Source organism: Vibrio sp. Vb1755 (assembly GCF_033338635.1).
GTDB lineage: Bacteria > Pseudomonadota > Gammaproteobacteria > Enterobacterales > Vibrionaceae > Vibrio > Vibrio alginolyticus.
In genome coordinates, this window is record NZ_JAWOTA010000001.1 from 432,996 (window position 1) to 548,338 (window position 115,343).

General features: G+C 44.5%; 94 protein-coding genes and 2 pseudogenes (1 of these 96 only partly in view). 69 read left to right on the forward strand and 27 right to left on the reverse strand.

Translation table 11 applies throughout. The features are described from left to right. From R7E00_RS01930 to R7E00_RS01945, 4 genes and pseudogenes are all read left to right on the forward strand, one after another. A pseudogene (locus R7E00_RS01930) lies at positions 1-468 on the forward strand (hypothetical protein); the annotation flags it as partial. A gap of 750 nt (positions 469-1,218) precedes the next feature. Next, positions 1,219-2,970 carry a hypothetical protein gene (locus R7E00_RS01935; RefSeq protein WP_258509908.1) on the forward strand — a complete coding sequence of 584 codons (1,752 nt, stop codon included), beginning with the start codon at positions 1,219-1,221 and terminating at the stop codon, positions 2,968-2,970. 72 nt (positions 2,971-3,042) lie between these two features. After that, on the forward strand, positions 3,043-4,167 hold the full coding sequence (locus R7E00_RS01940; protein ID WP_258481946.1) for a Tricorn protease domain-containing protein: 1,125 nt from the start codon (positions 3,043-3,045) through the stop codon (positions 4,165-4,167). Further along, positions 4,164-8,906, forward strand: a complete 4,743-nt coding sequence (locus R7E00_RS01945) for an OmpA family protein (protein ID WP_258509910.1) — start codon at positions 4,164-4,166, stop codon at positions 8,904-8,906. Before R7E00_RS01940 ends, R7E00_RS01945 begins: the two co-directional genes overlap by 4 nt. Before the next feature lie 80 nt (positions 8,907-8,986). Here R7E00_RS01945 and R7E00_RS01950 read toward each other — a convergent pair whose 3' ends face one another. Together R7E00_RS01950 and tssH are read right to left on the reverse strand one after the other, a co-directional pair. Further along, positions 8,987-10,618: a sigma-54 dependent transcriptional regulator gene (locus R7E00_RS01950; RefSeq protein ID WP_262606352.1), complete on the reverse strand. Its 1,632-nt coding sequence runs from the start codon at positions 10,616-10,618 to the stop codon at positions 8,987-8,989. Further along, positions 10,605-13,283: a type VI secretion system ATPase TssH gene (gene tssH, locus R7E00_RS01955; RefSeq protein ID WP_262606351.1), complete on the reverse strand. Its 2,679-nt coding sequence runs from the start codon at positions 13,281-13,283 to the stop codon at positions 10,605-10,607. The genes R7E00_RS01950 and tssH overlap by 14 nt, the downstream gene beginning before the upstream one ends. 456 nt (positions 13,284-13,739) lie before the next feature. On the opposite strand from tssH, the gene R7E00_RS01960 reads away from it, so the two are divergent. The 13 genes from R7E00_RS01960 to tssG all read left to right on the forward strand — a co-directional run bounded on the left by R7E00_RS01960 (position 13,740) and on the right by tssG (position 29,266). Beyond that, a complete protein-coding gene (locus R7E00_RS01960; protein ID WP_005373415.1) occupies positions 13,740-14,258 on the forward strand; it encodes an Hcp family type VI secretion system effector in 519 nt (172 codons plus the stop codon). A 72-nt stretch (positions 14,259-14,330) separates the two neighbouring features. After that, positions 14,331-16,409 (forward strand): type VI secretion system tip protein VgrG, encoded by a 2,079-nt coding sequence (gene tssI, locus R7E00_RS01965; protein ID WP_042523523.1) that lies wholly within the window; start codon positions 14,331-14,333, stop codon positions 16,407-16,409. 2 nt (positions 16,410-16,411) lie between these two features. Beyond that, complete coding sequence (locus tag R7E00_RS01970; RefSeq protein ID WP_025767908.1) at positions 16,412-16,894, forward strand: hypothetical protein; 483 nt, start codon at positions 16,412-16,414, stop codon at positions 16,892-16,894. A gap of 94 nt (positions 16,895-16,988) precedes the next feature. Further along, entirely contained in the window at positions 16,989-18,314 is a 1,326-nt protein-coding gene (locus R7E00_RS01975) for a hypothetical protein (protein WP_042523526.1), read from the forward strand. Beyond that, a complete protein-coding gene (locus tag R7E00_RS01980) occupies positions 18,295-19,287 on the forward strand; it encodes a DUF2169 domain-containing protein (RefSeq protein WP_262606350.1) in 993 nt (330 codons plus the stop codon). The genes R7E00_RS01975 and R7E00_RS01980 overlap by 20 nt, the downstream gene beginning before the upstream one ends. Beyond that, positions 19,280-20,224, forward strand: coding sequence for a hypothetical protein (locus tag R7E00_RS01985; protein ID WP_262606349.1), 945 nt, complete (start codon positions 19,280-19,282; stop codon positions 20,222-20,224). The genes R7E00_RS01980 and R7E00_RS01985 overlap by 8 nt, the downstream gene beginning before the upstream one ends. A gap of 237 nt (positions 20,225-20,461) precedes the next feature. Further along, complete coding sequence (locus tag R7E00_RS01990; protein ID WP_017633758.1) at positions 20,462-22,462, forward strand: serine/threonine protein kinase; 2,001 nt, start codon at positions 20,462-20,464, stop codon at positions 22,460-22,462. After that, a complete protein-coding gene (gene tssA, locus R7E00_RS01995; protein ID WP_182015866.1) occupies positions 22,449-24,023 on the forward strand; it encodes a type VI secretion system protein TssA in 1,575 nt (524 codons plus the stop codon). Before R7E00_RS01990 ends, tssA begins: the two co-directional genes overlap by 14 nt. 26 nt (positions 24,024-24,049) lie before the next feature. Beyond that, positions 24,050-24,556 (forward strand): type VI secretion system contractile sheath small subunit, encoded by a 507-nt coding sequence (gene tssB / locus R7E00_RS02000; RefSeq protein WP_005373381.1) that lies wholly within the window; start codon positions 24,050-24,052, stop codon positions 24,554-24,556. A gap of 8 nt (positions 24,557-24,564) precedes the next feature. Continuing rightward, positions 24,565-26,040 (forward strand): type VI secretion system contractile sheath large subunit, encoded by a 1,476-nt coding sequence (gene tssC / locus R7E00_RS02005; protein WP_005373378.1) that lies wholly within the window; start codon positions 24,565-24,567, stop codon positions 26,038-26,040. A gap of 61 nt (positions 26,041-26,101) precedes the next feature. Beyond that, complete coding sequence (tssE, locus tag R7E00_RS02010) at positions 26,102-26,512, forward strand: type VI secretion system baseplate subunit TssE (protein ID WP_262606348.1); 411 nt, start codon at positions 26,102-26,104, stop codon at positions 26,510-26,512. A gap of 10 nt (positions 26,513-26,522) precedes the next feature. After that, entirely contained in the window at positions 26,523-28,271 is a 1,749-nt protein-coding gene (gene tssF, locus R7E00_RS02015) for a type VI secretion system baseplate subunit TssF (RefSeq protein WP_262606347.1), read from the forward strand. Next, entirely contained in the window at positions 28,268-29,266 is a 999-nt protein-coding gene (gene tssG / locus R7E00_RS02020; protein ID WP_005373373.1) for a type VI secretion system baseplate subunit TssG, read from the forward strand. Before tssF ends, tssG begins: the two co-directional genes overlap by 4 nt. Positions 29,267-29,320: 54 nt before the next feature. Here tssG and R7E00_RS02025 read toward each other — a convergent pair whose 3' ends face one another. Genes R7E00_RS02025 through R7E00_RS02035 form a run of 3 tightly spaced genes read right to left on the reverse strand, consistent with a single transcriptional unit; the run spans position 29,321 to position 34,535 of the window. Continuing rightward, on the reverse strand, positions 29,321-29,773 hold the full coding sequence (locus tag R7E00_RS02025; RefSeq protein ID WP_005373369.1) for an Lrp/AsnC family transcriptional regulator: 453 nt from the start codon (positions 29,771-29,773) through the stop codon (positions 29,321-29,323). Between the two features lie 31 nt (positions 29,774-29,804). Beyond that, complete coding sequence (gene tssM, locus R7E00_RS02030; protein ID WP_262606346.1) at positions 29,805-33,194, reverse strand: type VI secretion system membrane subunit TssM; 3,390 nt, start codon at positions 33,192-33,194, stop codon at positions 29,805-29,807. A gap of 27 nt (positions 33,195-33,221) precedes the next feature. Beyond that, positions 33,222-34,535, reverse strand: coding sequence for a type VI secretion system ImpA family N-terminal domain-containing protein (locus tag R7E00_RS02035; RefSeq protein ID WP_005386112.1), 1,314 nt, complete (start codon positions 34,533-34,535; stop codon positions 33,222-33,224). A 503-nt stretch (positions 34,536-35,038) separates the two neighbouring features. Here R7E00_RS02035 and R7E00_RS02040 point away from each other — a divergent pair. The 10 genes and pseudogenes from R7E00_RS02040 to R7E00_RS02085 all read left to right on the forward strand — a co-directional run bounded on the left by R7E00_RS02040 (position 35,039) and on the right by R7E00_RS02085 (position 45,433). Continuing rightward, entirely contained in the window at positions 35,039-35,638 is a 600-nt protein-coding gene (locus tag R7E00_RS02040; protein WP_053307569.1) for a hypothetical protein, read from the forward strand. 9 nt (positions 35,639-35,647) lie between these two features. Continuing rightward, complete coding sequence (locus R7E00_RS02045) at positions 35,648-37,141, forward strand: type VI secretion system-associated FHA domain protein (RefSeq protein ID WP_262606345.1); 1,494 nt, start codon at positions 35,648-35,650, stop codon at positions 37,139-37,141. Beyond that, positions 37,134-37,634: a type VI secretion system lipoprotein TssJ gene (gene tssJ, locus R7E00_RS02050; RefSeq protein ID WP_005386118.1), complete on the forward strand. Its 501-nt coding sequence runs from the start codon at positions 37,134-37,136 to the stop codon at positions 37,632-37,634. The genes R7E00_RS02045 and tssJ overlap by 8 nt, the downstream gene beginning before the upstream one ends. 11 nt (positions 37,635-37,645) lie before the next feature. Further along, positions 37,646-38,971 carry a type VI secretion system baseplate subunit TssK gene (tssK, locus tag R7E00_RS02055; RefSeq protein WP_005373357.1) on the forward strand — a complete coding sequence of 442 codons (1,326 nt, stop codon included), beginning with the start codon at positions 37,646-37,648 and terminating at the stop codon, positions 38,969-38,971. Continuing rightward, positions 38,968-39,759, forward strand: coding sequence for a type IVB secretion system protein IcmH/DotU (icmH, locus tag R7E00_RS02060; RefSeq protein ID WP_005373354.1), 792 nt, complete (start codon positions 38,968-38,970; stop codon positions 39,757-39,759). Before tssK ends, icmH begins: the two co-directional genes overlap by 4 nt. A 147-nt stretch (positions 39,760-39,906) precedes the next feature. Next, positions 39,907-40,474, forward strand: a pseudogene (locus tag R7E00_RS25415) (DUF4150 domain-containing protein); the annotation flags it as partial. 902 nt (positions 40,475-41,376) lie between these two features. After that, a complete protein-coding gene (locus R7E00_RS02070; RefSeq protein ID WP_005373349.1) occupies positions 41,377-43,533 on the forward strand; it encodes a hypothetical protein in 2,157 nt (718 codons plus the stop codon). Further along, entirely contained in the window at positions 43,526-44,284 is a 759-nt protein-coding gene (locus R7E00_RS02075; protein WP_005373345.1) for a hypothetical protein, read from the forward strand. The genes R7E00_RS02070 and R7E00_RS02075 overlap by 8 nt, the downstream gene beginning before the upstream one ends. 31 nt (positions 44,285-44,315) lie before the next feature. Next, positions 44,316-44,819, forward strand: a complete 504-nt coding sequence (locus R7E00_RS02080; RefSeq protein ID WP_005373343.1) for a hypothetical protein — start codon at positions 44,316-44,318, stop codon at positions 44,817-44,819. 203 nt (positions 44,820-45,022) lie between these two features. Next, complete coding sequence (locus R7E00_RS02085; RefSeq protein WP_054577796.1) at positions 45,023-45,433, forward strand: hypothetical protein; 411 nt, start codon at positions 45,023-45,025, stop codon at positions 45,431-45,433. A 114-nt stretch (positions 45,434-45,547) separates the two neighbouring features. Here R7E00_RS02085 and R7E00_RS02090 read toward each other — a convergent pair whose 3' ends face one another. After that, complete coding sequence (locus R7E00_RS02090) at positions 45,548-46,684, reverse strand: multidrug effflux MFS transporter (RefSeq protein ID WP_262606344.1); 1,137 nt, start codon at positions 46,682-46,684, stop codon at positions 45,548-45,550. A gap of 99 nt (positions 46,685-46,783) precedes the next feature. Here R7E00_RS02090 and R7E00_RS02095 point away from each other — a divergent pair, with 99 nt between their 5' ends. Beyond that, positions 46,784-47,557 (forward strand): AraC family transcriptional regulator, encoded by a 774-nt coding sequence (locus tag R7E00_RS02095; protein ID WP_017820362.1) that lies wholly within the window; start codon positions 46,784-46,786, stop codon positions 47,555-47,557. Positions 47,558-47,647: 90 nt separating this feature from the next. Here R7E00_RS02095 and R7E00_RS02100 read toward each other — a convergent pair whose 3' ends face one another. After that, positions 47,648-48,556 (reverse strand): LysR family transcriptional regulator, encoded by a 909-nt coding sequence (locus R7E00_RS02100; protein ID WP_005373334.1) that lies wholly within the window; start codon positions 48,554-48,556, stop codon positions 47,648-47,650. Positions 48,557-48,691: 135 nt separating this feature from the next. On the opposite strand from R7E00_RS02100, the gene R7E00_RS02105 reads away from it, so the two are divergent. From R7E00_RS02105 to mnhG, 9 genes are all read left to right on the forward strand, one after another. Continuing rightward, positions 48,692-49,411, forward strand: a complete 720-nt coding sequence (locus R7E00_RS02105) for an SDR family oxidoreductase (RefSeq protein ID WP_005373333.1) — start codon at positions 48,692-48,694, stop codon at positions 49,409-49,411. Positions 49,412-49,804: 393 nt separating this feature from the next. Continuing rightward, positions 49,805-50,740, forward strand: coding sequence for a universal stress protein (locus R7E00_RS02110; protein WP_005373330.1), 936 nt, complete (start codon positions 49,805-49,807; stop codon positions 50,738-50,740). A gap of 109 nt (positions 50,741-50,849) precedes the next feature. Further along, positions 50,850-51,041, forward strand: coding sequence for a hypothetical protein (locus R7E00_RS02115; RefSeq protein WP_005373328.1), 192 nt, complete (start codon positions 50,850-50,852; stop codon positions 51,039-51,041). Positions 51,042-51,205: 164 nt separating this feature from the next. Continuing rightward, positions 51,206-53,875 carry a hydrogen gas-evolving membrane-bound hydrogenase subunit E gene (gene mbhE, locus R7E00_RS02120; RefSeq protein ID WP_017820361.1) on the forward strand — a complete coding sequence of 890 codons (2,670 nt, stop codon included), beginning with the start codon at positions 51,206-51,208 and terminating at the stop codon, positions 53,873-53,875. After that, on the forward strand, positions 53,875-54,228 hold the full coding sequence (locus R7E00_RS02125) for a Na+/H+ antiporter subunit C (RefSeq protein WP_017633704.1): 354 nt from the start codon (positions 53,875-53,877) through the stop codon (positions 54,226-54,228). The genes mbhE and R7E00_RS02125 overlap by 1 nt, the downstream gene beginning before the upstream one ends. Next, on the forward strand, positions 54,225-55,721 hold the full coding sequence (locus R7E00_RS02130) for a Na+/H+ antiporter subunit D (RefSeq protein WP_213967565.1): 1,497 nt from the start codon (positions 54,225-54,227) through the stop codon (positions 55,719-55,721). Before R7E00_RS02125 ends, R7E00_RS02130 begins: the two co-directional genes overlap by 4 nt. Next, on the forward strand, positions 55,718-56,194 hold the full coding sequence (locus R7E00_RS02135; RefSeq protein ID WP_054865529.1) for a Na+/H+ antiporter subunit E: 477 nt from the start codon (positions 55,718-55,720) through the stop codon (positions 56,192-56,194). Before R7E00_RS02130 ends, R7E00_RS02135 begins: the two co-directional genes overlap by 4 nt. Next, complete coding sequence (locus tag R7E00_RS02140) at positions 56,187-56,465, forward strand: cation:proton antiporter (protein ID WP_005373317.1); 279 nt, start codon at positions 56,187-56,189, stop codon at positions 56,463-56,465. Before R7E00_RS02135 ends, R7E00_RS02140 begins: the two co-directional genes overlap by 8 nt. After that, positions 56,465-56,758: a monovalent cation/H(+) antiporter subunit G gene (gene mnhG / locus R7E00_RS02145; RefSeq protein ID WP_054865530.1), complete on the forward strand. Its 294-nt coding sequence runs from the start codon at positions 56,465-56,467 to the stop codon at positions 56,756-56,758. Before R7E00_RS02140 ends, mnhG begins: the two co-directional genes overlap by 1 nt. Positions 56,759-56,777: 19 nt before the next feature. Here the strand turns inward: mnhG and R7E00_RS02150 are convergent, their stop codons facing one another. Continuing rightward, complete coding sequence (locus R7E00_RS02150; protein WP_053307578.1) at positions 56,778-57,485, reverse strand: GntR family transcriptional regulator; 708 nt, start codon at positions 57,483-57,485, stop codon at positions 56,778-56,780. A 180-nt stretch (positions 57,486-57,665) separates the two neighbouring features. Here R7E00_RS02150 and R7E00_RS02155 point away from each other — a divergent pair, with 180 nt between their 5' ends. Next, positions 57,666-58,994, forward strand: coding sequence for a 6-phospho-alpha-glucosidase (locus R7E00_RS02155; protein WP_151515680.1), 1,329 nt, complete (start codon positions 57,666-57,668; stop codon positions 58,992-58,994). 55 nt (positions 58,995-59,049) lie between these two features. Beyond that, entirely contained in the window at positions 59,050-60,600 is a 1,551-nt protein-coding gene (locus R7E00_RS02160) for an alpha-glucoside-specific PTS transporter subunit IIBC (RefSeq protein ID WP_262606343.1), read from the forward strand. Positions 60,601-60,777: 177 nt separating this feature from the next. Here R7E00_RS02160 and R7E00_RS02165 read toward each other — a convergent pair whose 3' ends face one another. The 3 genes from R7E00_RS02165 to R7E00_RS02175 form a co-directional block, all read right to left on the reverse strand. Next, positions 60,778-62,808 (reverse strand): acetoacetate--CoA ligase, encoded by a 2,031-nt coding sequence (locus tag R7E00_RS02165; protein ID WP_262606342.1) that lies wholly within the window; start codon positions 62,806-62,808, stop codon positions 60,778-60,780. 87 nt (positions 62,809-62,895) lie between these two features. Continuing rightward, positions 62,896-63,822 (reverse strand): electron transfer flavoprotein subunit alpha/FixB family protein, encoded by a 927-nt coding sequence (locus R7E00_RS02170; RefSeq protein ID WP_017820355.1) that lies wholly within the window; start codon positions 63,820-63,822, stop codon positions 62,896-62,898. After that, complete coding sequence (locus tag R7E00_RS02175) at positions 63,819-64,571, reverse strand: electron transfer flavoprotein subunit beta/FixA family protein (protein WP_042523555.1); 753 nt, start codon at positions 64,569-64,571, stop codon at positions 63,819-63,821. The genes R7E00_RS02170 and R7E00_RS02175 overlap by 4 nt, the downstream gene beginning before the upstream one ends. 155 nt (positions 64,572-64,726) lie before the next feature. Here R7E00_RS02175 and R7E00_RS02180 point away from each other — a divergent pair, with 155 nt between their 5' ends. The 9 genes from R7E00_RS02180 (at position 64,727) to R7E00_RS02220 (ending at position 75,468) form a co-directional block, all read left to right on the forward strand. Beyond that, on the forward strand, positions 64,727-66,364 hold the full coding sequence (locus tag R7E00_RS02180; protein WP_262606341.1) for an electron transfer flavoprotein-ubiquinone oxidoreductase: 1,638 nt from the start codon (positions 64,727-64,729) through the stop codon (positions 66,362-66,364). 242 nt (positions 66,365-66,606) lie between these two features. Next, positions 66,607-67,407: an ABC transporter ATP-binding protein gene (locus R7E00_RS02185; RefSeq protein WP_005373297.1), complete on the forward strand. Its 801-nt coding sequence runs from the start codon at positions 66,607-66,609 to the stop codon at positions 67,405-67,407. Continuing rightward, complete coding sequence (locus R7E00_RS02190; protein ID WP_005382741.1) at positions 67,407-69,359, forward strand: long-chain fatty acid--CoA ligase; 1,953 nt, start codon at positions 67,407-67,409, stop codon at positions 69,357-69,359. Before R7E00_RS02185 ends, R7E00_RS02190 begins: the two co-directional genes overlap by 1 nt. Continuing rightward, positions 69,359-70,252 carry a branched-chain amino acid ABC transporter permease gene (locus tag R7E00_RS02195; RefSeq protein ID WP_005373295.1) on the forward strand — a complete coding sequence of 298 codons (894 nt, stop codon included), beginning with the start codon at positions 69,359-69,361 and terminating at the stop codon, positions 70,250-70,252. The genes R7E00_RS02190 and R7E00_RS02195 overlap by 1 nt, the downstream gene beginning before the upstream one ends. 11 nt (positions 70,253-70,263) lie before the next feature. Next, positions 70,264-71,331, forward strand: a complete 1,068-nt coding sequence (locus tag R7E00_RS02200) for a branched-chain amino acid ABC transporter permease (RefSeq protein ID WP_005382737.1) — start codon at positions 70,264-70,266, stop codon at positions 71,329-71,331. 45 nt (positions 71,332-71,376) lie between these two features. After that, on the forward strand, positions 71,377-72,621 hold the full coding sequence (locus R7E00_RS02205) for an ABC transporter substrate-binding protein (RefSeq protein ID WP_005373285.1): 1,245 nt from the start codon (positions 71,377-71,379) through the stop codon (positions 72,619-72,621). Positions 72,622-72,701: 80 nt separating this feature from the next. Beyond that, positions 72,702-73,523 (forward strand): ABC transporter ATP-binding protein, encoded by an 822-nt coding sequence (locus tag R7E00_RS02210; RefSeq protein WP_213965450.1) that lies wholly within the window; start codon positions 72,702-72,704, stop codon positions 73,521-73,523. Between the two features lie 9 nt (positions 73,524-73,532). Further along, on the forward strand, positions 73,533-74,735 hold the full coding sequence (locus tag R7E00_RS02215; RefSeq protein WP_033906431.1) for a phenylacetate--CoA ligase family protein: 1,203 nt from the start codon (positions 73,533-73,535) through the stop codon (positions 74,733-74,735). 136 nt (positions 74,736-74,871) lie between these two features. Further along, positions 74,872-75,468, forward strand: coding sequence for a methyltransferase domain-containing protein (locus R7E00_RS02220; RefSeq protein WP_005382731.1), 597 nt, complete (start codon positions 74,872-74,874; stop codon positions 75,466-75,468). Between the two features lie 288 nt (positions 75,469-75,756). Here R7E00_RS02220 and R7E00_RS02225 read toward each other — a convergent pair whose 3' ends face one another. The 3 genes from R7E00_RS02225 to budA are packed head-to-tail and all read right to left on the reverse strand — an operon-like array spanning position 75,757 to position 79,030. Next, positions 75,757-76,515 (reverse strand): SDR family NAD(P)-dependent oxidoreductase, encoded by a 759-nt coding sequence (locus tag R7E00_RS02225; protein WP_017820351.1) that lies wholly within the window; start codon positions 76,513-76,515, stop codon positions 75,757-75,759. Beyond that, a complete protein-coding gene (gene alsS / locus R7E00_RS02230) occupies positions 76,512-78,215 on the reverse strand; it encodes an acetolactate synthase AlsS (RefSeq protein ID WP_262606340.1) in 1,704 nt (567 codons plus the stop codon). Before alsS ends, R7E00_RS02225 begins: the two co-directional genes overlap by 4 nt. Positions 78,216-78,244: 29 nt before the next feature. After that, positions 78,245-79,030, reverse strand: a complete 786-nt coding sequence (budA, locus tag R7E00_RS02235; RefSeq protein ID WP_262606339.1) for an acetolactate decarboxylase — start codon at positions 79,028-79,030, stop codon at positions 78,245-78,247. A 97-nt stretch (positions 79,031-79,127) separates the two neighbouring features. Here budA and R7E00_RS02240 point away from each other — a divergent pair, with 97 nt between their 5' ends. The 4 genes from R7E00_RS02240 (at position 79,128) to R7E00_RS02255 (ending at position 81,975) form a co-directional block, all read left to right on the forward strand. Then, entirely contained in the window at positions 79,128-80,009 is an 882-nt protein-coding gene (locus R7E00_RS02240; RefSeq protein ID WP_213869871.1) for a LysR family transcriptional regulator, read from the forward strand. Between the two features lie 129 nt (positions 80,010-80,138). Next, entirely contained in the window at positions 80,139-80,795 is a 657-nt protein-coding gene (hxpB, locus tag R7E00_RS02245) for a hexitol phosphatase HxpB (RefSeq protein WP_042523570.1), read from the forward strand. Positions 80,796-80,980: 185 nt separating this feature from the next. Beyond that, on the forward strand, positions 80,981-81,085 hold the full coding sequence (locus R7E00_RS02250) for a DUF6119 family protein (RefSeq protein WP_309474410.1): 105 nt from the start codon (positions 80,981-80,983) through the stop codon (positions 81,083-81,085). 134 nt (positions 81,086-81,219) lie between these two features. Continuing rightward, a complete protein-coding gene (locus tag R7E00_RS02255; RefSeq protein ID WP_005382695.1) occupies positions 81,220-81,975 on the forward strand; it encodes a PhzF family phenazine biosynthesis protein in 756 nt (251 codons plus the stop codon). A gap of 70 nt (positions 81,976-82,045) precedes the next feature. On the opposite strand, the gene R7E00_RS02260 is transcribed toward R7E00_RS02255, so the two are convergent. Genes R7E00_RS02260 through R7E00_RS02270 form a run of 3 tightly spaced genes read right to left on the reverse strand, consistent with a single transcriptional unit; the run spans position 82,046 to position 84,595 of the window. Next, positions 82,046-82,174, reverse strand: a complete 129-nt coding sequence (locus R7E00_RS02260; protein ID WP_074190543.1) for a DUF2474 domain-containing protein — start codon at positions 82,172-82,174, stop codon at positions 82,046-82,048. A 20-nt stretch (positions 82,175-82,194) separates the two neighbouring features. Further along, positions 82,195-83,202 (reverse strand): cytochrome d ubiquinol oxidase subunit II, encoded by a 1,008-nt coding sequence (gene cydB / locus R7E00_RS02265; RefSeq protein ID WP_213970140.1) that lies wholly within the window; start codon positions 83,200-83,202, stop codon positions 82,195-82,197. A 28-nt stretch (positions 83,203-83,230) separates the two neighbouring features. Next, positions 83,231-84,595 (reverse strand): cytochrome ubiquinol oxidase subunit I, encoded by a 1,365-nt coding sequence (locus R7E00_RS02270; protein ID WP_182015882.1) that lies wholly within the window; start codon positions 84,593-84,595, stop codon positions 83,231-83,233. A 136-nt stretch (positions 84,596-84,731) separates the two neighbouring features. Here R7E00_RS02270 and R7E00_RS02275 point away from each other — a divergent pair, with 136 nt between their 5' ends. Beyond that, the gene (locus R7E00_RS02275; protein WP_081008266.1) at positions 84,732-86,165 is read left to right on the forward strand and encodes a PLP-dependent aminotransferase family protein; all 1,434 of its coding nucleotides are present in this window, start codon (positions 84,732-84,734) and stop codon (positions 86,163-86,165) included. A gap of 9 nt (positions 86,166-86,174) precedes the next feature. Here the strand turns inward: R7E00_RS02275 and R7E00_RS02280 are convergent, their stop codons facing one another. Beyond that, on the reverse strand, positions 86,175-86,723 hold the full coding sequence (locus R7E00_RS02280) for a sugar O-acetyltransferase (RefSeq protein ID WP_025767897.1): 549 nt from the start codon (positions 86,721-86,723) through the stop codon (positions 86,175-86,177). A 334-nt stretch (positions 86,724-87,057) separates the two neighbouring features. Between R7E00_RS02280 and R7E00_RS02285 the strand changes: the two genes are divergently transcribed. Continuing rightward, the gene (locus R7E00_RS02285; protein WP_005373258.1) at positions 87,058-87,924 is read left to right on the forward strand and encodes a mechanosensitive ion channel family protein; all 867 of its coding nucleotides are present in this window, start codon (positions 87,058-87,060) and stop codon (positions 87,922-87,924) included. Between the two features lie 98 nt (positions 87,925-88,022). Here the strand turns inward: R7E00_RS02285 and R7E00_RS02290 are convergent, their stop codons facing one another. The 7 genes from R7E00_RS02290 to R7E00_RS02320 form a co-directional block, all read right to left on the reverse strand. Beyond that, positions 88,023-88,343: a DUF1840 domain-containing protein gene (locus tag R7E00_RS02290; protein ID WP_025767896.1), complete on the reverse strand. Its 321-nt coding sequence runs from the start codon at positions 88,341-88,343 to the stop codon at positions 88,023-88,025. 173 nt (positions 88,344-88,516) lie between these two features. Continuing rightward, the gene (locus tag R7E00_RS02295) at positions 88,517-89,419 is read right to left on the reverse strand and encodes a hydroxymethylglutaryl-CoA lyase (RefSeq protein ID WP_213895754.1); all 903 of its coding nucleotides are present in this window, start codon (positions 89,417-89,419) and stop codon (positions 88,517-88,519) included. After that, complete coding sequence (locus R7E00_RS02300; RefSeq protein ID WP_262606338.1) at positions 89,400-91,448, reverse strand: acetyl/propionyl/methylcrotonyl-CoA carboxylase subunit alpha; 2,049 nt, start codon at positions 91,446-91,448, stop codon at positions 89,400-89,402. Before R7E00_RS02300 ends, R7E00_RS02295 begins: the two co-directional genes overlap by 20 nt. Beyond that, positions 91,441-92,223, reverse strand: coding sequence for an enoyl-CoA hydratase-related protein (locus tag R7E00_RS02305; protein WP_182015886.1), 783 nt, complete (start codon positions 92,221-92,223; stop codon positions 91,441-91,443). Before R7E00_RS02305 ends, R7E00_RS02300 begins: the two co-directional genes overlap by 8 nt. A 105-nt stretch (positions 92,224-92,328) precedes the next feature. Next, complete coding sequence (locus R7E00_RS02310; protein WP_182015887.1) at positions 92,329-93,936, reverse strand: carboxyl transferase domain-containing protein; 1,608 nt, start codon at positions 93,934-93,936, stop codon at positions 92,329-92,331. Positions 93,937-94,050: 114 nt separating this feature from the next. After that, entirely contained in the window at positions 94,051-95,220 is a 1,170-nt protein-coding gene (locus R7E00_RS02315; RefSeq protein WP_161441001.1) for an isovaleryl-CoA dehydrogenase, read from the reverse strand. A gap of 45 nt (positions 95,221-95,265) precedes the next feature. After that, positions 95,266-95,652, reverse strand: a complete 387-nt coding sequence (locus R7E00_RS02320) for a MerR family transcriptional regulator (RefSeq protein ID WP_005373242.1) — start codon at positions 95,650-95,652, stop codon at positions 95,266-95,268. A gap of 209 nt (positions 95,653-95,861) precedes the next feature. Between R7E00_RS02320 and R7E00_RS02325 the strand changes: the two genes are divergently transcribed. From R7E00_RS02325 to choV, 14 genes are all read left to right on the forward strand, one after another. Continuing rightward, complete coding sequence (locus R7E00_RS02325) at positions 95,862-97,040, forward strand: thiolase family protein (RefSeq protein ID WP_161441002.1); 1,179 nt, start codon at positions 95,862-95,864, stop codon at positions 97,038-97,040. 70 nt (positions 97,041-97,110) lie between these two features. Then, entirely contained in the window at positions 97,111-98,604 is a 1,494-nt protein-coding gene (locus tag R7E00_RS02330; RefSeq protein ID WP_005382664.1) for a CoA-acylating methylmalonate-semialdehyde dehydrogenase, read from the forward strand. 95 nt (positions 98,605-98,699) lie between these two features. Further along, on the forward strand, positions 98,700-99,854 hold the full coding sequence (locus tag R7E00_RS02335) for an acyl-CoA dehydrogenase family protein (RefSeq protein ID WP_006741037.1): 1,155 nt from the start codon (positions 98,700-98,702) through the stop codon (positions 99,852-99,854). 49 nt (positions 99,855-99,903) lie between these two features. Beyond that, positions 99,904-100,680 (forward strand): enoyl-CoA hydratase, encoded by a 777-nt coding sequence (locus R7E00_RS02340; protein WP_017633670.1) that lies wholly within the window; start codon positions 99,904-99,906, stop codon positions 100,678-100,680. A 10-nt stretch (positions 100,681-100,690) separates the two neighbouring features. Further along, the gene (locus R7E00_RS02345; protein ID WP_258500614.1) at positions 100,691-101,821 is read left to right on the forward strand and encodes an enoyl-CoA hydratase/isomerase family protein; all 1,131 of its coding nucleotides are present in this window, start codon (positions 100,691-100,693) and stop codon (positions 101,819-101,821) included. 19 nt (positions 101,822-101,840) lie between these two features. Next, positions 101,841-102,737, forward strand: coding sequence for a 3-hydroxyisobutyrate dehydrogenase (mmsB, locus tag R7E00_RS02350; protein WP_017633668.1), 897 nt, complete (start codon positions 101,841-101,843; stop codon positions 102,735-102,737). Positions 102,738-102,746: 9 nt separating this feature from the next. Then, the gene (locus R7E00_RS02355) at positions 102,747-103,505 is read left to right on the forward strand and encodes an SDR family oxidoreductase (protein WP_005373217.1); all 759 of its coding nucleotides are present in this window, start codon (positions 102,747-102,749) and stop codon (positions 103,503-103,505) included. Positions 103,506-103,968: 463 nt separating this feature from the next. Then, positions 103,969-105,990 (forward strand): diguanylate cyclase, encoded by a 2,022-nt coding sequence (locus R7E00_RS02360; RefSeq protein WP_392404142.1) that lies wholly within the window; start codon positions 103,969-103,971, stop codon positions 105,988-105,990. A gap of 605 nt (positions 105,991-106,595) precedes the next feature. After that, entirely contained in the window at positions 106,596-107,195 is a 600-nt protein-coding gene (betI, locus tag R7E00_RS02365; RefSeq protein WP_031778820.1) for a transcriptional regulator BetI, read from the forward strand. 18 nt (positions 107,196-107,213) lie between these two features. Next, positions 107,214-108,674, forward strand: a complete 1,461-nt coding sequence (gene betB, locus R7E00_RS02370) for a betaine-aldehyde dehydrogenase (RefSeq protein ID WP_025767886.1) — start codon at positions 107,214-107,216, stop codon at positions 108,672-108,674. A gap of 180 nt (positions 108,675-108,854) precedes the next feature. After that, positions 108,855-110,570: a choline dehydrogenase gene (betA, locus tag R7E00_RS02375; protein WP_262606336.1), complete on the forward strand. Its 1,716-nt coding sequence runs from the start codon at positions 108,855-108,857 to the stop codon at positions 110,568-110,570. Positions 110,571-110,606: 36 nt separating this feature from the next. Beyond that, on the forward strand, positions 110,607-111,545 hold the full coding sequence (locus R7E00_RS02380) for a choline ABC transporter substrate-binding protein (protein ID WP_005382646.1): 939 nt from the start codon (positions 110,607-110,609) through the stop codon (positions 111,543-111,545). Positions 111,546-111,622: 77 nt separating this feature from the next. Next, positions 111,623-112,465, forward strand: a complete 843-nt coding sequence (gene choW / locus R7E00_RS02385) for a choline ABC transporter permease subunit (RefSeq protein WP_005392552.1) — start codon at positions 111,623-111,625, stop codon at positions 112,463-112,465. A 2-nt stretch (positions 112,466-112,467) separates the two neighbouring features. After that, a complete protein-coding gene (gene choV, locus R7E00_RS02390) occupies positions 112,468-113,646 on the forward strand; it encodes a choline ABC transporter ATP-binding protein (protein ID WP_033906454.1) in 1,179 nt (392 codons plus the stop codon). A gap of 95 nt (positions 113,647-113,741) precedes the next feature. On the opposite strand, the gene R7E00_RS02395 is transcribed toward choV, so the two are convergent. Then, complete coding sequence (locus R7E00_RS02395) at positions 113,742-114,398, reverse strand: NAD(P)H-dependent oxidoreductase (RefSeq protein ID WP_033906455.1); 657 nt, start codon at positions 114,396-114,398, stop codon at positions 113,742-113,744. A gap of 243 nt (positions 114,399-114,641) precedes the next feature. Here R7E00_RS02395 and R7E00_RS02400 point away from each other — a divergent pair, with 243 nt between their 5' ends. Next, entirely contained in the window at positions 114,642-115,076 is a 435-nt protein-coding gene (locus R7E00_RS02400; protein WP_031780773.1) for a globin, read from the forward strand. A 41-nt stretch (positions 115,077-115,117) separates the two neighbouring features. On the opposite strand, the gene R7E00_RS02405 is transcribed toward R7E00_RS02400, so the two are convergent. Beyond that, positions 115,118-115,343: the final stretch of a slipin family protein gene (locus R7E00_RS02405; RefSeq protein ID WP_005382637.1), read on the reverse strand. The gene runs 557 nt beyond the window's last position; only the last 226 of its 783 coding nucleotides appear in the window; the start codon falls outside the window, past its right edge — the gene reads right to left on this strand; it ends in the stop codon at positions 115,118-115,120.

Here is a 115,343-nt window from a genome sequence, read left to right on the forward strand (position 1 = left end):
ACGATCACTTCATTAGTGGCAACCGCGGACCCAAGTGTTTGGACTGGTGATGTGGTGGTACCAAGCACGTCAGAGCTCAATGTGGCGTTGCTTGTTCGTGACTACCAAGACTTATCAGGAAATACCGGTGGCCAGAACACGGCTTACTCCATGCCAATTACACCGACAATACACCTAGACGTTATCAACGATGTTACTGGAGTGGAAAGCGTGACAGTAAGTGGTAGCAGTGAACGGTTTGAAGATGGTGAGTTCATAGATATTAAAGCAGTCGACGCTGATGGTACAGAAGCCACAGGCATGGCTACCGTGCTTTCAGACTCATGGACAACTGATTTAGATCTTTCAGGACTGAAGGAGGGGGTAGTGACGATTTATGTAAATGGTACCAACAAGCTTTCCGCCTCTGCCGAAGAGGCTCAAGCAACATTTAACTATGATCGTTTCGCAAGTACAGCGAGCGTTTAGCTCGCTTTATTTCTTTGGGATTTTTTGTGATATTTATCAAAATAATTGCCTTTATTGATAAGTTACTCGAATTAATGAATCGTCTTAATACAAGGCTGAATAACTATAATAACTAGGCCAATGTTGCTTTTAGGTGTGTATGAAGTGATTGTGATGGTCGCTCGGCAGGTGCTGTGGTGAATGTGTCGCGTTGAAAATCTTTTTAAATATTATATATTTACGCTCGTTTCTATACTCTGAGTATAGTGTTCTGCATGAGGTCGATGGGTAATACCTCGCCTCTTTAACTCGCGATGAAGCAAATTTAATCCTAGCAAGCTTCAGAGCAGTTACTTTTGTGAGTGCGTAATGCGCTCACCTTTTTATTTAAACTTCCTCAGTAACAGTCAATTTGTTGTTTGTTGCTGAGGAGGGCACCTCATAAACTTCTGAATTTCCTCGTGCTTACCTGAAGCGCACGTGACTACAATTTTTGTTAACTTCAGTCCATAAATTAAATTTTTTTAGATAGTAAGATTTTACCATTTTGACAGAGTGGGTGATGTTACTGGCTTTTATTGTGGTTAAATCGCATGTTTTAATAGTAAAAGTCGCCATTTTTTTGGTGTTTTTGATTTCGGGCGATTTTTCTATCTCGTTGAAAATAAATGGCTAAGTAAGTAGGATACGCAGACCAAATCGTACTTGTAAGCCTTATCAGCTTAATTGTCACCGCAGCCATATTTACGATGTTGGTTGTGGAGAATTCAAATGCATTTAGTTTGCAAATTTATACCTAGCTCGAAGCTATCCTCCAACGAGCTATCTTATGTTCTTACACCGGACGAGTGTATAGGACAGCTTTCGCGTTTGCGAAATTCAGATGACATCCTTAGAAACCTCCCTAAAGAATTGGCGCAAAAGATTTCCATCTCTGCCAAAAACACGACCAGCGCATTGCTAGCTGCGATAAGAATCGAATTGGGGAAAGGCAATTGGGTGTCATTATCTACCGTTGCTCGTCGTTCGCCATTGACGGACTCTCAGCTGCAAAGCTTCCCTAGACTTAAATCACTCGTTGACTCTGTATCTGCTTCGAATGAAAGCAAAGCTTTTAAAGCAGGATACAAGCAGGTTACCGACGATGTTGCTTTAGTTCGTAGTTACACGCATGTCCCCTCTGAGCCAAGCCCAGATCAAAAAATCGTTGTCGAGTTTGCAGGGCAGTGGTCTAGCAACGCGGCATGTTTGATGTTGGGAAAAACCGAAGCTCAAAAAGAAAAAGTGACTGTAGGCAAGGCTGATACAGAAAACAAACACCGCAGCCTCGCGATATTTAAAGATCTCGAAGCTGAGGGTAAAACGCTCTATATCAAAATCCCTTGCACTGACCAGCCTCAGCCAATTTTGCTTAAACTCGCCGAAGACCTGCAACCCGTTGATAAAGAAACTCAAATGGATGAGTGGGATAACGTGTTGGTGCCTGTGGTTCCGCTGCACTTCCCTGGTAGCGATAAATCAGATGAAGCTGCAGAAGTGTTTAAATCAGGCTACGTGTATGTTGTTTGGAACAATAAAATTTGGCGCGAAGTGGCAATTACGGAAAATGGTTACTTTTCAGATACGGACATTAATAGTGTTCGTGAAGGCTCTAGACCCAAAAGGCACGCCGATATCTATATGACCAATCCTGAAACAGGCGGTGTTTTCGCTTATGAGCCTTTCCAAATCGTGCAGAACGGCAAGGTGGTAAGTGAAGGCTCTTTGAATGGCTCTGGAGAGGCTCGAGTGTTCAACTTAGTTGAGGAAGAAGTTGAGATAGTCATGACAGGCTATGAACCACAAATCAAAGAAAAGATTGAAACAAATTTGAGCCCTATTAATGCTTCTAGCCCAGTGGAGCGGAGCGCGCAAGGTTACCCTCTCCCGCATATATGGCTTCCCTACAAGATTAAAGGTGAGCCTCAAGAAGTATATTTGGCTTATAACAGTAAACGATTGAGCGAGAGTGAACTATCTGAACTAGAAAGTGATCCCGGAACCAAGGCCATAAAAGTCACTGATCTTAACCATTATAGCAGTGAGAAAAGCTTTAAAATTGGAGACGGTTCTGTTCGTCTGCTCTCAGTATTACCAAGTGCTGCGACCTCAAAACCTGAAAAATACGCAATGTTACGAAGCCAGCTAAATAAAAATGTAGCGGTCGTGTATTTACTTAAATCTGTCGAGATAGTTTTCGAATATCCGGGCTATACGACGCTGGACGAGTCAGATGATTACTTTGAGTTAAGGCAAAGCGATGGTGATTGGTCGCAGCGAGTGTGCTTGCGCCAATGTATAAAAAAAGAGAATGGTTCTAGGTTGATTCGTTTTACTGGTTGGCCTGCAGAGGTTAAAGAAGTGGATCTTCTCCGTGGTTATCAGGGCAATAGTCATCACGGAAGAGATAATAAAACGGTCATTTTTGCTCAAACACCCATTGCGGATTTACTGGCTTATAAGAAAAAAGATCAGACAAGTTAACAAAACAACTTATTCGGGTTGCGTTGTCACACTATTAAACGCGATCGAGAAAGATAACGAAGAGAATATAAGATGAATCTACGTCATACATTATGCTTGATTACTTTAGCGGTCTTATCTGGCTGTAATCAAGAATCGGCCAAGGAACCAGAACAACACGCGCCAAAACCTCAGACGGTTCAAGACCGAATCGCAGAAAAAAATGCTCAACAGTGGGAAGATGGTCGTGTTTATATTACAGAAAACAATTACGTTATTTATGACAAAGAGACGGGTAAACCTAAACACTTTATTTTTAAAGCTAAAGAATGGCCACGTGAAGATCTCACCAATGAAAGCTCTTATGATTTACCACGTGTAGTGTTCCGTTGGGATAATGCCCGAAATGAAGCAAAAGGCCACTATGATCAAAGGGATAAAGTGTGGAGTATCAAAACGGATGGGACGGACTTGCGTCTGGTCGCAGATGAGTTTGTTGGCAAAGTTCGTCTAATGCGTGTCTCTCCAAATAATCGCTACTTGGCTTTGGCCTATTCGGCCTCAGAAGGGATGTTTAAAGTAATTAAAGATCTTAAGACGGGTGAGTATATTGAACTAGGTCGTTCACGTGGCTACCCAGAGTTTCTATGGGCAGAAGACAGCAGCTATCTTTACTACGTAGACAAGTTTAAAGACTGGAAGTACACCTTAGCGACAGGCGACAAACAGCAAGTAGACACAGAGTTTAATGAGTACTCCGTGATTTATGATGGCAAGCGTTATATGGTCGATGAATATGGGGTTGGTGTCTTTGATGAGCGCACGGGAAAGGAGCTTTACTCGATAGTGCCGGATAGTTCACGTTCTGCAGATGAAGCCCGTTTTCGTAAGAAATCAATTAGCCCAACGGGGCGCTATTCTTGGGCCGAAACTAGAACGCACCGTTATCTTATTGATACCCAAAGTAGAACCTTCCAATCAGAAGAAATCGTACCGCGAGCGGTAGGTAAACTGCGCTATTTTGAGATTTTGAGTAAAGATGCGAATTATGCTCGGGATGGAGCGGCACGGGCCATCCTCAGTAAACTAAAAGAAAATAAAGAATTTGGTTCTTATTTAAAATGGGAGCAAATAGGGACGGGCCATAGTGCCAGTAACTCTTCTCTTTACAACGCCTTTGCCAACAATGGTGATTTTGTTAAAGGGGATGAACTGTGAGCACTCATGATACCTGTAACGCGATACCTTTGCGTGCCAATTACTATTTGTTTGGTGCTTATTTTCCTGCTACTCAGGAGGGTAGAAAAAACGTCTATCCAACTTGGCACGAAGAGCCTAGCTTGCTTAAAAATAAAGACGTGACTAATCTTCGCCCTTTAGCAAAAGTGCCGATGCTTAACGTAACCGATAGCGATAGCCCTAAGCTTTGGGCTACCGACCATAAATTTAAGTTATGTTCACTGGGTAACGGAAAGCCCGATCAATATGGGGCTTTTGAGGTCCTGACACCAGAGCACACAATTCATGCTTTAGGTAGGGACCTACCCAAAGAGGGTGAGCAAACCTTCACTTTCCGCTTTCCGCCCTTGCCTTTAATAGCTTCACTTTCTGAGTTAAACCCCAAAGAGTTAGCTACAAAAGTTGCAGAGTTGAGTAGCCAGTTGGAAAACAGCGAAGCAAAACTGACCTTGACAGAGATCAGCATTGAACAATTGGCTAAGCCTTACGAACCAGCTGCGAACGGGGGGCTCAGCGAAGAACAGGCAGAATATAACAAGTGGTATGAAGATGTAAGTGAATCGGGAGAGACACTAAAAGGCTTCGTTTTACCTGTTGTGGCGAGTTGCGCGGTGGTTTTTTCTGATCAAGGCTATGAAAGTGCGACGGTTACTTTGCAAAAATTTGACTCAACCAAAGAAGGTGGGGAATACAAAACGATAGGCTCTTCAGTACAAGCGGCATTACCTGAAGATGAGCATTCAGAAGAAAATGCTAAGCAATATCCATGCGCGATGTTTCACGTTGATCCTGCTGATTTTAAAGAAGGCTTATACAGTATCCGTGTCGAATTTATTCCAAGCCAGATGAAAAATGGTGTTCCACAGTTCATTAAAGACGCTCATATTCAGCAATTTTCTGAAGGCTTAGATACAGTCTACACTTACGAGCTACGTGAACAGATTACCTTTTTTTCAAGCACTCCGTTAGGGAAATTTGCCATTGTCAGTGGCGATATGATCTCCCTTGAGGAATCCTTGATTTATCAATACCCTCAGTACTTTGGAAATATGAAACATTACCTTCACGGTAATGTACAAGGTGTAACAGCCAATACGCCAGCTTCAAGGAGTATTGCGTTACTCAAGAATATCCGAGATGTGTCTGCTCAGCTAGGAGCAGGGCTGCTGAGCGGTAGCTTGCAAGACACTTTAGACCGTGATGGCCGCCAAGCGGTGTTTAATAACGTCTCGAAACTGTATTGGGATGCAGTTAAGTCCGAGATGCCGCCTGCGATGAAAGCGGCAGGCGAATTGTATTACGGTATTTACAGTACGAAAGAAGCGCTTGATAAGTTGCAGGAACTCCACACTCCAGCTATCGCGGGTGTTGGTTGGAAGGCGCTATTTCACGATAAGGTTTTTAACACCAATGAAGCTCGGTCAAGCGCACTAGCACTTTCTTTAGAATCACGTCTGGGTAACCGACGTGTGGTTGCCGGGCGAGTTGCGGAAGCTTGGCTTTCTGGTGGTAAAACCGTTGGTTTTAATGGCTTCGGAACGGGATTGACAGCACTTAGTTTGTATAAAAAAGCTAAACAGCTGGTTAATCAAAATAAAAAGGTTGATAAAGCAGAGCAAGGAACAGAAGAAGTTACAAAAGACTACCTTGCTCAAATTCCAGTTTGGAAGACAGCTAACCATATCCAGGAAGAAAAACTAGAACAGGCTTTAAAAGATGCGCGTGATCAATCTGGCAATCAGATTGACGCCATTCTCGTAAATAGCTCTAGAGGCGCAGGAATAAAAATAGAATTTGCCTTTAACTCGCGTGAAAAAGAGTTAAAGGATCATGCACCTATATTTAAACAGCTTGCTGCTTCTCTTGCCAACGTTTTAGAGAATGAGCCAAACCTTAGAGTAGAGATAGAAGGGCATGCTTGCCAAGTCGGTACCGAGAAAGCAAATATGCAGGTCTCGGCAGAGCGCGCAGAATATGCGAAAAAACTGCTCATGAAGGAGTTCCCTGTTTTTGAAGGTCGTGTTTCGGTAGCCGCTTTTGGTGAAAGTAAACCTGTCTATGTTCCCAAACAAGGTGAAAAAGTCGACCGCAACAACCCTAATCTAAGACAAAACCGTCGGGTTGTAATCCGTATTTACCTGCAATCCCTGAACATATTCTTTCATCCCAGTCGCTATGGCTCGCATGCAATGGAACGCTCTAGGCTTGCTCTAGAAGCTGAGATGGTTGCGCAAGATAAAGCAGAAGTCGCACTGCGAATGGCGATTTTTGACAGTGTCGTTGACGTCGCTTCCTATATTCCTGCTATAGCTCCTGCGGCAAGAGGGTTTATGCTTGCCATAGAGGGGTCAAAGACAGCAATATCTGCGGTGAAAGTGATTGATAGTTTAATGTTGGACTCCTTCCTAGAAGAGTTAAAGCAAAGCCATGAGGTTGTCAGTGAGCTTGAAAGGCTGGCAAAAATACATATCGAGTTACTTAACGATTTGCGACGCAGTAAGGTAGATGTAGGTATTGAATGTAGGTCTTACCAGGAACTCATTACTCACCTTGAGAGCGAAGAAGTTCGTAAGGAGGTATTAAAACGCTACCAACTACGAGCGCTTGCTATTAATGGCTTAGTGTTATTACTCGCTGACCTAGGATCTCAAACCAAACGGAATGCTAATATCTCGTTTAGGTTTTTGGTTGAGCGTTACAAGGTGAAGGAATACATTGAGAACTACATTTTGAGCGATGATTGGTCTGTACATACGATCAAAGGAAACACCTTAGCGGCTAACTGGAAGAACCGTTGTGATAACGAGTACTACACCGAATTATCGACAAAGATGCCACAAGGTGCGCAGCATTGGCCTGCTCCAATAACAACTAATAGTAAAGTTTCTCATCTCTCTATAACCGAAAACAGGGATAGCTTTAAAGCGTCAGGTGCATTTAATCAAATCTTCCCGATACAAACCATGTTGTTTGAACACCCAAATGAAACGATGTTTGATAACTTTACCGAGTCATTTAACCCGCAAGGAAGTGAGTTAAAGAAAGATGAAATCGGCTATTGTCGAATACTAGTTCAGTCAGCTCGCTATGCTGAAAGTGATGAACCGGAATGGATGTCATATGATAGTTGGATTCAGCAATCTAGCAGCAGTCGCCTAGGTCCATACGATAAAGTGAAAGTGCAGTTGATACTTAAAAAAGAACACAAGTATGCGAAGCCAGTTACTATTGGCTATGATCGCGTCGACGGGCTCGAAAATATTAAAGGTCCAGCTTTCAGTGACTGGATGCTGCCAATGAAGGTTAGTGACTTCAAAGCAGATCCTGATGGGCGAATAAGTGCTTTTTACAAGCAACAGGGGATTGATGACGGCGCTACGTTGATTGCTATTGAGCATATTCCCTCATTCCGCTTCGGTGATGTGATGATCGACGGTATGAAACCAATGACCTCTAAAGCAAAGCTAATGTTCTCTGATGCAATGTTCAGTATGGCAGTTTCCGGAGCAGCGATATCGGGTCAGCCAAGCGACTATTTTGCAGAAGCGGATTCCTTTAAGCGCTATGTAAAAGGCGGAGGCTTCCAAAATATGCGTTACTGCTTGGGAATTAGAACAAATCAAGGGCAACATAGTTTTTATTTACCACAAGAGTACAGTCTGGGGCAGAAGTTTGATGATGCTGAAGATGAGTTGCAAATTGGCGCTTTAAGTACAGAAACTAGACTGGTTTTGCTTGATACCTACTTGGGAGAGCAGCAACTGCGTCTACGTGAACAGGACCTTATGGTAGAGAGCTTTACCTTAATGGCAGGTGAGGGAGACAAAAATACCATCCCTATACTTCATGGCATTAAACAGCAATTGGTGGCTATAGACACCAAAGCGTCTGGTTTGAACTTTTTCAGTGAAAGAAAGTGGTACCAATCGGCTGATAATATCTGGCGTGATGGTTTCTCATGGGGAAACAAAAAGAAAGACGATCCTGCCAGTATTTATGTACTGATTTTGGGTGAAAGTCATGAAAAAGCACTTTATGAACGTTTGGGTATGCCGTGGGAAGCAGTGAATATGTGTATTCAACTGGCGCTCGACGGAAATGATGGCAAGCCAGTTAAAGGTCCTCTTTACTTCACCGATATGTATCATATTGGTGAGTTTGCCTATAAAAACGAAGAATGGATGTTTACTGAATCTATTTCAGAAAACCATCGAGAACAAGTTGATGCCATGAGTGAGTTTATAGGTGAAGCTGTAGGTAGTCTCACTAAAGAGAATGAACTATCTAAGATCAAAAACTATACGATGTACTGCATGAGGTTTAACTTGGAATATGTTGCACCAACGGGAGTTAGGTTAAAAGGCCTAAGACCGTTTGGTGGTGTAATTGGTGGTAAAGCGAACTTGGAGCTTTCGGTTGCTCATCTAAAACAAGTCGGATTAAATGGAGTTGATGACTATGATATTGGTCGTGATGCTGTAATTTCTATTCCTTCTTTAAATGCGGATAGTGCTTTGGCTGGTAATTTCTTTAGTGATATGCCTTGGTTAATTGAGAAAGAGTCGACAGAGGAAGGCGTAGACAAGTCTGCGGCTGAAACTTGGAAGCAGTATAACGAATCTCAACGCAAGAAATGGCTGAAAGATTGGATTGAGAAACAACCTGCGGTAACTCAAGCACCCAAGCCCTTGGAAAAGTCACTTGATAACCCTTCCTAGATGCAAAAAAAACCGCCTTCGGGCGGTTTTTCTTTTCTTATGACTTCATACTGAATTTAGAATTTTCTTTTTAAGCCCCATCAACCCACTGCAGAAATGTCGTATTTCTTCATCTTATGGTTGAGAGTGCTCATTGGCAGCGCCAATCGCTCAGCGGCCTTCTTGGTGTGCCAATTACACGCATTTAAGCAATCGATGATCACTGTGCGCTCGTATTGGCTGACAACATCCTTAAGGCTCTTTGAAGCATCTTCTAAATCCGCTTGTGCTGGCTGCTCATAAGCAGGTTGTTCTGGAGTAGGTGAGGCTGCTTTCACTTCGACAGTTGGTACATCTTCTGGGGTTTGTTCACCAAACTCGATATGAGTGATGGTTTCAAAATCGGACAGTAGTACCGAGCGCTCGATGATGTTTTTAAGCTCACGCACGTTCCCTGGGTATTGGTAGGCAAGCAGCTGTTTACGTACATTGGCACTTAACCCTGGCGCTTGCGGCAAACCTAGCGTGTTGGTTGTGTGTTGCACGAAATGTTCAGCAAGGGGAATAATGTCCGACTTACGGGCTCTCAGGGGCGGCAATGTTATAGGGAAGACATTTAAGCGATAGAACAAGTCGGCACGGAATCCGCCATCTTTGATTTGCTGCATAAGATTACAGTGGGTTGCAGCGATAACGCGCACGTCCACTTCAATCTCTTTGCTAGTGCCGATTGGGCGAACTTTACGTTCCTGTAGCACACGCAGCAATTTTGCTTGCAGTAGCATTGGCATATCGCCAATTTCATCTAGGAAAAGCGTGCCGCCGTTGGCTGCTTCAAACAAACCGACTTTGTCTTTGTCTGCGCCCGTAAATGAACCTTTCTTATGCCCAAAGAGTTCTGACTCTAATAACTGCTCTGGGATTGCGGCACAGTTTTGTACGATCAAAGGTTGTTCTGAACGGTTAGAGTTTTCGTGAATGTATTTCGCGATCACTTCTTTACCAGCGCCCGTTTCACCACGCAACAGAACGTCGACAGGAAGAGATAGCACCTTATCAAGACGATTCAATACATTGAGCATTTCTTCGCTCTCTGCAATAGGACCTTGATAGGCTTTCTGGGTACGTTTTTTGAGCTGAGTGTTCTCGCGCACTAGGGCTTGATTGTCGGCATTGAGATTTTTTATTACTTGCCCGTATTGCTCTAACCAAACGGCTTGGCGAATATTACTCGCAGCCATACGACAAAACTCAGTCAAGGCTGCCTCGTTATCGATGACGTTCAAATCGAGTAAGACTAACAGTCCAATGGTTTTGCTTTCGCTATCAATCAAAGGCCAAGCCAATAAGTTCTCGCTTTTTAATCCCAGTGTCTGCTCAGTTTGATAGATGCTTTCGCAGTCATAGCCGTTGTACTTATACAACTCGTTAATCAACACCACTTCACCATTACGAATGGCAAAGTTGAATGGATCGTTCTCACTGGCTGAGTCTAACTGTAATGCTTCCCAAGGGTGGGAAACGATAGTTTTATCGTTATGGTGAGCGGTACTTGGAATCAACGCCTGCCCAGTCTGGTCCAAAACGTAAATGATGCCGTGCTTTGCGAGGGTCATTTGTCTCGCAGCGGTCAACACGGCATCCAAGGTTTGGGTAAGCTGGCTGCGATCAGCCAAAGACTGACTGATCGCAAGTAGGGCGTTACTAAGTTCGCTATGGTTAGCTGAACGCATAGGTTAGTGTTCCTTGCTCATCGACAGACACTTCGATTTGCGTATGTGAATCATCCTTGTCATGCACTAATAGCTGAGTCGATAGTTGCGGCAGCAACTGACGGTTGATGACCGCGTCGATGTTACGCGCGCCCGTTTCAGCAAGGCGACAGTTACCTAGTACGAACTCAACCAAGCTTTCTTCGTAGCTCAGAGACAACTTGTGATGGCTCTGTAGACGCTGAGAAACTTTGTTCAGCTTGTGGTGAATAATTTCTGTCATTGCTTCATCAGACAGCGGAACAAATGGTAGTACTGACATACGTGCCAACAGCGCCGGCTTGAAGTGTTGGTTCAAAGTAGGGCGAATAGCTTCTGCGATGATGTTTGCATCGATGTCTTTGGATTGATGAACCAAAGATTCGATCTCATGCGTCGCAAGGTTACTGGTCATGATGATCAGCGTGTTCTTGAAGTCGATTGTGCGGCCTTCGCCGTCGTTCAGCGTGCCTTTGTCGAACACTTGGTAGAACAGGTTCAACACTTCAGGGTCGGCTTTTTCCACTTCATCAAGAAGAACAACAGAATATGGACGTTGACGAACCGCTTCTGTCAGCATGCCGCCTTCACCGTAACCTACGTAACCCGGAGGTGAACCGATTAGGCGAGATACCGTGTGCTTCTCTTGGAACTCAGACATGTTAATGGTCGTCATAAAGCGCTCACCACCAAACATTTGATCAGCAATTGCACGAGCAGTTTCGGTTTTACCCACGCCACTTGGGCCAACCAGCAGGAATACGCCTGTTGGTGCGTCTGGGTTGCCTAAGCCTGCTTTTGCGGTTTGAATGCCTTCAGACAGTGCATCGATAGCGTATTCTTGGCCTTTGATGCTTTGTGTTAGGCTTTCTTTCAGTTTTAGCGTGGTTTCTGCTTCGTCTTGAAGCATCTTACCCATTGGAATACCAGTCCAGTCCGAGATCACATGGCTGACTTCATCTGGGCCCACTTCAAAGTGAACCAGTGGGTTGCCATTGCGGATTACATCTAGCTGTTCTTGGCAGCCCGAAATTGCAATGCGAACGGCTTCTTCATCCATTTCTGCATATGGAGAAACGTCTTGCTCTTGTTCTGAATCTTCGTCTGCAACAAGCTCTTCTTCGTTTGTTTCGCCAAAGACCAGTTCATGTAAGCGAGAGCGTAGAGCAATCATCTCTTGGATCTGCTCTTTTTCTTTGTGCCATTGCGCTTCTTGTTCTGCTAGCTCTTCTTTCGTTGTTTCCATTGCCAGTTTTAGGTCTGGAATGTTAGCAAGGCTGTGCTTGTCGCCAGTTTGCTGCAGAGCATCACGCTCAAGTGCTTCAAGCTCGCGCTGTTGAGCTGCAAGTTCTTGCTGCAGAGTCTCAACAGAAGCAGGAATGGCATTAAGGCTGATGTTCACTCGTGCACACGCCGTATCTAGTACATCGATCGCTTTGTCTGGCAGTTGACGGCCAGAGATGTAACGAGCAGAAAGTGCTGCCGCAGCAGTGATAGCATCGTCACGCACGTAAACGTTATGTGACTTCTCGTATGCTGGGCGCAGACCACGAATGATCAATGCTGCTTGCTCAGGAGACGGTTCGTCGAGTTTCACCAATTGGAAACGACGCGCAAGAGCAGGATCTTTCTCGAAGTACTTCTTGTATTCCGACCATGTTGTCGCAGCGATGGTTTTCACTTCACCACGCGCTAGGGCTGGTTTTAGCAAGTTTGCCGCGTCGCTGCCGCCCGCTTGGTTACCACCGCCAACAAGGGTGTGTGCTTCATCGATGAAAAGAATGATAGGGGTTGGCGAGTTTTTCACTTCATCCAATACTGCGTTTAGGCGTTTTTCGAATTCGCCTTTTACGCTTGCACCAGCTTGCAGAAGACCCATGTCCAGGCCGTAAAGCTCAACACCTTTGAGGTTGTCTGGTACGTCACCTTGTACAATCTTAAGTGCCAAGCCTTCTACTACTGCGGTTTTACCAACGCCCGGTTCACCAACAGCAATAGGGTTGTTTTTACGGCGACGAGCAAGAATGTCCACGATTTGGCGGATTTCTTGGTCGCGGCAGAAAACAGGGTCGATTTCGCCTTTGCGTGCTTTACCAGTGAAGTCGGTTGTGAACTTGCTCAGTGCTGAACCATCTTCACGAGCTTGTGTTTTTTCTGAAGTAGCAACTTGCGCCTCAATAGAGTGGCTTGTTAGCTCTGCAAAGTTACGCTTAAGGCTGTCAGGGTTTACCGCTTCAAGGATAGAGGCGTAACCATGTTGGCCGTAACGGAGAGGGTTGCTAACAAGAGTAAGGAGCAGGGCACCAGAGCGGATTTGTGTTTCGGATAGATCTAAAGAAGAAACCAGCCAACTTTCTTGCAACCATTCGATTAATAAAGCAGAAAAAACAGGTTTGCTGCCATTTCCTTTGGCGTTGGTGTCGAGTGTGGATCGAACCGATTGTCTTAATAAGTTCTCAGAACAATCAAAATGACTCAATAAGACGTCAAAATCACTATTTGGCCTTTCTAATAGACTCAGTAAATAATGCTCAATTTGAACTTCGTTTGCTTTTTCAGAGACTGCAAGTGCAGCGGCGTCTTCTAATGCTACTTTTGCAATCGGGTGTAGACGCTGAATTAATGAAGAAAGGTTTATATTTATCATAGCCATTTTATTCTTTAGAGGAAAAGAGGTAGCGGCTATTATACTAAAAGTAATTGCGCTCTTTTTTTATCAAGATATTTTGACTATCGTTTGTTGGTTATTTTTAATGATTATTGTGACATTAATGTTTGTGGTTATTTTAATGGCGTTGTTATTCTAAATTAATTGATAGTAAAAGTGTCGGATTTATTAGTTTTAATGACTTTATTTACACGGTTTTATATGGTTATTTTCACTTTTTAAAGTTAGAACAATTTATTATTATCTTAATCCAACTTTTTGGTTTTTTATCCAATAAATTGTACTCAATATATTAGTGAACAATGCCTGGCATTACTTAAATTGTTGTTTTTGTTTGACTTTTAAAGTTGGCACGGACTTTGATTGTACCAACTAGTCGCGGTGATAAGCGATTTGGTGATTTAAACAAAACAGATTTTAGAAAAGGAAATAGCGATGCCAACTCCAGCATATATGTCTATCCAAGGTGAGACTCAAGGCCATATTACTAAAGATACTTACTCTGCAGATTCAGTAGGTAACACATGGCAAGAAGCTCACGTTGATGAGTTCCTAGTACAAGAACTTGATCACGTGCTAACAGTTCCACGTGATCCACAAAGTGGTCAGCCAACTGGTCAACGTGTACACCGTCCACTTGTTGTAACTAAAGTTCAAGATCGCTCATCTCCACTACTATTCAACGCACTAGTATCTGGCGAAAAACTTCCTGAGTGTGTGATCCGCTTCTACCGCACTTCAGTTCAAGGTAAACAAGAGCACTACTACTCAATCAAATTGATTGATGCGCTACTTGTCGATATCCAAACTCGTATGAACCACTGTCAAGACGCAGCAACAGCTGACCGCGTGACAGAAGAAGTGCTTAAGTTCACTTACCGTGCGATCGAAGTAACTCACGAAAACTGTGGTACTGCGGGTAACGACGACTGGCGTGCTCCACGCGAAGCTTAATTGCTCGTCGCGTAAAGATTCAGGGCCAACGATTGTTGGCCCTAATTCGATTATTTGTATCAGGTAAAAGATATGGTGAATGACGTAGAATTTAAATTTGAAGTGCCTGGATGTGGGCATGAATTTCGGGTCGAGAGCTTTCATGTTCATGAAGAGTTATCTAAGCCTTTCCACATCAATCTCTCATTACTTTCACTTGATCCAGATATCTCGTTCGATGAGTTAATACGTAAAGCAGGAACATTGACACTTTACGGACAAGGTGTTGGGGCTGCGCGTGTGTTCAACGGCGTGGTGAATGAAGTGCGTTACTTAGGAACTGGACGTCGTTTTTCTCGTTATCAATTAGTCTTGGTTCCTCAAGCTTGGTTCTTATCTCAGCGCCAAGATTGTCGTATTTTCCAGCAAAAGTCAGCGCAAGACATCATCACAGAAGTACTCGATGATGGGGCAGTCACCGATTACCGATTTGAAGTGTCGGGTACTTATCCTCCAAAAGAATACGTTCTGCAATACCGTGAGTCTGACTTGCACTTCGTGCAGCGTATGATGGCTGAACACGGTATGTGGTATTACTTTGACCATAGCGATTCAAATCATACGATGGTCATTGTCGACAGTAATGACGCGATTGCACCTTTGATAAGCTCGCCACTAAATGCTTCTTACATTGGGCCGATTGTTTATCATGCCGATGGTGGCGGTGTTGCCGATCGCGAACATATCTCTGATCTCGAGTTAGTTAACCGCGTTAGAACAGGACAGGTTACGTACACAGATTACAACTACGAACACCCTAAAATTCCACAAGAGATGACACAGGCTGGCGAGCTAGACCAAGATCTCAAGCAGTTTGATTATCCTGGACGATACGTTGACCCGCTGATGGGTCAGGTGAGAACCACGGAGTGGATGTCGGAACACATAGTCGATAATCAACAAGTGGAAGCAACGAGTGACGTAATGCGCTTAGCATCTGGTTACAGCTTTAACGTCAGTGACCACCCGCGTTCTGAGATTAACCGCGATTACCTTATGTTGTCTGTAATGCACACAGGTCAAGATCCGCAAGTGCATGAAGATGAAGCGAGTGGTATGCCAACCACTTACTACAACCAGTTCTCGTGTATTCCACGTGATGTGGTGTTTAAAGCGCCTAAACTAGCAGCACCAGTGGTTGATGGCCCTCAAACGGCGGTTGTTGTAGGACCAGAAGGTGAAGAGATTTACACCGACAAGCTTGGTCGAGTGAAAGTACAGTTCCATTGGGATCGCTACGGTGATAACAACGAACATTCAAGCTGTTGGATTCGTGTAAGCCAATCCATGGCGGCGCCAACATGGGGCGCAGTTTATTTGCCGCGTATTGGCCATGAAGTCGTAGTGACTTTCCTTGAGGGGGATCCAGATCGTCCGTTAGTTACGGGCGCAGTTTACAACGGTTTGCATTTCCCACCGTACTCTTTGCCAGAAAACAAAACTCGTACCACGTTCCGCACGCAAACGCACAAAGGAACAGGTTACAACGAGTTGAGTTTTGAAGACGAAGCGAACCAAGAAGAAGTCTATATTCACGCTCAAAAAGACATGTCGACCAAGGTGCTCAACAACCGTTACCGTGATATCGGTCAAGATGAATTCTTGAAGGTTGCACGTCACCAAACGAATGAAGTTCATGGTGACCATAAAGAAACCATTCATGGACATAAAACGACACAAGTAAACAGTACGTTTACCGAGACAGTCGAGCAAGACGTTACCGTCACATACAACGCGAACGAAGCCCAGTATGTGAAAAACAATTCTGACTTAGAAATTGGTGATAACCGTACGACTAAGATCGGTAAAAATGATGACTTAGATATTGGCGAAAACAGTAACCTTACTATCGGTGCGTCTAAGAGTTCAGATATTGGTGCGGATGATAACCAGACGATTGGTGGCAACTTAACGGTATCAGTGAAAGGGAACACCGCTTATAAAGCCGATGGTGCAACGCAAATTATCAGTGGCGACAAGATTGTATTGAAAACGGGTGGTTCCTCTTTAGTGATGAACAGTGATGGTTCAATAAAGTTATCAGGCTCGGCTATTACGATCGAAGGCAGTGACAAAGTCGTCGTGAAAGGTGGCAACGTAGTGGTTAACTAACAATGGAAAAACAACCTCTTACAACAGAAGTAATATCAGAGCAGCAAGCCGAATCAACGGCTTGCTTTTCGCGTTTTGGAAGAATAGTGGCTATCAATGAGTCTACGGGCAGTGTGCGAGTTGATTTTGATGGTAACCCATTTAAGCAGCCACTCACTGCGAGACTAGGACGTGGCTTTCGTCGTTCTGAGCTGCAAATGGCTATCGATAATCGATTAAGTTGTCGAGTTGAATTTTTGAACGACGACTTAAGCTTGCCTCTTGTGACGGACATTTTCTTCTCCATTCTGGATGACTCTGACGAGTTTGTATTGCGAGCGAAGAAGATGGTTATCGAGACAGAACAAGAGTTGGTAGTCAAAAGTGGTGAGACAGAAACTCGCTATAGCGGGCGCGATGGACGAATTACCACTAAAGCGAAGTACGTCACCTCTCAAGCAGAAAAAGCACAAAAAATTCAAGGCGGAACGATCGCAATTAACTAATTACCTAGCATTAGCTAATTTACGTCGAGTTAGCTAATTACTTTGTATTAACTAATTGCAATCGCGTTATGGCACGCTAATAACGGATAACTAGATGCGACAAAGAATCGGTGTCGAGCACCTAAAGGCACCCATAACCAATCAAGAAGTCGAAGGCGCGTTAGCAAAAGCTGAGCGCGCTGTGAACGACCTTTCCCAATTGCCAGTAACATGGCTGGATTTCTGTAATGAAAAGCTGTCCATTGCTTCTGAAAGTATCGGTTTTTTAATCAGGCAGCGAGTTCAAATTCACAAAAGGGGTTATCCAAGTCGTGAGTTGGCGTATCTCAAGCTGATTGAACGCCAAATTGAAGAACTGAAGCAGGTGTACTTGTCGTTTTATCGGTTAGCACCGGGGTTGATTCATCAGTTAAGAGGCCAGGAGCCAGAAATCTACAGCTGGCTGATGCTACAAGGCGAGTTGGGCTCAGCGTTGGATAACCTTTTGTGCGGCTTGAGTTTACTCGAAGATATTGACGCTAAAACCGCAATGGTCATTGCCGTACAATCTCCGGTTGAATCTATGGATAGCACGCTTTCGGAGCTTATTGAGGGTAATGCGACATCCAGTGCGTTTTACTTTGAATGCTTACGTGTACGTCAAACATTAAGTGTTTCTCTCATCAAGCGCTGGCACAAAGCCAGCATCATTAGCTCTCATGTTGCTTTGCCACTGCTCGCTTTACAAGACGTGAAAGAGGGGATTGATTGGCTCAATGACAATGCAGGCAGCGAACAATATCTATTTGAACGTTTGATTACCAAACGTGACAGAGGCACTTGGCTCCGTCAGTGCTTTGGCATCGAACCAAATGGATTACCATCAGCGCAAGTGCTCACTTATGCCAAGTTACTTGAGTTAAAAGAGTTTGAGGCGTTTGATATCTCTTCTTCATTAGCACCTGTTGATTTTGCGCTGGGTGGTGATTGGAAACTGGTACCCCAAATCATCGAGCACTTGGAAAGTCTGGAGGAAGGTGAAGCTGAGGGTGAAATTTGGCTTCAAGCCTTGTATGTCGTCTACGGAAAGCTTCTTCCTCTGAATCCGCAAGATGTTGGTGTCGAGTATGAATGGGAAGAGATTGTCGATCTGCTCAATGAGTGGGTGGAAGATGAAAAATATATCCAAAATCTACCAAGCCGCTTGGGTTACGCATTGAGCTTCGAGTCTACGTTAGCTGCGATGCAAGATTCTAACGTTGATGTGCTGTTCCGCGATTGGCTATGGCGTCAACTCTGTATTCAATCCAGAGCCTACGTGCCTTGGGATATGGCAATGCCGATTCATCAACAAGACTGGAACTTTAACAATTTAAAGGCCGCACCTTCTGCGAGCGAACGATTCAACTTAAGGAATAGCAATGCAGTTATGGGATATTGAGGCGTACCCTGAGCTATCACTCAAAGGTCGTTTTCAACGTGACGAAAACGGCGATGAAGTCTGGGTTGTAGTCGCCAAACGCACATGGCAATTCGATGGTGTGGTTTGGCACGAATTAGGTGAAAGTGAAATCTTCGATGATCCCCAATATTTGGGCGAAGAAGGCTTCTCTGCGATGAAAGTTGACCACGAGTTCGCGTATACCAAAGAAAACACAGATGTACTTGTTTACGGCAAAGCGCGCAGCTACGCGAAAAAGCCAGTGACATACCAAGAGTGTCGTGTGCTGATTGATGGTCATATCGATAAGACTCTCGCTATTCACGGGGAACGCGTATGGGTTGAGCATGCTGGCAGTATCACGCTGAGCAATCCAGTCCCATTTATTGAAAAAGACATTGATTACACTTGCGCGGTAGGCGGTGATTTACGTAACCGAATAGGTGGTGGGGTTGCCGACTCCAACAAAGAATTGCTTGAACAGAAAGTGCCCTCGATTTTTTATCCCCGAGAGGACTGGAGTGCCGCCGCGAAAAAACTACGCGTTGCGGGGTTCGGGCCAGTGCCTCCGTTCTTTGAGTCGCGCCAGAAGCTGGCCGGCACGTTCGATGACGATTGGATTGAGAATCGCAAGCCAATGTTGCCACTCGATTTTGATAAGCGGTTCTTCCAAAGCGCGCCTATTGATCAACAGTGCAAAGGCTTCCTTCGTGGGGGGGAGCGTTTGATGATGAGTGGCTTTTGTCATGATGACACGCTTTCATTTCGAATTCCTAAAGAAAAATACCGTGCGATCGCGACGTTCAAAGATCAAAGTTATCAAGCTGATATGGCGATGTACACCTTATTCGTTGATGCGGAAAAGAAAACTATATCAATCAGTTACACCGCTGCGTTTCCTTGTCAGGGCAAGGAGCATTTGTTGGTGTCGACATCCATCACTAAGTTGGAAGAGGTAAGCGAGCATGCATAATTCAACAGGCCGTTACGTGCTAGGGATGGAAGTGATGACGCCAACCGGTATGAATTTAGATATTGCTAGTGCAGTTTCGTATGCTGACTTAGGAAGATTCGACCAATGTGTAGGGGATGATGGTATCGAGCGTTTTACTTACGCCAAAATCGAATACACCAAAGAAAGTGAGCAGTCTGAGAAAACGTGTGAGTTAATCACCCACTTGCTTGATTCATTGTTAGCACAGTTACCACGTTCATTGAGACCAATACCTTTGCTTATAGCGGTGCCTGCGTCTGTTTCACTAGTAAAGGTGCAAGAATGGCTTGGTGAAAGTAACTATGCTGAATTTCTCTCTGTGGTGAATGCTGTTCATGCCAGTGGGCCCAGTTTCGTTCTCCAGGCCATGAAATCATTGGATAAATATGATGCTATGATGTGTATCAGTGTCGATTCCTTGGTGAGTTCGATGCAAACACTCATCGACGATGCGATGGTAATGAGTACCAATAATCCATGGGGCGTTATTCCGAGCGAGGGTGGGGCGGGTTTAATTCTTTGTCGAAAAAACACCGTAGAAACATTGAAACTTAAGCCTCAAGCGCAGCTTGGCTACATTGATACGGAATTAAACACTTCAGACCGAAGAGGCATGTTTCGACTTGTTCAACGTGCGAGTAAAAAGCTCGATTCATTTGGTGAAGTGTATTCCGATATGACGAACCTGCGCATGCATTCGGAAGATTACGGCTTTGCTCTGGGGGCGAAAGCAGAACGATTCACGAACCCAGAACAACCGCAGCTTATCAATGAGTTGTGGGGCACAATGGGTAGTTGTTCTTCTCTCGCTTTAATTGCCTTTGCGGTCAGAGAGCACCACTTTAAGCAACCAACTACATTGTTAATGTTCGACTTTCATGGTGACAAAGGAGTTCTCCAATTACTGCAATGTTAGTGGGCACTCATCGATCAAATGGCAATGAAAATATACTCATATTATTAGGTTGAAGTTTGTAACACGAAAAAGCGTATAACTCATGCAGTGAAAGCGTAAGTAAAAAGGTCTAATAAGTTAGTAATAATAACTAAAATAATAGGCTTACTGTTTGTTTTAAATACCAACCTTGATACAAGTACGTTCAAGAAAATATTATTCAATTCTAATAATATTTATTCTATGAAAGAGTACTAAGTGTCTAATAATCAGAGTACAGCCAAAGGATATATCGATCAGTTGGTTGTTAAAGCTATTGAGAAAAAGAAACTGAATGAGCAAAGGCTAGCAGAAAAAAATAAGCCGAAGCTTGAGTACGTGCTTTTTTCACAGTTTGATGTATTAGACAAGCTTCCTTCTAAAAATGGTAAGACAACGGTTTACCATCTTGCAAAAAAAGGGCAGCCAGAGAAGCAAATCTGTTGCAAAGTTATCAATGATGACTCGCCAGAATTTGCGAGCAAAATGTTGATTAACGAAGCGAGCAGGCTGGAGCTTTCTCAACACCCTAGCGTGGCTAACTTTGTAAAAATCGGCAACGAATTCGAACGCCCATATTTGATGTACGAGTGGATCCAAGGTGAATCACTGGCAGAAAAAATGGAGCGTCATTCTTCTAAAGGCTTCCGCCACGACCACATCGCTTGGTTGGTGTATCAACTCGCTGGCGCTCTAGAGTTTATGCATACAAGAGGTATCTGCCATCTTGATATTAAACCATCTAACGTATTAGTGAGTGAAGGCGATTACGTTAAGCTCATTGATTTCGGCGCTGCTCGTTACATTGGAGAGACAGAACCATACGCAGAGGCAAGCTTGAGCTACGCTTCCCCTCTTTATATAGAAACTGGCATCGCGGAACCGCAAGATGATGTTTACTCTCTCGCTTTGCTCGCTGGACATCTATTTTTAGGCTCAATATTTGGTGATGCTTGGAATAAGCAGTTAAAAGACCGAAAGCGTCCGGCTTTGATCCCGGCTCATATTTGGAAATTGCTGAAAGAAGTCATCAACAAACCAAGAGGGCATGGCTATACCGCTATTTCTTTTGCTCAACAGTTAGCGCGAATCGATACGCAATCAATTAGCTCAAATTCTAACGCACCAATTTTCAGTAGCTTGCGTAACGCGGACTTGCTGCTTACACACTGTAAGCCAAATGATAAAACGGCGTATGGTCGCTTTAAAATATTAGAGGCGAGCTTAGTGTTGAGTGTGCTGGCAACAGCAGGAAGTTATTTGTATCAACAGAATAAAGATCAATTGGATGCCATTTTTTCCCGAGGTGTCACTACTGTAACTCACGTTATTACGCCCTCTGAAACGGCTTCTTTTTTGGCTCAGCCTCCATGGAAAATCAAAGAAGAATTGTCTCAAGCTACTCAGAGTATTGATATGACAGTAGCTTATCGAACAGCATATCAAGCTCAGCAGTTAAGCCTCTCGAATTTATATGAAGAAAAACAGGCTCAGTTAACGTCGTATCAATCGTTAGCGGATGGCTTACCAATGGCATTAGTCGAATTACGTAAAGAGCTTGTCACCTTGCGAGAAACCCTTGTTCGTGACGGTGCCCTGTTTCCATATGCGGATGAGGCGTTGACTAAAGTGATGTCTGGATTAAATGTCGCGTCTATCGATTCCATGAAAGTATCTGCCATAGCTGGCAGTCGAGATAAGCAGATTGCTCGCTTAATTTTAGATGGTGAAGCTAAGCTCGCAGAAAATGAAATGAAAGAGGCATGGTTGTTAAACCAGTCACAAGCCTATTTCTACAACCAAATCTTACCAAAGGCTGTGATGGAAAATATTAATGACTCCATCGATAAACATGCAGAGGCGCACTTTTACACCAAAGCAATTGAAGAAGCTGAATTAGCCAAAGCCTACTTCGGTAATACGCCAGAACTAGACAAAAAAATAAAGGATTTAATCGTCGCAAGAAGCGAATTTATTTTGTTTAGCACCGTGATGGAGCAATCCGTTTACGACAAACAAAAGCTACATGAATCCCTTGCCGATTTAGAACGGAATGCACCAAGTAAATTTACAGAAATCACGAAAATTCTAGATAGCATGGCGTCGGATGCGATAGAGCAGAGCCATCGATTATCTAAGCCAGCAAATGGCGCAATTGCGGTAGCGCGTGCGTTGAGAGATTACTTGACTGAAGGAGACGTGAATTTTGTCCAACATTGATATCGATCGTCTGCTTAATCCTATTTCTGATGAATCTCCAGTGGGAAACGATGCCCGTTACGAGTTTTGCTATGAAATGATGGAGTCCGAAGTGAAGAAATTCGGTTCCTTGTTTGGCGAAACAGTAGATTGGAGCGTGGTAAAAACGCACGCGACCGAAGTTCTAGAGCACCACAGCAAAGACTTAAAAGCCATTTGTTACCTCGTTCGCGCGCTAACAGAAGAGTTTGGTCTGCAAGGCTTTGAACAAGGTCTAAAGCTGCTTAGTGAGGCGTTAAGTCGCTTTGGCGTTGAATTGTATCCTTCCCGAAAGCGGGGTCGAGATGGCGCGGTCGAATGGTTGAACCATCAGTTTAAACTGGTCAGCAGCAAGTTAGCGGAAAGTGCTCAGTCATGGGATTTGGTATCAAACTGCATTTCGATTATTGAAGAAGTGCAGCGCCAGTACGACGAGGTTTACCAAGACTCAGAAGCGGATTTCTTTGAGATTCGCACTCAACTCAATGTTTTATCTCAACAAGCGGCGGCTGATGAGCAGAGCGATGAAGCAGTCGTTAACGTCGAACAAGCGGCGCCTGCACCAGCTACGCAGCCTGCCGCCGCAGAAACGCCAGCGCAGAGTGAAGTGCAAACCGCACCGGTGAAGGCGGTTCCGCCGGCCCCTAAACCTGCGCCAGTTAAGAAAGCGGTAGCAAAAGAAGTCGATGTCGATACGGACTTCTCTTCGCCGACGGCTTCTAAGCGCACCTTGAAGAAGGTTGCGGAAGTCATGCTTCATGCGAACCCAAGTGATCCGCTGGCTTACCGGATTTATCGTCATCTGACTTGGGATGACATTGATGGTCTACCCGACCACCAAAATAATCAAACGCCTTTGAGCTTGGCAGTGTCGTCCGATCAACAAGCGGAATACCGAGATAAAGCTGAACAAGAAAGCGACATCGACACCATTAAGCGTTTGGAGCGCACATTAACGGATGCGCCGTTTTGGCTGACGGGCCATTACTTCGTGTATTCGATGCTTAATAACTTGGGCTTTGATGATGCAGCGCTTGCTGTGAAACAAGAAGTGACGCGTTTTGTTGAATCACTAGAGGGCATCGAGCACCTCTCATTTAAGAATTCTATACCATTTGCAGATGAAGCGACCTTGAGCTGGTTATCGACTCAAGATACTACTTCTTCGACTTCTCAACCCGTTGTTCAAACGGTTGTGATTTCGCAGGAAGACTCGCTGCCAGTGGAGGATATCACTCTAGAAAATCTAGGGGAATGTGCCGCAGAGCTTGCCCGCAAACTTGAGCTGGATAGCTCGGGACGTGGGCAGTTCATGCTGTATTTACAATTGATAGCAGCTTACCAGTCTGTTGGATTATACCCGTTGTGTTTGCCGTATCTTGAGAAGGGGTGGGAAGTACAAAAAGCGTTTAATCTCGCGAGCTGGGAACCCCACTTATCGTCACAGTTAGAAGACCTAATTCGAAAAACACTCCATCGGTTATTTGGAAGCAAGGATCTTCTACCTGAGAAGTATGAAGAGTGGAAAGCAATTTACGACTAATTAAAGAGTTAGATAAGGAACGAATTATGTCACGTGACGGCTCGGTGGCTCCTAAAGAGCGAATTAATATCCGTTATGTTCCAGCAACTGGCGATACGCAAGAAGACGTAGAGCTGCCGCTAAGCATGATGGTAGTTGGCGACTTTACTGCGCGTGCAGATGAGACACCAATTGAAGAACGTACTCCAATTAACATCGACAAAGACAACTTTAACGAAGTGCTAGAGGGCATGTCTCCAAACGTTAAAGTCAACGTTGAAAACCGTCTTTCTGATGAAGAAGGCGGCCAGATTGGTGTTGATCTGACGTTCCAAAATATGAAGGACTTCTCTCCTGAAGCGATCGCGAAAAGTGTACCTGAACTAAACAGCCTACTTGAGCTTCGCGAAGCCTTGGTTGCACTGAAAGGTCCTCTAGGAAATGTTCCTGCGTTCCGTAAGAAGATCGCATCGGTTCTTCAAGATGAAGAAGCGAGAAAGAAACTGTTGGATGAACTAAGCATTGGCAACGACCAAGACGCGAAAGAAGAGTAAGGGATATCATGTCTGCAGAAGCACAAGCGCCAGAACAAGAAGCAGCCTTAGTTGAATCAGGCTCACTTCTGGATAGCATTCTTAACGAAACACGTTTAAAGCCAAGTGATGAAGGTTTTGACGTTGCAAAACGCGGCGTAGAAGCATTCATCAGTGAGCTACTAAGCAGTTCGAACACAGAGAAAGTCGACCAATCTCTGGTTGATCTGATGATCTCTGAAATCGACCAAAAATTGTCTAAGCAAGTTGATGCAATTCTTCATAACGAAGAAGTTCAAGCGATTGAATCAACGTGGCGTGGCCTCAAGTACCTGGTTGATCACACTGACTTCCGCGAGAACATTCAAATCGAACTGATCTCTGCGAAGAAAGACGAAGTTCTTGATGACTTCGAAGACGCTCCAGAGGTGGTGAAGTCTGGCCTGTACAAGCAAATCTACACACGTGAATACGGCCAGTTCGGTGGTAAACCTGTTGGCGCCGTCATTTGTGATTACGCTATGTCTGCTTCGTCGCCTGACATCAAACTGATGGAATATATGGCGAACGTAGGTGCAATGTCTCACGCACCATTCATCACGTCGGCATCGGCTAAATTCTTTGGTCTAGACAGCTACGAAGAGCTGCCAAACCTAAAAGATCTTAAGTCTGTATTCGAAGGCCCACAGTACGCGAAATGGCGTGGTCTGCGTGAGCACGAAGATGCACGTTATTTAGGTCTATGTACGTCTCGCTTTATGTTACGTACGCCTTACTCTGTTGAAGATAACCCAATCAAGGCGTTTGACTACGATGAGCAAGTGACAGACAGCCATGATAACTACCTATGGGGCAACTCAGCGTACGCGATGGCGTCTAAGATCAGTGAATCATTTGCTAAGTACCGTTGGTGTCCGAACATTATTGGTCCTCAAAGCGGTGGTACTGTACAAGATCTACCGGTTTACAACTTTGAAGCTATGGGTCAAATCGAGACTAAGATCCCAACCGAGATCCTGGTTTCTGACCGTCGTGAGTACGAGCTAGCGGAAGAAGGCTTCATTGCGCTAACCATGCGTAAAGGTTCTGACAATGCGGCGTTCTTCTCTGCAAACTCTGTTCAAAAACCAAAAGTGTTTGCGAACACGCCTGAAGGCAAACAAGCCGAGATGAACTACAAGCTAGGTACTCAGCTTCCTTACATGTTCATTATCAACCGTTTAGCGCACTACATCAAAGTGCTACAGCGTGAGCAAATTGGTTCTTGGAAAGAGCGTTCTGACCTAGAAATCGAACTGAACAAGTGGATTCGTCAATACGTTTCTGACCAAGAGAACCCGCCAGCGGAAGTTCGTGGTCGCCGCCCACTTCGCGCTGCGAAGGTTGAAGTATCAGACGTAGAAGGCGATCCAGGCTGGTACAAAGTATCGATGTCTGTACGTCCTCACTTCAAGTACATGGGCGCAAGCTTCGACTTGTCTCTAGTTGGTAAACTAGACCAATAACCCATTACTGAAACCATCAAGCAGCCAGTGAAGACTGGCTGCTTTTTTCGTAGGACCGCATATGGAAAAAGGTTACCGTCTTTTAGAGCGGATCGAGCTAGGAGAACCAAAAAACTGCTACGAGAAAGTGGTGTCTCATAAGCATTTGATTGAATCCGTTCACTCGCATCTCGCTGACTTGTTGAATACGCATTCCGGCAACGCAATGATCGACAATGAGTATGGTCTGCCAGATTTTAACGACGTACTTTCTAACAACACGAACCTCGTTCGCCATATTCAAAAAAACATCACGTCAACCATAGAACGCTTTGAGCCCCGACTGCTGAATGTCGAGGTTCACTACCGTGAAGACCACCATAACCCATTACAACTCGGCTTTGGTATTCGCGGCGAAGTTTCCCATAACGGCGGTAAAGTCCCAATGTCGATCGATGTCTACATGGGAACCGACGGCCAATTTAACGTTTAGTAGGTGCCACTTGAGTAACAGTAAATACTTTCAAGATGAACTCACGTATTTACGCGAGTCAGGTAGTGAGTTTGCCAAATATCATCCGAAGTTAACTCATTTTCTCTCTGAAGGAACTTTTGATCCAGATGTCGAACGACTGCTGGAGGGTTTTGCTTTTTTGACCGGACGCATCCGCGAAAAGATTGACGATGAACTTCCTGAGCTAACGCAATCTCTGATGACTTTGCTGTGGCCACATTACATGCGTTCGATCCCGTCTTTGTGTATTAGCGAACTAAAACCGCATACCGGAAGTGTTACTGAGAAAACCGTGGTGAAACGTGGTGCGGAAATGGCCAGCGAGCAGGTAGAAGGCACGCAGTGTTTGTTCCGTACTTGTTATGACGTCAATCTATACCCAATTACGATTACTAACATCGAACAAACTAACAGCCGCACCAGCTCGATGATTGATGTGACGTTATCGACGGAGCATGGCCTTGAGCTGTCTCGGATAGGTTTAGACACGCTGCGATTGCACCTGCATGGTGAGATTCATATTACTCGCACTGTCTTCTTATGGCTGTTCCGTTATCTAGATCACGTCGAGTTGGATGTTGGTGGCGGCTACAAACATCGTTTAGGGCCAGAATACGTTAAGCCAGTCGGGCATGAAGAGGACGAGGCGCTGTTGCCTTACAGCAAGAATTCCTTTGCAGGCTACCGTTTGCTGCAAGAATTCTTCTCTTTGCCAGATAAGTTCATGTTCTTCGACATTAAAGGCTTAGAGTGGCTAAAAGGCATTCCACAGCGCAGTACGGTCAAAATCAAATTCCACTTTAAGCGTGCTTTGCCTTCAGAGGTGGTGCTTAAAGATAAACACTTAAGGTTGCACTGCACACCTGCCGTTAACTTGTTTGAAAAAGACGGCGATCCAATCCGTTTAGAGCATCGACGAAACGAGTACAAGGTGCGTCCACAAAGTAACATTCAAGAGCATTACGAGGTTTATTCCATTGAGCAAGTGGAGAGCTGGAGTAAAGACGAGCGTCGCCGAAAACCACTGATTGAATTTGAATCGTTTGAGCACCAAATCAACCAGCGTGATAAGCGAGAGTTCTACAAATCCAAAGTGGGCGAGCGAGTAAGCGGAAGAGGGTTAGAGCGCTATATCTCATTCCATACTCACAATGGCGACATTGCGGATTTAGGGACAGAAACCGTATTGATGAAACTGCAATGCAGTAACGCGGACTTAGCGGAGCGCCTGTCAGTAGGAGACATCACTTACGCGACGCACAAATCGCCAACGTATGCGACGTTTAAAAACATTACTAAGCCAACACAGTCAGTAAGTCCTCAGGTTAATGGTGAACTTCAATGGCAGTTGATTGCCAACATGTCGCTCAACTACTTGTCTTTGGCCAATATCGATGTGTTGAAAGTGTTGCTCTCGACTTACGACTTCCACTCTCGAGTCGATAGACAAGCCCACCGCGCGTCGATTCATCGACTTGATGGCATTATTTCTTCAGAGATGAAACCAATCGATCGCGTATTTCGTGGTGTATCTGTGCGTGGTAACCAATTCAAGCTCGTGACGGACTCTAAGTTCTTCGTAAATGAAGGCGATATGTTCCTTATGGCCACGGTATTGAATGAATTTATCCGTTTATATTCGAGTGTGAACTCCTTTACCGAACTAGAGGTGTTCGATGAAGCGACGGGCGAGGTTTACAACTGGGCAAGCCTAATCGGGCAGCAGACGATACTATGATTAACACACTTTCTGATAAGTCGAATGAGTTTAGTTTCTACCAAGCGGTGTTGCTGTTGGAGAAACACTACCAGTTGGAGCCAAACTCAAACTTTGTTGCCGTGGGCGAGAACAAATACTTTCACCAAGAGCGAATTGAGTTCAGCGTGTCGCCAAACCTGTGCTTTCCAAAGAGTGATATGGACTTTATTACTCATATGGAAAGAAACGGACAGCAATATTCACGTATTGAGACGAACTTTCTTGGCTTGCATGGTTCAAGCTCGCCCCTACCTGCGTCTTACACTGAGAAACTCGTCGGTCGTGATCCCGATGATAACCCAGTGAAGGATTTCTTCGACTTTTTCCACAACCGCTATACAAGCTTACTGTATCGTGTTTGGAAGAAATACCGATATCACGTGCAGTACAAAAGCGGGGCGAGCGATGCGTTTTCTGGGCGCATACTGCATTTGGCTGGTCTTTCTAGCGTTATGCAAGATTGTGAAGTCGCGGAGTTAGATCGAGCGAAAGTTCTGTCTTACGTGAACCAGTTATCTACGCGTACACGTTCACCCAAGCTTATTTCCGGTATTGTTTCGCACTACTTTTCACTGCCGAATGTGCGAATCGAAGAATGGGTTTATCGGCGGGTCGAGATTGCAGAAAGCCAGCGTAACAAACTCAATCGTTCCAATTGTGTATTGGGGCAAAGCTTACACTTGGGACAAAGCATTGCGGATTTGAACGGCAAGTTTAACTTGTGTATCGACAACATTGATTTTGAAACGTTTAAGCAGTTTTCCTACGATGGTGAGTTACATAAGACGCTGGTGGGCTTGATGCGCTTTATTCTGCGTGACCCAATGTCGTGGGACCTAAAGTTGACAGTTAACCTAGACAGTATTCCAGAAAACAAACTGGGTAATGGAGAAGGGAACCAACTAGGTCAAACGTTCTGGCTTGGTAACCCAGGTGATAAAGACGCCAAAATTCGACTTATCGGAAGCATATAAGAAAGCCGCTCAACGAGCGGCCCTTTATGTTTTCCTCGAAGAGGTCAGAAAAGCTTAACGACTGATCGGCTGATGCAGTACAACGGTAGTATCAAGCCTTTGAATGCCGTTAAATGATTCAATTTCATTACAAAGATGATGAATAGACTGCAGGTCGGGCGCTTCAATTAGGGCAATAATATCAAAGTTGCCACCAACAACGCTCGTTAAGCGAACCTCAGGAATTTCTTTAAGTGCATTCGTTACATCATTCTTCTTACCCTTTTCACAAGAGATCAGTAGATAACTAGCGGCTTTTCGCCCTTCATTTTCTACACGAATCTGTGCGGTATAGCCTTTGATAATACCGGTCTTTTCTAAACGATTAATTCTTTCTGCTACTGCTGTTCGAGACAAACCAATGTTTCGGGATAGATTCGCAATCGACTCTCGCCCATTCGACAATAGACTTGAAAGTATTTTTCGATCCAATTTATCTAAACCTTGTAAAGTCATGTTTGAAATCATGTGTTCTGCCTATTTTGTTTTTATATTGTTATTAAATCGACTCTGGGAGCGTAAAGTTATACAGCTCAGCAAGAGTGAATGGGTTTTTCTGTGTCAACGGAGTGATGCGTAAGCTCAAGTCCCTCCCTGACACTTTTATGTCACTGACAAAGCTGCCGTTATGAGTGTTTGTCAAGGTCGAGTCACCTAGCAATCTGTATATCGCCCATTGACCACTCTTATTTAAAACGTGCTGTCTGCCTTCATCGGTTACATCCTGGAGTGTGATACTAATATTGAAGTCACCATTTTGCGGTGGCCATGCCATTTCACGAATGCGGCTTGGACCGTGGTAGTAACTTATATTGGTATCTGCAATTTTTAAGCTCGCTCTAATCGCACTAGAATCAAGATCGAGTACTCTTGCACTAAACGGAATATGAACGCGGTTAGTGCTTTTATTAATTAATGTGTCTCGAATAACGTTATAGTTACGCAGTTGCACTAACAGAGCCGGAGAGATTGGCATCGTCTCGCCATCCACCTGTTTTGGCGTCCACAAATTGGTATCGTAGAACGGTGCAAAATTTTTCTGAATAAATGTGTCTAACAAGCCACCTGAAGCAAACAGTAATTCAAAATCTTCAATTGAGATTTCCTCGGTCGCTGTTAGATCAAATGGGTATCGTCCTAGCCCTATCTCTTTAAACTTGGTGTAAATCTCGCTGTACCATTGGGTTTGAATGCCTTTAGCGGACTCTTTAATCATGACTGACCAGCTTTGTTGAACCACATCTAACAACCAGCTACGAACGGGTTCCGGTGATTTTTGGGCAATTTGTTTAAGTTTTATTAATGGGTCAGCTTCACTGCTGTTCATTCGATGCTGAGCTGCCGCTAGCGCCGCCATTTGCGGGTCGGGTGCATCAGCGATGTCTTTCATATACGTGCGAACACGGCTTAACGCTGTTACGGTCTCATCCCAAGGAGTAGGGGAGTTTGGTGTTTCACTGACCTGAAGTTGGTTTAATAAGTGAAAAGCTTGTTCAACACGTTTCATTAACAAGTAATCAGGCTTAACTACTTCCTCTACTACGTCTGATGCGGAGTCTGCCGCTGCCACGAGTTTCGGGTCTAGCTTTGAAATCAGAGCATTTTTTTCACCAACGGGTGAAAATTGTGTGTTGGCATAGACCTGCTTCAGTACGGTTGTCATTGGTGAAGAAGGGCCCGAGATTAAGTCTATCGCGTTCGTTAGATCGCCGACATTGTCATAGTTCTGGACTTTTAGTTCACTCAGCGCATTGCGCCAATTACTGATGTAGTCGTCAGTATATTTTTTACGTACTTCCTCTTTGAAGGCTTCTTGTTCTTCACTAGTAGGAATAACGTGTTGTGACAGACCTAAAACCCAGTTGTCACTGATGACTTGTTGTGACATTAGGTCCACGCGTGGTCGATAAAAAGTGCTAAAACCAGTGGAGGTATAGATCTTATCTACGATCAAGCGTTCACTATCGATTGGTGTGTTGAATACATTGCTAAACTCAAAACCCACAGCTCGTTGCAGATCTAGGGTTCCTAAATCAATCGAATTTGCTTCGTTTAAAATGCCTGCATAAACGAGATCAACATTCGAATTTGCTAGCAATGAGCGACGTGTTGCGCGAACAAGATCCATATTGATATCAATTGGATCAAACTGCGTGCGAAAGTAAGCGTCCAAATAGCGCATCGCCTGATTGACGACGTCACTTTGGTTGCTTAAATCGTTCATCATTTGGAGAGTTTGATGACGCAAAAAACGGATATCACGCTTTGTTGGATCGTTTAGCATTAGATACCCCTTCAATAGAGGTAAAGCGCGTGTAAAAGTGTTCTGATTTTGTGTCAGTTGTAGACGGTAACCTTTCTCAATAAGAGGTATTAACTGTTGAGCAACGTCCTTAAGTAAAGCTTCGTAAGCGATGCGAGTGCTTTGATCCAAACGGCTAATGTTGAGTGGTAATATCTCTTCATCCAAAGCCTTAGAACCTTTAAGCCACGCCCCATAAGAAGGCTCTATTGCTTTCGTCGCCTTCGCTAAAAGCTCATCGAATCTTGCATCTTGCTCCATTTGTGATTTGTCATCGATACTCAAGAGTTGATTCATCACATGTAAGTTACTGTCTAATGTCGTGAAAAAGAAGTAACTGCCCCCAGTAAGCAGGATAATAGAGCCGAGTATTGCCAAACGGCTTTGTCTCTGAATTAGACGAAGATAGGTCTTGTTTTCGCCCGCAAAGTCGCTTTCCGGCAATATTTGTGAATCAATCAGAAAGCGAGAGAAATAAGGCGTTTCTGTTAACTGAGTATGCTCTGACGCGATAATAGGTAAGTTGAAGTAATTACTACAACTTTTTGCAAGTAAATTGTACTTGCGACCGCCTTGCAGACTCGAACTAAAGAAAATCTCACGGATGTCTAGTGAATAGACACCGTTGTTAACATCACATAGACGCTCAAGCACATAGCTGACTTCAGACTGACATAGTTCAAACTGCTTAGGGAAAGCGAGTATTGCTTGTTTCTCATCAATGTCCGTTGAATTAGCGGATGCATCTAGCGCATTACTTTCAAGCACTCTCACTAGATTTCGATAGCTATCGCGGTAGTACTCTGCAAATACACCTTTGGCTTCTTTTAGTGGGATAGAGAGGAACTCAACACGTGTCTTGAGAGAGCTAAAGTGCATGTATTCTTTAAAGCCATCTAACTTGTCTAGCTTTGACATAATCAAATAGATTGGCAATGCTGAAGACGTTTTAGAGTTGATGGTACTCAAGCGCGCCAATAACGACGAAATGGTGTACTCTTTTTGCTCTGGTTCAGAGACGATCATGAACTCGAAATCGGTGAAGAATAGACACCCAGAAAATGGCTTTCGAGGTCGATGATGAATAACTTCTTCAATGAACGTATTCCATAAAGAAGCATCACTGCTTGATACTTCCTGGAACACTAAGCGTTGGTCAGGTTTGATGTATACAGCGCTGTCAGATTCGTACCATTCAAAAAAGTCATTCTTAGCGGTTCTAGTGCGATCCATCGGTTTAATTGCACTAGAATTAAATAAAAATTGACGTCGCCCTGACCCTTTATTACCAAGCATCAGGTAAATTGGTTTCTTGCCTGAGTTAGCAAGAAGAGGCTGGATAACCATAGAAAGTGCTTCTTCCTCGGTTTCCAAATGTTGAGCTTTAGCGTTGTTCTTTTTCTTCAACCATAATGTGAATTGAAAAGTGACGTAAACAATGGCGATAGCACCAAGGGTCAGCCAAAGATAAAGTTGGTCGATTTCGTCAAGAAAAAGCAGATAAATAGTGGTGATAATTGCAGCCACTAAAAACATCAATATAGTAGAAATCACCACTGGATTTCTAAACAGTTTTTGTTTGAACATAAGCCTAAAACTTCTTTAATTGTATTGTTATTTATTGTCAGTTTTTTCAGCTTGTAGCTGACTCAATTTATATAGGTAGATGTTCAGTAAAAGGGTTGCGCGGTCAATTTCCTTTTGCTGTGAATACTTTTCAGCGTATTCAATACGACCTAAAAGCGGGAATAACGAGTTACTGTATTCGTACGCCTTTTCAGAGTTCTTATCTACATTCTGTCTAGCTACGTTGGCAAACACCGTTCTTGCGTCTGAGAATCGCTTATAAACATCCATAAACTGGTCTTCTAAATGGGCGCTCTGTGTCAAAAAGTTTTGACGTAGCTGCTGTGCAGAAGACGAATCCGGATAGATTGCGATTAATTCATTGGTCAAGCTATCGAGCTCGCTGACGTTACTTACTTTTGCCGAGTCTAAAAACCAGTTATTCATCATAATATCGACACGATTAATGGCCTGCGTTTTCAATGACTGAGCATATTTTTTATTTTCGTAATCTAACGAGGCGACCAAATTTACAAGTTCATTAAGTGAAGCTTGATTAATTTTTTGTTCCAATGTTCGATAACGTTGTTGCTCGTACATGAAATGTGAACATATCGCAGTAACAATCAAACCAATAACGAAGTAGATCATAAATCGACCAGACTTTGCCGGTGATGCTTTCTCTTGGCTATTTAGGTTGGGTGATGACACCGGTGCCGGAGAGGGAGACACATTCACTTTAATTTCAGGTGCCTTCTGCGTTGCTGCAGGAGCGCTAGTGTTGGCTTGTTTTTTCTCGCGTAACTCAGCCGCAATTTGTTGTTCTTTTATCTGCTCAATCCATTGATTCAAAATACGGCGAATGCGACCTAATGACGGCGCTTCAATACCGTAATGAAGACGAAGCTCTTCCTCAATCCTCAAGCATAATTGATGTGCTGCCTCTATCAATGGAAGCTCTTCTGGTAACGCCCGATGCTTATTAATTCGTTTTTCAGTATGCTCTACCATCCATTCAATAGCGCTCATTCGTGCCTTTGACTTTGAATGCTCTGGATACGCGTTGAACCAATATACGACGCATACATCAAGTATTGAGTTTAACCCTTCAACAAGGCCTCTTAAGCCGTCGTTATAGGTTGATGCAACGGTAAAGTAACAGCAACAACGTAGGTCTTTCGCTTGGGTACTCAAGATCTTTTTTGAGAGTGTTTGAACCGTTTTCCACGAGACTCTCCCTGTGACTTTATTCAGGTTGTTTATTTGACGTTTAATTTCGTCAAAATCCTCAGAACCATTAGGATTAGAGCCGCTTGGGTTATTTTCATCGATTGGTCTTCGAGCGAAGTCGGTAAAAAACATAAGGAAAGTTCCAACTGATCATATAGAAGTATTAAGTTACATAGGATTTCACTACTGTTATATTAAATTATAAGCAGTGCACATCTGTCGCAATTCTATAGACAAAATAAGCGGATTAGATAATAAAAATTCATTAAAAGAAATTAAATTACTTTTAGTGTGATCTTTGTTCATAATATTAATATCAATAGTTAAGTCTATTTATAAGAAGAAACTTATATATGAAGATGAGAACGTTGATTAAAAAGTAACTAAATTGTTATCGGAGATTACGTTTTGTCCAATTAGCAATCAAATTCTGTTACTTCTATTTAAATAGAAAGATTTACTGTCTCGTCACTTAATCTGCAGTCGGTTCTTTAGTTTTTGTTTGTAGGTAAAACAACCAACCTGATAGTTGAAATGTATTAAATTATAGGTGTTTTTTTAGGCTTATTGAAAAAGAGAATATAATTGATATCTTTCGCCTCTAAGTAGAATATCGGTTTTCCTAGAGGGACGAAATGCTAAAACCAAGTCAAATTGGGCTGATTTCAGCCATGTGTCTATTTTCTTCTGTTGTAATGGCAAAAGGGGAGCGATTTGGACTCTCTACCAGTATGTTGACTATCGATAGCATTAAATACGATGAAGGTAAAAGTGGTGAGCAGGATACGCTTAGGTTCGGCTTGGTTCATACTCGTCCTATTGATGAAAACAATAACCGTTGGCGTTGGTGGTTAGGGCTAAACTATCTAGCAGAAGACATTGAAGCGCCAGCAAACGGCTTATATCAAGAAGCGACGAACTATGAACTTCGTGTTGTTCCTCAATATGCGTTGACTTCTTGGAGTGTTTTCACGCCATATGTTGGTGCGGGCTTGTCTGTCGGTTACTCGCAATATTCTAATCGCTGGCAAGTAGACCAAGAGGGCTATCGTTATGAGAGTGTTGAAGACATCGACCAGTTTGAGTTAGGTGCGGTTGTGACCCTTGGTACTGCTATAAAGTTAGGCAGTAATCCTGACGCCCATATACAAATTATCCCGCAGGCCTCTTATATCCTTCCGGTTGTAAATGATGGAATTGGTGGGCTTGAACTATCAGTTTCTTTGCTCTTTTGAGGTTCGTAAATGTACTCAAATCAGCTAGTTTTATTTATCTCAAAGTGTCCAGAGGAATACACCGGTGCAAAGAATATTGAAATGCCTGAAAGTGGTGGTTCGATAGGTCGTTCCCCAAGCTGTAGCGTGTCTTTAGCCGATCACAACCGCTTTATATCGGGCACTCATTGTTTGCTCAGCGTGTATGGAGATACCTACTATATAAGTGACGTATCAACTAACGGCACAATGGTAAATGGGAATAAAATACTGAAAAATCAACCCGTTGTGATAGTTGATGGCGACATCATTTCTTTAGGGCAATATGAGATTGGTGTTTCTCTTGAGCACGTTACCTCAACACTAGACATCGCCGCTGATATTGCTCCTGAGCGAGTATCTAGCGATCCTCTGGTTAGTCTAGGAGATGCGGTTGTCGAAGAGGAAGAAAAAGTCGGTGCCTTAGAAGATTTGTTTATGGAGACTAAACAGGATGACATTGATTGTCATGATCCTGTTGCTCACCTTAACTTTTCGATGCAGCGAGATGACGATTACTTAATTCGTGATAATGAGCGTACAGAATCTGAACAACCTAGAACCGTGGAAAGCACGCGTCAGGTGGTCGATGACAGTTTCAGCATATATTCCGAATTCGATCAGCCAAGCCTAATCCCTGAAGACTGGATGGCTGCGGAAACCAAGAGTAACGCATCAGTCAATGATGCATTAGCGCCAGAAAGCGGTAAGGCACATAGAGCCGATATTGCCTCAGCTGAGGTGATGCAACCTGGCACGGTAGCCCCAGATAGCACGATTCAAAGACAACATCGTACGCATAATGTTACTGAGATGGTCGTAGAACAGGCTAACACAGGGTCAAAATGGGAAGAGATGACCCAATCTTTTACGCCTTCTCCTAACACTAATCAGCAACTTCAAATACCTACGGCAGGGCACGCGATAAACAGTACGACGAAAGCACAAGTCGATACTGATGCGGCCGTTTGCTCTCAAGATATAGCGCAAGCGTTTTTTGATGGTTTGGGTATTCGAAACCCAGAGTTGATGACAAACGAGGCGCAGTTATTCAAGCAAATGGGTACTTGCTTGCGTTTATGTATTGATAACCTACAGAAAGAGTTGCACGAAGTGGAATCGTTAAAAGATGAGCAGAGTGCGAGTGAGGCTAACTCGAACATTGCAGAGCTAATGCTTACTTTGAATAGTCAGCAATTACTGGCTCCAAATGAACTGGTTGAACAAATGCTCGATGAGCTGAACGACCACCAAGTTATGTTTAACAAAGCACTGAATGAGCTCATTTTAGAACAGTCAGAAACGAACGATCCCGTAGCATTTGCTAACAGGGTCGCTAGCCAGTCTTTGTTCTCAACTAAGTCAAAGCTGTGGGCCGAATACCTAGATTTCTACACTAATAATCGTCGCCTGCTTAATGAAACATCCTTAAAAGGGCTGATTAAGAAAAACTATAACAAAGTGATTAAGGGAAACCATGCGTAGTATCGCCGTATTACTCGGATTTGCCATGTTGTCCGGTTGTTCCATGTGGGATCAATTTAAAGAGTCCACTGGTATCACACCAGAAACTTCGTCGATTGAATTGGTTATTGAGGCATCACCTGTACTCAATGTGAGAAATGGGGGCCAGTCATCTCCAGTTATTCTCCGTCTTCACGAATTAAGTTCGCCAGTATTGTTCCGAAGCTTAGATTTCTTTGCCTTGTTTGAGAGCGATAAAGCGTCGTTGGGTGATGAGTACATCAAACGTTACGAATATCAAATACAGCCAGGTGGAAAAGTTCATGAAATGCTAACGCTAGACCCTGACACTCGTGCCGTCGGTTTTTCAGTGGCTTTTCGTGATATTGATGGTTCGTCATGGCGAAAAGTGGAAGTTATTGAAGAGAAGAGCGAGTACTACATCAAGCTCAAGTTAGAGGGCAGTGAGTTAATTTCTGATAACACTCGCGGCATTGAACAGGTTTACTTTTAAGGGATAGAAACATGTCTTTATACAATCCAGTTGTTTGGCAAGATGGAATGTTCATGAAGCCGCAGCATTTTCAACAACTCGATCGTTCGCAAAGTAAACTATCGAGCCTACTGAGTGCCAATGCATCGCCTTTGCATTGGGGAATTAAACGTTTAGAAATCAACTCTCAGTTACTAGCACTGGGTAAAATCGGTATTACTCGTGCTGAAGGTATTTTACAAGACCGGACACCATTTGAGCTTCCGTTGCTTGCTGAGCTGCCTGAAGTGAAAGATGTAGATCCTTCGATTGCCGATAAAGTCGTTTATTTGTGCTGTCCGTTACCATCGGAACGTTCTGAGTTATTTGGTACCAAAAAAGACGGTGCGCGCTATACGATGGAATCTCAAGAAGCGGTTGACGCTTGTTATGATTCGGAAGACATGGCAAATATCGTCGTCGGTAAGCTTAACTTTTGCTTAATGTACGATCATGAAGATAAGAGTGCTTACACGTCTATTCCGATCTTAAAGATCTCAGAAGTGAAGCCTGATGGCAGCGTGATCTTAGATGATAGTTTCATTCCTACCTGTATCGATATTCATGCGTCGACAGTACTGAGTAAATTTGCGACCGAGTTTGCTTCTATGTTGAAGCATCGCGCGGAATCGATAGTCCAGCGATTAGGGGTGGTGGATCAACAAGGTGTATCATCGGTTTCTGACTTTATGCTATTGCAAGCGCTCAACCGATACGAACCCTTGTTTTGGCATTTCGCCAGCACAGAAGCTGTGCATCCTGAGTCTTTGTATCGAATTCTTCTTCAGGCAGAGGGTGAGCTTTCGACGCTGTGCTCAACGACACGCCGACCTATTGAGTTTACGAAGTACAATCATGGTGATCTTACTAGCTGTCTTTCTCGCGTCCTAGACAGTGCGAAAATGACATTGAGCGTGATGTCTGAGCAAAGAGCAATTCCACTGACCTTAAAAGATCAGAACTATGGCATCAGAACGGCAGCAATCCCTGACAATAAGATCATTGATACGACAACCTTTATCCTCGCAGTTAAAGCCGACGTGACCTTGGATGTTCTGCATACCCAGTTTGTCAGCCAAACGAAGATCGGTTCTATCGATAACATACGTGACTTGATTAACCTTCAACTGCCTGGGATTGAGATCAAACCAATGCCAGTTGTGCCACGCGCGCTGCCGTATCACGCTGGCTACACCTATTTCGAGCTCGATAAAACGGGCGAAGAGTGGATGGCATTGAAGAACACTGCTGCGATTGCGATTCACGTTGCGGGCGATTTCGCTAACTTATCATTGCAACTTTGGGCCGTTCGTCTATGAGTTACGCAGAAACCGACGTCACCGTAGTCTTATTTCAACCAGAGCCTGGCAAACCAATGGAGGTAATGCCAGCGCCTGACTTGTCGAGAAACATCGCAGTACAAGATCTATCTATCGACAACATGGGTATTAACCCGCTAGTGGACCAGTTCTCATGGTTGATCGCCAGTCTGTCTTGTATGTCTTCGATCCCTTGGCTTGATGACCCGATGCCATTTCGTGAACAAGTGGCACGTGAGATTCGAAAAGGTGAACGAAAACTTAATGAAATGGAGCTCGATCGTGCTTCGGTTCTTGTTATTCGTTACTGCTTGTGTGCGGCGATTGATGAATCTGTTTGTCGACAAGAGTGGGGGGCAAATAGTCACTGGAGCCAGAACAGCTTACTGTCTGAATTCCACAACGAAACATCTGGTGGTGACAAGTTTTTCGTTATTCTCGACCGCTTAAAAGCCGACCCTCGCAAATACCGTCACGTTATAGAGTTTCTCTATTTATTGCTTCAACTTGGTTTCCAAGGCAAGTACGGCCGTGAAGAGCGTGGCAACGAAAAGTTAGCGGAAATTGGCAGCACCATTTATCGATTAGTGCGAGATGACCGCCTAGCAGAACAAGAAAAAGTTTCTTTAATCAACCTTAAAGCTAAATATCTAAAGAAGCCGTTAAAAAGGGTAATTTCACCCAAGCTGATCTTAAGTCTTAGTGCGATGACGTTTGCGCTTATGTATGCGGCAACCTACATCGTCATAGACTTAAAATTTCAGCAACTGCTTGAAATGTATAGATAACCAGAGATCTAAAATGAGATCTTCTGCCAGTTTTAGGGCTTGTTGTGAATATCACTGGTCTTTTAGTGAAATTCACTAGTCATTTAGAGAGGTTGCAGTTTGCGATCTCTTTTATCATTCAATCAATAAAATTCAAATGGATTGGTTATGGGCGTAACAGTTGGTGCGAATGGACTTTCGATAGTTCATAAAGGCTCAGGTGGTGAAGCGAATGCAACGCTCCCAGATGTTTGTTTAACTAAGGTCGGCAAGCCAGTCGTCCCTATCCCTTATGGCAACAATGCTAAATCAGCAGACCTTGCTGGTGGGACTACGACAGTCTCTATGGATGGCGGTAACAGTGTCGCTATCAAGGGCAGTACGTTCTCAAAAAGTACCGGCGATGCGGGCGGTGACAGAAAAGGCGTTTCCTCTGGCACGATAGAAGCTGAAGCAAAATTCATTTCAGCCTCACCAACGGTTAAATTTGAAGGTAAGGGCGTATGTCGCCTGTCCGATCAAATGACCATGAACAAAGCCAACACTGTGTGTCTTGGCGGCGCACAAAACCCATCGGTTTCTGTGAGTGAAGAGCAGGAAGGGACGTATACGCTGGATATAGAATGCAAATATCCAAATGGGCTCCCTTACTCTAATGCACAATTTTCTTTAGTCGAACCTTCAGGTGCTGTCATTGGGAGTGGAGTGCTGGATTCTAGCGGAAAAGCATCTGTTAATGGTCTCGCTCTAAAAGAATGCAGGTTAGTGCTCAGCGAAACTCAAGACTCTTACACCCCGAACCAATCTTTAGCTGAAAATATTGTTACGGAAACTTACCCTGATCCGAATGATTTTTGTACGTTTGTAGCAGGTCGCCGCTCGCCATTTTGGGAAGATCGTGTTGGGGTTGCTAATGACTGGGGCATATTGATGTCCCCATCCTTCAGTGATGATGACTTTAAAGATATTGTGTTAGAGCAAAGCCGTATATCGTCTCCTTATGCGATTAGTCAAAATCACTCTAAAGATTTTTCTGATGCTTATGTTTCGGCACTTTATCACATCCAAACTGATACTACTGCGCTAGAGAAATATGAACCTTTAGTTGAACTGCTCTTGGAGCAAGTGCACGAAAATGGCGATATATTGAGAGTCTTATATCAAGCTGATGTGTTTGAGCCTCCCTATGAATTATTAGCGAAGCTTCGCTTTTTAGGGACTGGGAATACTGTGAAGTATTTGCAGTTTGTTTTATGGACGTTGATAAACAATCAAATCTGTTCATACATCGATGAGCTAAACAGTGAAATCATCGGTCGTTTAGATTTCATACAAAGCCAAGCTTCTGCAAGATCGTTGAGTTCTGTTGAAGAGGGTATAAACGGTTATAAAAAAGCACTTAACCACTTCAAACAAGCACTTCCTGACGTCATTAGCCAAATTTTCGAAACCAAAAATGACACCCTAATTTCTATATCGGCAATGGCCCTTGGGAGTACCGTTAACATAGCGAGCCAATCTAGCTTTGCTACTAATTTAGGTAGGGTTAATGCGGTGGTGTACACGAAGTCAAACAACTTGAACCGCCCATCATTTGTCACTTTTGACGATAACTTTTCTGACTAGGACATTTAAATCATGGATGCAGTTTTTCCGATAGCGCAACGAGAAGGTGACGCTTACTACACGCTCAGTGATTTTACGAAATTGTTTGATCAAGCTAAGAGCGGTCGTTATTTAATAGGACAAGGGTACGGTTGGCATAGTGGCATTCACTTAACATCAAAAATGTTACCGTGGGGGAAAGGGCTCAGACCTATTCAAGCGATGCTTGATGGAAAAATAGTGGCATTTCGCATAAATCCTGATTACCTAACATCAACGTACCAAGAGCAAGAGTTTAAGTATAGTAATAACTTTGTGCTTATCGAGCATGAGGCTGTAAACCCCGAAGATAATGAAGATGTATTTAAGTTCTATACACTTTATATGCACCTTGCGCCACCTTCAGATATTGGCGCCAATTCATCTATAACCACGCGTTACCGTTTACAAGAAGCGAGAAATGTACGCACTTTCAAACATAGTGATGTGCCTACTAATTCTGGTGAAAAAAAACAGTCGATGTCTAAAGGAACATTACTTGAATACCTGTATGCAGAAGAGAAGGAGACCCATCCATACCAGATCGACAAAAATACCTACAAAATGATAAAGTGCCGTGTGGTAGAGAATGGTAAATCGGCAAGTGGTAGCGAAAAAGCACTGTTAAACAAGATTGTTTGGTTTGCTTCGGGTCTCAATAGTGACTTTGACATTTTAGAAGATTCCTCTGCTGTCCTATCAGAACCAGTTTCAGAACCTAAATGGATGTCGGACAAGGCGGCAATGATTAGGGACGGTAGTGTGGTTTCTTTACTCCCACTCCTATTTAGAGAGGGGATAAAGGTTTCAGCTGGGGAAGATATCGGTTACATGGGACTGCATGAGTACAGTAACGATGCAATTGGAACTAAGAAAGAAGATAATCGTGTGCATATCGAGATGTTCTCTTTTGAGGAGCCGCCCGAATTTTTCAAAAAACAGATTTCTCCCAAAAATGCGGAAGAAAATCCACTTGTTGTTCTCGATGGGGCCGATAGTAGCGGTGCCGTTGATATGAGTAATTCGTTTATTCAGCAATTACTTGAATCTGTGACAGAAGATCAAGTAACGGACTTCTCCTCGTTCACTGCTCGCGATGCCAAAGTATACTTAGACGGTAAGCGTAAACACTTTGAGCGATTTATTGTGAAACATCCTACAGATTGGCATACAGAGTCGTCACAAAGTCTTTATGAATCAATCCATCAGACCGCAAAGGAAGCTCTAGATATTAAGTGCTCCGCTGGTTTTGTGACTATAGAGGACTACCGTAACTCCCCATGGCGCGATCAAGTGATGGATAGCTTTGATCTTTTCTCGCAATTCGAACTGGAAAGAGCAGATAAGTTTTCATGGATGCAAGATTTACATGGTGATTTGCAACTAAGCGATGATAAGAGCCTTTGGCATTATTGGCCTTTTGTAGGAAATCACACCCAAAGTAAATGTTTCTGTAATCGTGATATTTCCAAGAGTTTTTTACTTGAAGTCTTAGGTGGAAAAGAAACTATTTTTGAGAACTCTCATTATGACAGTATGAGAAATGTTTCTTTAGATGAGTTATTAAATAGCTTGAATGACATGTTTAGGACGTATGAAATCGATGATTGTTTGAATAAAATCCACTTTCTGTCTCAAGCATTTCAAGAAAGTGATTTTTTCAAAACGACGGAAGAGTACTATTATAACGGGAAATATCCAGAGAAATGGAATAAGTACAGAGGTGGTGCATTCTATCATGGACGTGGTTTATTACAGATAACACATATAGAAAACTATGCTAAATACTTTGGTGTGAATACTAAAGATCTTACAAAAGAAATGATAGAAAGCGTTGCTAAAGATTTACACACGGCAGTAGATTCTTCAGGGTGGTTTTGGGTAAAAGGTAGTGCTTGGGGAGATATTCGTCCATTCGCTACCAAGAATGATCTATTTCGTGTAACGATCTCAGTAAATGGTGGTTACAATCATTTGTTAGAGAGAAAAAATAACTTATTAAAACTTTCAAAGTTGATTAATTGTAATTCAATATCCGATAACTATGACTTTAGTAAGTTTTATCTTAAGGATAGTTCAATGATCAATAAAAATTACTATAAAAGAAGTAAGAGTGTACATCACAAGCTGGAGTTAATGATAAATGAATAAAATGATTACATTTAGTTTAATCTTTTTATCAACATATTCTTTTGCGGAAAGCAGTATTACGCAAGAGCAAAAATTCACAGAGGCTGAGGGGCCTTTTTGTCAATATTCTCTAAAAGCAAATGGAACTTCATATGATTTTAGCTTTTTTGACTCATGTGGCACAAGCGATTTAATTAAATTGAATGAAGAGCTTTATTTGGTTGACTTGACTAATGGTAATATAAATAGCGAAGCATACTTTATTTTTGACACAGAAAAAAAAGAAGTTCCAAAAGAGATTGGTAGTTTGAACCTTAGTTATGACATTTACGATTATGGTTTTGATATTATCGATCATACATTATTGGACAGAGATAATGGTAAAATAATAAAAAACGCTAATAATAATTATACTGGCGTGTTGTCTTACATTTTCCAGAGAGATAATTTTAATATGAATATACCTAAAGATAGGATTTTGTATTGGAATAGAAATGGAGAAGAGAATTATTGTTCTTCTACAATAGTTTTTTCTGCTAATTATGACGAACATAGGCGAGATGTTTGCTGGAATAGTTTTTCATCAAGATATGAATATGTTGAGATTATTGAAGGTAGAGTAAGTTTAAGGATAAAGGGAGAGTTTGATGGAAGGCAGTTTAAGTTTGATAATAATGGTGAAGAACTGACGATTAATCCATATAATGGAAAGTATAGTACTAACAAAACCAACGAAAAATTCCCTGATGAAGACTATTTTAATATAAAGTGAATATATTGTTTTTATTTTTAATGTAGTTGAAATGCTTAAATTCAATGAAATTTATAAATCAATTGTGATGGTCGGGTTTTCATTTATTGTGTCGTTTTCAAATTTTGTAAGTGCAAGCTGCAACCAAAATTCTGTCATATTTACGTGTGATTTAGAAAATAAAGGTGGCAGTTTGAAAGCTTGCTTTAATCAAGCTGAGAATTCGATGTACTTCGTTGTTGACGAAAATGGGTTGAAAACAGTTTATGCCCCACGAAAGGGGAAGAGTTTAGATAACTATAAATGGATAGATATTTCTCTTGAAGAACCTGAATTCATTCCTTTGAAATTTGAAGTAAATGAAAACAAGAATGCGTACTTTTCATTGACTAGAGGTGGTGGACGGTTGAGTGTCGTTGCTAGCTTCGTTGACATGATTGAAGATGAAAATGCTGTTGAGTACTACTGTGAATTGGGAACTGAAACAGCTCTGGATCCCAACGTTAGATTAAAAATAAAACACGTAAAGCCTAATGAGTTTGAAGCTTGGGGTTAAATAGCAATAGATTCCGGTGAGAGCCTAAATAAAATTCATTGTAATAAAAAGTTAGCTTTTCTAGAAAATCTACTCGAGACGTTTGGATAAGAAATGTTCAGATAAAAAGCGCCGAAAGGCGCTTTTTATTTTCTTTAAAATAAAGTATGGTCTCCCTCCTTTTAAAATGGTAAGTGTTGAATAATTATACAGTGGTTAGGTAAATGAATAAAATAACTAAACTCGCTTTGGCTTTGTCCGTATTGACATCTGTTGTTGGGTGTCAACTGGTCTCAAATACGCCGATGCAATCGACAGCAACGAAGGAAATAATTGAAAAAGCAAAGGCAGAGTTTGATGGACAACGTTTTTATAAGTTGAATGAATATGATGAAGAAATCAACGTTTCAGATGACGGGGTCATTACCTTCAAGTCTTACTTACCACGCAGTGGCGGCTATGAATGGGTACCAATTGTTATACGCGATACTAGTTTTCGTGTTTCTTGCGATTATTTCAGTGAATATGTTGAAGCTGGAATGGTTGTTCAGGTTCAGTTTGTAGGTAAACGCGGGCGCATTGAAAATTACGACAAGCAACGTTGTGAAGAGTACGGTGAGCCAACATGGCAATAAGATCTATGGATAATTAAAGCGCCGACAGGCGCTTTTTATTTACGTTTTAGTTAACCGTTAGAAAAGATGTAGACCAATCTTCGGAAGATTAGGCAAGCAATGCGTAGTATCTGGTCACAAGTTGGTATGAACTTGCCTTTTAGAAAACGCTAATAAAATCGCTAAACAGCTACATGATAATAGAACGACACCTAAGTTTTGTACTGTTTCAGCCATCGCTAATCCCGTCCCGATCATGATGTAGTACATGAGCCCAAATAAAGCGCCTGCGCTGCCAACCTGTTGTTTATAATTAACGAGTGCATCACTGAGTATGTTGGGTATCGCAATCCCGTAAGACATGACGACTAACACCATTGGAGCAACAAACCAGATTGATTGGTTCAGAATCAACACACCGACTGATCCAACGCTAATCAATATTGCTGAGAACCAAAGTAGCTGGCTTTTTTGAACATTTTTGGACACTAGGGATTTGTTTAAATAACTCCCAAGCAGAGTGCCTAACCCCAGTACCATGCCACTGTATCCAAATTGTTCGGAGTTATACCCAAGTGCTGAGAAAGTAAATGCGCCAAGCTGGTAATAAGAAAATAGAGCAATGTTATACAAAGCAACCAGTAATCCTGAGCGCCAAATTCGCGCGTCTCTTACCATTTTCCAGCTAAGTTGATGCAACCGTACTGGTGTCTGTTCCTTCTGTGTTTCAGGAAGCTTAATAACGTTATAAGCGAACAATACTAACGCGATTAAAAACAAGGCAAAAAATACATAACGGTATCCACCAAGCGCTGTAAGCTGCCCGCCTAATAGCATGCCAACTACCGGGCTGATTGATATACCCATCCCCATTAAGCTGAAGACTTTACTCAGTTCTTGACCGTCAAACGCGTCACGAAGCATGGTCTGTGTGACAACGGATCCTACCGCGATACCAAATGCGCTTAGGGCTCGCGCGGCCATGACAACAGCAAAGCTTTCGGTTTGAGTTGCGAGTAAAGATGCGCAACCATAGATAAAGAGCCCAATAAGCATGGTGGGCCTTCTTCCCAGTTTATCTGCGAGAACTCCCCAAACTACAACGCCAATGGCAAAAGCTAGGAAGTAAATCGACAATGTTTGGGCTGCTTGTGCGTGGTTTACATCAAATGATAGAGCGATTGAGCTCAACGCTGGGCTATAGATGGTTTCTACAATTTGCGGAAACATCAACATAACCAGCATGAGCCATAAAGAGGGCTTAGTATTCATATTGTTACCCATCGTTAATGAAGTTGGCGGGCAGTATAAATGAGGCTATGATTGATCTAATAACAACATAAAAACCAAATACATCAATATTCGGACAAAATGGCGCTTATTAACGAAAAAACACAATTTGATGCAGACAAGATTACTAATTATGTAGTGGGAATTGCTGCGGATATTGGCAAGCACGACTCAGGTATGCATATGCACAAGAAAGGGCAGTTATTGTACGCACCTCAAGGTTGTATGAGTTTTGCTCTGGAAGACTCGATTTGTATTTTGCCACCGACAAAGGCGGTTTGGATCCCACCTAATACGCCGCATCGTGCACTAATGACGAATGTGGTGGCGTATCGATCTTTGTATTTTGATTGTGAGGAGTTTGCCTGTCCGAGTAAGATCGCGATGATAGAAGTGAATAATTTACTCCAAGCTCTTATTGATAAAATGTCATTTTGGGAGTGGGATAAGCCTAGCAGCGAGATGGTAAATACGACGGCGCTTTTTTGGGAGGAGTTTTATGCTGCGAAACGTTATTCGTTTCAGTTGCCTTTGCCATCGCATCGGCGCTTAACAACGTTTCGTCGAGAGTTGGTTGAACCTTCATTTCTAGCTCCTTCGCTTACTACTCTTGCAAGCAAAGTTGGGGCAAGCACCAAGACGGTAACACGATTATTTAAGTCGGAAACGGGTATGAATTATCAAGATTGGCGGCAACAGTGGAGGCTTTTAAAAGCAGTTGAATTGTTATCAACGGGCATGCCAGTCAGCGCAGTTGCCGATTGGCTGGAGTTTTCGTCAGACAGTGCATTTATTGCATTTTTCAAAAAGCAAACTGGACAAACACCTCTGACGTTTATGAAAACCAAGCCTTAAGAGTCAAAATGCTCACACTCTTTCTAGAACAACCCCCAGGTTCACAGGCTCAGCCTATAAAGCATACATAGACAGGTACCAACGTGCAGGTTACTTGTCTTTACTCTGCAGTTTGCGAAAGTATTGCGTGGTAAAATCAACAAAGGCTCGGATGCGTTTTGGTTGATGTCGGTCGTGATGATAAAGGAGTGAAAATTCCACACTCGGAATGCTCCAATTGGTAAACACTTCTTTTAGCTTGCCTGTCTGGAGTTCTTGTTGACAATAAAGTGCTGGCACACGGATGATGCCATTTCCCGCCAAGGCTGCTTTTATCATTACTCTGCCACTCTTACATCGTAACTGTCCACGTATCTGGTGTTCCGTTGACTGCTTTGTATTCGTGTTCTCAAATGCCCACCGTGTCACACTACCTGTCAAACAAACGTGTTTTTCTAAGTCCTTTGGATGCGAAGGATAGCCATATGTTTCTAAATAGTTTGGGCTTGCGTATGTCCCCATTTCCACATCGATCAGTTTGCGAGCGATAAAGTTGGAGTCGTCTAACTTTCCCATTCGAAAAGCGATATCGAATTCATCCGCGATTAAATCGACACGATGGCTACTAAAATCTAAGTTAATGCTCACTTGTGGGTGTTGGATTAGAAACTGAGCAACGATATCTGCGACAACGTCTTCTCCTAAATAGCCCCCCACACAGTTGATACGAATGTCACCTCTTAAGTCTTCTACATCATCAACCACTGCCATAACAGCTTGATCAATATTGTGAAGGGCAGTTTCACACTGTTTATACAGAACCTTGCCTGCTTCGGTGAGGTTCAGTGTTCGAGTGGTCCTTTGTAGCAAAGTGACACCAATCTGTTGCTCCAGATTTGTTATTTGACGTGAAACGTGTGAGCGAGAAACGCCAAGTTGCTCTGCTGCTTTCGTGAAGTTTCCTAGTTGAGCGATTAGGACGAAAGAGCGAATATCCGCAAGGTTGATGTGTGTTTGCATGATGATTTCTTCATAATTCAAAAAAGTATTGTTGCAGTATAACAACAGTGTTTCAACTAGGTCGGTATATATCAACAAACAAAGTTTTCTTAAACTTACCGCCACTGATGTAAACCGTTCGATTAAGGATTCAAAATGAAAAAGTTAATTGTTATTACAGGCGCTAGTTCAGGCATTGGTGAAGCGATTGCACGTCACTTCAGTGAACAGGGCCATGCTCTTCTTTTGTTAGCAAGACGTGTAGAACGTTTGGAAGCATTAAACTTACCAAATACGCTTTGTGAAAAGGTAGATGTGACCGACAAAGCTTCTTTTGAGGCTGCAATTGAGAAAGCTGAAGCGTTGTATGGTCCGGTAGATGCACTTGTAAATAACGCAGGCGTTATGCTTCTAGGTCAGATAGATACTCAGGAAGCATCGGAGTGGAAGCGCATGTTTGATGTGAACGTAATTGGTTTGCTCAATGGCATGCAGTCCGTCCTAGCACCTATGAAAGCACGTAACAGTGGTACGATCATTAACATCAGCTCTATCGCGGGCAAGAAAACATTCCCTGATCATGCTGCTTATTGCGGTACCAAATTTGCGGTTCATGCTATTTCTGAAAACGTACGTGAAGAAGTTGCGTCATCGAATGTTCGCGTTACGACGATTGCACCTGGTGCAGTGGAAACGGAATTACTTTCACATACAACGTCTCAAGATATTAAAGATGGTTATGACGCCTGGAAGGTGGATATGGGCGGCGTGTTGGCAGCAGACGACATTGCACGAGCAGTGCTGTTTGCTTATCAGCAACCGCAAGGTGTATGTGTTCGTGAAATTGCTTTGGCACCGACAAAACAACAACCTTAACATTGAGTTACGGCGATTTTAGGTCACTAAAGCCGTAAAACTTTGCATATCGATTCGTGATTGAGATGGCATCTTTAAACTAAGTTGCGTGAAAATTTAGGTCATCCATTTAAATCCGGACACTAAGTGTGTTATTGCTTATACCCAAGTTACTCAAGGTGAGAAAAAACTTTGAGTAATTTGGGTTTTTATTTGGTCTCAATTTTAGGTAGCGGAATTTATTTAGGTCGAAGGCGATAGTTGTGAAGAAAGGAGAGTGTGACGTAAAACAAAATGAAGCAATATCCGTCTCTTAATGAGAATTGATTTCATCAACGTCACAAGCCGTTACAATTATCCGTTAGGTATTATACTTTGTGGATGGTTAATATTTAACCAAACAAGGAGGTGTGTATGAAACGATTCGCAAACATACTTTTTGCAACACAAGGATTGCCAGGCCATAGTGACGCCCTCGAACAAGCGATGAGGATTGCATCTAGCAACAAAGTGCCTGTCTCAGGGCTAATAGCGTGTCCTGATTTCCCAACAGACATGATCCAGTATCAGCAAAGTTATGAGCAATCGCTGCAAGACTCCCTCAAACAAAGTATTCACGAATACAGACAGAAGCTGGGACTCTCTGAAGAGGATCTCGCATTTCCTCTTACTGTGAAAAGCAGTGAAAAGCCCGCTGTCTGTATTATTCAAGAAGCATTAGCTGATAACAAAGATCTCATCATCAAAGAAGCTGAACCGCTCGGTGAAGGTGCTGAGGGTTTCAAAGCTATTGATATGACTCTGTTACGAAAATGCCCTTGTCCGCTTTGGTTGCACCGACCAATTGATAAGCCAAGAGATAAACGCCGTGTTGCTGTGGCTATCGACCCATTAACGGCAAGCGATGAACAGCACTCATTAGCCGTGCGTTTACTCGAATTATCGCGTTCGATAGCCGACACCTGCGATAGTCGTTTACACGTGATTTCTTGCTGGGAGTATTACTTAGAAAACTACCTTAATGGTAACGCTTGGATTCAAGTCGATGATGCTGAGTTGAAACATGAACTCGATAAGGCAAAAGCCGATCATAAACAAGCTCTGCAACAGCTGTTGGAGGAGTCTGGGATTACAGGTGAAATTGTGATTCACCACCTGCATGGAAAACCCGACGAAAAGATTCCAGATTACGTAGAGAGTATTGAGGTAGACGTGCTGGTAATGGGAACCTTAGCGAGAACTGGTATATCTGGCTATGTTATTGGTAATACGGCTGAAAATATTTTGCAATCGATTAACTGTAGTTTGGTCGCTCTTAAGCCCGATGGTTTTGTCTCACCGATTCAGTAATTGGGGTGTAACAAAGTTGGGTTTAAGTGATGTTTTAGGTAAAGGAGGGAGATGGATCTCTAGAACATGGAATTATCAATGTATCAATAAGTTATCAGAGGAGAGTGACATGAAAAACCTATGCCCGAAATGCCACACAGAAATGATAGAACGTTCGAATGTTTATGTTTGTCCGAGAAATGATATCGGTGACTGCACCTACGATGCATTCGAGTTAGCTGATGACGATAATCCATATACATTCAGCCAAGAACACGTAAGTAGTGACCTACGTTCTTATGCCGTAGCAGACAGCAAATAGCGGTTTGTATCGGCGTTCCTCTAAGTAGCACTCAGTGATTACTGTTTGCTACTTTTCCCTTGGTTTCATGATCGTTTTTGAAGCGCTTGGGCTAAAACAATACAGTGGAGTTTGTCATTTGCGCCGGATAGGGCGTATCTTCTTATAATAACGAATGGGCTGCGATGTTGAATAACATAACGGGTAAAGAAAACCTACCGAAAAACCTAGATAATCAGTTGGTCTTACTGATTTTCCCTGCGCTGCCAGTTTTAATCTTCTCTTTTCTCTTCTATATCTATACTCCTGCAGGCGTGAGCTGGAATGCGGAATGGATACCAAGCCTCGATATCAACCTTAGCTTTAGATTAGATGGTCTTTCATTTCTTTTTGCGGGACTGATCAGTGGGATTGGCGCACTGATTCAAATCTACGCTTTGGCTTATTTACGAGAAAGTGATAGCCGGTTTTCCTTTCATTTGTATCTAACCCTATTCATGCTTGCCATGCTAGGGATTGTGATGAGCGATAACATTCTGTTGTTATTTGTTTTCTGGGAACTCACCACCATCACTTCTTACTTACTGATCGGGTTTAATCACGAAAATAAAACGTCTCGGAAAAACGCCTTGCAGTCGCTGATTGTTACCGGTGCTGGTGGACTAGCGTTGCTAGCTGGTCTTATCTTGCTGGGAGCAATGGCAGGGAGTTATGAGCTAAATACCATTATCGAGCAGGCAGACACTATTGCGCAGCATGAATGGTTTATCCCATCTCTAGTGCTCATACTACTCGGTGCATTTACTAAATCTGCGCAATTCCCGTTTCATTTTTGGCTACCTAACGCGATGGCAGCTCCCACTCCGGTCAGTGCGTATTTACACTCGGCAACAATGGTAAAGGCAGGCATTTACCTATTAGCACGTTTATCGCCAGTTTATGCCCACAGCGAGATCTGGTTTTATGCTTTAGTCATCACTGGGAGTATCACGGCCATTTGGTGCACATTTGTCGCATTAAAACAAACTGACTTGAAGCTGATGCTAGCCTACAGCACGAATGTTGCTTTGGGTAAATTAACATTATTACTAGGTATGGGCACAGATTTGGCCGTTAGTGCAGTATTGATGTTTATTCTCGCTCACTCTTTCTATAAAGCTGCGCTGTTTATGGTGGTGGGTAATATCGACAAAGCGACAGGAACACGAGATATTGATCAATTGTACGGCCTGAAGTCAGTTCTCGTCATCAGCATGGTTGCGGGGAGTTTGGCTGCATTGTCTAAAGCGGGGTTCCCGCCGTTGTTAGGCTTTTTGAGCAAAGAATACATGTACAAGTCCGCAGTAGAGCTCAATAACTGGATCGCCTTTGTACTTTTAATCGTGAATATACTGATGGTCGCGCTAACCATTATGCTTATTGCGAGACCATTCTTTGCTCGCCGTGATCTCGTGCCGATTGAAACTAAGCCAGTTGAGACAAAAAAAGCCATGTGGATCTCGCCTTTGCTCTTGGCAGTTGGCAGCCTCCTAGTTCCGTTATTCGGTTTGAATTGGTTAGATCGCAATATTATTTTTCCGGGCTCTGCTGACATTCTGCCCACAGCAACTCTTAAAGAGACATCACTATGGCATGGCGTGAATGTACCGTTAGTGTTAAGCGTTATTACGCTAGCGTTGGGGTATGTGGTGTACCGTGTTTATCCTACTGTGTCTGCATTTTTTCAGCGGCTACATCTATTCGTCCCCAAAGCGGAGAATATTTTTGAACGACTATTAGATGGCATGATGACAGTGGCGAAGTGGCAAACGGCGCGGTTACAGCAAAAGAAATTGAGTCGCTATGTCCTATTATTTTTCACGGTACTTGCCGTTGCGTTACTGAGTCAGGTAGCGCTTATTCCTCTGCCTTTGGTTGGCGAACTTTCAAGTGTCACTTTCTATGAGATTGGTATTGCATTATTGTTGATTGGTGCTGCGCTCGTATGTACGTTGTCCCACGCAAGACTTCTTGCGATTTCTGCGCTTGGTATGATTGGCTTCATGACCACGCTTGTTTTTATGATTTATAGCGCCCCGGACGTTGCGAAGACTTTACTGTTAGTGGAAACATTAATGGTGGTCTTTCTTGCATTGTTAATGCGTCATATGCCACGTCTAACCACCGTGCCTAAGCATTCAATAAAACGTAAAGTAGCGAATATTTGCATAGCAGGTGTGATAGGTGTTTCGGTTACTTTACTTTTGTTAGGAATCACGTCTCAGCCGATGGACTCTTCGGTGTCAGATTTCTTTGCAGAAAACAGTGTCCCGGGTGGACATGGGCGAAACATTGTTAACGTTATTCTGGTCGACTTTCGCGCATTTGATACATTGGGAGAAGTTGTTGTCGTTGTTATTGCAGGGATTGCTGCAGTGAGTTTGCTTAAGACAAGAGCGAAAAAGCAAAATCGTATCCAATCATTAATTTTTGCAACCACGGCACACATTGTTTCGGCACTCATGCTCGTATTTTCAGTGTATCTGTTGTTACGTGGTCATAACGAACCGGGTGGTGGCTTTATTGGTGCGTTGATTGCCGTTATTGGTTTATCACTTCTCATGTTCGCGGAATCACCGAAATACGTTCGTTCTAGGTTGTATTTCAAACCGTTTCTCATTGCGTTATCTGGCATCGCATTGAGCTTAGTTTCTGGTGCTTTGAGCTTTGCGTTTGATAAACCGTTTTTGACCGGACTGTGGTGGAAAGACGTGATACCACTAGGGACGCCATTGGTTTTTGATGTTGGTGTTTACCTTGCCGTTATAGGTGGCGTGATGGGTATGCTGCTTCGTATTAATGAGGAGCTAGAGTGATGGAAATAGTCTGGAGTGTTGTCGTTGGAGTATTTGTCGCAGCAGGTGTTTATTTAATGCTTGAAAAGCATATCTTGCGCCTTTTGTTCGGCATCATGTTACTCAGTAGTGCGGTTAACCTTGCTATTTTTACCGCTGGAAGGCTGACGCCCGGAGAGCCGCCATTGATTGGCGATAATGCTCTTTTACCACCAGATAGCGCGGCAAATCCTTTACCTCAAGCGCTTATCTTAACTGCGATAGTCATCGGTTTTGGACTACTTATTTTTGCTTTAATGCTGTTCTATCGAGCTTATAAAGACACTGGAACTGCAAACGTCGATGAAATGCAACGTTCTGAGGAGGGTCAATGAGTTCGATTTTGCTTACGTTACCGGTTGTTCTCTCGCTGAGTACGGCGTTGACTATCTTCTTCGTCCGTCGCTCAACAAAAAGTGTTGAGTGGTTGAGCGGTGTAAGTGCGACTTCGAACCTTTTCGTTGCGGGCTTTCTCACAGAAAACATCATAAGTAATGGTATTCAAGCCGTTGCTTTTGGTCAGTGGAGTGCGCCATTTGGTATCGTGTTTGTCGCAGATTACCTCAGCGTTGCTATGGTGATGATAACGGCGGTGATTGGTGCGATATGTGTTTTCTACGCGATGGCGGACCTTCACCGAAAGCCCTCCTATAGCAATTACCATGCGTTAATGCACGTGTTGCTTGCTGGCGTTTATGGTGCTTTCCTGACTGGAGATATTTTTAATCTGTATGTTTGGTTTGAGGTCATGCTCATTTCATCATTTGGTTTAATGGTGTTAGATGCAACGAAAACTCAAGTTGATGGTGCAGTAAAGTACGTGATGTTGAACCTGATTTCGACGCTGGTATTTTTGCTTGCTATCGGCTTGTTGTATGGCGCAACGGGCACCTTGAACTTGGCCGATCTCTACACCAAAGTAGGGGAAAATGAATTGAGCATCAACATGATGCTGTCCGCGCTATTTTTGTTTGCCTTTTCTATTAAAGCGGCACTCTTTCCTTTATTTGCTTGGTTGCCAGCTTCTTATCACACGTTACCAAGCGGTGTGGTGGCACTGTTTGCCGCGTTGCTTACTAAAGTCGGTGTATACGCGTTGATAAGAGTCTTCACCTTAGTATTTCCGCTCGCCGAGAGTGGCTGGCAACCGACGTTAATTTGGGTCGCAGGGCTAACCATGTTAACGGGCGTTTTAGGAGCGGCTAGCCAATTCGACATTAAGAAAATTCTTTCTTTTCATATTATTAGCCAAATAGGCTATATGATCATGGGGTTGGCTATTTACACTCCCTTAGCTTTAGCCGGTGCCATTTTCTACATTGTTCATCACATCATTGTAAAAGCGAATTTGTTCTTAATAGGTGGATTCATCGAGCGCAAATATGGCTCTAGTCAACTTGAACATTTGGGTGGGGTATATAAAGCTATGCCTTGGTTGGCGTTCTTGTTTCTTGTGCCTGCGTTTTCTCTGGCCGGTTTTCCACCGCTATCGGGTTTCTGGGGAAAGCTATTGGTCATCAAGTCGAGCATACAGGCTGAATATTACTGGTTAGCAGGTACCGCGTTATTGGTGGGGTTGCTTACTGTCTACTCGATGACGAAAATTTGGAGTGAGGCATTTTGGAAAAAGCCATTTAGAGAGAAGCCAGAACAGACTCTGCAGGCCAAAGTACATTGGTTGTACTGCGTTCCAATTATTGTATTGACGACGTTGACGCTAATCATTGGCTTAGTGGCGGAGCCTTTTTATCAATTTTCCGTTCAAGCTGCAGAACAACTGTTAAATCCGACTGAATACATCAGAGTGGTGTTAGGAGGAAATACATGATCTATCTATTCCTCAATTTTTTCTTAGCGTTAGCGTGGATGATGCTTAATGGCAGCTATTCGAGTCTGAATTTTGTTGTCGGATTTACGGTCGGTTTTTTTGCTTTAAGGTTGAGTCAACCATTTGGATTGAAAACGAGCTATTTTCAACGTTTTGCATCTGCATTGAAGTTATTGATGTACTTCGCTTATGAAATGGTTATATCGGTTGCGAAAGTGGTGTGGGACGTTGTGACACCTACTCATTTGAGTCAGCCTGATATCGTTTATGTCCCTCTGGAGGTCGATTCTGATCTAGAAATCTCATTACTGGCGAACATGGTTTCTTTAACACCGGGCACGCTTAGTTTGGATGTTACGGCTGATAAAAAGTATCTTATCGTTCATGCCATGTTTGCACCTGAACATGAAGAGGTTATTCGCGGAATTAAAGATGGGTTAGAGCATCGAATTTTGGAGGTGACGCGTGGATAGTTGGCTGCAAATAACGGTCACTTTTGCCTATTCTGGGCTACTACTCAGCTTTGTTATGGCTTTTGCTCGTTTAATTCTAGGACCAACGCTAGCTGATCGAGTTGTGGCGTTAGATCTGATTTCATTTATCACTATCGGATTTATTACGGTTTACACCTTAGACAGCGGTGAGGACGCTCTGTTAGATATCGCCATTACATTAGGTTTGGTTGCATTTCTCGGCACGATCGCATTTGCACGTTTGATCGTTAAAAGAAAGGAGAAAGAATAATGGACGTGTTGATTGGACTATTTTTATGCTTAGGAACATTGTTGACCTTGATTGCAAGTCTAGGTGTTCTGAGGCTTCCGGATTTGTATACCCGAATGCATGCAGCGACCAAAGCTGGGACCGTCGGAGTGAGCTGCTTGTTATTAGCGGTCGCTTTCTCACTCCCTGAAGTTACCGTGATCTCTCGGGTTATGGGTACGATGTTGTTTATCGTTCTCACTGCGCCAGTCGCCTCCCACCTGCTCGGCAGAGCAATGCGAGAGGTCGGATATAAGATTTGGCGCAATGATTAACCATTAGCGTCGAATAGTACTACGTCCTAGTTGAAATAAACTCGAAGCTGTATTGATGAAGTCGGAAGTAATTGACGGTATATTCAAATGCACGACCATCTTCTAGGTAACCAGTGGACTCAACTTTTAGAATAGGGGAAGCTTCTGATTCATTCAGGTATGAGGCCGTCTCTGCATCTAACAAGTACGGTTTGACAGACTGACTGCTTTTCGCAATTTTCAATCCTTTGCTATTTTCAATGTACTCATATTTAGAACCATTCATTATGGCTATGCTCAAGTCTGGAAATAACATTGCTGGCATATGAGTGACTTCGTAAATTTCAGGCTCATCATTAATACATCTGAGTCTATGTATTTCATATGTATCATCATTGGGCGAGAGATTTAACTGCTTAGCAACCTGCTCATTCGGCTTTTTAAGTTCGAACTTTATGACTTGAGAGCTAGGCGTTTTCCCCTGTTTACTGACTTCCTCGATAAAACCCAGCAAATGTAAGGCATCATGTTGGGCTTTTAGATCGTTTACATAAGTTCCACTACCTCTTGTCCGACTAATTAAATTATTGTCGACCAGAATTTGTAAGCTTTTTCTGATGGTTACGCGGCTTACGGAAAACTCTTCTTGCAAATCACTCTCTTTTGGAAGCATCGATTTCGGTTGTAGTTCCCCATCTTTGATCTTTTTTTCTAATCGTTCCGCAATGTCTATGTATTTGGGTTTCATAATACCTCGCTAAGTCTTGGATCATGATAGCAAGAATGTGATCTGAGATGTAGTTAATACTTTTCCTTAGGATCTTTGTGTGATTTTTATCTCGTATCTTTGTGCTTATACTTTAAATGTATCATAAAAGTATTAATACTTATTTTATGCATTTTCAGGATAAACATTTGAGGTAGCGAAATGAAACGTCAAAAATTAACGATTGTTGGTGCTGGCAGTACATACACACTTGGTATGATGAACAGCCTTATTGCCGAAAAAGATAACTTTCCACTCGCAAAAGTCGTGTTTTACGACATAGATGAGAAACGCCAAGAGTCGAATGCATTAGCTACTGAAATTCTATTGCGAGAACACTATCCAGAAGTTGAAGAGTTTGTTTATACAACGGATAAATCTGTCGCATTCGCAGATTCGGACTTTTTCTTTATCCAGATCCGCACTGGTGGGTTGGCCATGCGCGAGCGCGATGAACAAATCCCGCTATCCAACTCTTGTGTTGGGCAAGAGACATGTGGCGCGGGAGGAATGGCATATGGACTTCGCTCTATCGGCGACATGATCCAGCTAGTGAACGAGATCCGACAAACGTGTCCAGATGCGTGGATTCTTAATTACACCAACCCGGCGGCAATTGTCGCTGAAGCTTTAAATCGTGAATTTCCGCATGATAAGCGAATTCTAAATATTTGTGATATGCCAGCAGCGATTATGGTCAGCTATGCGCAATTGTTAGGGTGTGAAATTTGGGACTTTGTTCCTGAATATTTTGGGCTTAATCACTATGGCTGGTTTACCAAAATTCGTAACAAACAGGGTGAAGACTTAACGGATAAAATTAAAAATATCATCCTAAAAGAAGGGATCAGTGCGGTTGATGCGGAAATAGCGGATGACCCATCGTGGCAAGCCACATTCAAAAACATGAGAACAATGCTTGCTGATAATCCAGAGTTTTTGCCGAATACGTATCTTCAATACTATTTGTACCCTGAAAAAATGGTGGTGAAAGAGGATATCAATAATACTCGCGCAAGGCAGGTAATTAACGGCCGTGAGAAACGAGTGTTCGAATTGAACGCAAGAATAATTGAAGCGGGCACCACGAAGCACGAAACACTGCATGCCGATATCCATGGTCGATACATGGTGAGAGTCGCGGCTTCGCTAGCCTACAACTTGAGCGATGTGTATCTCGTCATCGTACCGAATAATGGTGCTATTACAAATTTACAAAATGACGCCATGGTAGAAGTTCCAGCTGCGCTAACTAGTGATGGACCGAAAGCTTTTACTGTAGGAAAAATCCCAACCTTCCAAAAAGCCATGATTGAAAGCCAACTTGGTTACGAGAAATTAGTCGTGGATGCTTGGTACGAAGGAAGTCAGCAAAAGCTGATTAATGCACTCACACTTAACCGTACCGTGGTTAATGTGCCAAAAGCTAAAGAAATAACAAAACAATTACTAGAAGAAAATAAAGCCTACCTTCCTCAATTTTTTCAATAACAACTGGACGTTCGGGGCCTACTTGTAGGCTCCGTGAATGAAACAAGAGGTTTATATGAAAGACATTATTCAAAGGTTCGGGGCCGCGATGTTTGTTCCCGTTCTATTATTTCCAGCAGCGGGCATGTTATTGGGTTTCTCTGTTGTGCTGTTAAATCAAGAAGTGTTTCCTTGGGCACTAGAGGGGAGTGCTTGGGTTAAAGTCTCGACGATCATTTTACAGGCATCTCTCGCTGTATTTAAAAATATGGCACTTATTTTTGCCGTTGGGTTACCTATCGCTTTAGCTAAAAAAGCATCTGGTCGCGCTGTACTTGCAACACTCGTTTCCTACATTACGTTTAACTACGTTATTGGTGGAATCCTTCAATTTTGGGGACCAGAACTGGGCGTGAACTATACGGAAGGTGAGCGAGGTTTGACTGAAGTTGGTGGCATTCTAACGCTTGATACCAACTTGCTAGGTGCCATTTTAATTGCAAGTCTCTCTGTTTGGGTTCACAACCGATTCTTTGATAAAAAGCTACCGGATTGGGCGGCTGTATTTGGCGGAACGCCATTGGTTGTGATCATTAGTTTCCCCATTATGGTCGTGATGGCAATTCTAACTTGTTTGACTTGGCCAAGTATTCAGCATGGTATTAACAATCTGCAATCATTTTTGGTTTCTGCTGGATCGTTAGGGGTATGGCTATTTACGTTTTTAGAGCGAATCATGATACCAACGGGGTTGCATCATTTCGTATATGGTCCCGTTTTTTATGGGCCAGTTGCAGTCGATGGCGGAACGGTTGCCTATTGGATTCAAAATATACAGACATTCGCCCAGAGCTCGGAAAGTTTAACGACACAATTTCCTCAGGGTGGTTTGATGTTGACGGGAATGGGTAAAGTGTTTGGTTGTACGGGTATCGCACTAGCACTCTATTCAGTTGCGAAAAAAGAAAATAAAAAGATGGTGATGGGGTTAGTGCTCGGAGCCGCAATCACAGCAATTCTTACAGGGATCACCGAACCAATAGAGTTTACATTCTTATTTATCGCACCTGCGCTGTTTGCTTTGCATGCGTTGTTATCTGCGACAATGGCAACGATCGCCTTTATATTTGGTGTTTCCGGTAACTTTCAGACTGGCTTGATAGACTTCATTTTCCAAAACTGGTTGCCTTTGGCTGGTAACCATGCAGGAACATACGTGATTCAGATTATTATTGGTCTCATGTTTACTGGTGTCTACTTTGTTACGTTTCGCGCGCTTATTTTAAAATACAACATACTTACTCCGGGACGTGAAGGTGCAGATAGTAAGTTGTATTCCAAAGCTGACTACAAAGAAGCGAAAGCGGTCCATAACAGTAGCGCAAGTCCGTCACAAGCTAGTGCCTTTATTGAAGGTTTGGGTGGAAAAGAAAACATTGAATTGTTAACTAATTGCGCGACGCGTCTGCGTGTTAAAGTTAAAGATGTCTCTCTTGTAAAGGAGAACGCATTTTTCACACAGCACGGAGCGGTGAATATTGTTAGAAATCAAGAGAGCCTTCAAATCATCGTTGGTTTAACGGTGCCACAAGTTCGCGAAGATATGAGCCAACTGATAAAAGCTTAACCCCCAAACTAATGCTCCAGCTCATATGGCTCAAAGGTGAGATAGAATTATCTCACCTTTTTTGTGTACATGAAGCATATTTCGCTCAGTTTCCACGAAAGTGGGGAGGAGTTATCGAGCGAGCTAAAATACAGTTAGGTTATACCCGTCTGTATTGTTGGAAGACTTGTTGAGTCTCTAAGTGACAGTGGCGCCACTTTCTATGTTGAAAAGCGTTTTAATTTCTTCCAGCACTTCTGGGTTAGCAATAGCACCAATGTTTTTTACAGCTTGTCCGTTTACCACTTGTTTCACTGCTAGCTCAACCAATTTGCCTGAGCGCGTTTTAGGAATATCACTGATAGCAAAAATTTGTCGTGGGACATGGCGCGGTGAACATTTTGTTTTCAATGTTTGGCGAATTGAATCGGTGAGTTGTTGGGTTAACTCGACGTTGTGAGCGAGTTTTACTAGTAACCAGATTTCTTCAGACTGCTGGTTTAACTTGCCGACAGCGATGGAGTCTTCAACCTCGGGTAACGCGTTCACTTGTTGGTAGATTTCAGCGGTACCGATTCGTACGCCGCCTGGATTTAAGGTTGCGTCACTACGGCCATAAAAAATAAAGCCGCCATGTTCGGTTTGCATCACATCGTCGCCATGGTGCCAGATATCGGTAAACTTGCTCCAATAAGCGTTGTGATAACGTTCGCCGTTGTCGTGCCAGAAACCAATAGGGAAGTTAGGTAGCGAGTTATTACAAGTCAGTTCGCCGCGTTTTTGCGTAATAGTATGTCCACCATCCTCTAGAACACGTGCGTCGATTCCCAGCCCTGCGCCTTGGCATTCACCTGTGTAAACTGGTGAAATAGGGTTTCCAAGTACAAAGCATCCGCAAATATCTGTGCCGCCAGCGATAGAAGCGAGATGCAAGTCCTGCTTGATGTGCTGATAGACATAATTAAATTGTTCTGGGTAAAGCACCGAACCAGTTGAGCACAGAGTTTTGAGTGACTTCAAGTTATGTTCTAGTTTTGGAGAGCAGTTCGCATGCTCCAGTGCCTCTAAGTATTTCGCTGAAGTACCAAACAGCGACACGTTATGTTCTTCTACTAATCGCCATAAGACGGAGTGATCAGGATAAACCGGACTACCGTCGTAAATCACTAAGGTTGCTCCACTCGCAAGAGCGGAAACATGCCAGTTCCACATCATCCAACCACATGTTGTGTAGTAGAAAACCTTGTCTTGCGATTTGATGTCGCAATGCAGTTGATGTTCTTTGAGGTGATTGAGCAAGGTACCGCCTGCGGAATGGACAATACACTTAGGTTGACCTGTTGTACCAGAAGAATACAAAATGAATAACGGGTCATTAAACAGCGTTGGTTGATATTGAATTGATTGTGGAGAAAAGTGGTGAGTAATATCGGACCAAGAAACAAACTCAGAAGTGCTAGCACTTTCAGCGTTTTGTAAATATTCGATTTGGCATACGCTAATAGTAGTCTCTTCGGAGGCACTGCTTAACTTACTACTAAGAGTGGTGTTCTTGTCCGTCATATCGAAAGCTTTGCCTCCGAACTGGTAGCCATCACAGCAAAAAAGAACTTTCGGTTTGACCTGACCAAAACGCTCTACGACGCTATCGATACCAAAATCAGGAGAGGTTGAAGTCCAAATGGCACCAAGACTGGTGGTGGCCAGCATGGCAATAACGGTTTCAGGAAGGTAGGGCAAATAACCCGCAACGACATCGCCTTTACCGACACCACAATTGAGTAGCCATTGTTGAATGGCGGAAACTTGTTCAAGCAACTGTTTACCGGTGAGTTGTCGGTGTTCACCGCTTTCATTGCTAAAAACAATAAACTCACGCTCTGGTGCTTGTTCAGCCTGAGATAGGAGGTTCTCTGCGTAGTTCAGCGTGGCGTCAGCAAACCATACTGTGTCTCTATTTACATGGTGATGACTAGAACCTGTTTGTGTCCATTTGGGACTGCCAAGGCTCTTGATTTGCGAACCCATATCTCCGATTACGTTGCAAAACTGCCAAATATGTCGCCAAAATTCATCATTGTGCTCAATGGACCAATGGTGTAGAGACGGGTAATTGTTGATTACGGCACCTTCGGCTTTGTCTTTATTAACCTTTTCAATGAACCGTAATAAGTTGCTATTGCTGACGCGCTCAGCAGATGGTGACCAAATAGGTGCAGAATTTGGCATAGGTCCCTCTAATTTCAATTCTTTTGAATATGACCAAAAACAAAATAAAGGGGCGAACATAGCAGTGTTCGCCCCTTATCTGATCGTTTAAAGTTGTTCGGCAAGCTGAGGTAGTACCTCAAATAAATCACCAACCAATCCATAGTCGGCAACTTCAAAGATAGGAGATTCTGGATCTTTGTTGATCGCGACAATCACTTTGGATTCCTTCATTCCTGCAAGATGCTGGATGGCACCGGAAATCCCAACCGCTATATAAAGCTTAGGTGCAACGATTTTACCGGTTTGACCCACTTGTAAGTCGTTGGCAACAAACCCGGCATCAACCGCCGCGCGAGAAGCGCCAATGGCAGCACCTAGTTTATCGGCCACTTGCTCGATCAACGCGAAGTTCTCTTTGCTACCGACCCCGCGTCCACCTGACACAACCACCTCTGCCGCGCTTAATTCAGGACGTTCTGACACGGTTTTATCGACAGAAACCAATTCAACCATTGGAGCTGAGATAGTGACCTGCTGATGCTTAATATCAGCTTGGTTGTGACAAGTAACCGGCTCAAACGCAGACGCGCGCACGGTAATGACGCGAACCTTGTCGCTGGTGGTCACTTTGGCAAATGCGTTTCCTGCGTAAATAGGGCGGATAAAAGTGTTTTCATCGATAACTTGGACAATATCGGAAATTTGCCCAACGCCGAACTTCGCTGCTACTCGAGGTGCAAGGTCTTTCCCTTTTGATGATGAGCTAGCCCAGATTGCGTCAAAACCTTCAGCAATACTCACTACAATAGGTGCGATACTCTCGGCAAATTGATGCTTAAGTTGCTCATCATCGACACAAATTACGTTTGATATACCATCAACGCGACAAGCTTGCTGAGCGACTTCTTCACACTGGTGGCCCACTACGATCAAAACATTGTCTTGGCTGACTTGTTTTGCTGCATTAACCACTTTGAGTGTGTCCGCATGCAATTGGTTATTGTCATGCTCTGCTATGATTAAGTTCTTCATGAAATCACCTTCGCTTCGTTACGCAGCTTATCGAGAAGCTCTGAGACAGATTCAACCTTGATGCCACCTTTTCTTTGCGCTGGCGGTGTGATTTCTTGAATGGTTTGGCTAAATACCACTTCAACACCCAGACTGTCAGGTGTGATGGTATCTAACGGCTTGCGCTTAGCTTTCATGATATTAGGCAAAGAGGCAAAACGCGGTTCATTCAGGCGTAAGTCAGTACTGATCACCGCAGGTAAGTTCATCGCGACCGTCATCAAGCCGCCGTCCACTTCTCTCACGACCTGAACTTTTTGATCTTCAATCTTCACGTCGGAAGCGAAAGTTGCTTGAGGCCAGTCAAGTAGGGCGGCCAGCATCTGAGCCACTTGGTTGTTGTCCGTATCAATGGATTGTTTACCCGTAATCACAAGCTGTGCTTGTTCTTGCTCAACTAGAGCTTTGAGCAGCTTAGCAACAACTAATGGCTCTATTTTGTCTTCAGTATCGACATGAATAGCGCGATCGGCGCCTAATGCAAGCGCGGTACGTAGTTGCTCCTGACACTGGCTACCGCCAGCACTGACAACGATGACTTCATCTGCAATACCTTGCTCCTTTAGTCGTACGGCTTCTTCAACGGCTATTTCGCAAAATGGATTAATCGTCATCTTGACGTTATTGGTTTCAACATCGCTATGGTCCGCTTTCACGCGAACTTTAACGTAGGGATCAATGACCCTTTTGATTGGCACTAGTATTTTCACGTTAGATTCCTTTTACAGTGAAGACTATGTGTTTACAGTGAAGACGATGTGATGACGTCTTTAAAATGATGTTAATTTACCTTTACGTTTGCGTCAACTTTAAATATATTGTTGATTAACAAGTTGGCAACATGCAAAGAAAAAGGAATGCAATCATGGAAAGAGACTGCATGGAATTTGATGTTCTGATTGTAGGCGCTGGTCCCGCAGGTTTGTCTGCGGCATGCCGAATCAAACAATTAGCAGCAGAAAAAAAACAAGACCTCTCTGTTTGCGTGGTAGAAAAAGGTTCTGAAGTTGGAGCGCATATTTTATCGGGTGCGGTGTTTGAAACGCGGAGTTTGGATGAGCTTTTTCCCGACTGGGAAGAGAAAGGCGCTCCGCTCAATACCAAAGTAAACCAAGATAAAACCTACTATCTAGGCAATGACATCAATGGTCATGAACTGCCTTCTTGGGCGGTGCCTAATACGTTACATAACAAAGGTAATTACATCATAAGTTTGGGCAGTCTATGCCGATGGATGGCGTTGCAGGCTGAGAACTTGGGGGTGGAGGTCTACCCAGGTTTTACCGCCAGTCAAGCGATCATCGATGAAGATAGTCGTGTTTGTGGCGTGATCACGGGCGATATGGGATTAGATAAAAATGGTGAACAAAAAGGAAATTTCGAACCTGGTATTGAACTGCGAGCGAAGTTTACTTTATTTGCTGAAGGCGCACGGGGGCATATTGGTAAGCAGTTGATTAACCGATTTAATCTTGCTGAAGAGAAAACGCCTCAACATTACGCTATCGGTTTTAAAGAGCTGTGGGAAATCCCATCAGAGCAGCATCAGCCAGGTTTAGTAGTGCACGGATTAGGTTGGCCGTTATCAAATGAAGCTACAGGTGGCAGTTATCTCTACCATTTAGAGGGAAACCAAGTTGCCGTCGGGTTGATTATTGACTTGAATTATAAGAATCCGCACTTGAGTCCATTTGATGAGTTTCAACGTTTTAAACACCACCCGTTGATTGAGCAATACCTCAAAAATGGGAAGCGTATTAGCTATGGCGCGAGAGCGATTACCAAGGGCGGCTTTCATTCGCTTCCCACGCAGCAGTTTGCTGGTGGCTTGTTAATTGGCTGTGATGCAGGAACACTTAACGGCGCTAAAATCAAAGGCACACACACCGCAATAAAATCTGGAATGCTTGCCGCTGAAGCAGTATGTGAAGCCCTTGAGAGTCAGTCAGTTACTGCTGATTATCAAAAGCATTTCAAACAGTCTTGGCTGTATGAAGAGCTTTATCAAGCACGTAACTTCTCAAGTGGAATCCACCGCTTTGGATCGTGGCTGGGCGGTGGTTTAGCGCTGCTGGAACATAACGTGTTAAAAGGTAAAGCTAAGTGGCATATCCGCTGTGATAAGCCTGATCATCAGTCTCTGTTATTGGCGGAAAACAGCAATGAAATTGTCTATCCGAAGCCTGATGGCGTGTTAAGTTTCGATCGCCTCTCTTCCGTTTATCTATCCAATATCTTCCATGAGGAAGATCAACCATGCCACTTACGACTGGAGAACCAGCGGATCCCTATTGAGCAGAACCTTGAATTATATGCAGAGCCAGCACAGCGCTATTGTCCGGCTGGCGTGTATGAAATCGTACAGGGGGAGCAGCAGCCAGAGCTGCAAATAAATGCGGCCAACTGTATCCACTGTAAGACCTGCGACATCAAAGATCCAAGTCAAAATATTACCTGGACTCCGCCAGAAGGTGGTGGTGGTCCGAACTATCCAAATATGTAAGCGTTTGAGAATAATTTTTATTAACAATTTATTTACTTAAAGTTTGCGTTAGTTCAAATCTTTCTCGATGAACTCGATTGCAACTTAATCTTTCAGGCACTATTCTGATTTTAAATTGACGTTTACGTAAACTGAATACAAAGTTGATGCATAGGTGTAAAAGCGGTTACCAGTATCAAAGTTAGGTTTGATCAAATAGTGCTCAATGGAACGCACTTAAAATAACGAAAGGGAGATCAACTATGGTATCGGAATCGCCTCTGTTGCAGGTAAACGATATTTCATTGGCTTTTGGTGGGGTGAAAGCTTTAACTGACGTGAGCTTCCATGTGAATGAAAAGGAAATTTTTTCAATCATTGGCCCAAACGGTGCAGGTAAAACCTCAATGCTCAATTGCATCTCTGGTCGATACACACCAAACAAAGGCTCTGTAATCTTCGCTGGAGATGACGTAACTAAACGTACACCAAGCCAACGAGCTGAGTTAGGGCTGGGAAGAACCTTCCAAAACTTAGCGCTCTTTTCTCATATGTCGGTACTGGACAACATCATGGTTGGCCGACACCACCTACTGAAAAATAACTTCGTCACGGGGCCACTCTATTGGTTCTCTAATGCGCAGAAAGAAGAGATGGCGCACCGCAAATATGTGGAAGACGTGATCGATTTTCTAGAAATCCAGCACATCCGAAAAGCGACTGCAGGCACCCTATCTTACGGCTTACGTAAGCGTGTAGAGCTTGCTCGTGCCATTGCCTTAAAACCTAAGTTACTGCTGCTTGATGAACCAATGGCAGGTATGAACTTGGAAGAAAAGGAAGACATGGCACGTTACATCATGGATCTGAATGAAGAATTAGATATCACGATCATCATGATTGAGCACGACATGGGCGTGGTCATGGACATCTCTAATCGCGTTTTGGTTTTGGATTTCGGGAAACACATTGCTACAGGTGAGCCTGAAGAAGTGATGGCCAACCCACATGTGAAACAAGCGTACTTAGGCGAAGAGCTACCGACATTAGAGGAGAGTGCATAATGGCACAGCAACATAATGATTGGGCAGATATAACCCGCTTAGATACCTTTCCAAAAGTGTTGCAACACAATGCCAAGAACTGGCCCGAGCAAGTCGCAATGCGTGAAAAGGAGTTTGGTATATGGCGAGAGTTCACTTGGAAGGATTATGAAAACCGCGTCAAGTGGATGGCACTGGCACTACAAGATTTAGGTATTGGTGAGCAAGATGTCGTTGGTTTGCTAGGTGATAACCGTCCTGAATGGGTATGGGGCGAGTTAGCGGCACATGCGATCAAAGGTTTCTCGCTGGGCATCTATCAAGATTCTATGCACGAAGAGGTGGCGTACCTTATCAACTATGCCAAAGCAAAAGTCGTGATTGCCGAAGATGAAGAGCAATGCGACAAGCTGCTTGAGCTTGGTGATGAAATTCCTAGCGTTGAATACATTATTTACTGCGATCCTCGTGGAATGCGTAAATACGATGATCCAAGATTAATTGATGTTGAACAGGTCTACAAAAAAGGTCAGCTGATTGATAAAGCGGACCCAGACAAATATCTCAATATGGTTGTTGAAACCAAAGGCAGCGATCTTTCAATTCTTTGTACTACGTCGGGTACGACTTCTAAACCAAAATTGGCTCAGCTACACAGTGGCACGTTCTTGGATCACTGTGCGGCTTACTTGCGTGCAGACCCTCGTTCCCCAGGCGACAACTACGTTTCTGTTCTGCCTTTGCCTTGGATTATGGAGCAGGTTTACGTGGTTGGTCAGGCGTTGATTTCTCGTCAAATCGTTAACTTTGTGGAAGAACAAGAAACCATGATGTCCGACTTGCGTGAAATCGGTCCAAACTTTGTGCTGTTAGCGCCACGTGTGTGGGAAAACATTGTGGCAGACGTGTCTGCACGAATGATGGATTCGACACCGTTTAAGCAAAAGATGTACAAACTGGGCATGAGCTTAGCCAACAAAGCGTTAGAGCAGGGCAAACGTTCTAAACTCGCCGAATGGATTCTTTTGCGTGCTTTGCGAGACCGTTTAGGCTTTTCGAACCTAACATCTGCTGCAACGGGCGGCGCGGCGATGGGGCCTGACACTTTCCGTTACCTACAAGCTATTGGTGTGCCACTTAAGCAGCTTTATGGTCAGACCGAAATGTGTGGCGCATACACCGTGCACCAAGCGGATGATGTGGATTACGATTCCGTTGGTGTTGCGTTTGATAATGCAGAAGTGAAAGTCATCAACCCAGACAGCAATGGCGTTGGTGAAATCATCGCGAAAAGTACAGGCATGTTTACTGGCTACTTAAACAACCAAGCAGCATATGATGAAGATGTTCAAGATGGTTGGATGCACACAGGCGATGCGGGCTATTTTAAAGATTCCGGTCACTTGGTCGTGATTGATCGTCTGAAAGATATGTCGGAAACCAGCCATGGCGACCGTTATTCGCCACAGTTTATCGAAAACAAACTCAAGTTCTCGCCGTTTATTGCAGAAGCCGTGGTGGTAGGTAAAGGTCGACCTTGGCTGTCTGCCATTATCTGTATTCGCTATGCGATCGTCGCGAAGTGGGCAGAGCAACGCGGCTTGGCATTTACCAACTACACCAACTTATCTGCTCAACCAGAAGTGTACCAAGCGATTCGTGAAGAAGTTCAAAAAGTGAACGAATCCCTACCGGATGCACAGAAGATCAGCAAATTCATTCTACTTTACAAAGAGTTGGATGCCGACGATGGAGAGCTAACTCGCACACGTAAAGTACGCCGTGGTGTGGTTGCAGAGAAATACGGAGACATCATCGAAACCATCTACAGCGACGATCCAAAAGTCGATGTCGATACAGTGATCACTTATCAAGATGGCACCAAAACACGCATTCAAACGTCGCTAGTTATTGAAACGCTTATTGAGCATGAGCCAACACTAGTGGATAGCGAACAACGGAGGATCGCATAGTGAATACGGATTTATTACTGCAACTCGTCATTAATGGCGTGATCGTTGGCATGTTGTATGGCGTTGTCGCCATGTGCTTTGTATTGATTTACAAATCGACCCAGGTGGTCAACTTTGCTCAGGGTGAGTTTTTGTTGATTGGCGCGTGGGTATGTTGGGCGGCATTGGTGCACCTACAGTTACCGTTTTTTATTGGCTTTTTACTCACGCTCGCGTTCATGATGATTTTTGGTATCGCCGTGCAAACCATTGTGCTCAGACCGTTGATTGGTGAACCGATTATCTCTGTGATCATGGTGACCATTGGTCTATCGATGTTTTTCCAAGCGCTGATGAAGTGGATATTCGGTGTCTCGGCTGTGTCGTACCCGCAAGTGTTCGAAACCAACGTGGTGAATATCGGAGGTTTGAATGTTGAGTTTGCTTACATTCTGAGCTTGATCTTCTCAATGCTCATCATGGGCGCGTTCTACTGGTTCTTCAAATTCAGCAAAATGGGTCTGGCAATGCGCGCAACGGCATTCAACCAGCAAGTAGCCCAGAGTCTTGGCATTTCCATCAAGAAAGTGTTCGCCATCAGTTGGGCCATTTCGGCAATGGTATCTGCAACAGCAGGGATTGTTATCGGTATCGTTAACGGCGTATCTGACGCGCTATCCATTATTGGTATCAAAGTTTTCCCAGCCGTTATTTTAGGTGGCTTAGATTCGGTAGTCGGCGCAATTGTCGGTGGTATCACCATCGGGGTGCTAGAAAACTTGGCTGAGTTTTTTGATAGCCAATACCTGCAAGTGGGTAACCTGTACAACATCGCACCATTCTATGTGCTGTTAATCATTCTTGCCTTCAAGCCATATGGCCTGTTTGGTACCAAAGATATTGAGCGTATTTAAGGAGAAATAACATGGCTCAACTTAGCATGCGCCCATGTGGGGATTTTCGAACCACATACAAAAGCGATACGCCAATTTTTGAAACCAAAACCATCAGAAGCCTTGCGATTGCTGGTGTCATCGCCATGCTGGCAGCACCGCTGGTCTTGGATATTTACTTCCTAAACCTGTTTATTCAGATTGCATACCTCGGTATCGCGGCATTGGGCTTAAACATTCTGGTTGGTTTTACCGGACAAATCTCGCTAGGTCACGGCGCGTTCTTTGGCTTTGGCGCCTTTGCATCGGCTTGGCTAAATAACCAGTTTAACATTCCAGTCGTGTTTGCGATTCCGCTTGCGGGTTACTTAACCATGATTGTGGGGATGCTGTTTGGTCTGCCAGCGGCTCGAATTAAAGGTTTATATCTAGCCATCGCAACGTTGGCGGCGCAGTTTATTTTAGAGGACTTCTTTGCTCGCGCAGATTGGTTCAGTGGCGGCTCATACGGTGCAAGCGCGAACCCAATTAATTTGTTTGGCTTTGAGTTTACGACTGACGAAAGCTTCTTCTACATCGCTCTGTTTGCGCTGATCTTCATGTATATGTGGGCATCAAACTTAATCCGTTCTCGTGACGGTCGCGCGTTTGTCTCAGTACGAGATCACTATTTGTCAGCAGAGATCATGGGTATCAACCTAACCAAGTATCGTCTGCTCTCATTTGGAGTGTGTGCATTCTATGCAGGCATCGGGGGGGCACTCTACGGACATTATCTAGGGTTTGTATCAGCAGAAGGCTTCACCATCATGATGTCTATCCAGTTCTTGGCAATGATCATCATTGGTGGCTTGGGTTCAGTCAAAGGCACATTGATGGGGACGATATTTATCGTATTGCTGCCTGAAGTTTTGGAGTTTGGCGTAACGGGGCTTTCAGCGTTTGGTGATACCACCGCTTTCACTGATGGTCTGGCTTACTTCAAAGAGATGGCGATTGGTTTAGTCATCATGCTGTTCCTCATTTTCGAACCTCAAGGATTATCGCATCGCTGGCAACAGATTCGAGCATATTGGAAACACTATCCGTTCTCATATTAACGTGGAATTAAGTGGAATATACCTCAATAACAAGGACAACGAGTTATGAACAAAGGACATTTAGCGACAACGTTGGTGCTGTCATCTGCACTGTTTACTACCGCAACTTGGGCAAAAGACTCTGTGTTTGTCGGGCAATTAGTCGACTTTTCTGGACCAACTGCCTATGTGAGCAAGCCTTATGGTTCTGGCGTGCGAGACGCATTGCGTTGGATTAACCAAAACGGTGGCATTAACGGTACCGAGCTCGAATTTGAAACAGTAGACATGGCGTACAAAGTACCAGTGGCGATTTCTAACTATAAACGTTGGGTTGCGCGTAAAGACATGGTTGCGCTGCAAGGTTGGGGTACGGCGGATACCGAAGCACTTATTTCGTTTGTCACCAAAGACAAAGTGCCGGTGTTCTCTGCTTCTTACTCTGGTCACTTAACTGACCCAACTGGCAAAAACCCAAAAACCGCGAAACCAGCGCCTTATAATTTCTTTTATGGTGCGTCGTACTCAGATGCGTGCCGTGCGCTAGTTAAGTGGGCGAAAGAAGATTGGGAATCTAAGGGCAATCAAGGTGCGCCGAAATTTACGCACATTGGCGATAACCATCCATTCCCGAATGCGCCAAAAGAAGCGTGTGCAGAGTACGCCAAAGAACTTGGTTTTGATGTGCAAAACCCAGTCGTTGTGTCACTAAAACCAGGGGACTTCAAAGCGCAATGTTTGTCGCTGAAAGAGTCAGGCACCAACTACGGTTACATTGCTAATATCGGTAGCTCGGTTATCTCACTAGTGAAGTCTTGTAACACGGTTGGGACAGAGTTCCAGTACATGGCAAACATTTGGGGCGGCGATAAGCCAGTGCTTGAAGCAGCAGGCGATGGCCTTAAAGATTACGTTTTCCCAGGTATGACAGCGTTTTGGGGAGATGATAATGAAGGCATGAAACTGGTCCGTGAGATTTCTAAGCAGTCTGAATCAGAGCCGGGCGAATTCAGAACTCACCATTACATTCGCGGTATTTGTTCTGCGTTCTATATGAAAGAAGCAATGGAGTGGGCGAAAGACAACGGTGGTATCACAGGTGAAAACATCAAGAAGGGCATGTATGTCCATGACAACTGGGTACCACAAGGCTTAGAAGGTGTTTGTGTCCCTGCGAACTGGAAACCGGAAGATCACCGAGGCACAACAACCGTGAACGTCTTTATGGGCAACAACGATGGCGGCGCAGTTGATATTAAGAAAGTATCTCAGGTGACATTGTCACGTCGTGACGATTGGCTAGGTTACTAATCTACGACTTATTAATAACAAAGCTTACTGAAAATAAGGATGGGTGAGAGAACACTCTCACCCTAGCAAGGAGTAGCTTGATGGCTGAATTAGCAACGAATATCGAACCGGCAGAAATACTGCTTTCAGTGAACAACATTGAAGTCGTCTACGACGAAGTAATACTAGTACTTCGCGGTGTGAGTTTAGAAGTTCCAAAAGGGCAGATTGTGACCTTACTGGGCGCCAACGGTGCGGGTAAATCCACAACGTTGAAAGCCATTTCTGGTTTATTGAAAACCGAAGATGGTGAAGTGACGCGCGGCGAAATCAACTTCATGGGCGAGCGTATAGACAACAAAAGCCCGGAAGAGATCGTCCGTTCGGGCATCTTCCAAGTTATGGAAGGGCGCCGAATTGTTGAAGATATGACGGTAATAGAAAATCTTCGCTTAGGCGCTTATACACGCACTGACAGCGAAGTTGAACAAGACATCGAAATGGTGTTTGACTATTTCCCGCGACTCAAAGAGCGCACTGGCCTGGCGGGCTATTTGTCTGGCGGTGAGCAACAAATGTTAGCGATTGGCCGAGCGTTAATGGCTCGACCGAAGATGATTTTGTTGGACGAACCGTCTATGGGGCTTTCTCCGCTGCTAGTTAAAGAAGTATTCAGCATTATTAACAAGATCAACAAAGAGCAAGGTATTACCATGCTTTTGGTTGAACAGAATGCCAACTTCGCTCTTCAAGCGGCCGATTACGGTTACATCATGGAATCAGGCAAAATCGTACTGGATGGCAGCAAGCACGAATTGCTAAACAATGAAGACGTAAAAGAATTCTACCTTGGCGGCGGCGATGAAGATCGCAAGAGCTTTAAGAATCTGAAATCTTACAAACGTCGTAAGCGTTGGTTGTAAGGAGCAAGGATGAACGAACTATTTGATGCGAAAGAATCGTTGTCTCTACAGGCGCGAGAAGAGTCGCTGTTTCAACGTTTGCCAGCGCTGATTGAAAATTCGAAAGCCAATAGCGAACATTACGCAGCGCATTTTTCTGAGTTAGATCCTACATTGGCAAACAATCGTGAAGGGCTTGCTCAGTTCCCGATTACACGTAAGTTCAATGTACCTAATCAGCAGCAACTTAAACCGCCGTTTGGTGGCTTAAATAGCGTTGCCATTGGTCAAATGGCACGTGTTTTTCAGTCTCCTGGGCCTTTATATGAGGCTCAAACGGATGAGGCCGATTTCTGGCGTATGGGGCGCGCGTTTCACGCAGCTGGGTTCTGTGCGGGTGATTTAGTGCATAACACGCTCTCTTACCATTTCTCTCCTGGCGGATTTATTATGGATGGTGGCGCAAGGGCTTGTGGCTGTGCGGTATTTCCGGCTGGAGTAGGCAATACCGAAGCGCAAATAGAGGCAATTAAACAGCTTCAACCTAATGGTTACACTGGTACACCTTCGTATTTGCTGACGTTGCTACAAAAGTATCAAGAGAAATACAATGAGCTGCCTAGCTTTGAGAAAGCTCTGGTCTCTGGTGAAGCGGTTACAGCAGACATGGAACAGATGTTTGAGGAAAAAGGCATTGCAGTCTTTCAAGCCTACGCAAGTGCAGAGCTTGGTTTGATTGCTTATCAAGTGTCTGGTGAACAAGGATTAGTGATTGCCGAAGATATTATTGTTGAAATCGTTGATCCTGATGGTGTTCCTGTACAACCGGGAGAAGTCGGTGAAGTCGTTGTAACGTCGCTCGATGAGAAGTTCCCGCTGATTCGCTACGCAACGGGAGATTTATCGGCATACCTAGAGACAAGTTCTGATTCTTCACGCACGAATGCACGAATTAAGGGCTGGATGGGACGAGCAGACTCCGCGGTGAAAGTAAAAGGGCTGTTTGTTTATCCGCATCAGATCCAAGAAGTCTGTCGTCGCCACGATATTAAAGGCTCCTTGAAAATTGAGCGCGATGGCTTCAACGATGCCATTACTTTCTGTTGTCATGATGTGCATGTATCAGCAGAGGACATTCAAGCAACACTCCAGTCTGTCACTAAACTGAAAGGCAATGTCCAGTTTGTACCGAACCAAGCGGAGCAGCCGTTAATCAATGATCTTCGCAGTTAACTCATTGGTGGCATAAGTGCAGTAGAAAGTGGTTGTCATAAAAAACTAACAACGTCAGACAAAAGGCTAGAAAAGGGATACCACATTGCGCTGCGTATCCCTTTATTTTTTACTACCGCAATCAGGGAGCGGGTAAATGAAACAGGCACCAATGATTAACACACAATTCTGGGATGATTTGTTTATCCGAGGCACTATGCCTTGGGATGCCCAATCGACACCTCAAGAACTCAAGGACTATCTCGACAATTCACTTCATGTAGGCCAGTCAGTGTTTATTCCTGGGTGTGGTGCCGCTTATGAACTGAGCACTTTTATTCAATATGGGCATGACGTGATCGCGATGGATTACAGCCAAGAAGCGGTAAAAATGGCGCAATCAACGTTAGGTAACTACAAAGATAAAGTCGTATTGGGTGATGTATTTAATGCCGATTTTTCTCACTCGTTTGATGTCATTTACGAGCGGGCCTTTCTCGCAGCACTACCGAGAGATATGTGGTCAGAATACTTTTCGATGGTGGATAAATTATTGCCAAGCGGAGGTTTTCTAATTGGTTTTTTCGTCATTGATGATAATTACCTATCACGCTTTCCTCCATTTTGTTTGCGAAGTGGGGAGTTGGCATCTTTTCTAGAGCCCACGTTTGAACTTGTGAAGTCCTCAGTGGTGGCAAACAGTGTTGAGGTTTTTAAAGGCAGAGAGCAATGGATGGTGTGGCAGAAACGTTAGTCGTCACTGAGACTTCTTTAGAAAGTATTCGCGGAAACTGTCTGGTTCTTTGTGAATCGCTGATACATAAGTCTTCACTCTATGCCTGATGGAATGCTCACATAGTTTGTCGGTTTGTGTGAAACATTAATTTCTCGTTGCTGGTTTAAGTTGTTGAGATATCTCTAACAGCGGTCGAGTGGTTGAGTTTATTGCCGGCACGGGTTGTGTGCTCAGAGCGTAAAGCGACAGATCAGCATCGATCCGAAAGGTAGTAGAACGTCTCTCACTGATCTGTCTATTTCATGCTTATACTATTTTAGGTTGACCATCTGATGCGGTGGCACCGCCGTCTACAGGTAGGTTTACGCCATTAATGAAAGATGCGTCATCACTTGCCAAGAAAGTCACGACAGACGCAATTTCTTCAGGTTCGGCTGCTCGGCCAAGCGCAATGCGCTCATTGAATTTATCGCGGATGTCCTGCGGCCAGCCGTTTGTCATGTTGGTTTTTACTAAACTTGGGCATACGGCGTTAATTCTTACCCCATCCGCACCATGGTCCAATGCCATCGCTCGGGTAAGGTTCACCACTGCGCCTTTACTCGCGCAATAGAATGCGGCACCCCAGTCACCACCCAAACCGGAAACGGACGCGGTATTTACCATACAACCTTTCGTTTTTAAGAGTTCAGGCAAAGCAAACTTCGCGCAATAAACAACACCATCAATGTTTACACCAGAGATCTTCTTCCAGTCTTCCACACTACCTTCAATCACGGAACCAGGGACATGTACGCCAGCATTGTTTACTAAAATATCCAGTTTACCGAAACGGGTAACAACATCAGAAATCAGTGCTGCGACTTTTTCTGGGTCAGAAACATCAATAGAATGCGCAGACACACGCTGTTTATCAAAGCCCTCAACGGCGTTTGCCAATTGCTCTTCATTCCAATCGGCAAGAGCGACGTTTGCGCCTTCTTCATACAAACGTTTTGCGATGGCCAAACCAATACCATTGGCAGAACCAGTGACGAGTGCGACTTTATTTTTTAATCCTCTCATGCGATTTCTCCTTCGAAACTTACAAAAACGGGATCTTGATTTTTCTCTGTGCGCGGCAACATCAGTTTGTCGTTGTCGCTGTAATCTACGGGGATAGCCACCACTGCTGGTCCTTCAACGTCCATGGCTTTATTCAATGTCGGTAGCAATTCGTGTTGACTAGTCACTGCGAAGCCTTTCGCGCCAAATGATTCGGCGTACGCCTTGAAATCAATTGGTCCAAATTTCACACCAGAGTAGCGCTGATATTTGTTGATCTCTTGCATTTCTACCATGTTGTAGGCGTTATCAACCCACACAATATGGACGATATTACAGTTCAGTCTAACCGCGGTTTCTAACTCCATGCTCGATTGCATAAAACCGCCGTCTCCTGATATCGATACCACTTTGCTACCAGGTTTTAGTAGGCTGGCACCAATGGCCCATGGTAGTGCAACGCCCATTGTTTGTTGGCCGTTAGACACCAGCATTTGGCGAGCTCGAAAACAACTTAAGTAACGAGCGATCCAGATGTGGAAGCTCCCCATATCAAGACATAGCGTGGTATCTGGTGTGATGATAGATTGCATGGCTTTAATCAGTGCCAGTGGATGAAATCCTTGCTTGTGATAGACATTGGGATAGGTTTTGATCACTTGCCGTTGCAGTGCTACCTCTTCCAGTACTGAAAGTGCCGTTGGGGAAAGGCGGGCATATTCAGAGATATAGCTGCCCATCTTGTCTAATGACTGCGCAATGTTTCCGACGATTTCAACACAAGGCTGATAATTAAGTTGGTATTCTGCCGGTTCAATATCGAGGTGAATCACTGGATTGCGGTGGCTGTTCCAAAGCTCAGGGTCATACTCTATTGGGCTAAAGCCGATGGTGAGAATTAAATCGGCGTCCCGCAGTAAAACATCGCCAGGTTGGTTATTAAACAAACCGACACGCCCAGCAAAGTGATGATAGTAATTGATGTCTACCGTGCCGGCGGCTTGGTAAGTGCCGACAACGGGTAGCTGCGTATTTTGAAGAAATCGGGCGATAGCAGCAGCGTTTTTACTGCGGCTCGCGTGAAGGCCAAGTAAAACCACACAGCGCTTTGCTTTACTGATTCGACTGACCGCTTCTTCGATTGCTGCGATGTCTGCGCAACCAGGCTGTGTGTAAGGCGAGGGGACAATAATGTCCGTTTGGGTTTGCTCGGATAAAACATCTTGGGGGAGACTCAAAAAGCAAGCCCCAGGACGACCTGACTCTGCGATACGAAATGCGTTCGCCATGATCTCGCTTGCGGCGTCCACATGCTGCACTTCAGCACTGAACTTAGTTATAGAGCGAAAAATACTGACGGTATCCATGCTCTGGTGTGTTTGTTTTTGCTGGTCAGTTCGTTTCACCGCGCCACCGATAGCAATCAGCGGATCGCCTTCGGAGTTTGCTGTTGCCACCCCCGTAACTAGATTTCCACAGCCAGGGCCTGACGTAACCATGGTGACGCCTGCTTTGCCGGTTAGTCTTCCCATAACGCCCGCCATAAATGCGCCGTTAGCCTCGTGACGTACAGGAATCATTTGGATGTTAGTGTCTTCAATCGCATCGAACAGTCGATCGATTTTTGCACCGGGAATACCGAATATGTACTTAATGCCGAGAGACTCTAGCTGTTGAGCGATCAACTGAGATCCATTTTTATTTGAAGGTTTGGATTGCATTTGTTGTCCTTATTATTTGCCTGACTTTGTTACTTTTCCGCCTTTTCTATGGCGGTAATTATATCTTCCGGAGCCAAATTGGCGCTGAGAAAGTCTGTCGATACTGGGGTATCAATCACTAGCCGCGAGACTTTGCCAATCTGGAGGAACCCTGACGAAATGCTGTAATCCTGAATATGACCACCTCCTTGGCGGTCATCGGTAATAAAGTGTTCGTGATAGCCGGGCACATTGATGCCAGTCGTATATTTAGGACTGCGAAAGCCGGCGACCACGCCTTGCTTATGCGTGAAGCGGAACGTTGGTTGTTCTTTGACCACTTCAAGCATTGGCCGATAAGGGCGTGTTTGTTTAGGTACGGTGCGAGTACGAACTGAATCGAAAACGCCATCAATGCGCACTGCGCAAAATAGGTTATCGCTTGGAACCATCTCGTCTATGATGCTATGGACTTCATGACGTGACATGCGCGATGTCAGTGGCAGCTCGATATCAGGCTTAAAAAAAGTCATGACAGCAAAGGGCGTTTTTTGCGCCAGGTCTGCCGGGTTTGCGGAGCCATCCGACTTGAGTTGAAAAACTTCCTTATCAAACGCAATCAACTCACCATCCAATTCATTGAACGTACCTAAACCAAAATCCCCATGTTTCAGCAGTTCTTCTATGGTTGTTGAGCCTTCGTAAACACCAGCGATCAAAGCACTCATTAACGAAGTCTGATAAATCTCACCATCTCCGGTAACGTGATGGTATTCAGAAAATTCTTTCGCTACTTCAAGCGAACAAGCACATAGAGGGTTATAAAATCCACGCATGAGTAAGACCAGTTATGCAATGAAGAGTATATTTAGATTGACTTCTACACGGTGCTAAATCCAATATAAAAAAGATTTATTTTGATATGGAAAATATATGGAATTTCGCTACCTGAAGTATTTTGTCGCGGTCGCCGAGACTCGTCACTTTACCCGAGCAGCTGAACAGTTAGGGATTGCGCAACCTCCTTTGAGTCAACAAATCAAAAAGCTAGAGCACGAGCTTGGCGTGGACTTATTTAAGCGCTTGTCTAGAGGAGTAGAACTGACCCATGCAGGGCAAGTCTTTTATACGGATGCGGTAAATATTCTTGCTGATGTGGAACGCGCTAAAGCAAAAGCCCGACAGATTGCCCGTGGTGAAAATACGCAGGTTAAAATTGGGTTCGCGACGTCAACATCAACCTGCATTAAGGTATTGGAGAGGATTGGGCGTATTCAAGAGAATGGGGTTCATTTACAGACGGCGGAACTATCAATGCCAGAGCTTGCCACTCAGTTAAAAAGCAAACAACTTGATCTCGCAATCATGCGGCTACCCTGTTACGCCAGTGAGCCTTTTGAGCACAAGGTGTTGTTTAACGACCCGTTTGTCGCGGTGATTCCGGCGGGGCACGAACTGGCAAAATATCCCTGTATCCAGATGAAACAGTTGAGAGGCCATAAAATTTTACTGTTTCCACGAGAGACGGGCCCCGCATTGTTTGATGGCATGAGCACACTTTTTGCCGACGCAGGAGTAAGGCTCGAACCACAGTTCGCAGCACCGCAACTTCGTACGACGATTGCCATGGCGCAGGCTGGGTTAGGTATCGCTCTCGTTCCGCGCTCACTGGCTGAACATCTCGATGATTCCGCGACAGTCGCCGAGATTGATGATATCCCCCTAACCAGTCGTGTTGTCGTTGCTTGGGAGGCGTCTAATCTCAATAAACAAGCGTTAAAAGTAGCCACGAACATCGGTCATGTTGAGGCTTAAAGATGAGTCATCGAACTGGCTCTGATAGCCACAGGCAAATGTGATACTCTCACTCGTTATATGCAAAGCTATGCTTTGGTTGAATAGACAAATCTTACTCCACGAATAGAACTTACTGAGGATGTACCAATGATATACGCTGCGGTCTTTGATATGGACGGGTTGCTGATTGATTCAGAACCTTTGTGGAAGGAAGCGGAAAAGCTGGTGTTTTCATCAGTTGGTGTCCAAGTGACCGAAGTGCTGTCAAAGCAGACTGCAACTATGACGACAGGTGAAGTAACAAGGTTTTGGTATGAACGTAATCCTTGGCAAGAAAAGAGCCTAGAGGAAGTAGAGAATGCTGTTGTGGATAAAGTGGAGGCATTAATAATTGAAAAAGGATGCGAATTAGAGGGTGTTACAGAAACACTCAAATTGCTTAAGGAAAAAGGGCTTAAGATAGGGTTGTCTACTAATTCACCTTATCAACTCATTCCCATCATTTTGAACAAACTCGGTATTGCCAGTTACTTTGACGCGATATCATCGTCAGACGATGTAGAGCAGGGTAAGCCAGAGCCAGATGTCTACCTTTCAACAATCAATAAACTAGGTGTAGATTCAAGTAACTGTATTGCCTTTGAAGACTCTTATTCGGGCATGCTTGCGGCAACACGAGCAAACATAAAAACAGTCGTGATACCTCAACCTGATAAGTTCTACCAAGAGTTTAATGAAGCCAGTCTAAAGCTGCAAAAGCTATCAGAGTTTAATGAAAGCCATTTAGTGGATTTAATAGGATAAAGCTATTCATTACGATTAGTAATATTTATGACAGATGTCATACCATATAGAGAGCTTTGATGAGATGTTAGTTGCTTATGTGTAGGAGTGGTGAGGGATGAAATGAAGCTTAATGTCGTTGCATATTTGATCAAAGAAGGCTACGAAGAGGCCGATATAATCAACCCTAAGAAACAAGAAGAAAGGTGAAGTGCACTTGCCATTTTTTTTCAAAAGTAAACCTGCGTCATCACAGTAGACGGTTACAAAACATGGGTTTTACGGTTGAACTAGCCAAGATAGATGCATAAAAAGACTAACAAAGCATTTAAGAGGAACTCCCGAGGCTTGTCATTTTTAGGTTTCGTTTTTGCAGTGTAGTGGTTTCGGGTTAGTGATAGCGTTGTTTACAACTTAATGCGGCGTTAAACAGCAAGGATGATGGATGATTAAAGCGCAAATATATGATGTATTTTGTGATGAATTGGCTAAAGGTAACCCTTGTGGCGTTGTCGAACTAAATCACTGGCTGAGTGATTCTGAATTACTTCAAATCACTCATCAGGTCGCTCAACCTGTCACATCATTTATGGTTCAGTCTGGCAGTGACTACCACATTCGCTGGTTTAGCCTAGAAGGAGAGATCAACCTATGTGGACACGGAAGTTTGGGCGCAGGCGCTGCAATCATTTCCAACTATCATCAGAATGAGATCATTCTAAAAAGCCAGTATGGCCATATTACCGTTACTGGACTGGATGGAATGTACAGGATCGTGATGCCAAGTTGGCAAGCCAAGCCTCATGCCATCCCCTTGGGTATTTCAGGCTTTTCCAATGACCCCGTAGATGCTTTTACAACGCGTGATTTGGTTGTTGTTCTCGAATCCGAAGATGATGTTGTTCGCTATCAACCTAACTTTGATGAGCTGATTAAAATTGATGAGTTTCATGCGGTCATCGTGACGGCTCAAAGCTCTGATAGTGGCTATGTGCTGCGTTACTTTGCACCTAAAATCGGTATTTCAGAAGATCTTGCCACAGGCTCGGCTCAGTGCTCATTAGCGCCTTATTGGTTTGAAAAGCTGGGCAAAGAAAAATTGACGGCTCGTCAGCTATCTCGTGCTGGTGGTTATTTTGAAGTGGCTCGTGGTTCAGAATCTACGATCGTATTGTCTGCACACGTGAAAAGTCGGACTTGAATGTAAACGCCTCTAGCTCCTAACGCAAGAGCTAGAGGTCCCCATTTTTTATTGACTTAAAAGTGCCGAGCTAAGATTTTAACCCTGCAGCGGTCATCATGACGCGAAATAACATAGACACTAACCCTAATGCAGCGACGCTAACGACCCATATTCCAATCATCCAAGCCCATTGGCGGCACCAATTTTTGATTTTCATACTCACTCCTTATCAACTCGTTAATGGTACGCTTCGCCTTCTTTTACTTTTCCGGAGAAGACGTAGTAACTCCAAAAGGTGTAAGCCAGAATGATCGGGATGATGATCGCTGCTCCAACGAGCATAAAGCGCTGGCTGCTTGCAGGAGCCGCTGCTTCCCATATTGATATGCTAGGAGGAATGATATTTGGCCAGATACTGATGCCAAGCCCTGCGAACCCGAGAATCACGATCACTAGCGCCATCACGAAAGGGCTGCGCTCTTTACGCTTTTTAACGGAGTCAGCAATCTTCAAACATACCAGTCCAGTAATGACTGGTACGGGCAGTAAGTAGAACAAATTCGGCAGAGAAAACCATCTTTCCGCAATGGTAGGGTAAGCAAGTGGAGTCCAAGCGCTCACAATGACTAATGCGGAGATCATCGCCAGTAGTGTTTTATTAGTGAAGCGGTACATCGTGTTTTGCAGTGCACCTTCCGTCTTCATGATGAGCCATGTGCTACCGAGCAGCGCGTACGTTGCGACTAAACCCAAACCGCAAAAGATGGGAAAAGGGGTAAGCCAGTCTAGTTGGCTACCTACGAAGACGCGGTTTTCCACCGCAAAGCCTTGAATTACCGCGCCAACAACGATGCCTTGGAAAAACGTGGTTAAAATCGAGCCGACCATAAAAGAGCGATCCCAGAACTTTAAGTGGTTTTCCAATGCTTTAAAGCGAAACTCAAACGCTACGCCACGAAAGATCAAAGCAATCAACATCAACGTTAAAGGGATGGTTAGCGCTTCAATAATCACCGCGTAAGCCATCGGAAAAGCGCCAAATAGAGATGCGCCTCCAAGCACAATCCAAGTTTCGTTGCCATCCCAAACTGGCGCGACACTGTTGACCATGACGTCTTTTTGTTTTTCATCCTTGATGAAGGGCATCAGTATTCCAATACCCAAATCGAAGCCATCCATGATGATGTACATCAAAGTGGCAAAAACGATGATCGCGAACCAAATCACGGATAAATCAAAATGCATATTTTCTACCTTCACTTTGTGACAAATTCTAAATGCGACCTGAAACGGTCGTCATGTCGTGCTCATCGTGTTCGATTGCATCGGGGCCTTTCTTGATTTGGTGGATCATGTAGTAATAACCAAAACCAAATACCAAGCTGTATACAACCAGGAAACACAGCAGGCTGATGCTCATTTGTAGGTCTCCGTGTGCAGAAACCGCATCACGCGTTTTTTGTACGCCATAAACGACCCAAGGTTGCCGACCAACCTCTGTCGTAAACCAGCCAGCGAGTATTGCGATAAGACCAGATGGCCCCATAAATAATGAAAACTTGAGGAACCAACGCGAGGTATAAAGCGTGTTCTTTTTTCGTAACCATATGCTGTAGAAGCTCTGTAAAATCATCAGAAGTCCTAGCCCGACCATGATTCGAAATGACCAAAAGACGATAGGTGAGTTCGGTCGTTCCTCTTTCGGGAAGTCTTTCAGCGCCGGGATTGGCTCAGTTAAACTATGGCGTAGGATCAAACTTCCTAAAACAGGAATTTCTAAGGCATAGTCTGTGCGTTCTTGTTCCATGTTTGGCATGCCGAACAATATCAATGGGGTTGGTTTGCCATCACTGTTATCCCAATGTCCTTCGATGGCAGCGATTTTGGCGGGCTGGTGTTCCAGAGTGTTTAGCCCGTGCACATCGCCAATCACGGCTTGGAGTGGCGCAAGGAACACTAAGATCCCGAGCGACATCGAAAACATGGTTTTTACCGCAGTCGATTGATTGCCTCTCAATAAATGCCAAGCGGCTGACGCGCCTACAAAGAGTGCTGAACTGACGAAAGCCGCGACGCTCATGTGCGCCAAACGATAAGGAAATGAAGGATTGAAAACGATAGCAAACCAGTCGGTTGGCACCACACGTCCGTCGATAATTTCATAGCCTTGTGGCGTTTGCATCCAACTGTTGGAGGCGAGAATCCAGAACGTCGAAATGATCGTTCCTAACGCCACCATCGAGGTTGCAAAAAAGTGCAGCTTTTCGCCGACGCGACGCCACCCAAACAGCATTACGCCAAGAAATCCGGCTTCGAGAAAGAAAGCCGTTAACACTTCATAAGTCAGTAATGGGCCTGTGATAGAACCAGCGAAGTCGGAGAAACCACTCCAGTTGGTGCCGAATTGATAGGCCATGACAAGACCAGATACAACACCCATTCCAAAGTTAACCGCAAAAATTTTCGACCAGAAGTGATAGAGCTTTTGGTAATCGGGATTACGTGTTTTTAGCCATAAGCCTTCCAGCACGGCGAGATAGGTGGCCAAACCTATGGTGATAGCGGGGAAAATAATATGAAAGGATACCGTAAAGGCGAACTGTATCCGTGCAAGCATAAATGCGTCGAGGCCAAACATTAAACTTCCTTTGATCTTTTAAGTTTTATGAGAGAGCTATTTTAAAAGGAGCGGAATGAGGGAAGTAGGTACAGACAGTGACTATAAACCTATAACAGATTAAATATTGAAGTGTTATTATTTTGAATTCGGCTTTATGGAAGGGGATTTGCGTTTGGCGAAGTATCAAGAGTTAGTGGAACAGCTTAAAAGGCAGATAAAATCGGGGATATGGCATCCGGGTGACAAGCTGCCTTCGCTGCGTCGCCAATCTGAACACTCGGGTTTGAGCTTGATGACGGTGTTGCACGCGTATCAAATTCTGGAATCTCAAGGCTGGGTCACGTCACAGCCGCGATCTGGTTATCGAGTCGCGCCCAATATTAAGAGCTCAAATGAACCCCAAGCGCCAGCCGCGGTTTCGTGGACTGAGCAGGTAGACATCAATGAGTTTATCTTTGATGTTCTGCAGGCGAGTAAAAATCCATCCATGATCAATTTTGGCTTTGCCTATCCAGACCCAAGTTTGTACCCACGATATCACGTGAATCGGGCGATGAGCGCAGCCGCTCGCAATATGCCGATTTCCACCACCTTTGATAACTTACCGCCGGGAAACGAGCAATTACGCACCATCATCGCGAAGCGTTATGCTGCGAAAGGCATTGAAATTTCACCCGATGAAATTGTCATTACGGCAGGCGCGCTGGAGGCGTTAACGCTCAGTTTGCAAGCCTGCACAAGACCGGGAGATTGGGTGGTTGTGGAGTCGCCTGCATTTTATGGTGCATTGCAATCCTTAGAGCGGTTAGGTTTGAAAGCGCTCTCAGTAAGAACAGACCCAGTCACGGGCATTGACCTAGACTCATTGGAACGAGCGCTGCAAACACACGATGTGAAAGCATGTTGGCTGATGTCGAACTTCCAAAATCCTCTGGGTTTTACGCTCACCAACGAGAAAAAACAAAAGCTGATTGAGCTGACACAGCGATATAACGTGCCAGTGATTGAAGATGATGTGTACAGCGAACTGCATGCCGAGAATGACTCGGTTTACCCACTAAGAATGTTTGATGACACGGGCAATACCATGTTGTGCTCCTCGTTTTCAAAATCGTTAATCGCAGGGCTACGTATTGGTTGGGTTGCGGCGGGAAAGCGGGCGCTAGAGGTACAAAAGTTACAGTTAATGAGTACATTAGCGACGAGTGCACCAGTGCAAATGACATTGGTACACTATTTAACAAGCCGCAATTATGAATCTCATTTGAAGCAGTTACGGAAAAAGCTGTTTGAACGTAAAAGTAAGATGACGGTTCTGCTTAGTGAGCTGTTACCTGAAGCAGTCAAAGTGTTAAGCCAAAGCGGTGGGTACTTTATTTGGTTAGAGCTTCCCAAGCATATTGATGCCTTGCAGATATATCGAGAAGCGCTAAAAGGTAATATCAGCATCGCACCGGGAAAGATGTTCAGCCTGACAGAACAATACGATCACTGTATTCGTCTTAACGCTTCTTTTGAGCTCAATGACAAATATGTTCATGCTCTCAATCTGCTCGCTAATATTATTCGCGAGCATTTGGCGAAATAGCGACTTTCTTCAGTTTTTTGGTTTAATGGAGCGCGCCGGATTTCCAACAACTCGATCGCCCGGCGCAACGTCTTTGGTTACGACAGAGCCAGCGCCGACGACGGCCTCATCGCCAATGGTCACGCCCGGCAGTATGATTGCGCCCCCACCAATCCAAACGTTATTGCCAATTGTTACCGGTTTGGCGATCTCATCTCCGGCTAAGCGTCTTTGTGTATCGAGTGAATGAGCGGCTGTGTAAATTTGCACTCTAGGCCCAATCATGACGTTCGCGCCAACCTCAACCTGCCCATTGTCCAGAATAATGGCATCCCAGTTGATGTAGGTGTTTTCTCCGATGGACAAGTGACAACCGTAGGTAAGTTGTAGCGGTGGCTCTATACAGGCGCTGTTTTTTAATTGGACGCCCATTTCCGCCAATAGTTGTCTGCGGATATCTGGGTTTGGCTCGTGGTTAAATTGGAAGACAAGCTGCGCAGTTTTGGCGCGCATTAGCTTTAGTTCTTCATCCAGACAATTATAGGTTTCTCCAGAGCGCATCCGAGTCAGTTCTGACATAACAATCATTCCATCAATGTTATTTGCAATAAGGTGCATAATAGGTGAGAGTGATTCGAAGTGAAAGTTTGATGCTTAAAAATCAGAAAGTTATCACTGATTTGCCTTGCGTATCCAGTTGGTTGATTGGCTCGTTTAGTTCACAAAGACGTATTCCCTAAATGGCTTAATCGGTTGAAGCCAAAGTGGGAAACCACTCGAAGCGTTTTGTATAGATTACAATATAGTTAATAAGAAGAACTTAATTGAGCCGCTTGCGCTATCGATTGGGCTAAAAATATAAGACTTATGCGCTCTGGCTTGCTGGCAACGATGAATCAAGAGTGAGCACTTTATGTTCGAACGGGTCATTTCATTTTTGGAAACAACACTGTTTACCTTTAACGAACAACCTATCACGTTGTGGGCGATATTGATGGTGCCGACATGGGTCATTGTCGCTTTATGGTTATCGAAAATTTTGATCAAAACCGTTACGTCAAGAATGTCTTCATCGGGGAAAGACCCAAACGTGATTCATTTGGTTAAACGGATATTATTTGTCATCGCTCTCGCCATTATTTTTATGACCACACTTTCGATGATAAATGTGCCAATTACCGCGTTTGCCTTTCTGTCTGGTGCCATCGCTATCGGCTTCGGTTTTGGTGCGCAAAACATCATTAACAACTTCATAAGTGGCTGGATTTTGATTGGTGAAAAGCCAATCCGAATTGGGGACTTTTTAGAGGTTGAGGGCGCCAAAGGCACTGTCGAGCAAATAAATACACGCTCAACGAGAATCAGACGAACCGATGGTGTTCATATGCTCATACCCAACAGTCAGTTGATTGAGAACGTGGTGATCAACTGGACGTTATGCGACAGATTAGTTCGTGGCTCTGTCGTCGTCGGTGTCGCGTATGGGAGCGATGTCAAACAGGTTGCTGCCTTAATGGCGGAAGTGACTTCGCAGCAAGCGCAAGTTCTGAGTTCGCCAGCGCCAGATGTGTTTTTTCAAGACTTTGGTGACAATGCTTTGATCTTCGAATCTTATTTTTGGATTAACTCAACGGTTGAGGGCGGTATTCGCTCGGTCGCAAGTGCCATGCGTTTTGAAATCTACGAAGCTTTCGAAAAGCACGGCATTGAAATCGCGTTTCCACAACGAGATGTGCACATTGATGGGCAAATCAAGTTGTCTAGGGAGAGAAACGGATAGGGCGATAAGCGGTATTGGTGTTCTTATCTTGGTGTCGAGCAACCAAAGCGAGGCGGTCACAACACGGATTCACCTCGTTAGAAACCAGTTTGAAGGCGTTATTGGTTGTCCCACATGACTTCGCATTCTTCTTTGATTGCTGATTTTAGCAACTCAATCAGTGGAAACGCTCTGCGTCCTAGGCTTACCGCGGGCTCTGCTTGTTCTTCCTCCTCGTCTACATCAGTATGGAGATTTTCTTCAGCTGCATTTTTCGCAGATAGAGCAGAAGTTAATCTTGATAACGCGTCAGGAACATCTTGAGCGGAAATTGATCCCGGCACCGTGCCGCTGTGACCCATCATTTTGAGCATATCTAATGCAATATCACCAAACATTGTGACGTTTGAGTGGCTTCGACAACGAAATGTTATGAGCATTTACCTGATCCTGTTTTATACGTTCGCTTTGAAACTAAATTGTAGCTGAAATCAGGCACTAATTAATGTGATGAAGACCGTTGAGAGTTAAGGTTTTTATGAGTAACAATAAAAAACGGGCACGTACGTCTGCATGCCCGTTGAAATACATTACCTGATTGGTTGTTGATGATTTACAAGCTATACGGATCGCCTAGAGCCAATGCGACCCTAGAAGCAGGAGACTTTCCTAACGCACGGCAAATTTGCCAACCCGCTTCATTGATGACGCTAAGGTCAACGCCTGTTTCAATCCCAAGTTGCTCACACAGATAAAGTACATCTTCCGTTGCAACATTACCACTGGCTCCTTTCGCGTAAGGGCAGCCGCCGAGCCCCGCTACTGCGCTATCAATGGTGTTGATGCCCATTAACAAGGCTTGATAGATATTGGCTAATGCTTGCCCATAAGTGTCATGAAAATGTACTGCGAGCGCGTCTTTTGGCAGTAGCGTTAACAACGAATCCAGCATGGCGATAACGCGATTAGGCGTTGCTTTACCGACAGTATCACCGAGCGAAATCTCATAACATCCCATATCAAACAACGTATTGGCGACCTTGGTAGTTTGCTCTGGCTTGATTACTCCCTCATATGGGCACACCATGGTACAAGACAAGTACCCGCGTACAGGAATGTTATGCTGGTTCGCCAATTCGATAACGGGCTCAAATCGAGCGAGACTTTCGGTAATGCTGCAGTTGATGTTCTTCTGGCTGAACGTTTCTGAAGCGGAGCCAAACACCGCAATTCGCTTTACACCGCTTTCCAGCGCACGTTCTAACCCTGCGAGATTTGGTGTGAGCGCGCTATAAACCACTTCAGGCTTTTTTGAGATACCAGCAAACACCTGATCGGAATCGGCCATTTGAGGCACCCACCTTGGAGAGACGAAAGATCCCGCCTCAATATGCTTTAAGCCACTGCTGCTTAGTTGGTTAATCAAACGGATTTTATCAACCAGCGTCACTGCCGTTTCATTTTGCAGACCATCACGAGCGCCGACTTCGACGATATTAACCTTCGCTGGTAGCATATTCGCGCTCCTTATCTTCACTGACGTTATCCGATATCAAAGACAAATTCAGCAGTATGGAACCGTGCTGTACTTGGTCCCCGTGCTGATAAAACAATTCGTCGACTGTTGCTGCGACCGGAGCCGTGATGGTGTATTCCATTTTCATTGCTTCGAGTACCAAAAGCGGATCGCCCGCCGCCACTTCGTCACCTTTAGCCACCATAACTGCTGAAATTATGCCGTTGAGTGGTGCGGTTGGACTGAGTTCATCATCTACATCTTTTGCAGAGTCAAAGTTAGGTTGATGAGCGAACGTGCGCTGCTGACCAAGATAAAATAGTGTTGTTCTTTGTTCATCGCTAAGTGCATTAAAGGTGTAACGCACATTATCAATATCGACGATAAACTGGTTGTCACTTTCAAGCAGGATAACCTGATGCAGCTCCTCACCACATCGGACAGTGAAGTGAGATCCTGTATCTTGCGATGATTGTTGCAAACGTGCCTGATGGTTGGCCTTGGCATCCGTGAAGTTAAATCGGTAAACGTTGTCAACTGACAGTCTAAAACCTCGTTTGGTTGGCGCGGGTAACGTTGAGCTGTCTGATTTTGAAATGAGATCATTCCAGCGAGCAACCGCCGCCAATGTAAGCCAGATTGAATCCGACACGTCTTGCTGCTCATTTATGCCTTGTTGATGTGTGACGAGGAAACCTGTATCGAGCTCAATCTCGGCAAAGGCTGGCTGCGAAACAATGCTGTGCAGGTAACCAATGTTTGTCGTTACGCCACGTACGTGATATTGAGTTAACGCCTGCTTAAGCTGCTTTAGCGCGATATCACGAGTTTGCCCCCAGACGATCAGTTTGCTGATCATTGGATCGTAATATTCGCTGATGCTATCGCCTTGGGTAACACCACTATCAACGCGTACGCACGCTAGGCGCACACTACTGTCTGATACGGGTTCTTTTAAGTAATCAATGCGGCCAGTCGACGGCATAAAGTCATTGTCTGTATCTTCTGCGTAAATTCGCAGCTCAATTGAATGACCGTTGTGGGTGATTTCAGATTGCGAAATAGGTAAATGCTCGCCAGCTGCGACTTTTAATTGCCACTCCACCAAATCAACACCGGTGATCAATTCAGTAACAGGGTGTTCAACTTGCAGACGGGTATTCATCTCCATGAAGTAAAACTCACCGCGGCTATCGAGCAAGAACTCCACCGTGCCAGCGCCAACATAGTCGATCGCTTGAGCGGCCTGAACCGCAGCTTCACCCATTTGTTTACGCAGTGCATCACTAAGACCGGGAGCTGGTGCTTCTTCGACTACTTTTTGGTGACGGCGTTGAATGGAGCAATCGCGATCAGAAAGATAGACACAGTTGCCATGTTGGTCAGCAAATACCTGAACTTCAACGTGGCGAGGCTGCAATATACATTTTTCGATTAGAAGCTGCTTATCGCCAAAGCTTGAAAGTGCTTCACGCTGCGCACCGTCGATGGCCAGAGGCATTTCGGCTGCGCTATTGACCACTCGCATGCCTTTACCGCCGCCCCCTTGGGTTGCTTTAAGCATCACTGGGTAACCGATTTTTTCCGCTTCTGCTAATAAATGCTCTATGCTGTTGTCTGTGCCGTGATAGCCCGGAACCAATGGTACGTTCGCCTCTGACATGATGGCTTTGGCTTGCGACTTCGAACCCATTGCTTCAATTGCGCTGGTGGAAGGGCCAATAAAAACAATGCCATTTTCGCTGCACGCTTTCGCCAGTTTCGGGTTCTCGGAAAGAAAACCATACCCAGGGTGGATAGCATCGGCTTGCCATTTTTTCGCAGCGCCGATAATCGCATCGATATCGAGATACGATTCACTCGCCGGAGCGGGGCCAATGAATTCAGCGAAATCCGCTTGTTTAACATGTAAGCTGCTGCGATCCGCTTCGGAATAGACGGCAACCGTCTCTATAGCCATGCTTTTTGCGGTTTTAATGATTCGGCAGGCAATTTCACCGCGGTTTGCGATCAGTATTCTTTTAAACATGATTCCTCCAATTGGCGGCGCGCTTTTCAAAAAATGCACTCAGTCCTTCTTGTCCTTCTGCGGACACGCGGGCGGTTGCAATAGCTTGGCTGGTGTATTCAATTAATGAATGCTCGATAGGTTGATTGTCACAACGTAAGCAGAGCGTTTTTGCTGCCTGCATGGCTTGTGGACCGTTGTTAAGCAGGTGATCAATGGTGCGATTGACGGCTTCACGTGGTTGAGCGTCTATCTGATGAAGAATACTCATCGATAGTGCGGTTTCGGCATCAATCAGTTCCGCGGTTAAAAAGTAGCGTCGGCTTTGTCGTTGTCCAATCGCTCGGATTACGTAAGGTCCGATGGTGGCGGGTAACAAACCGAGCTTCACTTCACTCAAACAGAAGCGGCTTTCAGGTGTACCAATAGCGATATCGCAGCAGCAGATAAGCCCAAGTGCGCCGCCAAATGCAGCGCCATGCACCATAGCAATGGTTGGTTTGCTAAAGGTATCCAGCGTATGCAAAAGTTTTGCTAGTTGCTGTGCATCTTGCAGGTTTTCACTTTCGGTTTTGGCGGCCATTGACTGCATCCAGCCAAGATCCGCACCCGCAGAAAAGTGTTTCCCTTGCGCCGTTAGTACCAATGCACGTAGAGAGTCGTCTCTATCAAGTTTTTCCAAGATTTCGATAAGTGAAGCAATTAATTCATCATTAAACGCGTTGTGTTTCTCTGGTCGATTGAGGCTCAACCAGGCAACGCCATTGCTGTCTTTTTCGAGCAGTAGTCCGGTCATGTGACTTCCTTTGTCTGACATTTCAGTCTGTATTCCAATACTCGCTAACCGTTACTTGTATAAACATCGGTATTCGCGAGGAGTTAAGGTTTGCCTTGCATCCGACTACATACGGAAGATGCCAAATTTGCTGTCTGGTATCGGCGCATTAAGCGCAGCAGACAGAGCAATGCCGACAACATCACGGGTTTTCGCAGGGTCAATAATGCCGTCGTCCCACAAACGAGCACTGGCGTAGTATGCATGGCTTTGAGTCTGATATTGCTCCGCAATAGGACTTTTGAACGCTTCTTCTTCCTCCGCGCTCCAGCTTTCACCTTTGCGAGTTTTGATATCGCGGGTCACTTGCGCCATCACGCCAGCCGCTTGCTCTCCACCCATGACGGAGATGCGTGCGTTTGGCCACATCCACATCATGGTTGGATCATAAGCGCGGCCACACATGCCGTAGTTCCCAGCGCCATACGAGCCACCAATCACTACGGTAAACTTCGGTACGTCTGCACACGCCACAGCGGTTACCATTTTCGCGCCATGTTTTGCGATGCCTTCGGCTTCGTACTTCTGACCGACCATAAAGCCCGTTATGTTCTGCAAGAAAAGCAGAGGAATTTTGCGTTGTGCGCACAGCTCAATAAAATGCGCGCCTTTTTGTGCTGATTCCGAAAATAGAATGCCGTTGTTAGCGACAATGCCAATCGGCATACCGTGAATATGGGCAAAGCCACAGACCAAGGTTTCGCCGAACAAGGCTTTAAATTCATCGAACTGGGAATCATCAACAATTCGGGCAATGACTTCTTTAACATCAAACGGCTTTTTGAGATCGGTTCCGACGATGCCGTACAGCTCTTGGGCAGGAAAACGTGGTTCCTGTGGTGCTTTTTGCTTGAGTTGAACGGGTTTCAAGTGGTTAATTTGAGAAACGGCCTGTCTTGCTAGCTCTAATGCATGGTGGTCGTTTTCTGCGTAATAGTCCGCCACGCCAGAGGTGCGACAGTGAACGTCTGCGCCACCAAGATCTTCCGCGCTGACTTCTTCACCTGTCGCTGCTTTTACAAGAGGTGGACCTGCCAAGAAAATCGTGCCTTGTTCTTTGACTATGATGGAAACATCACACATCGCAGGAACATAAGCGCCGCCAGCGGTACATAGCCCCATGACCACCGCAATTTGTGGAATGCCTTTGGCCGACATACGGGCTTGGTTGTAGAAAATACGGCCAAAATGGTCTTTATCTGGGAATACCTCATCTTGGCGGGGTAGGTTAGCGCCGCCAGAGTCGACTAAGTAAACACACGGCAGTTGGCATTTTTCTGCAATTTCTTGTGCTCTTAAGTGCTTTTTCACGGTGAGTGGGTAGTAACTGCCGCCTTTTACCGTCACGTCGTTGGCAACGATCATACACTCGGTGCCGTCAATTACACCCACACCGGCAACCACTCCAGCACATGGAACGTAATCTGGATACACATCCCAGCCAGCAAATTGACCAATTTCTAGAAAGGACGAACCAGGGTCGAGTAGGGCAAGAATGCGCTCACGTACCGGAAGTTTGCCTTTCTTCTGCTGATGCTCGCGGGCTTTCTCACCGCCACCATCTTCTATTAGGGCAGTCACGGTATAAAGTTGATCTACAAGTGACGCCATAGAGCGGTAGTTTTCCTGATACTGCTCTGAATGGGTATTAATATTGGTCGTCAAACAAGCCATAAATAGCCGATCTCCATTCGGTAGACGGGTGACACCACCCGCCTTTATCTATGTTGAATAAGATTTAGGTTGAATAAGGAATTTATTTAGATTCAGAACGCCTAGGTATGTTGATTAGGCGCTTTCGTTAAACAATTCGCGACCAATAAGCATGCGGCGAATTTCTGAAGTGCCCGCACCGATTTCATACAGCTTGGCATCTCGCAACAAACGGCCCGTATCAAACTCGTTGATGTAGCCGTTACCGCCAAGTAGTTGAATCGCATCCAGTGCCATCTTGGTTGCCAGCTCTGCGCTGTAGAGGATCGCGCCAGCAGAATCTTTACGTGTGGTTTCACCGCGATCACAAGCGGCAGCGACGGCGTAAACATACGCTTTAGCGGCATTCATTTGTGTGTACATATCCGCGATTTTTGCTTGAACTAGCTGGAATTCACCGATGGATTTACCGAACTGTTTACGGTCGTGAATGTAAGGCACAACGATATCCATACACGCCTGCATGATGCCAATTGGGCCGCCTGCAAGCACCACACGTTCGTAGTCGAGGCCGCTCATCAATACTTTCACGCCTTGGTTTTCTTCGCCGAGAATATTTTCCGCAGGGACTTCGCAGTTTTGGAAGACCAGCTCACACGTATTCGAGCCGCGCATACCCAACTTGTCGAGTTTTTGTGCTTGAGTAAATCCAGGGAATCCGCGTTCCACAATAAATGCCGTGATGCCTTTGGAGTGCTGGCTTGGGTCGGTTTTTGCGTAGACAACATAGGTGTGTGCATCAGGGCCGTTTGTGATCCACATTTTGTTGCCGTTTAGCAGGAAAATATCGCCTTTACGTTCGGCTTTAAGCTGCATAGAGACCACATCAGAGCCGGCGCCGGGTTCACTCATTGCAAGGGCGCCGATATGTTCACCGGAGATGAGCTTAGGTAGGTATTTCTCTTTTTGCGCTTGTGTGCCGTTACGGTGGATTTGGTTGACGCAAAGGTTGGAGTGAGCGCCGTAACTTAACGCAACCGAAGCGGATGCTCGGCTGATTTCTTCCATAGCGATAACGTGGGCGAGATAGCCCATGCCTGCACCACCAAACTGTTCGCTGGTGGTCACACCTAAAAGACCCATGTCACCTAATTTGGACCAAAGATGGTTTGGAAAGTCGTTAGTTTGGTCGATAGATTGCGCTAGCGGCGCAATTTCTCTTGCAGCAAAACTATTGATTTGCTCGCGAAGCAAATCGGTATTTTCGTCATAAACAAAGTTCAGGGAAGAGTAGGTAGATTTCATTGCGTGTCCTTGCCTTTACGTCACCTACATCCCAGAGTTGAGGTGTTAGGTGACTTTTTCGCCTTTCATGGATCTCAGTGTGTTTTGGCATCGCAACTGCGCAGCATTTAACTCCATCATTACCGCTTGAATGTCGTTTGCTTGCTGTTGCAATGCTGCCTTCTTCTCTTCGATCAACCGAATCATATAGTTCAACTGCTCAGTACTTTGATCGGTATCGTAGAGTTCAAATAACTCTTTGATATCTGCAAGAGAAAAGCCCAATCGCTTACCTCGCAAAATCAGCTTTAGTCGAATTCGATCGCGACCATTGTAGATTCGAGTGTTGCCTTTACGTTCTGGAGTTAGGAGACCTAAATCTTCGTAGAAGCGAATGCTTCGAGTAGTAATGTCGAACTCTTTCGCGAGCTCGCTGATCTTAAATGTGTTCATTCCTTAACCTTACGACTTTCGTATAACATTTACATGAATATACAATTCGTTAACGTTAAAGTAAACAAACAACATCCACTCTTGAGCCTTGATATCACTCGCATTTACTCGAAATCAAAGAATCACTCTAACAAACAATAACCTCAAACTTGACGTTAACGTAAATGTTAGTATAGTTATGACGTAAACGTCAACAAAAGGTTAATGGAATGAAAAATGAAACATGGATTGTTGCCGCTAAGCGAACGCCTATCGGCTCTTTTCAAGGTGCATTAGCTTCAACAGATGTCACGGAACTCGGTGCGAAAGCCATTCAAGGGGCGCTAGCCGAAAGCCAACTCGATGTGCACAAAATAGACGAAGTGTTGATGGGGTGCGTTTTACCCGCCGGTGTGGGGCAAGCGCCTGCAAGACAAGCAAGCCTTAAAGCTGAAATGCCACAATCGATTGGTTGTACGACACTGAACAAAGTTTGTGGATCGGGTATGAAAACCGTGATGCTGGCATATGACCTTATTCAATCTGGTAATGCGCATGCTGTCATCGCTGGTGGCATGGAAAACATGTCGTCTTCTCCTTATCTATTAAAGAAAGCGCGTGATGGTTTCCGTTTAGGTCACGAGCAAGTGCTTGATCACATGTTTTATGACGGGTTGCAGGATGCCTACCAAGGCGAGCTGATGGGTGTCTTTGCAGAACAGACGGCGCAAAAGTATCAGTTCAGCCGTGAAAGTATGGATGCCTGGGCGCAACAGTCGTTGACTCGTGCGCAGCAAGCAATCGAACAAGGTTTGTTCAAAGAAGAGATCGTGCCTTTTAACGTAAAAAGTCGGCGCGGCGAAACCTTGGTTGTAGATGATGAGCAACCGAGCAAACTCGACGTCACTAAAATTCCTACCTTACGCCCTGCGTTTGCCAAAGATGGCGGCGTAACCGCAGCAAACTCTAGTTCCATTTCGGATGGTGCGTCGGCAATGATCTTAGTCGATAGTGAGTTTGGTCGTCAGGAAAACCTTCAGCCTCTAGCCAAAATTGTCGCGTACAGCACGCATGCAAGACAGCCTGATGAGTTCACCATCGCACCAGTCTTCGCGATTGAATCGCTGCTGGAAAAAACGGGCTGGGACAAATCAGACGTGGACCTTTGGGAAATCAATGAAGCTTTTGCTGTCGTGACTCAATACGCGGTGAAAGCTCTCGAACTGGACGAGAGCAAAGTGAACCCTCGCGGAGGGGCTTGTGCGCTGGGGCATCCAATAGGCGCAAGTGGCAATCGAATCCTTGTCACTTTGATTCATGCGCTAAAACAAACTGGTGGTAAGCGTGGCGTTGCATCGCTTTGTATTGGCGGCGGCGAAGCTACCGCTATCGCGATTGAAATCTGCTAAATCACTCTCAACAAAGTTTCACTTACATAACAGTAGTCAGTAACAAGCTGAAAAATACAAGGATGTCATCATGACAGAACAAGTAAAGCAGTATATCGGTGGTGAATTCGCCATCTCCGATTCAAAACAATGGCTAGATGTAACCAACCCGGCAACCAACGAAGTGATTGCACAAGTACCTTGTGCCACGGAATCGGAAATGAATGCGGCGATTGCCAGCGCAACAGAAACGTTCAAACGCTGGAAAGAAGTTGCAGCGCCGGAGCGTGCTAGATTGATGTTGCGTTACCAACATCTGCTAAAAGAGCAACACGATGAGTTGGCGATACTGCTTTCAAGTGAGACAGGCAAAACCCTCGCGGATGCAAAGGGTGACATTTGGCGTGGGATTGAAGTCGTAGAACAAGCGGCGAACATTTGTAGCTCAATGATGGGCGAAACGGTGGAAAACGTCGCGACCAATATTGATGGTTACTCTTACATTCAACCGCTCGGTGTTTGTGCTGGCATCACACCCTTTAACTTCCCTGCGATGATCCCATTGTGGATGTTCCCGATGGCGATCGCTTGTGGCAACACCTTTATTCTAAAACCTTCGGAACAAGTTCCGCTGACTGCAATGAAATTGGCAGAGCTATTTGAACAAGCTGGTGCACCAAAAGGCGTATTGCAAGTTGTTCACGGGACCAAAGAGCAAGTCGACCGCATTCTGACTGATCCAGTCGTTCGTGCGATCTCTTTTGTTGGCTCTGTGCCCGTTGGTGAGTACATCTACAAAACAGGTACAGACAACCTGAAACGCGTGCAGTCATTTGCAGGTGCTAAGAACCACATGGTCATCATGCCGGATGCAAACAAACAGCAAGTCATCAATAACCTAGTTGGCGCGTCAGTTGGTGCTGCAGGCCAACGCTGTATGGCGATTTCGGTTGCCGTATTTGTCGGCGAAACCAAAGAATGGATTCCAGAGCTTAAAGAGGCGTTAGCTCAGGTTCAGCCTGGCGCGTGGGATGATGAAACCGCCGGTTATGGTCCACTGATTAGCCCTCAAGCGAAGCAGCGAGTGGTGAATCTGATTAATGAAGGCAAAGCGTCAGGCGCGAATTGTGTTCTGGACGGGACAGACTGCCAAGTACCTGGCTTCCCGAACGGTAACTGGGTGGGGCCAACACTGTTTACCAACGTGACCACAGACATGTCGATTTATCAGGAAGAAATTTTCGGGCCTGTACTGTTAACTATGGAAGTGGATGACCTAGATGAAGCGATTGAACTGATCAATGCAAACCGCTTTGGTAATGGTACGTCTATTTTCACGGCGAACGGCGCTGCCGCGAGAAAGTATCAACACAATATCGAAGTAGGTAACGTAGGAATCAACGTACCGATTCCGGTGCCATTGCCGTTCTTTTCGTTTACTGGGTGGAAAGGCAGCTTCTACGGCGACCTGCATGCTTACGGTAAACAAGCGGTTCGCTTCTACACCGAGACGAAAACTGTCACCGCGCGTTGGTTTGAAGATGACATTCCAAGCGGTCCAAACATGACTATTCAACTTAGCTAATTACTGGATTAGCGACACCTCTAGCCAAGCCCTTCATCCTTTTAGAGGGCTTGGCTCGGATACAAATGCAACGAATCAGACCTTAGGACTTCAAGATGGATTTTGAATTAAACGAAGATCAACTCGCGTTTGCCGAAGTAGCAAAGCAGTTTGCAGACCAAATGTTAGCGCCGCACGCGGCCGAGTGGGATGAAAACCATCACTTCCCTAAAGATGTACTGCGTCAGGCGGGTGAGCTGGGCTTTTTGAGTATCTACACGCCACCAGAGCACGGTGGCTTGGGGTTATCTCGTTTGGATGCGGCGATCATTTTCGAGCAGTTGGCTATGGGTTGTACCGCGACTACTGCGTTTATGACCATTCACAACATGGCGACGTGGATGATCACCAGCTTTGCCAAAGCCGAAGTGGCGCAGCAATTTAGCGCGGATCTAATTTCGGGTGAAAAGCTCGCTTCCTACTGTTTAACCGAACCTAATGCCGGCTCTGACGCCGCTTCTCTAACGACTAGCGCAGTGCGTGATGGCGATGAGTTTGTTCTCAATGGCGCAAAAGTGTTTATCTCGGGTGCCGGTGATACAGATGTATTAGTCGTGATGGCGCGTTCCTGTGGTGAAGGAGCGAGTGGCGTTTCTGCATTCGTTGTTCCTGCTGATTGCGAAGGCATTAGCTACGGTAAAAAAGAAGCCAAAATGGGTTGGAACTGCCAGCCAACTCGCATGATTACCTTCGAAAATGTTCGTATTCCGGCTGACTATCTGTTGGGTGAAGAGGGAGAAGGCTTTAAGTTCGCCATGCTTGGCCTTGATGGTGGTCGAATCAATATCGCTACTTGTTCCGTCGGTACTGCGCAACAAGCACTGAACGAAGCCAAGCAATACATGAACGAACGCAAACAGTTCGGCCGTTCACTGGCGCAATTTCAAGCGTTGCAGTTCAAGCTTGCTGATATGGCGACTGAGCTGGTCGCTGCGCGTCAAATGGTGCGACTCGCTGCCGCTAAACTCGATGCCCAGCACGCAGAAAAAAGTGCGTACTGTGCCATGGCAAAACGCTTTGCTACTGATGTGGGCTTTAAAGTCTGCGATCAGGCGCTGCAAATTCACGGTGGCTATGGCTACATCAAAGAATATCCAGTCGAGCGCCATTTCCGAGACGTTCGTGTTCACCAAATCCTTGAAGGTACCAACGAAATCATGCGTCTGATCGTCGCAAGACGATTACTAACGGAAGGCGTTGAGCTGCTTTAGTCAGCGAGACACAGCCTTACCTAAAGAAATTAAAAAGGACTGAAAGATTATGACGGCACAAATCAAATTAGAGCGCGAAGCGCATATTGCCAAGCTCACGATTAGTAATCCGCCAGCGAACACTTGGACGCTTGAGTCTTTGAATCAGCTAAAAGAGTTGGCAATTGAACTTAGTAATGATCGCTCTATTTATGCGTTGGTTTTAACAGGCGAAGGCGAGAAATTCTTTTCTGCTGGAGCAGATCTTAATAACTTTGCATCGGGTGATAAATCACAAGCAGCAAACATGGCGTTCGCATTTGGTGAAGCGTTTGAAGCGCTTTCTGCATTCGATGGGGTTTCTATCGCAGCGATTAATGGCTATGCGATGGGCGGCGGTCTGGAAGTGGCGATGGCGTGTGACATTCGTATCGCAGAAGAACAAGTACAAATGGCACTTCCTGAAGCATCGGTAGGTTTGTTGCCGTGTGCGGGTGGGACGCAAAACCTGACCGCGTTGGTAGGTGAAGGTTGGGCGAAGCGTATGATCCTGTGTGGCGAGCGTGTGACGGCCGAGCGAGCGGAAAAAATTGGGTTAGTCGAAGAGGTGGTGGCGAAAGGTCAAGCACTCGAAGCGGCTATGGAGCTAGCACAGCGTGTTGCAGGTCAATCACCGAAATCTGTGTCTGCGTGCAAAACGCTCATTCAAGGTCGACGCAGCCAAACTCATGCAGCTGGATTGGTTTTGGAGCGTGAACTGTTTTTACAGCTGTTCAATACACAAGATCAGACTGAGGGTGTGAATGCGTTTTTGCAAAAGCGCAAGCCACAATGGACAAACAGCTAGCGGAGGCTAAATGACAGGTACAGTAAATGTTTCAAAACTTGAGTGCGCAGATGGCTCTGTTATTGGTGTGCTAGAGCTTGATAACCCAGCAGCTCTCAACGCGTTGAGTTACGTGATGATTGAGAAGTTGTACAAACAGCTTAATGAATGGCAAACGGACGACAGCGTCATCGCGGTATTCTTGCATGCTCAAGGTGAAAAAGCGTTTTGTGCTGGTGGTGATATTCAAGCGATCTACCGTGCACTTGAAAACAAAGAGCAAGACTTTGATTCTGCGTTTTCAGCGATGGAAACCTTCTTTGACCTCGAATATCGCTGTGACCATCTTATTCATACTTATCCAAAACCGATCATCGCGTGGGGACATGGTTATTTGATGGGCGGGGGAGTTGGCCTGTTTATGGGTGCCAGCCATCGCGTAGCAGCAACCACCACACGCTTTGCAATGCCAGAGATTAAAATTGGCCTTTACCCAGATGTAGGCGCGACGTACTTCCTGAACCAGTTGCCAAAACATTTGGCACTGTTCTTAAGTTTGACTGCTTGCCAAATTAACGCAACAGATATGAAAGCGTTGGGGTTAAGCCAATGGATTGCACAGCCAGAAAACAAGCAAGTGCTGCTGGATCTGCTTGCATCGGTAAGTTGGAAAGGTGAAGCGAACATCAACGAAAAAATCGCCACTACGCTGCGTTCGGTACACGTGGACGAGCCAACCGAAGGGATGTTGATGCCCTATGCGGAATTGATTGAGCAGTTATGTTCGGGTGACTTAGCGTCAATTGTTGATGCAATCAGCCGTGCTAACGTTGATAGCAAGTGGTTCGTCAATGCGCAGAAGTCACTGAACTATGGCAGTCCGTTGTCGCTCAGTATCACTTATCAGCAGTTAACGCAGTATCAAAACCTCTCTTTGAAAGCGTGTTTTGATATGGAATTTAACCTAACACTACGTTGTGGCTTAGAAGGTGATTTTAGAGAAGGGGTTCGTGCGCTGATTATTGATAAAACCAATCAACCGACTTGGCAACATCGCACGGTTTCTGACGTAACGCCACAAGTTTTGGAGCGCTTCTTCTCGCCAATTGACTCAGCAGAATACCCACTGACCGCATCGTCGGTAGCTATAGCGGCACTTTAGTACAAGGAAGAAATACGATATGGACAAAATTGCATTTATTGGCCTTGGTAACATGGGTGCGCCTATGGCTAAGAATCTACTCAAAGCGGGCTTGAACGTCGAAGTATTTGATTTGAACCCAAACGCAGTTGAGGAGTTGACCGCATTGGGCGCTTCAAGTGCCGATTCCGTTCAGCAGGCAGTACAAGGTGTTGACGTGGTTGTCACTATGCTGCCAGCGAGCCAACACGTTCAAAGCGTTTATCTTGGTCAAGATGGCATCTTAGATAGCGTCGAATCAGGTACCTTGCTGATTGATTCTTCCACCATCGATCCGGCGACTGCTCGTTTGGTTGGCGAAAAAGCATCGCAACTTGGTATCAGTTTTGTTGATGCACCAGTATCTGGTGGCGTTGCGGGCGCAGCAGCAGGTACGTTAACTTTCATTGTTGGCGGCTCACAAGAGAACTTTGTTCAAGCCAGAGCGGTGCTTAGCCACATGGGTAAAAACATCTTCCATGCAGGCGATGCTGGAGCTGGTCAGGTGGCGAAGATCTGCAATAACATGATGTTGGGCATTTTGATGAGCGGCACCTGTGAAGCACTCAATTTAGGGATGGAAAACGGACTCGATCCCAAAGTGCTTTCCGACATCATGTTGCAAAGTTCAGGACGTAACTGGGCGCTAGAGCTTTATAACCCTTGTCCAAGTGTGATGGAAAATACGCCTGCAAGCAATGGTTATCAAGGCGGCTTTATGAGCCAGTTAATGGCTAAAGATCTGGGTCTTGCGATGGAAGCGGCGGTTGCCAGTCAAACATCAACGCCAATGGGCAGCTTGGCTCGTAATCTGTTTAATTTTCACAACGGTCAGGGCAACGGGCAAAAAGATTTTTCAAGCTTGTTTGAGTTCTACCAAAAGCAAAATCAGGCCTAAGGAGCGCTTATGGAGTTAGCAAATAAGGTCATTGCGATCACGGGGGCAGGGCAGGGGCTGGGTAAACAAATGGCACTGTCACTGGCGGAAAATGGCGTTCATCTTGCGCTTATCGACCTCAATTCAGATCAACTGGCTGAAACGAAAGCGGAATGTGAATCTCTCGGCGTTACCGCTCGTTTTTATGTGACGAACGTGACTGACGAACAGCAGGTGTGCACTGCTTTTGAGCAAATTGAGGCAGATTTCAAGCAGCTCAATGGCGTTATCAATAACGCAGGTATTATGCGTGATGGTATGTTCATTAAAGTCAAAGATGGTCAGGTTAACACGATGTCGCTGGAACAATTTCAGTCTGTTCTAGATGTGAATGTAACAGGCACTTTCCTGTGTGGCCGTGAAGCGAGCAAGGTAATGCTGAACACCGATAGCAAAGGGGTTCTGATCAACATATCCAGCGTTGCGCGTGCCGGGAATATTGGTCAAACCAACTATTCAGCATCTAAAGCGGCGGTAGCCACCATGGCAACGGTGTGGGCGAAAGAGTTAGGGCGTTTCGGAATTCGCTCAGTGGCGATTGCTCCGGGTGTCATCAAAACTGCCATGACAGACCAAATAAAACCTGAAGCGATGGAACGTTTAATCGGAATGATTCCGGTTGGACGTTTAGGTTTGGCGGATGAAATTTCATCGACCATAAAATACGTGTTAACCAACGAATTCGTGACCGGAAGAGTGTTCGAAGTCGATGGCGGAATGCGAATGTAACCCCCTCTGCAACATAAAAAAGGGGAGCGAGCTTGATTGTCCGCTTCCTTCCACTTTCTCCTTTCTTTTATTGCTTCTATCTGAAAAATGTATTGGATGCATGGTCGACTGTTATCTCATCGAACGGTATAGAAATTTATTCTATTTCTAATGTGAATGGTTAGTTCTATATTGCTTGTCATGTAAATGTATCAACTCACAACTAAGACGATCTTTTGTCTCACTAACGAGATCATTATTCTTGGTGTGTAAAAAATACTCTCATTGGTTATATTGTGACCGAAAAACTATTTCGGCATCTAAAGATGGTGATTTATTATTCAGCGCAAAATACATGGGAATATGAGGCTGACTGAATAACCTTCAGTTGTCTTAATAATAAATAATCAGAATTCTCAATTACACTGAAGTAACTACCCATTAGGGAAGAGCAATAATGTCACTATTTCATTCGCTTAGGACGATGCCGCTATTATTGGGGTGTCTGTGTTTTTCTGTTCAGGCATCCACAGAAAAGGTGGAACAGGAAGGTAAGTTTTTACAGTCGTTAGAAGGCATCGAAAATCAAATTTACGCATTACCTCAGAGTTCTTTAGCTTTGATTGAAGCGTTAGAAGAAGAGTCTTTACTACAAAACCAACCAACAGCGCTGTTGGTGCGTTACTGGCTTGCCAAGGCCACGGTTTTAGAGCTGCTAGGGCGCTTAGGAGAGAGTCAGAGTGTCGTTCGAAAAGGATTGGAGCTTGTGCGTCCACAGAGCCATGAGTATCTCCTGTTTAAGTTGATTCAGATGCGAACTATGGTTGGAAAGAGCGATATCGATACCGCGCTTTCTGCGTTGGATAGCTTGTTGGAAACATCGCGTGAGAATGGTGATAAGCAACTTGAATCAGAAATCCTGTTGCTAAAAGGACGCTATTACGATGAGCAAGGTGAGTTTAAAAAATCCTATGCTGCACTTATGTCGTCCATGGATGCGGCTGAATCTTCAGGTGTTCACGGGCTGGTCGAACGTGCAGCACTAGAGCTAGGTGACGTACTTGTCAAAATTCAGGGTTACGACCGATCTGAGGCGCTTTTGGAACAAGCATATCGCTATTTTAGGGATAGGCGTATGTCGTTCAATGAGTTGTTGAGCGTTTTGACGATAGCGAAACTTCATAAAGCACAGTTCCAATACGAAGAGGCGATAGCGTCATATCAGCGAGCGTTAAAGCTGGCTCAAATTATCGGTGATGGACGCTTTAGATTTCGAGTTAACCTTGAACTTGCAGCTTTATATCGCGAGACGAAACAAGAAAAGAAGATGGTTAATCACTTGAAGCTGGCGGAGAATTTACAGTACAGAGAAACGTCTAGCGCGTATTTGGCAACATTTAAGTTGTTACAAGCCGAATATATGTTAGAGCAGCAGCAATTTGAAATACTTTTAGCGATGATCGCGCCAATGCTGCCGGAGATTATAGAGAGTCGATACGTCAAGCAACAGCAAATGGAGCTACTAAAAGTCGCCGCTATGGCCTATGCGGGAAGCAATGACTTTAAACTAGCATTCGAAACTTACGGTAACTATCACGATAAATTTATCCAATTTAGCAATCAAAGAGAAGTTGAAAATCTTGAGCGCCAGCAGACGTTATTTGAGTTGGAACGACTTGAATATGAGAACGAAGATCTCAACTGGAACAATGTTTTGCAGCGTATGGAGCTAGAAAATAACCGTCGTACTTTTTACTTATTGGGTGAAGCGCTACTTGCGCTCATCGGTGTTCTATTTTTGATGGCGGTAGTATTTCTCGTCGTCAATCGCTCGCGTTTGAGAATGCGTCGCCTCGCAAAGACAGACACATTGACAGGGTTGTTCAATCGCCGTTTTTTAGAGGACTGGTTCACTAAGCCAGTAGAAGTGAGGCGTGAGCGAAAAGAGAAACCGGTACCTCAATCTAAGCAAGAAAAAATACAACACTTTGTTTTTGAGCAAGTCGAGCAAGTTAAGTACGGTTATCTAGCTTTAAATAAATGGGTAGATAGCAAACTCGATAAACAGAAAATGGTGCCAAATAAACCACAATCGGGGCCAGTAACTTTAGCGTTAATCGATGTGGATTATTTCAAGCAGGTAAATGATACCTATGGGCATGTGTTTGGAGATACCGTACTAACGGGCGTTGCCAAAGTGTTGGAGGAAACTGTACGTGAGAACGACATTGTTGCTCGCTTTGGTGGTGAAGAGTTTGTTGTTGTTATGCCCAATACAGACCATGAAAACGCCCTTATTACTGCCGAACGTTTACGTAGCGCTTTATCCCTACATGGCTTTGTTACGGAACAGAAAGAAGAAGTGAGAGTGACCTGTAGTTTTGGAGTCGTTACCACTGAAGATAATGAGATGAGCTTTAAATCACTTTGCGATCAGGCCGATAAATTGCTTTATCAAGCGAAAGCGAACGGACGCAACTGCGTGAAAGGTCGCTCGCTAGCGTAACAGAAATCAAAAGTTCAGGCTCATCGCACGATGAATCTGAACTTATCCCTCCCATTTACTTTGATAGCCAAGTGACTTTGAGATCCTTGCTTCGAATATAAAACGCTGAATCTAAAATCTTAAAGTCACTTGGCGATATTACTTAAAAATGGCTTAAGGATATCGAATCGCATATTCATGGCGTTCAATATAACCTCTCTTTTTGCCTCCTTCACCTTCAAAGTGCGAATGCCACTTGTGTCTACAAAACTATAACAAACTAGTGTGTCTATTCTTTGTACAAACAAACCATGTACAGGTGAAATGATTAGTGGTCGATATAAATTTTTTGTGGCACAGATTTTTGTTGTTCAAAAATCAACTCGTTCATCATCGTTTTAAAAATGGATTGATATTTAAGTGATTGATTTTAATTGCTTTATTTGTTTGTTCTTAAACTGAAATCTAGTTATCCCGACAAGTTCTTACCGAGCAATTTTTCGTACACCCTCAACTTTTCATCCTTTTTTACTAACATTTTTCTTTAAAAATAATTTGAGTTCGAATTAATTTTCAGGCATTTTATATTTAACTAACCGTTCAATTAAAAATAACAGGGACGCAAAATGCCAAAGGTGGGGATGCCTGAAATCAGAAAACCGCAGCTTGTGAAAGCGACAATGTCAGTGATTGATAGAGTCGGTTTACACGCGGCGAGTATTTCGTTAATCAGCAAAGAAGCCGGTGTATCAACGGGGATTATCAACCACTATTTCGGTGGTAAGCACGGATTGCTGGAGGAAACGATGCGCGAAATCTTGCGTCAGCTTTCGTCCACTATCACACAGAAGTTACGTGAGCTGCCAAGTGATGCTCATCACCAAAGAATTAACGCCATCATTGATGGTAACTTTGTCGGCTATCAGGCAGAAAACCAAGTTGCTAAGACTTGGCTGGCGTTTTGGTCGTACTCAATGCATGACGAGCAGCTCAAGCGTTTGCAGCGTGTCAACGAACGACGTCTATTGTCCCATCTAAGAAAAGAACTCAAAGCATTATTAAATGCAGAGCAGGCTGAATTGGTTGCTCATGGTATTGCATCACTTATTGATGGAATTTGGCTGCGCGGAACGCTCAACCCGCACGGCATTGATGCAGAAAGAGCGAGAATCATCATCAACGATTATCTCGAAAAACAACTTACGTTTTATTCTGAAAAAATATAAAAGTTACAGGTCTTCAAAATGGAAATGAAAGCACACTATATCAATGGTGCGATGTACGACGGGTGTTCAGATGAACACTTCACCACTTACAATCCGGCGAATGGTGAGCCATTGGCCAATATTAAACAAGCGAACCAAGACGATCTTCAAGCAGCGATTGAATCGGCAAAAAAAGGTTTTGCTGCATGGTCGGCGATGACTGCGATTGAGCGCAGCCGTATTTTACACAAAGCCGTTGCCATTTTACGTGAGCGTAATGACGAGTTGGCTGCATTGGAAGTGGCAGATACTGGTAAGCCAATTCAAGAAGCTATCGCGGTTGATGTCACAACAGGTGCCGATGTTCTTGAGTACTATGCGGGACTTGCTCCAAGTCTACAAGGTGAACAGCAGCCACTCAGCGACGATCAGTTTTTCTATACACGTCGTGAGCCATTGGGCATTTGCGCCGGTATTGGTGCTTGGAATTATCCAATTCAAATTGCGATGTGGAAATCGGCGCCAGCACTGGCTGCGGGCAACGCAATGATCTTCAAGCCATCAGAAGAAACACCATTAACGGCGCTTAAGCTCGCCGAAATTTATTCAGAAGCGGGCATGCCAGATGGCGTATTTAATGTCGTGCAAGGGGATTACCGAGTAGGACAGATGCTAACGGCGCATCCTGATATCGCAAAAGTGTCATTCACGGGTGAGTCAGGCACCGGTAAAGTCGTCATGAGTGACAGCGCTAAGACACTAAAACAAGTAACGATGGAGCTTGGTGGTAAGTCTCCGCTGATTATTTTTGATGATGCGAAGTTAAACGATGCCGTTTCTGCGGCCATGGTGGCGAACTTCTACACCCAAGGTGAAGTTTGTACGCACGGTACACGCGTATTTGTCCATGAAGGTATTTATGATGACTTTATCGCACAACTTAAAGCCCGAACCGAGCTGTTAGTCGTCGGCGATCCGCTTGATGAGAACACGCAGATTGGCGCGCTAATCTCTAAAGATCATGAATCGAAAGTTTTAGGAGCGATTGAAGCCGCGAAAGCGAGTGGCGCGACGTTACTGACTGGCGGCTACAAAGTAACAGATAATGGTCTAGCTAATGGTAACTTTGTTGCTCCAACCGTATTTGTCGATTGCGATGATGACATGAGCCACGTTCAACAAGAAATCTTTGGCCCGGTAATGTCAGTCCTGAAATTCCGCGATGAGTCGGAAGTGATTGCGCGTGCAAATGGCACCGATTATGGCTTAGCGGCAGGTGTATTTACTCAAAACCTATCTCGTGCGCACCGTGTGATCCATCAAATTCAAGCGGGTATTTGTTGGGTGAACACATGGGGTGACTCACCTGCGGAAATGCCAGTTGGCGGCTACAAGCAATCAGGTGTTGGCCGTGAAAACGGAGTCGAAACCCTTAAGCACTACACACAAACGAAGAGTGTTCTTGTTCAGCTAAGCGACTTCGAAAGCCCTTACAAATGATACCAATCGTAGTAGATAACTGACCACTTTAGCTTGTTAAAATGCTCGATAACTACGTTGTCAATTTTGATTGTAGGTTAACTACTTATCAAAATTTCCGCCTTGTTCTCAAGCATTTTTCCTACGCTAATTTCGTTCACTTATCTACGGTGATTAGTATTAACTCCTAGGAGAATAAAAATGCAACAACACTACGATTACATCATCGTCGGTGCGGGTTCGGCCGGCTGTGTGTTAGCGGATCGCTTAAGTGAAAGTGGTCAAAATTCGGTCCTTTTACTCGAAGCGGGTGGGTCGGATAAAAGTATTTTTATCCAAATGCCAACAGCGCTTTCTTACCCGATGAACACTGAAAAATACGCGTGGCAGTTTGAGACGGTTGAAGAGCAAGGGTTGGATGGCCGTCAACTTCATTGCCCTCGCGGAAAAGTTCTGGGTGGTAGCTCATCCATCAACGGCATGGTTTACGTTCGCGGACACGCTTGTGACTTTGACCAGTGGGAAGAGGAAGGCGCGAAAGGCTGGAACTATCAGTCGTGTTTGCCTTATTTCCGTAAAGCAGAGTCTTGGATTGGTGGTGCTGATGAATATCGGGGCGATCACGGTCCAGTCGGCACATGTAACGGCAACGATATGAAGCTCAATCCACTGTACCAAGCTTTTATTGATGCAGGCAAAGAAGCGGGCTACCCAGAAACAAAAGATTACAACGGCTATCAGCAAGAGGGCTTTGGCCCAATGCATATGACGGTCGACAAAGGCGTACGCGCTTCGACCTCTAATGCATACTTAAGCCGTGCTAAAAAACGCAAAAACTTCACCCTAATGAAGAGGGTGACGGTTCATCGAGTTTTATTAGAAGAAACTGGTTCAGAAGGAAAGAAAGCGGTAGGCGTTGAATTTGAAAAGTCAGGTTCAATTCAGCAATGTTTTGCGAATAATGAAGTGATTTCGAGTGCGGGTTCGGTTGGCTCCGTTCAGCTGTTGCAGCTTTCAGGCATTGGCCCTAAGGCAGTATTAGAAAAAGCGGGCATTGAGGTGAAACACTCGTTGGAGGGGGTAGGTAAAAACCTGCAAGATCACTTAGAAGTGTACTTCCAATATCACTGTAAGCAACCTATCACGCTCAACAGCAAATTAGGTTTGGTGAGCAAGGGCTTGATTGGCACTGAGTGGATATTAACTCGCAAAGGCCTTGGTGCTACTAACCACTTTGAATCGTGTGCGTTTATCCGCTCTCGAGAAGGGCTAAAGTGGCCAAATATTCAATATCACTTCTTGCCAGCGGCAATGCGTTATGACGGGCAAGCTGCTTTTGATGGTCATGGTTTCCAAGTGCACGTTGGACCTAACAAGCCAGAAAGTCGCGGGTCGGTCGAGGTTGTCTCTGCGAATCCGAATGATAAGCCGAAGATTGAGTTTAACTACATTTCCACTGAACAAGATAAGCAGGATTGGCGTGATTGTATTCGCCTTACTCGCGAGATCCTCAATCAGCCAGCCATGGATGAGTTTCGTGGGGACGAGATCCAACCCGGTCTGAGCATCACGACGGATGAACAGATTGATGAATGGGTGAAGCAAAACGTCGAGAGTGCTTACCATCCATCTTGTACCTGCAAAATGGGCGCAGATAATGACCCATTAGCCGTCTTAAATGAGCGATGCCAAGTACGCGGTATTCAAGGCTTGCGTGTGGTGGACTCTTCTATTTTCCCAACCATTCCGAACGGTAATTTAAATGCGCCAACGATTATGGTGGCAGAACGCGCCGCGGATATGATTTTGGATAACGCCCTAGAAACGTCGAACAACGTACCAGTTTGGATTGCACCGGACTGGCAAGAGATGCAACGAATGCATCCGCCAAAAAGAGATCTCGATTCGATCTCATAAAATGAAAAAGTCAGTAATCATTACAAGGAATTCAACATGTCTAAGATGACAAAAATCTTCTCAACAATTGCACTAAGTACTTTAGCAACAGGCGCTTACGCCAACCAATGTGAAACGGTTCGTTTCGCAGATGTAGGTTGGACTGACATCACAGCGACCACTGCCGTTACATCAGAGTTACTTAAAGGGTTGGGGTACAAAACGAAGACCGATCTTCTGTCTGTGCCTGTAACTTACTCCTCTATGGCTAATGGCGATATCGACATTTTCCTAGGTAACTGGATGCCAACGATGGAAGGTGATATCGCGAAATACCGTGATGCAGGTACTGTTGAAACCGTACGCGCGAACCTCGTTGGCGCAAAGTACACGCTAGCGGTTCCAAAATACGTTTATGACGCTGGCGTAACCAACTTCGCTGACCTAGTAAAACATGCCGACAAATTTAAAGACCGCATTTACGGCATTGAACCAGGAAACGATGGCAACCGCTTAATTCAGTCAATGATTGATAGTAACGCATTCGGCCTAAAAGATTTCAGCCTAGTTGAGTCCAGTGAAGCTGGCATGGTGTCTCAAGTATCACGTGCCGCACGCCGCAATCAATGGATTGTGTACCTAGGTTGGGCGCCGCACCCAATGAATAGTAACGTTGAAATGGAATATCTAGCGGGTGGCGATGACTTCTTCGGTCCTAACTACGGCGGCGCGAACGTCTACACAAACGTACGTAAAAATTACCTCGCTGAGTGTCCAAATGTAGGTCAGCTAGTGAAAAATCTAGAGTTTAACCTAGAAATGGAAAATGAACTGATGGAAGCGATTCTTAACCAGAAACAGAAGCCATCAAAAGCAGCGCAAGCATGGTTGAATGCAAACCAAGAGCAAATTGAAGCGTGGCTAGAGGGCGTGAAAACGGTAGATGGCCAAGATGCGCTAACAGCTATTACAAACTACTTAAAAACAAACGCTTAATAAGCAGTATTTGAGCTCGTTTTTTTAAAAGAAAGTGGGCAGAGTTTTGCCCGCTTCATTAACACAAAGGTTTTATTTTGAATTTTATTACGGACAACAAACTACCGTTGGGCCAATGGATGGAAACTGGCGTCGATTGGTTAACCATCAATGCATCGGGTTTTTTCGATGCAATCTCTATTACACTTGAAACGATCATTCTTTTCGTGGTGGACATTTTTAAATGGATGCCACCTGCAGCGCCAATCATTATGACGGCGGCAATTGCTTGGTTCTTACATCGCAGCATTCCTCTTGTCGTATTTATCGTGTTGGCCTTACTCGCAATTCTCAACCTTGGTTACTGGCAAGAAATGCTGGAAACCTTTGTCCTTGTGTTTGCAGCGACAACGATTTCCGTATTAATTGGCGTGCCGTTGGGCATTATGGCGGCGCACCGTCCTTGGTTATACACCTTGTTGCGGCCAATACTCGATTTGATGCAGACCGTACCGACATTCGTTTACCTAATTCCAACCTTGGTTCTGTTTGGCTTAGGTATTGTCCCTGGTCTAATCTCGACCATCATTTTCGCTATCGCTGCGCCAATTCGATTGACGTACCTCGGCATTATTAAAGTGCCGGAGGAGCTACTTGAAGCGGGTAAAGCATTTGGTGCCAGCCGAATGAAGCTACTGTTTAAGGTGGAGTTACCTGCGGCATTGCCAAGTATTATGGCTGGCGTTACGCAATGTATTATGTTGTCTTTGTCTATGGTTGTCATTGCGGCGCTTGTTGGTGCTGATGGGCTTGGTAAGCCAGTCGTACGTGCACTGAATACGGTAAACATTTCACAAGGTTTTGAAGCGGGTTTAGCGATTGTACTCGTTGCCATCATTCTTGATCGCTTGTGTAAAGCACCAAACCAGAAGGAGGCATAATCATGGACGCTATTACTATTAAAAATCTTGATGTCGTTTTTGGTCAGCAACAAGCACAGGCGCTAGCACTACTAGATCAAGGGAAGTCTCGACAAGAAATCATTGATGAAACTGGCCAAGTGGTTGGGGTTGATAATGTTTCGCTGAACGTGAAACAGGGTGAGATCTGTGTCTTGATGGGGCTTTCGGGCTCGGGTAAATCAAGTTTGCTGCGAACGGTTAACGGATTGAACGATATTTCTCGTGGCTCTCTGAAAATCAAAGATGGCGACGATATGGTTGAGCTCTCTAACTGTGACGAACAGAAGCTGCGCCACCTTCGTACGCACCGCGTGTCCATGGTGTTTCAGAAGTTTGCATTGATGCCATGGTTAACGGTGTTAGACAATGTAGCGTTTGGTCTAGAGATGCAAGGCATTGGTAAAGCTGAGCGCCGTAAAAAAGCGCGTGAACAGCTCGAAATGGTCGGTTTGTCTGAGTGGGAAACGAAATTCCCGCACGAGCTCTCTGGTGGTATGCAGCAGCGTGTTGGCCTAGCGCGAGCGTTCGCGATGGACACAGATATCTTGTTAATGGATGAGCCGTTTTCAGCGCTTGACCCATTGATTCGCGCTCAGCTTCAAGATGAACTGATTCTGCTGCAAGAAAAGCTAAACAAAACCATTCTTTTTGTGAGTCACGACTTAGATGAAGCACTTAAAATCGGTAACAACATCGCCATTATGGAATCAGGAAAGCTGATTCAACATGGCAAGCCAGAACAGATCATTCTTGCTCCAGAAAACGATTATGTGGCGGACTTTGTTGCTCACACTAATCCATTAAATGTGCTGAAGGGACGTTCCTTAATGCGTGACGATTTGGTTCGCGAAGATACGCGTGTTCTGATTTGCCCTGATAAAAATATTTGGGTGATACAAGAGAGCAAGGGGTTAAGTTTAGCGGATAAAGATAAATCGTTGATTCAATGGAAGAGCGACTCTTCGAACCTTGACGAAGTTAATGAAAACTCTCTGGTTCAGGTTAGCCCAGAAATCAGTATGCGAGAAGCGATTGAACTTAAACAGCGTAGCAATCAGCCTCTGCTTATGGTTGAAGATAATAAGCTGGTTGGTGTGTTAAGCGACAATGAGCTTTACGATGCATTGCTTGGTAATTTTAAGTCAGAGCAAGTTGCGTAAAGTTGACGCAGAACCAAGTAAAAAGAGCCGCACATTAGTGCGGCTCTTTTTAGTTTAAACAATGAGTTAAGTCGCTAAGCTAAGACAATGGTCGACTATAGAGTCGTAATTACCTCATCCATTGCAAGGCGTGCTTTTGGAAGACCATGATTGTAATCTTCCCCATCTTTATGGTAGCCAATCGCCAGCGCAACTTCACAAATATGGCCCTCGAGCTCTTCTTTAAACTCTTCTCCAATCAGAGCCGGATCGACACCTTCCATCGGTGTTGAATCAATGCCTAGTCGTGCCAATGTGTGTAGTAGGTTGCCTAGTGCCAAATAGACTTGTGCTTTTGTCCAGTTTCCGTTGAAGCCATTTTCGTCCGTATTTGCATCGGCAAAAGCGTAAGCACCCATAAAGTTGTTGTACATCTCCGCTGGCAAGTGGCCAGATGTTACTTCTGCATCCACACGTTTCGCAAATTTCTCTTTAGTAAATTTAGGATCGTAAGCAAACAGAATCGTATGTGATGCGGCTTTCGCGTGTGGTTGGTTAAACTGGTGCATATTTGCAAACGTATTGTGGAAACGTTGCTTCGCTTCATCACTTTCAATAACGATGAATTTCCATGGTTGTGAGTTGATAGAAGACGCCGACAAACGCAGTGCTGCTTTGATTATCGCCATGTCTTCTTGAGAAACGCGCTTGGTTTCATCATATTTTTTTGCAGTGTAACGGTTATTTAGATCGGTAATGATTTGATGGGACACGTTTATATCCTCTTTATGTGATGACAGATGAGGATGCACTAGCATCGACAACCATGCGTACCTCGAATATGGGTTCATGATAATGGATATTTTTTCATTGATAAGAGGGTGTTTATTTAAATCACTTTTTACTTTTTGTTGAAAATCGATGTGAGTTGATCGATTTGAAACTTAAAAGTCCTTATTTGGAAGCTTTTATTTGATATTAAATTAAACTCATATTGAGGAGTAGGGGAAAGCAACATGAACGTGATTGAAGTTTTTAATGATAGCTATGAACGTTGTACTTCAGATCAGGAGTTTTTCGACTTGTTCTACAAAAATTTATGGTCGAAAAGTGCCAACTTTAGACAGAAGTTTGACGGTATAGACATGCACCAACAAGTGAGAATGCTTAGAGGGTCTATCGTGTTTTTTATGATGGCAGATACCTCGACCGAAGCGCACAAAATGGTGGAAAAGTATGGGAAAAAGCATGCAAGTGCCGAAATTGGTATAGAGCCGCAGGATTTTGATGTTTGGCTTGAGAGTTTGTTAGAAACGGTTCGACAGTGTGATTCTGGGTACGATGCCGATGTTGAAACCGCTTGGCGAACATGCTTTAAAACGGGCTTAGAAGTAATGAAACAAGAATGTGATAAAGAAGATGGGCACATCCTTAAAGCGAGTACCAAATAAGGAAGTAACGTGAGCGGTCGTTACTTCCTAGGGGCAAAATCTTACTTATCTTGTGTCTCTTTATTCTTTTTCACCGCTTCGGCGATATCACTGACAGCTTCGACAAGATTGATCGGCATTGGAAAAATAATAGTGGATGTTTTGTCTGTAGTGATTTCAGTGAGTGTCTGCATGTAACGTAATTGCAGTGCATTCGGTGCTTCGTTGAGCATTTGCGCTGCTTCTTTTAATTTATTTGAAGCCTCTAACTCACCAGTAGCGTGAATG

Coding starts and splice junctions, on each gene's coding strand:
- R7E00_RS01935 (WP_258509908.1), top strand. CDS start 1,219: ATGCATTTAGTTTGCAAATTTATACCTAGCTCGAAGCTATCCTCCAAC.
- R7E00_RS01940 (WP_258481946.1), top strand. CDS start 3,043: ATGAATCTACGTCATACATTATGCTTGATTACTTTAGCGGTCTTATCT.
- R7E00_RS01950 (WP_262606352.1), bottom strand. CDS start 10,618: ATGCGTTCAGCTAACCATAGCGAACTTAGTAACGCCCTACTTGCGATC.
- tssH (WP_262606351.1), bottom strand. CDS start 13,283: ATGATAAATATAAACCTTTCTTCATTAATTCAGCGTCTACACCCGATT.
- R7E00_RS01960 (WP_005373415.1), top strand. CDS start 13,740: ATGCCAACTCCAGCATATATGTCTATCCAAGGTGAGACTCAAGGCCAT.
- tssI (WP_042523523.1), top strand. CDS start 14,331: ATGGTGAATGACGTAGAATTTAAATTTGAAGTGCCTGGATGTGGGCAT.
- R7E00_RS01970 (WP_025767908.1), top strand. CDS start 16,412: ATGGAAAAACAACCTCTTACAACAGAAGTAATATCAGAGCAGCAAGCC.
- R7E00_RS01975 (WP_042523526.1), top strand. CDS start 16,989: ATGCGACAAAGAATCGGTGTCGAGCACCTAAAGGCACCCATAACCAAT.
- R7E00_RS01980 (WP_262606350.1), top strand. CDS start 18,295: ATGCAGTTATGGGATATTGAGGCGTACCCTGAGCTATCACTCAAAGGT.
- R7E00_RS01985 (WP_262606349.1), top strand. CDS start 19,280: ATGCATAATTCAACAGGCCGTTACGTGCTAGGGATGGAAGTGATGACG.
- tssB (WP_005373381.1), top strand. CDS start 24,050: ATGTCACGTGACGGCTCGGTGGCTCCTAAAGAGCGAATTAATATCCGT.
- tssC (WP_005373378.1), top strand. CDS start 24,565: ATGTCTGCAGAAGCACAAGCGCCAGAACAAGAAGCAGCCTTAGTTGAA.
- tssE (WP_262606348.1), top strand. CDS start 26,102: ATGGAAAAAGGTTACCGTCTTTTAGAGCGGATCGAGCTAGGAGAACCA.
- tssG (WP_005373373.1), top strand. CDS start 28,268: ATGATTAACACACTTTCTGATAAGTCGAATGAGTTTAGTTTCTACCAA.
- R7E00_RS02025 (WP_005373369.1), bottom strand. CDS start 29,773: ATGATTTCAAACATGACTTTACAAGGTTTAGATAAATTGGATCGAAAA.
- tssM (WP_262606346.1), bottom strand. CDS start 33,194: ATGTTCAAACAAAAACTGTTTAGAAATCCAGTGGTGATTTCTACTATA.
- R7E00_RS02035 (WP_005386112.1), bottom strand. CDS start 34,535: ATGTTTTTTACCGACTTCGCTCGAAGACCAATCGATGAAAATAACCCA.
- R7E00_RS02040 (WP_053307569.1), top strand. CDS start 35,039: ATGCTAAAACCAAGTCAAATTGGGCTGATTTCAGCCATGTGTCTATTT.
- R7E00_RS02045 (WP_262606345.1), top strand. CDS start 35,648: ATGTACTCAAATCAGCTAGTTTTATTTATCTCAAAGTGTCCAGAGGAA.
- tssJ (WP_005386118.1), top strand. CDS start 37,134: ATGCGTAGTATCGCCGTATTACTCGGATTTGCCATGTTGTCCGGTTGT.
- tssK (WP_005373357.1), top strand. CDS start 37,646: ATGTCTTTATACAATCCAGTTGTTTGGCAAGATGGAATGTTCATGAAG.
- icmH (WP_005373354.1), top strand. CDS start 38,968: ATGAGTTACGCAGAAACCGACGTCACCGTAGTCTTATTTCAACCAGAG.
- R7E00_RS02070 (WP_005373349.1), top strand. CDS start 41,377: ATGGATGCAGTTTTTCCGATAGCGCAACGAGAAGGTGACGCTTACTAC.
- R7E00_RS02075 (WP_005373345.1), top strand. CDS start 43,526: ATGAATAAAATGATTACATTTAGTTTAATCTTTTTATCAACATATTCT.
- R7E00_RS02080 (WP_005373343.1), top strand. CDS start 44,316: ATGCTTAAATTCAATGAAATTTATAAATCAATTGTGATGGTCGGGTTT.
- R7E00_RS02085 (WP_054577796.1), top strand. CDS start 45,023: ATGAATAAAATAACTAAACTCGCTTTGGCTTTGTCCGTATTGACATCT.
- R7E00_RS02090 (WP_262606344.1), bottom strand. CDS start 46,684: ATGAATACTAAGCCCTCTTTATGGCTCATGCTGGTTATGTTGATGTTT.
- R7E00_RS02095 (WP_017820362.1), top strand. CDS start 46,784: ATGGCGCTTATTAACGAAAAAACACAATTTGATGCAGACAAGATTACT.
- R7E00_RS02100 (WP_005373334.1), bottom strand. CDS start 48,556: ATGCAAACACACATCAACCTTGCGGATATTCGCTCTTTCGTCCTAATC.
- R7E00_RS02105 (WP_005373333.1), top strand. CDS start 48,692: ATGAAAAAGTTAATTGTTATTACAGGCGCTAGTTCAGGCATTGGTGAA.
- R7E00_RS02110 (WP_005373330.1), top strand. CDS start 49,805: ATGAAACGATTCGCAAACATACTTTTTGCAACACAAGGATTGCCAGGC.
- R7E00_RS02115 (WP_005373328.1), top strand. CDS start 50,850: ATGAAAAACCTATGCCCGAAATGCCACACAGAAATGATAGAACGTTCG.
- mbhE (WP_017820361.1), top strand. CDS start 51,206: ATGTTGAATAACATAACGGGTAAAGAAAACCTACCGAAAAACCTAGAT.
- R7E00_RS02125 (WP_017633704.1), top strand. CDS start 53,875: ATGGAAATAGTCTGGAGTGTTGTCGTTGGAGTATTTGTCGCAGCAGGT.
- R7E00_RS02130 (WP_213967565.1), top strand. CDS start 54,225: ATGAGTTCGATTTTGCTTACGTTACCGGTTGTTCTCTCGCTGAGTACG.
- R7E00_RS02135 (WP_054865529.1), top strand. CDS start 55,718: ATGATCTATCTATTCCTCAATTTTTTCTTAGCGTTAGCGTGGATGATG.
- mnhG (WP_054865530.1), top strand. CDS start 56,465: ATGGACGTGTTGATTGGACTATTTTTATGCTTAGGAACATTGTTGACC.
- R7E00_RS02150 (WP_053307578.1), bottom strand. CDS start 57,485: ATGAAACCCAAATACATAGACATTGCGGAACGATTAGAAAAAAAGATC.
- R7E00_RS02155 (WP_151515680.1), top strand. CDS start 57,666: ATGAAACGTCAAAAATTAACGATTGTTGGTGCTGGCAGTACATACACA.
- R7E00_RS02160 (WP_262606343.1), top strand. CDS start 59,050: ATGAAAGACATTATTCAAAGGTTCGGGGCCGCGATGTTTGTTCCCGTT.
- R7E00_RS02165 (WP_262606342.1), bottom strand. CDS start 62,808: ATGCCAAATTCTGCACCTATTTGGTCACCATCTGCTGAGCGCGTCAGC.
- R7E00_RS02170 (WP_017820355.1), bottom strand. CDS start 63,822: ATGAAGAACTTAATCATAGCAGAGCATGACAATAACCAATTGCATGCG.
- R7E00_RS02180 (WP_262606341.1), top strand. CDS start 64,727: ATGGAAAGAGACTGCATGGAATTTGATGTTCTGATTGTAGGCGCTGGT.
- R7E00_RS02185 (WP_005373297.1), top strand. CDS start 66,607: ATGGTATCGGAATCGCCTCTGTTGCAGGTAAACGATATTTCATTGGCT.
- R7E00_RS02190 (WP_005382741.1), top strand. CDS start 67,407: ATGGCACAGCAACATAATGATTGGGCAGATATAACCCGCTTAGATACC.
- R7E00_RS02200 (WP_005382737.1), top strand. CDS start 70,264: ATGGCTCAACTTAGCATGCGCCCATGTGGGGATTTTCGAACCACATAC.
- R7E00_RS02205 (WP_005373285.1), top strand. CDS start 71,377: ATGAACAAAGGACATTTAGCGACAACGTTGGTGCTGTCATCTGCACTG.
- R7E00_RS02210 (WP_213965450.1), top strand. CDS start 72,702: ATGGCTGAATTAGCAACGAATATCGAACCGGCAGAAATACTGCTTTCA.
- R7E00_RS02215 (WP_033906431.1), top strand. CDS start 73,533: ATGAACGAACTATTTGATGCGAAAGAATCGTTGTCTCTACAGGCGCGA.
- R7E00_RS02220 (WP_005382731.1), top strand. CDS start 74,872: ATGAAACAGGCACCAATGATTAACACACAATTCTGGGATGATTTGTTT.
- R7E00_RS02225 (WP_017820351.1), bottom strand. CDS start 76,515: ATGAGAGGATTAAAAAATAAAGTCGCACTCGTCACTGGTTCTGCCAAT.
- alsS (WP_262606340.1), bottom strand. CDS start 78,215: ATGCAATCCAAACCTTCAAATAAAAATGGATCTCAGTTGATCGCTCAA.
- budA (WP_262606339.1), bottom strand. CDS start 79,030: ATGCGTGGATTTTATAACCCTCTATGTGCTTGTTCGCTTGAAGTAGCG.
- R7E00_RS02240 (WP_213869871.1), top strand. CDS start 79,128: ATGGAATTTCGCTACCTGAAGTATTTTGTCGCGGTCGCCGAGACTCGT.
- hxpB (WP_042523570.1), top strand. CDS start 80,139: ATGATATACGCTGCGGTCTTTGATATGGACGGGTTGCTGATTGATTCA.
- R7E00_RS02255 (WP_005382695.1), top strand. CDS start 81,220: ATGATTAAAGCGCAAATATATGATGTATTTTGTGATGAATTGGCTAAA.
- R7E00_RS02260 (WP_074190543.1), bottom strand. CDS start 82,174: ATGAAAATCAAAAATTGGTGCCGCCAATGGGCTTGGATGATTGGAATA.
- cydB (WP_213970140.1), bottom strand. CDS start 83,202: ATGCATTTTGATTTATCCGTGATTTGGTTCGCGATCATCGTTTTTGCC.
- R7E00_RS02270 (WP_182015882.1), bottom strand. CDS start 84,595: ATGTTTGGCCTCGACGCATTTATGCTTGCACGGATACAGTTCGCCTTT.
- R7E00_RS02275 (WP_081008266.1), top strand. CDS start 84,732: ATGGAAGGGGATTTGCGTTTGGCGAAGTATCAAGAGTTAGTGGAACAG.
- R7E00_RS02280 (WP_025767897.1), bottom strand. CDS start 86,723: ATGTCAGAACTGACTCGGATGCGCTCTGGAGAAACCTATAATTGTCTG.
- R7E00_RS02285 (WP_005373258.1), top strand. CDS start 87,058: ATGTTCGAACGGGTCATTTCATTTTTGGAAACAACACTGTTTACCTTT.
- R7E00_RS02290 (WP_025767896.1), bottom strand. CDS start 88,343: ATGCTCATAACATTTCGTTGTCGAAGCCACTCAAACGTCACAATGTTT.
- R7E00_RS02295 (WP_213895754.1), bottom strand. CDS start 89,419: ATGCTACCAGCGAAGGTTAATATCGTCGAAGTCGGCGCTCGTGATGGT.
- R7E00_RS02300 (WP_262606338.1), bottom strand. CDS start 91,448: ATGTTTAAAAGAATACTGATCGCAAACCGCGGTGAAATTGCCTGCCGA.
- R7E00_RS02305 (WP_182015886.1), bottom strand. CDS start 92,223: ATGACCGGACTACTGCTCGAAAAAGACAGCAATGGCGTTGCCTGGTTG.
- R7E00_RS02310 (WP_182015887.1), bottom strand. CDS start 93,936: ATGGCTTGTTTGACGACCAATATTAATACCCATTCAGAGCAGTATCAG.
- R7E00_RS02315 (WP_161441001.1), bottom strand. CDS start 95,220: ATGAAATCTACCTACTCTTCCCTGAACTTTGTTTATGACGAAAATACC.
- R7E00_RS02320 (WP_005373242.1), bottom strand. CDS start 95,652: ATGAACACATTTAAGATCAGCGAGCTCGCGAAAGAGTTCGACATTACT.
- R7E00_RS02325 (WP_161441002.1), top strand. CDS start 95,862: ATGAAAAATGAAACATGGATTGTTGCCGCTAAGCGAACGCCTATCGGC.
- R7E00_RS02330 (WP_005382664.1), top strand. CDS start 97,111: ATGACAGAACAAGTAAAGCAGTATATCGGTGGTGAATTCGCCATCTCC.
- R7E00_RS02335 (WP_006741037.1), top strand. CDS start 98,700: ATGGATTTTGAATTAAACGAAGATCAACTCGCGTTTGCCGAAGTAGCA.
- R7E00_RS02340 (WP_017633670.1), top strand. CDS start 99,904: ATGACGGCACAAATCAAATTAGAGCGCGAAGCGCATATTGCCAAGCTC.
- R7E00_RS02345 (WP_258500614.1), top strand. CDS start 100,691: ATGACAGGTACAGTAAATGTTTCAAAACTTGAGTGCGCAGATGGCTCT.
- mmsB (WP_017633668.1), top strand. CDS start 101,841: ATGGACAAAATTGCATTTATTGGCCTTGGTAACATGGGTGCGCCTATG.
- R7E00_RS02355 (WP_005373217.1), top strand. CDS start 102,747: ATGGAGTTAGCAAATAAGGTCATTGCGATCACGGGGGCAGGGCAGGGG.
- R7E00_RS02360 (WP_392404142.1), top strand. CDS start 103,969: ATGCCGCTATTATTGGGGTGTCTGTGTTTTTCTGTTCAGGCATCCACA.
- betI (WP_031778820.1), top strand. CDS start 106,596: ATGCCAAAGGTGGGGATGCCTGAAATCAGAAAACCGCAGCTTGTGAAA.
- betB (WP_025767886.1), top strand. CDS start 107,214: ATGGAAATGAAAGCACACTATATCAATGGTGCGATGTACGACGGGTGT.
- betA (WP_262606336.1), top strand. CDS start 108,855: ATGCAACAACACTACGATTACATCATCGTCGGTGCGGGTTCGGCCGGC.
- R7E00_RS02380 (WP_005382646.1), top strand. CDS start 110,607: ATGTCTAAGATGACAAAAATCTTCTCAACAATTGCACTAAGTACTTTA.
- choV (WP_033906454.1), top strand. CDS start 112,468: ATGGACGCTATTACTATTAAAAATCTTGATGTCGTTTTTGGTCAGCAA.
- R7E00_RS02400 (WP_031780773.1), top strand. CDS start 114,642: ATGAACGTGATTGAAGTTTTTAATGATAGCTATGAACGTTGTACTTCA.